Source organism: Ensifer sp. GW823-FHT05D09 (assembly GCF_058795755.1).
The window spans coordinates 670980-783323 of sequence record NZ_JBXAIA010000003.1; the positions used below are offsets into that span (position 1 = coordinate 670980).

Sequence of the window (112344 nt, forward strand, 5' to 3'; positions counted from 1 at the left end):
CGGTGCGTCGCTCGCCGTCTCCGGCGTGGTCATGCAAGGGCTGTTTCGCAACCCGCTGGCCGATCCCGGCCTCGTCGGCGTTTCCTCCGGCGCGAGCCTCGGCGCCGTCCTCCTGATCGTGCTCGGTTCGGCGGTGTTCGGCCCACTATTCGCGCTCTTTGGTTTTTACGCCCTGCCGATCGCTGCCTTCGTCGGCGGCCTCGTGACCACGCTCCTGCTCTACCGGATTGCCACGCGCGGCGGGCAGACATCGGTTGCGACGCTGCTTCTCGCCGGTATCGCGCTCGGCGCGCTCACCGGCGCCTTCACCGGCGTGCTGATCTTCATGGCCGATGACAAGCAACTGCGCGATGTCACCTTCTGGGGTCTCGGCTCGCTTGCCGGCGCCAATTGGACGAAGATCGCCGCGGCTGCCCCCATCATTCTCCTGTCGCTCACCGTCACGCCCTTCCTGGCACGCGGCCTCAACGCGATTACGCTCGGCGAAGCCGCCGCCTTCCATATGGGCATCCCGGTGCAGCGCATGAAGAACATCGCCATCGTCAGCGTTGCCGCGGCAACGGGCGCGTCGGTCGCCGTCAGCGGCGGCATCGGCTTTGTCGGCATCGTCGTGCCGCATCTCCTGCGGCTGGTCATCGGCCCGGATCACCGCTATCTCATCCCGGCATCGGCGCTGCTCGGCGGAACCTTGCTGATCCTGGCCGACATGATCGCCCGCACAATCGCGTCACCCGCCGAGCTGCCGATCGGCATCGTCACCGCCTTCATCGGTGCACCGTTCTTCCTGTGGATCCTGCTGCGCGGTCGCACGACCATGGGGCTGTGAGACGAGACCATGATCACCGTATCGAACCTTTCTGTCCGTTTGGGCGGTCGCCAAGTCATCCACGGCATTTCGCTTGAGGCCGCACCGGGGGCGTTGACCGCAATCGTCGGGCCGAACGGCTGCGGCAAGACGACGACGCTGAAGGCGATCTCCGGCGAATTGGCGCCGGAAAGCGGTTCGGTCAGCATCAACGGCCGCGATCTCAAGGGCCTGAAACCCTGGGAGCTGGCGCTGAAACGCGGCGTGCTGCCGCAATCGACCGTGATTTCGTTTCCCTTCACGGTCCGCGAAGTGGTGCGTTTGGGCCTGACCGCGGGTGCGAACGCCGATACCAAGGCCAATGACCGCATTGCAGCCGACGCGCTCGAATCTGTCGATCTCGGCGGCTTTGCTGGCCGCTTCTATCAGGAGCTTTCCGGCGGCGAGCAGCAGCGGGTGCAGCTGGCGCGCGTCCTTTGTCAGATTTCCAACCCGGTCGCCGATGGTGAGCCCCGTTACCTGCTGCTCGACGAGCCGGTTTCGAGCCTCGACATCCGCCATCAGCTGACCATCATGCAGCTGGCGCGCCGGTTTTGTGAACAGGGCGGCGGTGTCATCGCCGTCATGCATGACCTCAACCTGACGGCGATGTTCGCCGACCGGATGATCATGATGAAGTCCGGCGTGATCCGGGCAAGCGGTGCGCCAGGCGATGTGCTGACGGACGAGACGATGGAGGCGGTGTTCGGTTGCCGCATGCAGGTCAGCGCCATGCCGGCCGCCGGAGTGCCCTTCGTGTTGCCGCAGACGGCGACGCTCTGACCGCCCCTCTGCAAATCGCGCCAACTTCAAGATTTATCGAAACAATTTGCGCACTCGTGCGTTGTTCTCCGTGAAAGGCCGGCCGCGGTGATGAGCGCGCATGCCGGTTCGAGCAGATCACGCCGGTCGACCTTGGCCGGCGTTGCAGCGAAAAGGAGACCAATCATGGCTTCAGGCCTCTTCTCAGGTTCCAGTTCACGGTCGAGCAAGCGCAACGGTGCGCTTACGGACATTTCCATCGAAGATCAGCTCAGCGAACTGCGAAGCGATATGGCAGCGCTGGCGGCACTGCTTGCCGATCGCGGCGCCGATGCGTCGAAACAGGCGCGCAGCAAGGCGCACGATGCGCGCGAACAGGCCGAAGCCGGCCTTCAGGATCTGCTTGCAACCGGCGAGGAATTGCTGGGTGACCTGCGTAGCCGTTACGCCGGCACGGAAAAACAGCTGCGCAATGCGGTCCGCGAGCACCCCTTCGCAACGCTCGGCACAGCAGCGCTGATCGGCCTGGTCGCAGCCGCCCTCCTGCGGCGCTAGACGAGCGTGAGGCCACCACGCAACAGGGTGGGAACGCCGCAAGCGTCCCACCCGTTTTGACGTCTTTCAGGAGTAGAAGCGCATGGGTCCACTTGGGGCTGCCCTGTCCGCCTTGCTGGCCGCCGACATCGGCGCCACCGCATCCCGTTTCAAGCGCAACGCCGCGCTCTGCGCTGTCGTCGCCGTGCTGCTTGTCACCGCCTACGTCTTCGCACTGATCGCGGTCGCGCTCTATCTCAGCGCCACCTATTCGCCTGTCATCGCCGCCGCGTCGATTGCAGCAGCCCTCATTCTCACGGCTCTTATCGTGATCATCGTCATGATTGCCCTGGAGGGCCGGGATAGGCGCCTGGCAGAAGAACGCCGCCGGCGTTCGATGGTGAAGACCAATTTGACGATCCTGGCTGCGACAAGCATTCTGCGCAAGAATCCGCTCGTTGCTGTCGGCACCGCACTGGCCATCGGCGCCCTGCTCGGCACCGGCAAGAAACGCAGGGATTCCTAGAGCGGCACGCGGATCAGGGCGGTCACGCCGGCCGCCATGTATTCCACCTTCACCGAACTGCCGAGAACCTTGTCGAGGCTGCGCTCTATCAGTATGGAGCCGAAGCCTCGACGTTTCGGTTCGCGCACCGGCGGTCCGCCGACCTCAGTCCACGTCAGGTGCAACACCGCCTCGCCTTCCTCCACGACGTTGCGCGCCGTCAGCACCACCTTGCCATTCGGCACCGACAGCGAGCCGTACTTCACCGCGTTGGTCGCCAATTCGTGCAGCACAAGCCCGAGGCCGACCGCCTGATCCGGCCCAAGCAGCACCTCATCCTTGTGCAGTTCGATCTGATCCGCATAGACGCTGACATGCGGCATCAATTGCTTGGAGATCAGGTCCGCAAGCCGGATCGTGCCCCACTCGTGATCCGATAACAGCCCGTGCGCCTCGGAGATCGCCTGAAGCCGACCGGCAAAGGCGGTCATGAATTCGGCCGGGTCGCTGGTCTGGCGCAGCGTCTGGCGGGCGAGAGACTGCAGCATCGCCAGGGTATTCTTGACCCGGTGATTGAGTTCCTTGAGCAAAAGCCGCGTCCGCTGGACCGACGCCTGCTGGTCGGTGACATCAATCGTGACGCCGATGAAGGTCAGCGGGTTTCCCTTGGCGTCCCGATCATGCACCCGCCCACGGCCAAGCAGCCACCGGCCTGTGTCGCCGATCCGGAACATGCCGTCATATTCCTCATCCGCCTTCATCGCCTGACGAAGCTTGGCGAAGGTGGCTCCGCGGTCGTCAGGATGGATGGCACCGAACACTTCTCTTGCGCCGAACGAACGATCAGTCGGCAATCCGAACATGCGCATCAAGGCGCTGTTGCCGGCGATCACGCCGGAGCGGACATCCCAGAGCCAGCTGCCAATGTTGGCCGCCTCCAGCGCCATGGCGTGACGCTGTTCCTCGCGCGAAAGTGCTGCCTCCTTGATGGCACGACGACGCGCTTCATCCTTGAGCTTGAACAGGGCAGCGGCAAGGCCGGCAAGCCGGCGCAACTGTTCCATCAGACGCGGCGCAACCTCGCTGCGCACGGCAACGTCGAGCACGCAGACCGTGCCGACCGGCTGGCCATCGAGGATGATCGGCGCACCGGCGTAAAAGCGCAGGAACGGCGCACCGGCGACAAGCGGTCGGCTGCGGAACCGCAGATCGGCTGAAGCGTCGAGAACGACGAGGCCGGCGCCTCCGGAATCCGCGGCCGCGTGTACGCAGAACGAATCTTCCGATGACGCCCGCGGCTCCGACGTGCCGACAGCGGATTTGAACCATTGCCACTCGCGGTCAAGCAGGCTGACGAGCGCGATCGGCGCATCGAAGAGGCGGGCGGCGATTTCGGTAATGCCGTCGAAATCCGTATCGGGGACGGCCATATCCGGCACTGTCGCGTGCAGCACACGCAGACGTTCGGGCGCGTCGAGCAGCGATGTCTCCGGTGAGGCGGTGTTTTCTTCTCGTTTTTCGCGCATCCGGCCTCAACTCCAAACTGCCGCCTCGGCCACGGCGCCAATTGCCATCGACGCACGGCGCTCCTATGCGGAGGCATTCAGGCCGCCAGTGAAAGCAGGGCTGCTCTCGATTTGCAACGCTCTGGCGGCCAAAAAAGCTTTCGAATCAGGAAACGAATGCCCGAGAGGTGATGGGAGCGGACGTTTCGTCCGGACCGTAGTCGTTTTCGCCCTGAACCTGGAGGATATCCTGAAGGCGCTGGCGGGCGCGATTGACCCGGCTCTTGATGGTGCCGAGCGCGCAACCGCAGATCGTCGCCGCCTCCTCGTAGGAGAAACCCGACGCTCCGACGAGAATGATCGCCTCGCGCTGATCCGGGGGCAGTGTTTCCAGTGCCCGACGGAAATCCTGCAGGTCCAGCGAACCATACTGTTCCGGATGGTGGGCGAGCGACTCGGTGAAATGGCCGTCGCTGTCCTGGACTTCTCGTCCGCGCTTGCGCATCTGGCTATAGAGTTCGTTGCGCAGGATGGTGAACAGCCAGGCCTTCATGTTCGTGCCCATCTGGAAATGGTCCTGCTTGGCCCAGGCCTTCATGATCGTGTCCTGGACAAGATCATCCGCCCGGTCATGGCGACCGATGAGGGACATGGCAAAAGCGCGAAGGCTCGGCAGGGCGGCGAGCATCTCTCGCTTGAAATCATTCTTTTCCGACGACATTCCGGCGCTCACTCCCTACCCTGCAGAACCGACTGCTGCTCGGCCGCATCGAGTTTCTCCAGAAGATCTAGAAAACGCGAGGGTATCGCTTCTTCCTGAACGGACTGATAGAGCGCCTTCAGCTTGGCTGCGATCTGTGCGTTTGGGTCTTCGGTCCATGAGGTCGTACCGGAAGTGCGCCCCGCCCCTGTTTTATACTTCATTGTCAATCTGTCGCCTTGTGGTGTTCATTACCGCCTTAACGCGTCTGAAAAATGAAATGTTCCCTCTCGGAACTTTTTTTTGCGTGGAACGTTTTCGGACGTCACCGCAATTAATATCTCGAGGGAGTTCCCCATGACATTGTCCACACGGATCGCGCCGCTGCTGCCTTATCTGCGCCGCTACTCGCGCGCATTGACCGGCTCGCAGACATCCGGCGACGCCTATGTGGCCGCCGTGCTCGAAGCCCTGATTGCCGACACCTCCATTTTCCCGGAGGCCAGCAACGACCGGGTCTCGCTGTTCCGTCTCTATACGTCGCTCTTCGGTTCCTCGTCAGTGCTGGTTCCCGAACCGATTTCGCCCTTTGCGTGGGAGCAACGCGCATCGGTCAACCTGGCGAACGTGTCGCCGCTTGCTCGCCAGGCGTTCCTTCTCGTATCGGTCGAAGGTTTCCGCCCCGAAGAAGCCAGCGAAATCCTTGACGTCAGCGACGACAAGATCGGCGCGCTTCTCGACCGCGCCTCGCAGGAAATCTCGCGTCAGGTCGCGACCGATATCATGATCATCGAGGACGAGCCGCTGATCGCCATCGATATCGAGAACATGGTCGAGAGCCTCGGCCACCGCGTCACCGGCATTGCCCGCACCCGCGACGAGGCGATCGCGCTTTACAAGAAGACCCGGCCGAGCATGGTGCTTGCCGATATCCAGCTTGCCGACGGCAGCTCGGGCATCGACGCGGTCAACGACATCCTCAAGACCAGCGCGATTCCGGTGATCTTCATCACCGCCTTCCCCGAGCGCCTGTTGACCGGCGAACGCCCGGAACCGACCTTCCTGGTCACCAAGCCGTTCAACCCCGATATGGTCAAGGCTCTGATCAGCCAGGCGCTGTTCTTCAACGAGTCGACCAAGGCCGCAGCCTAACCATCGGCGCAACGCTTTATCGCCGGCGGCTTCGGTCGCCGGCTTTTGTTTGTCTGCGTGCTGCCTGTTCAAGCGGCCCACCTGGCGATCCACTGGGCGATCCGAGGGCTTAAAACAAAACAGCCAGTGCCGAGGGAAGGCACTGGCTGACATTGTTCAACTCACACGGGGAGTGTGAGTTGTAAACCGGCGGATTACCTCCGGCGCCACATTGGGGGCGATGCGCGCCACCGTCCGGTCTGCAGATAAAATGCGTGACGCAAGCAAAGGTTCCCTGCGTTTCGCGTATGCCGATCATTTTTATTGAAGCGCGTCGAGTTCGTCCCGATGGCGGTAGAGCGCAAGGAAGCGGCGGTAGTCGCGATCGTAGATGTCGCGCATCTGAGCGTTCGGCAATCGCTCCTGCCCGCCCGATGCCATGGCAACGCCGGATGCCGCGAGATCGGCGTGAACCTGACCGGCGACGGCCGCCGCCATCGCCGTGCCGAGAAGCACGGCGTCAGGTGCATCCGGTGCCACGACCCGGCACCCCGTGACGTCGCAGTAAAGCTCCATCAGAAGGGCGTTGCGAACATGGCCGCCGGTGACGTGAAGCGTATCGAGCTCATAGCCGACCTCACGCATCGTTTCCAGGATATGGCGGATGCCGAGCGCGATCGCGACACAGGTGCGCCAGTAAAGCCGGCAAAGCGCATCGAACGACGAATCGAACGGCAGGCCGCTGATGACACCGAGGCCGTGCGGATCGGCAAGCGGCGAGCGGTTGCCGTGAAAATCGGGCAGGACGTGCAGCCGCTCGGCAAATTGCGCTCCGTGCAGGGCGCGCAGTTCCTGGACGCGCGCAATGATGCGGCCATGGGTCTCGGTCGTCGGCTCCAGTCCGCCGCCATGGATGCGCACGATGTGATCGAGCAGCGCGCCGGTTGCCGATTGCCCACCCTCGATCAGCCAGGCTCCGGGCAGCACGGCCTCGAAATAGGGTCCCCACATGCCGAAGCCGGGCTTCATATCCTTGGAGAAGGCGACGATGCAGCTCGATGTTCCGGCGATCAGCGCCAGCTGCCGCTCGAGTTTTTCCGGCTCTCCGACAAAACCGCCGAGAACGCCGAGCGCGCCGGCATAGGCATCGATCAATCCCGGCGCTACCTGGCAGCCGGTATCCAGGCCAAGGTCTGCTGCAGCTTCCGCCGACAGGCCACCGACCGAGCTTCCGACCGGCAGCGTTTCCTCCGGCAATCCGCCTCGCGTCAGCAGGTCCTCAAGGCCGATGCGTTCGAGATAGTCCGCCTGCCAGCCGCGTTTCTCATGGGCGAGATAGTTCCATTTCGCCGTCAATGTGCAGCGTGAGCGTGCCGCACTGCCCGTCGCCCGCCAGGAGAGATAATCGGCAAGATCGAAGAAGTAACCCGCCTTCTCCCATTGGGCCGGCAAGTTTCGCTTGAGCCACATCAGCTTCGGCATTTCCATCTCCGGCGACATGACGCGGCCGGAGAAATCGAGAACCGGATGTCCGGTTGCGGTGCAGAAATCGGCTTCCTCAAGCGCCCGATGATCGAGCCAGACGATCGTGTCCCAGCGGCCCTCGCCTTTCCGGTTGACGGAAAGCGGCGCCCCGTCCCGGTCGCGAACGACGAGCGAGCACGTCGCGTCGAAACCGATGGCAGCGATATCCTCTGCCGCGATGCCGGCCTTGTCTCGGGCAGCCCTCACCGAGCCGCAGACGGCTCTCCAGATATCGTCCGAATCATGTTCGGCATGATTTTCCTCCGGCCGGTTCATGGCGATCGGCAGGTCGGCACGTGCCAGCAGCCTGCCGGCCCGGTCGAAGATACCCGCGCGGGCACTGCCGGTACCGACATCGACCGCAACGACGAATTCACGCATCAATGGAGGTCCCCGTCCCTGTTACTGGCGGACAAACTGTAGCAATTCGCCCATGTCGTCAAACAGCACGTCCGGGCTGAGCTCGGCCAGCGTCTGCCTATGCCGGTCGTTGCGCGCATGCCCGCCACCGGCGAAAGCGAAAGCCCGCATGCCGGCGGCATGCGCCGCCTCGATACCGGCCGGACTGTCCTCGACGACGATACAGTCCTCGGGCGCATAGCCCATCTCCCGGCTCGCCAGCAGAAACAGGTCGGGCGCAGGCTTGCCATGTTTGACCATCGTCGCAGAGAAGATGTTCGGCTCGAAAAGATCGATCAGACCGGTGACGGTCAGCGATAGCCGGATGCGTTCCGGCTGGCTGGACGAGGCGACGCAACAGGCAACGCCAAGCTCTTCGACCGCACGGCGGATGCCGGCGATCGGCTGCAGCTCCAAGCGGAACCGCTGGTAGAGCCGCGTGCGCATGTCATCGAGAAAGGCGTCGTCGGTCGCCAGGCCGTACTCGTCGTGGAGGATGGCGGACATGCTCTTGAGGCTGCGGCCGAGAAACCGTTCGGTCGCCTCCTCCGTCGTCATCGATACGCCAGCGGACGAGAGCACATCGACCAGGACTTCGAGCGAGATCGGTTCGCTGTCGACCAGCACGCCATCGCAATCGAAGATCACCAGCCTGGACGCGCCGTCCGCCATGATACCCTACTCCCCAAGCTTGCCGTCCAGATAAAGCTGGAGCGTAGCGCGCGTACCCTTTTCCCAAAGGGTTTTCAATGCTTGGTGGAAGCGCTTGCGGAAAAGATCGGCTCGCGCGACTTCGCCGAAGATGTCCGACAATGCCAGAAAAGCCATCGGATCCTCTTTGGCGGCCAGCGCCGCCGCCTGAAGCCGATCGGCGTTCTGGTCGTTGAAGACGATCGCCTTGCCGCTGTCGGTGGTGCCGGCGAAGTAGCGGCACCAGAGTGCCGAGACAAGCGCCAGACCGACGACGTCTTCGCCGCGTGCCAACCGGTCGGACGCCGAGGGCAGGATGAATTTCGGTTGCCGGTTGGAGCCATCCTGCGCCAGCCGCGGGATCGTGTCGCCGATCTTCGGATTGGAAAAGCGGGTCTCGATCAGCTTGTAGTAATCGCCGAGATCAGTGTTCGGCACCGGCGGAATGACGGGAATGATCTCGTCGCGCTCAAGTTTGGCGAGGAAGGCACGGATCAGCGGCTCCTCCATCGCCTCGTGCACAAAATGAATGTCGAGCAAGGCGGCCGGGTAAGCGATCGCCGCGTGGCCGCCATTGAGGATGCGGATCTTCATGTGCTCGTAAGGCGCGACATCAGGCACGAATTGTACCCCGACCTTTTCGAGTGCCGGACGCCCCTGCGGAAAATGATCTTCCAGCACCCATTGCTTGAACTCTTCGCAGAACACCGGCCAGGCGTCCTCGATCTCGTACTCGGTCGCCACGATGCCGATTTCGCGTGCGCCGGTGGCCGGCGTGATGCGATCCACCATGCCGTTCGGAAAGGCGACATTGGCATCGATCCAGTCTGCGAAATCAGGGTCGAAGAGCCGCGCGAGGCCCGAGACCGCCGCATGCGTTACTTCGCCATTGCCCGGAATGTTGTCGCAGGACATGACGGTGAACGGCGGGATATGCCTGTCCCGGCGGGCCTTCAGGCCGGCGACGACAAGGCCGAAGACCGTCTTCGGAGAAGCCGGTTTCTGCGCATCTTCGACAATATCAGGATGGGTCGGGTTGAAGACGCCGGAGGCTGGGTCGATGAAGTAGCCGCCTTCGGTGATCGTCAGCGAAACGATGCGGATCGCCGGATCGGCAAGCGTGGCGACGATGCCCGCGACATCCCCGGGCTTCAGATAATCGATCATCGCGCCGGTCACATGGGCACCGGTGCGGTTGTTGTCCTGCTCGACCACCGTTGTCAGGAAATCCTGCGCCGCAAGCTTTGCCCGCATCTGTTCGTCGGACGGCAAGACACCGGCCCCGACGATCGCCCAGTCATGGTCGTGTCCGGCGTTGAAGAGATCGTCGAGATAGACGGCCTGATGGGCGCGGTGAAAGTTGCCGACACCGAAATGCACGATGCCGGCTTTGAGATCGGCACGATCGTAGCTCGGCACACCGGCCTTGGCCTTGACCGCATCGAGCGCGGCAAGAGAAAGTTTGGTCGTCATGATCCCGTTCCTTTTGAAGGCATCGTCTGAGAGACGGGCCTCAGCTCATCCAGTTGCCGCCATCGACGTTGTAGGTCTGCGACACCACGTAGTCGCTCTCGGCTGACGCGAGAAAAATCGCCATGCCCGTGAGATCCTCGGCCGTTCCCATGCGCCCGTAGGGCACTTCGGCACCCACGAGCCGCTTCTTCTCGCCGCGTGGGCGGTTCTCGTATTTGGCAAACAGCGCGTCGACGCCGTCCCAGTGTTCGCCGTCGACCACGCCCGGAGCGATGGCGTTGACGTTGATGCGATGCTTGATCAGGTCGAGCCCGGCCGACTGGGTCAGGCTGATGACCGCCGCCTTGGTCGCGCAATAGACCGCGACCAACGCCTCGCCGCGACGCCCTGCCTGGCTTGCCATGTTGATGATCTTGCCGCCCCTGCCCTGGGCGATCATCTGTTTGGCGGCCGCCTGCATCGCAAACAGCGTTCCCGACACATTGATCGAAAACAGCCGGTCATAACTTTCGCGGGTGATTTCGACGATCGGTGCGAGATCGAAGAGCGCGGCATTGTTGACGAGTATGTCGAGACCGCCGGCCTCGGTAACGACCGATGCTATCGCCGCGTCGATCGAGCCCTGCTGCGTCACGTCCATTTCGACAGCATAGGCGCTCGGTCCGATCTCCGCGGCCGTCTCACGCGCCCGCGCCATGTTGATGTCGGCAATCGCCACCCGGGCGCCTTCGCGCACATAGGCTTCGGCAAAAGCGCGACCGATACCCCGCGCAGACCCGGTGATCAGCGCGCTTTTCCCGTGAAGACGTTTCATCGAACTGCCAACCCCTTGTCGTCGAACCTGTGGACGCGCTGGGCGTCAGGCGTCAGGAACACGCGATCACCGTGAGTGACAGCGAAATCACCGCCGACCCGCGCCGTCATCGTTCCGATATTGTCGACGTTGACATGCAGGAACGTGTCCGAGCCCAGGTGCTCGGCAACCCCGACCGTGCCGCCCCAGGTGCCGCTTTCCTTGGACAGCACCAGATGCTCCGGCCGGATGCCCATTGTGTGCGCCTGATAGGCAGTGGCCGGCGCACCGGAGACGAAGTTCATGCGCGGCGAACCGATAAAGCCGGCGACGAAGAGATTGTCGGGCTTGTGATAGAGATCGAGCGGCGAGCCGACCTGTTCGATGCGGCCGCGATTGAGCACCACGATCTTGTCGGCCATGGTCATGGCCTCCACCTGATCGTGGGTGACGTAGACCATCGTCGTCTTCAGGTCCTGGTGCAGTTGGCTGATTTCCAGCCGCATGTTGACGCGCAAGGCAGCGTCGAGGTTCGAAAGCGGCTCGTCGAACAGGAACGCCTTCGGCTGACGCACGATCGCCCGGCCGATGGCGACGCGCTGGCGCTGACCGCCCGAGAGCTGCCGCGGTTTGCGGTCGAGGTAGTCGGTGAGATTGAGAACGCGCGCAGCATCGGCCACTTTCTTGTCGATGACGGCCTTGTCCTCGTTCGCCATTTTCAACGGAAACCCGATATTCGAGCGCACGCTCATATGCGGATAGAGCGCGTATGACTGGAACACCATCGACAGGCCGCGTTGTGCGGGTGGTAGCTCGGTGGCGTTCTTGCCGTCGATGACGATCTCGCCATCGCTCACATCTTCAAGCCCGGCGATCAGCCGCAAGAGCGTGGACTTCCCGCAGCCCGACGGGCCGACGAAGACGACGAACTCGCCGTCGTTGATGTTGAGGTCGATCGACGGGATGACGGCATGGGCGCCGAAGACCTTCGAGACGTTTCTGAGCGTTATGTTTCCCATTGTCGTATCCCTTATTTGACCGCGCCGAAGGTGAGGCCGCGCACGAGCTGTTTCTGCGAGAACCAGCCGAGTATGAGGATGGGGGCGATCGCCATGGTCGAGGCCGCCGAAAGCTTGGCGTAGAACAGGCCCTCGGGGCTTGAGTATGAGGCGATGAAAGCCGTCAGCGGCGCCGCCTTCGCGGCACTGAGGTTGAGCGTCCAGAACGCCTCGTTCCAGGCAAGGATGATGTTGAGCAGCAGTGTCGAGGCGATGCCGGGGATCGCCATCGGCGTCAGCACATAGATGATCTCCTTCGACAGAGAAGCACCGTCCATGCGTGCCGCTTCCAGGATCTCGCCGGGGATTTCCTTGAAATAGGTGTAGAGCATCCAGATGATGATCGGCAGGTTGATCAGCGTCAGCACGATGACGAGGCCGGTGCGGGTATCGAGCAGGCCGGTGTTGCGGAACAACAGATACATCGGCACCAATACGCCGACCGACGGCATCATCTTGGTGGAGAGCATCCACATCAACACGTCCTTGGTGCGCTTGGTCGGCGAGAACGCCATCGCCCAGGCAGACGGAATGGCGATGATCAGGCCGATCAGCGTCGAGCCGAAGGAGACGACGACGGAGTTCATGAAGTGCAGGAAGTAATTCGATCGGCTCTGCACCTCATGGTAGTTCTCCGTCGTCCAGTCGAAGAAGAACAGTGACGGCGGCGAGGCGATCGCCTCTGCCTCGGTCTTGAAGCTCGTCAGGAACGTCCAGAGGATCGGGAAGAAGATCAGGATGCCGATCGTCCAGGCGACGACGGTAACGATGATCTTTCTTCGGGTGGAGACGTTGCGTGCCATGGGTCTCAAGCCTCCAGCGTCTTGCCGATCATGCGCATCAGGAAGAATGCGACGATGTTGGCGAGGATGACGGCGATGATGCCGCCGGCGGATGCGCCGCCCACGTCGAACTGCAGCAAGGCCTGCGCATAGACGAGGAAGGTCAGATTGGTGCTCTGTGTGCCCGGGCCGCCATTGGTCGTCACCAGGATTTCCGCAAAGACCGAGAGCAGGAAGATCGTCTGGATCAGGATGACCACGGTGATGGCGCGGGAGAGATGCGGCAGCACGAGATAGATGAAGCGGCTCCAGGCGCTGGCGCCGTCCATCTGGGCTGCTTCCTTCTGCTCTTCGTCGAGCGATTGCAGCGCCGTCAAAAGGATCAGTGTCGCAAAGGGCAGCCACTGCCAGGCGACGATGAGGATCACCGACATCAACGGTGCGTTGGCGAGAAAGTCGAAGGGCTGCAGTCCGAAGAGCTTGGCCACCCAGGCGAACAGCCCGTTGACCGGGTTCATGAACATGTTCTTCCACACCAGTGCCGCGACGGTCGGCATGATCAGGAACGGCGCGATCACCAGGATGCGCACGATCCCCTGCCCGAACATCGGCTGGTCCAGCAGCAGCGCCAGCGCGATGCCGCCGACGACGGTGATGAACAGCACGCCGAGCACGATGGCGAGTGTGTTGAAGATCGCGTGGAAGAAGGCCGGATCGGTGAGGAAGTACTTGTAGTTCGAGAAGCCCGCGAACTCTTCCATTCCCGGCATCAGGAGATTGTAGCGCAGGAACGAGAAATAGATCGTCATGGCCAGCGGAACGATCATCCAGGCCAGAAGCAGAAGCACCGAGGGCGCGATCATCAGACGCGCGGCGGAGCGGGTGTGCAAGGTCGCCATGGCGTCCCCCCAAATGACGGAATTCAACGCTGTTTCGAGATCGGGTCGGGCCGGCGCGTGATCCCGCGCAGGCCTGACTTGAGGGAAATTACCGGGGCGCCAGCCATTTGCGGCCGGCACCCCGGGCCCTTGGGAGCGCTATTTGATGTAACCGGCCTTGGTCATTTCGCGTTCGGTCAGTGTCTGGGCGCTGGCAAGCGCGTCGTCGACGCTCATCTGACCGGCAAGGGCCGCCGAGAACTGCTGGCCGACCGCCGTGCCGAGACCCTGGAATTCGGGGATCGCCACGAACTGCACGCCGACATAGGGCACCGGCTTGACGGCCGGGTTCTTCGGATCGGCGGCATTGATCGAATCGAGCGTCATCTTCGCAAACGGCGCTGCCTTCTGGTACTCAGGGTTTGCGTAGAGCGAGGTGCGCGTGCCCGGAGGAACGTTGGCCCAGCCTTCCTTGTCGGCAACCAGCTTCAGATAGTCCTTGCCCGTTGCCCAGGCGATGAACTTTTCGGCCGCTGCCACCTTCTGCGAACCAGCGGGAATAGCGAGGTTCCAGGCCCAGAGCCAGTTGCCGCGTTTGCCAAGACCGGTGTCAGGCGCAAGCGCAAAGCCCACCTTGTCGGCCACCGTCGATTCCTTCGGGTTGGTGACGAACGAGGCCGCAACCGTCGCATCGATCCACATGCCGCACTTGCCGGTCTGGAACAGCGACAGGTTTTCATTGAAGCCGTTCGAGGATGCGCCGGGCGGTCCGGCGTCGTTCATCAGCTTGACGTAGAAGTCGAGCGCGTTCTTCCATTCCGGCTGGTCGAATTGCGGCTTCCAGTTCTCGTCGAACCAGCGCGCGCCGAAGGCGTTCGCGGTTGCCGTCAGGAACGCCATGTTCTCGCCCCAGCCCGCCTTGCCGCGCAGGCAGATGCCGTAGACTTCGTTGTTCTTGTCGGTGATCTTGCGGGCTGCCTCAGCGATAAAGTCCCAGGTCGGCGCGTCGGGCATGGTCAGCCCAGCCTTCTCGAACAGGTCCTTGCGGTACATCACCATCGAGCTTTCGCCGTAAAACGGTGCGGCATAGAGCTTGCCGTCGATGGTCAGGCCCGAGCGGATCGCCGGCAACAGATCGTCGACATCATAGTCGGCGCCGAGATTGTCGAGCGGCAGCAGCCAGCCCTGCTTGGCCCAGATCGGCACTTCGTAGGTGCCGATGGTCATGATGTCGTACTGGCCGCCCTTGGTGGCGATATCCGTCGTCACGCGCTGGCGCAGCACGTTTTCCTCGAGCGTTACCCACTCGAGCGTAATGTCCGGATTCTTGGACGTGAAATCATCCGTCAGCTTCTGCATCCGGATCATGTCGCCGTTGTTCACGGTCGCAATGGTCAGCGTTTCTGCTTGGGCCAGACCTGACAGTGCGACTGCCGAGCATGTGCCCAGCAGGAAAGTTCTCAAATTCATCGACTTCCTCCCAGAAGAAATTGAGCATTTGCCTCGCTCATGGGCAATTACTCACTTATCGCAAAAGAATGTCAATCCGCTTTCGTTGCTGCGCTGCAAACAGAAAGGTTACAAAGCTGTTTTGATTGTCGATTTTTTATCAGCAAGCGATCATATGAACGCCAAAAGGCCGGTGCATGGCCGGCCTCCGTCAACTGGAATCGGTGCGATCAGGCGTTGAGCAGGTAGGCGGCAGTCGCCTCATCGGTGATAATGCCGTTGATGATCCGGCCCTTGAGAGCCGCCCTCAGCGCCTCGTATTTGCGCCGTCCCTTGGCGAGACCGATCACCGAGGCATTGTCACGGGATGGGAGCGGAACCGAGGCGACGCGATCGTTGAAGCTGCCGGCCATCAACGCGCCGTCTTGGTCGAACATCCAGCCGCAGATCTCCCCGGCTGCACCCGATTTCGTCAACTGCCCCATTTCGTCCTGGGACAGAAACCCATCCTGGCAAAGCGGTGCGTCGGGGCCGAGCTCGCCGACGCCGACAAAGGCGACATTGGCTTGCGCACCGAGCTTCAGCGCCACCTGGACGAGGCTCTGGCTGTGCAGCACCGCGCGCTCCTCCGCCGACGAAGCGAGCACCGGCAACGGCATTGGAAAATGCCGCGCCTTGACCGCATCGGCCATGCTGAAGATGACGTTGTAATAGGCGGCCGAGCCGTCGAGCCCGATGTTGCCGGTCAGTGACACGATGCGATGTTGCGGACATTCCATCGCCGGCAGCTGGTCGATCGCCGCCTTCAGGGTGCGGCCGGTGCCGATCGCCAGAACCTGGGGCTCGGGCAATTTGAGCCAGCGCTCGATCTCGGCAGCTCCGGCTTCAGCGATGCCGACCGTTGTCGAACTCGAGCCAGGATCACTGGGCACCACGTCCACATGTCTGAGATCGTATCTTTCGCGAAGCCGTTCGGCGGCCTCAAGGCATGCGGCAATCGGATGATCGAGCCGGACCTTGATCAGGCGCTCGGCCATGGCGAGCGACACCAGCCGCTGCGCCGATTGGCGCGAGATGCCCATGACCGTGGCGATCTCGTCTTGTGTGCGGCCGGCGACATAGTAGAGCCAGCCCGCGCGGGCAGCATCGTCAAGCCTGTTGTTCGCCTCAGCCCTGCGCGCCATGCCAATTCTCCGTTCCCCCGCGATCGCGACGTCTTGGGGGTCGGATTCACCCAAAAACATCGTGATCGCTTCCCTGAGCTAGATCCGGATGCGGGCGGAAACCCGCACACACTTTTCCTCATCCCGCTCTGATTTGCTGCCACTATTTGCCCTGCCCTGTCAAACAGCGCTCAAGAACAAGCACTTGGCACGTCTACGGCAAAGTGCCGGAGCACAAGGCTTTCAGGTCATTTCAACGGCAAACTTTTACCGTTTGATAAAAAAATAAAGCGTGTTACCGTTCCATCATCCTGAGAAAACATTGGGAGCCAAAAATGGGAACGACGCAATCTGGGATCCTCGGCGGCCGCCTGCCGCTCGCGGACTACGAAACCAATTTCTCCGACCTCCATCCAGCCCTCGACAGGCACGAGGCATTGGTCGCATCCGACCGCTGTTATTTCTGTCATGACGCGCCATGCATGACGGCCTGTCCCACCTCCATCGATATCCCGCTGTTCATTCGGCAGATATCGACGGGCAACCCCATCGGCTCGGCCAAGACCATCTTCGACCAGAATATTCTGGGCGGAATGTGCGCCCGCGTCTGTCCCACCGAAACGCTCTGCGAGCAGGCCTGCGTGCGCAACACGGCCGAGGAGCGCCCGGTCGAGATCGGCCGCCTGCAGCGCTACGCGACCGACATCGCGATGAAAGAGAACAAACAGTTCTACGCCCGCGCCGCCTCCTCCGGTCAAAGGGTTGCCGTCGTCGGCGCCGGCCCGGCAGGGCTTGCCTGCGCCCACCGCCTTGCGGTCAAGGGCCACGAGGTCGTCATCTATGACGCCCGGGAGAAATCCGGCGGCCTCAATGAATATGGCATCGCCGCCTACAAGTCGGTCGACGATTTTGCCCAGAGCGAAGTCGACTACGTCCTGTCGATCGGCGGCATCGAAGTTCGCCACGGCCAGGCGCTCGGCCGCGATTTCTCGCTTGCAGACCTGAGCGAGCAGTATGACGCCGTGTTCCTCGGCCTCGGCCTTGCTGGCGTCAATGCGTTGCGCATCGAAGGCGAAAATGCCGAAGGCGTCGATGATGCCGTCGACTTCATCGCCGCCCTTCGCCAGTCGAAGACCAAGGCCGACATTGCCGTCGGTCGCCGCATTGTCGTTCTCGGCGGCGGCATGACCGCCATCGACGCCGCCGTCCAGGCAAAGCTGCTCGGCGCCGAGGAGGTGACGATCTGTTACCGCCGCGGCAAGGAGCACATGAACGCGTCGGAATTCGAGCAGGACCTGGCAGCGTCCAAGGGCGTCACCATCCGTCACTGGCTCCAGCCCAAGCGCATCGCGCTGAAGGACGACAAGGTCGCCGGCATCGAGCTCGAATACACCACGCTCGTTGATGGAAAGCTGACCGCGACCGGCGAAACGGGTATCATAGCCGCAGACCAGATCTTCAAGGCGATCGGTCAGACCTTCGAGGCATCGGGCCTCGGATCGCTTGCGTTCGAAGGTGGCCGCATCGTTGTCGATGCGGAAGGCAAGACATCGCTTGCCAATGTCTGGGCCGGTGGCGACTGCGTGGTGGGTGGCGAAGACCTGACAGTGTCAGCCGTCGCCAATGGGCGCGATGCAGCCGAAGCGATCAACCGGGCTTTCGCCGCGGCCATGCCGCAGGCGAGCGCCGTTGCATAACGGATCGGGAGGACGGAACAATGGCTGATCTACGCAACAATTTTGTCGGCATCAAATCCCCGAACCCGTTCTGGCTGGCCTCCGCGCCGCCGACGGACAAGGCCTATAACGTCGAGCGCGCCTTCAAGGCGGGCTGGGGCGGCGTCGTCTGGAAGACGCTCGGCGAGGAAGGACCGCCCGTCGTCAACGTCAACGGCCCGCGCTACGGCGCGATCTGGGGCGCCGACCGCCGGTTGCTCGGCCTCAACAACATCGAGCTCATCACCGACCGTGACCTCTATGTGAACCTGCGGGAAATGAAGCAGGTCAAGATGAATTGGCCGGACCGGGCTCTGATCGCATCGATCATGGTGCCATGCGAGGAAGAGGCCTGGAAGGCAATCCTGCCGCTGGTGGAAGAAACTGGCGCCGATGGCATCGAGCTTAACTTCGGCTGTCCGCACGGCATGTCCGAGCGCGGCATGGGTGCCGCGGTCGGACAGGTGCCGGAATATATCGAGATGGTCGTGCGCTGGTGCAAGCAGTACACGCGCATGCCCGTCATCACCAAGCTGACGCCGAATATTACCGACGTGCGCAAGCCGGCGCGGGCGGCCAAGGCCGGCGGCACCGATGCCGTGTCGTTGATCAACACGATCAACTCGATCGTCTCCGTTGACCTCGACAACTTCGCACCGAACCCGACGGTCGGCGGCAAGGGCACCCATGGCGGTTATTGCGGCCCGGCCGTCAAGCCGATCGCGCTCAACATGGTCGCCGAGATCGCCCGCGATCCCGAGACCTACGGCCTGCCGATTTCGGGCATCGGCGGGATCACCACCTGGCGCGATGCGGCCGAGTTCCTGGTGCTTGGCGCCGGCAACGTGCAGGTCTGCACCGCGGCGATGACTTACGGGTTCAAGATCGTCCAGGAAATGATCTCCGGCCTCTCCGACTGGATGGATGCCAAGGGACACCGCAACCTCGACGACATCACCGGCCGCGCCGTGCAGAATGTCACCGACTGGCAGTACCTCAACCTCAACTACATCGCCAAGGCCAAGATCGATCAGGATTCCTGCATCAAGTGCGGCCGCTGTCACATCGCCTGCGAGGACACCTCGCACCAGGCGATCACCCAGTTCGTCAATGGCGTACGCCATTTCGAGGTGATGGAAGACGAGTGCGTCGGCTGCAATCTCTGCGTGAATGTCTGTCCCGTCGAGAACTGCATTACCATGGAAGAGTTGCCGGCAGGCAGCATGGATCAGCGCACCGGCAAGCCGGTCGATCCGAACTATGCCAACTGGACAACGCATCCGAACAATCCGATGGCCCGCCAGGCCGCGGAATAGGCAGGCGAAAGCGGTTCCAGGAAACCGCAGCGGGTTCCTGGAACCGCTTTAGCCCACGAAAAACGCCGCCGGAGCAACAATCCGGCGGCGTTGTTGTCAAAGGCGTCTCACACCTCGACGACCACCTTGCCGAAGGCACCGCGATCAAGATGTGCCAGCGCGTCGCGGAAATCCTCGAACCGGTAGCGCGCATCGACCACGGGCTTCAGGCCGGTCTGGTCGACAGCAGCCACCAGATCCTGCAGCGCCCGGCGATGGCCGACGCCGATGCCCTGAATGATCGGAGATTTCAGCAGCACCGGCGGCACCTGCGCCGAGATCTCCGCGCCCTCCAGTACACCGATAACCGAGATCCTCCCCTGCACAGCCACCGCCTCCAGCGAACGGCCGAGATTGGCGCCACCGGCGAGCTCCAGGATATGATCGGCACCGTGATCGCCGGTGATCTCAAGCACACGCTCGACCCAATCTTCGTTCAAGCGATCGATGCCGTGGTCGGCGCCAAGAGCAAGCGCACGCTCAAGTTTGTCTCGGCTTGCCGACGTGACGATGACTTCAGCGCCATGCGCCTTGGCGATCTGCAACCCGAACAGCGAAACGCCGCCCGTCCCCTGCACGACGACGCGGTCGCCGGCCTTCGGCCGTCCCTTTTCGACCAGAGCATACCATGCCGTCACACCGGCGCAGGGCAAGGTGCTGGCCTCACCGTCATCGATGCTCTCAGGCGCGTGCACGAACCAGTCCTCAGGGAAGGCGACATATTCCGACGCGACACCGGGATTGAGACCACCGAGCGCAAACGAGGTCGGGTGACGCGCAGTCCCCGGCTTTTGCCCGTCGATCCAGGTGGGATCGAAGACGGAAATGACGCGATCGCCGGCTCGAAAGCGCGTCACGTCGCTGCCCACCGCTTCGACGACGCCGGCCATGTCGGAGCCCGGCACGAAGGGGAAGGCAAGCGGCATGCCCATGCCGTTTTCGAGCACCAGCTTGTCACGAAAGTTGAGCGATATGGCGGTGGTTCGAACGAGCACTTCGCCCGGGCCCGCCTCCGGAACGGGACGTTCGACGAGCTTGAGGTTCTGAGCGCCCAGCGCATCGATCGTCCACTGCTTCATCAGTCTTGCCATGGTCTTTCCTTTCATTTGATTGATCTGATGGAGAAAGCATAGCGTTGAAATTAACTCTCCAGTTGCGATATGATTTCGTCATATTGGTTCCCTGAGGGATACAAAAATGAGCTATCTCAGCGGCGTTTCGGTGTTTGTGGAAGCGGCAGACGCCGGTGGTTTTTCGGCAGCCGCCGAAAGGCTCAACCTGTCGCGCTCGGCCGTCGGCAAGACAGTCGCCAAGCTGGAACAGAGGCTCGGCGTTCGCCTGTTTCATCGCACCACCCGCACGCAGAGCCTGACCGACGAGGGTCAGCTGTTCTACGAGAACTGCCTGAGGGCGCTCAGTGAAATCAGGGCTGGCGAGGCGCTGCTGGAATCCGGCAAGCAGCAGATACAGGGGCGCCTGCGCCTGTCGATGCCGGTGCATTTCGGCCGCCAATGCGTCATGCCGCTTCTGTCCGAACTGCTGCGGATGCATCCGCGCCTGGAATTCGACCTTAACTTCAGCGACCGCAACGTCGACCTCATCGAGGATGGCTTCGATCTGGCCATCCGCTCCGGCCCGCTGCGGAGCGATCCCAAACTGATGTCGCGCAAGATCGCCGACCAGCGCATGATCGTCTGCGCCTCTCCGGCCTATATCGAAGCGAACGGCGCCCCGAAGACGATTGAAGACCTGATGGCGCATCAGGCCATCCTTTACCGGCGCAGCGGTCAACCCCTCGCCTGGTCCTTTCCGGCCAAGGCCGGTCAGCCCCAAACCATCACACCGCCGGCGCGGCTGCGCCTCGACGACCTGACGTCGATCGCCGATGCGGCGGCTGACGGTTTCGGTATCGCCTGGCTGCCATGCTGGCTTGTGGGCAGCCGCATAGCCTCCGGTTCGCTCGTGCGGATACTTGCCGATGCGCCCGCCCTCTCCTACGGCGCCTACGTCGTCTGGCCGAAAACCCAATACATGCCGCCTAAGCTGCGTCTGCTCATCGATACGCTTGCCGCACGCCTCCCGCCGATGATGGAATGACGGCAACGGCAGCCGCCGCGGACTCAGGTCAGGGAGGCAATCGACATGCAGAAAGTGGCAGGAATCGGCGGGCTTTTCTTCCGCAGCGACGATCCGGACCGGCTCGCGGCCTGGTACCAGGCCCACCTCGGCATAGAGACCGTGCCTTCGAGCTACGACGACAGTTGCTGGCAGCAGCGCGCCGGCAGCACCGTCTTTGCGCCGTTCAAGCGCGATACCGATTACTTCGGCCGTGGAGAACAAATGTGGATGGTCAACTTTCGCGTCGACGATCTCGACGCGATGGTCGAGCAACTGCGCACTGCGGGCATCGAGGTGACGACCGATCCGCAAACCTATCCGAACGGCCGCTTCGCCAGGCTCCACGACCCCGAGGGCAACCCGATCGAACTCTGGCAGCCGAACCCCGCCGAATAGCGCCGGCGACCGATGACGCGCAAGACACGATAACGAAACAGATTGTGTAGAAAAGGTAAGTTGTCGGCGTATGCGATCTGGATAATAAAGGGGGAAAGAACCGAAGCCGGCGTCTCGCCGGCAGAGCTGGGCTCGCTATTTGACGATCATTTCCGCCAATAGACGCAAGCGCATTCACCTCGTCTCCGGGGCAGTGCTTGGTACGTTTATCCTTGCCCATTTTCTCAACCACTCGCTCGGCCTGATCTCCGTCGAGGCCATGGAAGCCGGCCGCAAGGTCTTCAACGTCGTCTGGCATAGTGTGCCCGGCACGATCTTGCTCTATGGCGCGCTGCTCGCGCATTTCATCATGGCGCTCGACAGCCTCTACCGGCGCCAGACGCTGCGCATGCCGATGCGCGAGGCGCTGAAGATCGTCTTCGGCCTCAGCCTGCCGTTCCTGCTCATCGGCCACGTCACCGCGACGCGGGTCGAGCCGCTTTTGACCGGCGTGGAAGCCGACTATCCCGGCATGCTGCGCGCGCTCTGGTCGAGCTGGACCAATACCACCCGACAGTCGCTTGCCCTGCTGCTCGCCTGGAGCCACGGCTGTCTCGGCGCCTGGTTCTGGATGCGCGGGCGCACCTGGTTTCCGCGCTATGAAATCCTGCTCTATACGGTCGCCATCCTCGTACCGATCTTCGCGCTGCTCGGCTTCTTCAGCGGCGCCCGCTCGCTCGAACGTGTCTACGAAGAGCATGGCGGCTACGGCGACAGGGCCGAAATCAGACCGGCCTACGACGTCAACCTGCTCGAAGACATCCGGTTCGGCCTCTACCTCGGCTTTGCCGGTCTGATCGGCGGAACCTTCATCCTGCGCATCCTGCCCAAGGGTGGGCGCATTCGCGTCCGCTATCCCGATGGCCGCGTCGGGCTTGCCGTCTCGGCCGAACTCGTCAACCGCGCCGGTGTTGTGATGGAGGCGCACAAGCGGCTCGACATCAGCCTTCGCGGACGCCAGGCGACGCTCGAAACCTGGATCGTTGAGGACGCCGGCGATATCGCCAAGGCCTTGCAACCGTCACCGGCTCCGGCTTAGAGCATTTCCAGGAAAAGTGCGAAGCAGTTTTCCGTCAGGAAATGCGTAGAAACAAAGCGATAGGGCGTTACTATGACTCCGTTTACACCGGAAATGCTCTATAGGTGCGTGGGCACACGCATCCCTCGCCATCTCCAGTTCCGGAAGCCAGCATGAAACAGGACGTCTCGCCGAAAACGGCGCACCAGAGCCACGCCAAGGGCGTCGAAAAGCTCAAGGCGCATCTGGCGATGCTGACCTTTTCGGCGCTGATCGCCGGCTCCTTCTCCTTCGGCGGCCTGGCGGCGCAGCATATGGGCGCAGGTCCGCTGACGCTCTGGCGCTACCTCTTGACCGTTGTCGTGCTTGGCGCGCTCACCTTCGGCTATGCCCGGGTGCCTTTTCATATCCCAAAACAATTGTGGCGCTTCCTGATCCTCGGCGGACTGATCGCCGTCTACATGCTGACGATGTTCAAGGCGCTGGAGTTTACCGATCCTGTTTCGACCGGCGCCGTCTTCACGCTGATGCCGCTCTTGAGCGCGGGCTTCGCGTTCCTGCTACTCGGCCAGCACACGCGGCCCGGCGTGCTCGCTGGCCTGATCATCGCCGCACTTGGTGCCGTCTGGGTGATCTTTCGCGCCGATATCCAGGCGATCCTCGCCTTTGACATCGGCCAGGGTGAACTGATCTTCTTCGTCGGCGTCATCTGTCACGCGATCTACGTGCCGCTGATCCGCAAGTTCGACCGCAAGGAAAACCCTTTTGCCTTCGGTTTCTGGGTCGCCGCCTGCACCGTGCCGTGGCTGCTTGTGCCCGGCGCTGCCGGCCTTGCCACAACCGATTTCGCCAGCCTGCCGGCCATCGTCTGGATTGCCGTCGTCTATCTCGCGGTCGTCACCACAGCGATCACCTTCCTGTTGCTGCAATACGCATCCCTGCGGCTGCCTTCGTCGAAGGTCCTTGGCTACGGCTATCTGACGCCGAGCTTCATCATTCTGCTTGAAGGCATTCTCGGCCATGGCTGGGTAAGCCTGCCGGTTCTCGCAGGCGCTTTGACGACGGCCTGCGGGCTGGCGCTGATGGCGCTGCTACCGGATTGATCCCGGAACGCTTTAAAGCGCGTCGTGATCTTTCAGATTCGCTTGGCGCGCTTTAAGTTATTGTTTTTGCGCATGTCGTCATCGCAAAACCGCGGCACACTTTTGCGCGACATGCTCTAAAGCATTTCGAGGAAAAGTGCGGAGCGGTTTTCCGTCGGGAAATGCGTAAAAACAGAGACATAGAGCGTTTCTGTGTTTCCGTCTAAATCGGAAACGCTCTAGGAAGCGGGCTGCTCGCTGACCTGCAGCCCGTCGACGAACAGGCGCTCGAGAAAACGCGCCGCATCCTCGAACCGTCCTTCGCCGGAATTGCCCTGCCCGAGCACGGCGCGAACCTGCACGTCGAAGTCGGCATAGTGTTGCGTCGTCGACCAGATCGCGAAGATCAGGTGGTAGGGGTCGCATTTGGCAATCTTGCCTGCCTTGGCCCAGGAACGGATAACCTCCGCCTTCTCGTCGACGAGTTCCTTCAGCGGCCCTTTCAGTTCGTCCTCGATATGCGGGGCGCCCTGCAGCACTTCGTTGGCGAAGAGCCGGCTTTCGCGCGGGAAATCGCGCGCCATCTCCAGCTTGCGCCTGATGTAGCTGCGGATTTCGGTGACCGGGTTTCCCTCCGCGTCAAAGGCGCGCAACGGGTCGAGCCAGGTGTCGAGCACGCGATCGATCAGCGCCCGGTGCATCGCGTCCTTGGTGCGGAAATAATAGAGCAGGTTCGGCTTTGACATGCCGGCGACATCGGCGATCTGGTCGACGGTTGCGCCGCGAAAGCCGTGGGCGGAAAACACCTCCAGCGCCGCCTCCAGAATGCGCTCTTCCTTCTCCTCCTGGATGCGTGTACGCCTCTGGGTCCTGGCCGCTCTCGGAAGTACCATCTCGCCCCCTGCCGGTGCCTGCGCGCTGATCCGCACAGGTCGTCTCTGCCCAAATTTCGGCGCCGCCATCTTTTTGGGCAACAACTTCGTTTTTTTGTTTTTCCGGCTTGAGTGCCGCAACGGAAGTTGTAATGTTTACCAACCGGTCAAATTATCAGCCAGTTCGCCAGCAAAGGCAACGACTGATCGAAGGGCACCAGAAAAAACCAAGCCTGGATTTGACCAAGGGAACATAAGCGGCATGCGCCACCCAAGGTGCGGCCCGAAAGAATGAGGAGACCGCCGTGGCAGCACCTGGCGAGAACATGCGCGTCAATGCCGACCGCCTGTGGGATACGTTGATGGACATGGCCAAGATCGGCCCGGGCATCGCGGGCGGCAACAACCGCCAGACGCTGACCGACGAGGACGGTGAAGGCCGCAAGCTTTTCCAGTCCTGGTGCGATCAGGCGGGGCTCACCATGGGCGTCGACACCATGGGCAACATGTTCTTCACCCGCCCCGGCACCGACCCCGATGCCCTTCCCGTCTATGTCGGCTCCCATCTCGACACGCAGCCGACCGGCGGCAAATTCGACGGCGTGCTCGGCGTGCTCTCGGGCCTTGAGGTCGTTCGCTCCATGAACGATCTCGGCATCAAGACCAAACACCCCATTGTCGTCACCAACTGGACCAACGAGGAAGGCGCACGTTTCGCACCCGCCATGCTCGCCTCCGGCGTCTTTGCCGGCGTGCACAGCCAGGACTTTGCCTATGGCCGCAAGGACCCGGAAGGCAAGACCTTCGGCGACGAACTGAAACGCATCGGCTGGGTTGGCGGCGAAGAGGTCGGCGCCCGCAAGATGCACGCCTATTTCGAATACCACATCGAGCAGGGCCCGATTCTCGAAGCCGAAAACAAGGATATCGGCGTCGTCACACACTGTCAGGGCCTGTGGTGGCTGGAGTTCACGCTGACCGGGCGCGAGGCCCATACCGGCTCGACCCCGATGAACATGCGCGTCAATGCCGGACTTGCGATGTCGCGCATCATCGAAATGGTCCAGGCCGTGGCCATGGAAAACCAGCCGGGCGCCGTCGGCGGCGTCGGCCAGGTGGTCTTTTCGCCCAACTCGCGCAACGTGCTGCCCGGCAAGGTGGTCTTCACCGTCGACATCCGCTCGCCCGACAAGGCCAAGCTTGACCGCATGCGCGCCAAGATCGAGGCCGAAGCGCCTGAGATCGCCGATGCACTCGGCGTCGGCTGCTCCGTCGAGGCCATCGGCCATTTCGAGCCGGTGACCTTCGATCCGAAGCTCGTCACCGCCGTGCGCAACGCCGCCGAAAGGCTCGGCTACAGCCACATGAACCTCATCTCCGGCGCCGGGCACGATGCCTGCTGGGCCGCCAAGGTCGCACCGGCGACCATGGTCATGTGCCCCTGCGTCGGTGGCCTCAGCCACAACGAGGCGGAGGACATCTCCAGGGAATGGGCAGGCGCCGGAGCCGACGTTCTCTTCCACGCCGTCGTCGAAACGGCCGAAATCGTCGAATGAGTTTGTGGGCGGGACGAAAGTTCCGCCCTTTTTCGTGGCGGCCGAAAGGCCACCGGAAGCACAATCGCGAGGATGAAAATCAATGAGCACTGTCATCAAGGGTGGAACCATCGTCACCGCCGACCTGACCTACAAGGCGGACGTCAAGATCGAGGGCGGGAGGATCGTCGAGATCGGCCCGAACCTTCAGGGCGACGAAACGCTCGACGCCAGCGGCTGTTTCGTCATGCCGGGCGGCATCGACCCGCACACACACCTCGAAATGCCGTTCATGGGCACGTATTCCTCGGATGATTTCGAAAGCGGCACAAGGGCGGCGCTTGCCGGCGGCACGACCATGGTCGTGGACTTCGCCCTGCCCTCGCCCAACCAGTCGCTGCTCGAAGCGCTCACCATGTGGGACAACAAGTCCACCCGTGCCAACTGCGACTATTCCTTCCACATGGCGATCACATGGTGGGGCGAGCAGGTCTTCAACGAGATGGAGACCATCGTCAAGGACAAGGGCATCAACACCTTCAAGCATTTCATGGCCTATAAGGGCGCATTAATGGTCGACGACGACGAGATGTTCTCGTCCTTCCAGCGCTGCGCGGCACTCGGCGCCCTGCCGCTCGTGCACGCGGAAAACGGCGACGTCGTCGCGCAACTGCAGGCAAAGCTGCTTTCGGAAGGCAACAACGGTCCGGAAGCGCACGCCTATTCGCGGCCGGCCGAAGTCGAGGGCGAGGCCACCAACCGCGCGATCATGATCGCCGACATGGCCGGAAGCCCTGTCTATATCGTCCACACCTCCTGCGAACAGGCGCATGAAGCGATCCGCCGCGCCCGCGCCAAGGGCATGCGCGTCTTCGGCGAGCCACTGATCCAGCACCTGACGCTCGACGAGTCAGAATATTTCAACAAGGATTGGGACCACGCCGCCCGTCGCGTGATGTCGCCGCCGTTCCGCAACAAGCTGCATCAGGACAGTCTCTGGGCCGGCCTTGCTTCCGGTTCGCTGCAGGTGGTGGCAACCGATCACTGCGCCTTTACATCCGAGCAGAAACGCTCTGGCGTCGGCGATTTCACCAAGATCCCCAACGGCACCGGCGGACTTGAAGACCGCATGCCGATGCTTTGGACCCACGGCGTCAACACCGGCCGTATCACCATGAACGAGTTCGTGGCCGTAACCTCGACCAACATCGCCAAGATCCTCAACGTCTACCCGAAGAAGGGCGCGGTGCTCGTCGGCGCTGATGCCGACCTCGTCGTCTGGGACCCGAAGCGTTCGAAGACGATCTCGGCCAAGAGCCAGCAGTCGGCGATCGACTACAACGTCTTCGAGGGCAAGGAGGTCAAGGGCCTGCCGCGTTACACGCTGACCCGCGGCGTCGTCGCCATCGAGGAAGGCACGATCAAGACGCGCGAAGGCCACGGCGAATTCGTCCGCCGCGATCCGTTCCCAGCCGTCAGCACCGCGCTCACCACGTGGAAGGAAGTTACCGCCCCCCGCGCCGTCCAGCGCAGCGGCATCCCGGCGACCGGGGTGTAATTTTGGTGTTTCGCGGCCTGCACTTCTTCACACCACTCTGTCCCACCGAACATGTCCCGCCACACCGGAGGGACGCTTCGGCTCGGTTTCCCATCGCCTCAGCCAGGCACGAGGGCGTCGAGCTCCGGCAGCAGAACGACGCTTTCCTGCTCCTTGGGGTCGGTGCGGGCGATGACGGCCGAACAGGGTGCGTCGGAGAGATTTGCCGGCAGGTGCGGCACGCCGGCCGGAATGTAGAACATTTCGCCGGCGCGAACGACCACATGCTCCTCGAGCCGCTGGCCGAACCAGGTGTGCGCCTCGCCCGACAGCACATAAATCGCCGTCTCGTGGCTCTCGTGCAGATGCGCCTTGGCACGCGCGCCGGGCGGGATCGTCAACAGGTGCATGCAGATGCCGGTCGCGCCGACGGTCTCCGCCGCAATGCCCTCGAAATAGCTGAGCCCCTGCTTTCCGGCATATCCGCTGCCGGGGCGAACCACGCGACAGCCAGGATTGGATGATCGAGACATGACTGTTCTCCAGAATTCCCTGAAAAACCAGCAGCAAACGGCTCCGCTTGCAAATCCGCGATTGCATGTTGCCGGTCCGGATAGCAGTCTGACACAGCCAAGCCAGAATGAGTATTCGCCGATGACGTCCAATACCGCATCCGTGGTTTCGGCCCGGGACCTCTGCCTGACCTTCGAGACTGCCGACGGCCCGGTCAACGCCCTGACCGGCGTCAACCTGGATGTGGCCAAGGGCGATTTCGTGTCGTTCATCGGCCCGTCCGGCTGCGGCAAGACGACGTTCCTGCGCGTCATCGCCGATCTCGAAAAGGCGACCTCCGGTACCATCACCGTCAACGGCATGACGCCCGAGGAAGCCCGGAAGCAACGTGCTTATGGCTATGTGTTTCAGGCGGCCGCACTCTATCCCTGGCGCACCATCGAGAACAACATCGCCCTGCCGTTGGAAATCATGGGCTATTCCAAGGCGGAGAGACAAGCGCGCATCGACCGCACGCTCGATCTCGTCAACCTGACAGGTTTCGGCAAGAAATATCCCTGGCAGCTTTCCGGCGGCATGCAGCAGCGCGCCTCGATCGCGCGCGCATTGGCCTTCGACGCCGATCTCCTGTTGATGGACGAGCCCTTCGGCGCGCTCGACGAGATCGTTCGCGACCATCTGAACGAGCAGCTTCTGAAGCTCTGGGCGCGGACGAACAAGACGATCTGTTTCGTCACCCATTCTATTCCCGAAGCCGTCTATCTCTCCACCAAGATCGTGGTTATGAGCCCCCGCCCCGGCCGCGTCACCGACATCATCGAATCGCCCCTGCCGCGCGAGCGCCCGCTCGGCATCCGCGAAACGCCCGAGTTTCTCGAAGTCGCCCACCGCGTGCGCGAGGGCCTGAGAGCGGGACACAGCTATGAGGAGTAGCGCGGCGTCTTTGACCGTCTGCCGTCCGGCGACACACGGCGACATGAGCGCCTGCGCCGACATTCTCAACCGCTGGATCGATGCGACGCCCTGGATGCCTCGCATCCACGACCATGCCGACGTCGCGCGATATTACAGCGAGACGGTTTTTCCCGAACGCACCGTGATCGTTGCAGAGCGGGACGAGCGGATCGCAGGTTTCATGGCGCTCTCCAGCGATCACTATGTGACAGCGCTTTACATCGACACACCTGATCGCGGCATGGGCGTCGGCAGAGACCTGCTCGGCACTGCCAAGACGCTATCGCCACAGGAATTGAACCTCTGGACTTTCGTCGCAAACGACAAGGCTCAGCGCTTCTATGAAAGACAGGGTTTTTCGGCAGTTCGCCGGACCGATGGCGAAAACGAGGAAAGCCTGCCCGACATCCTCTATCATTGGCGTGGGGCGGAGGGACAGCCATGACCCTTGCCTATGTGCTCTGGCTGCTGCTTGCCACCACCATCTTTCTCGGCGGCGCGACGGCTTCGCGCGCCTATGTGTCCAACAGCCATATCGGCGTGCTGGTTCTGGCACTAGGGCTCTACATGGTCGGCAACATCATCATGGTCAAACTGATGCGCGATGGCGGCCTTGGGCTTGCGATCTCGCTGTCGGCCATCGTGCAACTGGTCCTCGTCAACATCATCGCCTTTGCCGTCTTCGGCGAAAGGCTGAGCCTCACCCAGGCGGCCGGCGTCATGCTCGGCATCGCCGCCATGGGCCTGATGTTGCTGCCGACAAGCGGAAAGGCGTGACGATGCGCGAGGAAAGCTTTGTTCGAGACAAACTCCTGCCCGTCGGCACGGTCGTCGCAGTGCTGATCATCATCTGGTATGTCGCGGTCGTATACCTCAACGCGCCGTTCGAGCGCGACACGGCTGCCCGCGCCGGCACCGAAATCAGTTTCTCGCAGATCGTCCACAACACCATGGCGCAGGAGCGCCCCGTGCTGCCAGCGCCGCACCAGGTGATCGCCGAAATCTGGGACACGACCGTCAACAAGCCGATCACCTCGAAGCGCAGCCTCGTCTATCACGCCTGGATCACGCTTTCGGCCACCCTGCTCGGCTTCGGTATCGGCGGTGTACTCGGCATTCTGCTCGCCATCGGCATCGTGCACAACCGCGCAATGGACCGGTCGCTGATGCCGTGGGTAATCGCCAGCCAGACGATCCCGATCCTTGCCGTCGCGCCGATGATCATCGTCGTCCTCAACGCGATCGGCATCTCCGGGCTTTTGCCGAAGGCGCTGATCTCGACCTACCTCTCGTTCTTCCCGGTCGTCGTCGGCATGGTGAAGGGTCTGCGCAGCCCCGAGGCCATCCAACTCGATCTGATGCACACCTACAACGCCTCGCAGGCACAGACCTTCTGGAAACTGCGCTGGCCGTCGTCGATGCCCTATCTCTTCACGTCGCTGAAGGTTGCGGTGGCGATCTCGCTCGTCGGCGCGATCGTCGGCGAGTTGCCGACAGGGGCCGTCGCCGGCCTCGGCGCCCGCCTGCTCGCCGGCTCCTATTATGGCCAGACGGTGCAGATCTGGTCGGCCCTGTTCATGGCGGCAGCGCTCGCCGCGGTCCTCGTCATGATTGTCGGCTTTGCGCATACCGCCGTCCTCAAGCGCATGGGGGCCAAACCATGAACGTGCCGATCCTCGTTGCTGCTATCGTCTTCTGGCTTGCCGCCTGGGCTTTCAACGAATGGCTGGTGCGCCAGCGTTTTGAAAGCGAAATTGCCAATCGGGCGGCGCACTTCGCCGTGCCGGTCCTTTTCGGCATCACGCTCCTGGTGCTCTGGGAAGGCATCGTGCGCGGTTTTTCCGTGCCCTCGGTGTTGCTGCCGGCACCGTCGATGATCTGGCAGCGCCTGATCAACTCGGTGCCGACACTGATGGCCGACTTCCGCCAGACGTTCCTGAAGGCGGTACTGACGGGTTATGCGCTCGGCTGCGGCCTCGGCTTCATCGTTGCCATCCTTATCGATCGCTCGCCGTTCCTGCAAAAGGGGCTGCTGCCGCTCGGCAACTTCGTCTCGGCGCTGCCGGTCATCGGCGTCGCGCCGATCATGGTCATGTGGTTCGGCTTCGACTGGCAATCCAAGGTCGCCGTCGTCGTCATCATGACGTTCTTCCCGATGTTGGTGAACACCATCGCCGGCCTGGCGGCGTCCAGCCACATGGAGCGTGACCTGATGCGCACCTATGCCGCCTCCTGGTGGCAGACACTGATCAAGCTGCGGCTACCGGCCGCCTGGCCGTTCATCTTCAACGCGCTCAAGATCAATTCCACCCTGGCGCTGATCGGTGCCATCGTCGCCGAATTCTTCGGGACACCCATTGTCGGCATGGGGTTCCGGATCTCCACGGAAGTGGGCCGCATGAACGTCGACATGGTCTGGGCCGAAATCGCCGTCGCGGCGGTGGCAGGTTCGGCTTTCTACGGGGTGGTGGCGCTCATCGAGCGCGCCGTCACCTTCTGGCATCCTTCCATTCGCGGAGGGCGCGCCTGAGAACACGCAGTGATCCAAAGAAAATGAAGCAAAAACAAGAGGGAACTGACATGAACAAGAGACTTGCATCGCTTCTCGCCGCAGGCGTCTTTTCGCTTACAGCGTTCCACGCCCAAGCCGCCGACAAGGTGACACTGCAGCTGAAATGGGTCACGCAGGCCCAGTTCGCCGGTTATTACGTCGCCAAAGACAAAGGCTTCTACGAAGAAGAAGGCCTCGACGTCGACATCAAGCCCGGCGGCCCGGATATCGCGCCTGCCCAGGTGATTGCCGGCGGCGGCGCCGACGTCGTCGTCGACTGGATGCCGTCAGCGCTTGCCACCCGCGAAAAGGGCGTGCCCCTCGTCAACATCGCCCAGCCCTTCAAGAAGTCGGGCATGATGCTGACCTGCCTCAAGGAAAGCGGAGTCACCAGCCCGGACAAGTTCAAGGGCCATACGCTCGGCGTCTGGTTCTTCGGCAACGAGTATCCGTTCCTGTCCTGGATGTCGCACCTGAAGATTCCGACGGATGGCGGACCGAACGGCGTGACCGTGCTCAAGCAGGGCTTCAACGTCGATCCCCTGATCCAGAAGCAAGCGGCCTGCATCTCGACCATGACCTACAACGAGTATTGGCAGGTGATCGACGCCGGCATCAAGCCGGATGACCTCGTCACCTTCCAGTACGAAGACCAAGGCGTGGCGACGCTCGAAGACGGCCTTTATGTGCTCGAAGACAAGCTCAAGGATGCGGCCTTCAAGGAGAAGATGGTCAAGTTCGTGCGCGCCTCGATGAAGGGCTGGAAATACGCCGAGGAAAACCCGGATGAAGCAGCCGGTATCGTTCTCGAAAACGACTCGACCGGTGCCCAGACTGAAAAACACCAGAAGCGCATGATGGGTGAAGTTGCCAAGCTGACCGCCGGCTCGAACGGCGCGCTCGATGAAGCCGACTACAAGCGGACCGTGCAGTCTCTGCTTTCGGGCGGTTCAGATCCCGTTATCTCCAAGGAGCCGCAAGGCGCCTGGACGCACGAGATCACCGACGCGGCCCTGAAATAAGAAGAAACGAACCGAACAGCAGAAGAGGGTCGCGCGATATCAATCGCGCGGCCCTCTTCCGTTTCTGTACGGGCCGTTCATGTCCCGCCAGGGTTGCCTCGAACGTCCGGGCGTGGGGGTGGCAATTCGAGGCCAACGGGCGGTTGATGCGCCTCAATTGTCAAGATCGTGTCGAGATTGCAACCAAGACTGCAGAACGGGAGAAATATTGAGGAACCATCACTTCACCGCACTTGTAAGCACATGATGTCAAGATTACATAGGCGCGGATGTTTGTTGGAGGCAAGCAACACGGAGGAGCTCATTTTCCGAATGTTTTGCCTGCGGGATTAGGTCCCAGTTCTGCCTGCTCTCACGGTCTGATACCGTGTGTGCGGCGCATGAATACAATGGCCGTGCGCCTATGCCTTGTTTCGCTGGTCGGCGAAAACAGGTGTCGGCGAAACTGATAATCGCTTGATTGTGCAGGGATCCAGCCTTGAAAGGCGCAGATCCTCTTTATGTCGTTTCCGTTGCCGGGATTGTAAAGCCGATGGCTCACAAAGTAATACCTGCTCTCAGCGTTTGCGCTGCGATGATCATTGCCCCATTTTCAAGTGCATTTGCCGAGGACGCAGCCAAGGCTCCGCCGGCGCACAGCCTGCCATCAATCGTCGTGACAGAAGCCGTCGATCAGTCGATCAGCGATCGGGTCGTTGCAACCGGGACGATACAGGCGGTGGAGCAGGTCTATGTCGCGCCGCTGGTCGAGGGATTGTCGATCCGCTCACTGAATGTCGACATCGGTGACAAGGTCGAAGAAGGCAGCGTGCTGGTCGTTCTCAACGATGACGCGCTGCGGCTTGAAAAAAGCCAGCTCGAGGCTTCGCTAGCCAAGGCGGAAGCCGGGCTTGCGCAACTCAACGCTCAGCTCAGTGAAGCCAAGGCAAATTCCGAGGAAGCGACACGCGTCAGCGATCGCAACGCGGAGCTTGCCAAGAACGGCACCGTCTCGACAGCAGAGGCCGATCGTGTCCGCGCTCTTGCCGCAGCGACCCGCGCCCGCGTCCGCTCCGCCGAACAGGCCGTTGCCGTCTCCAACGCCGATATCAAGGTGGCGCAGGCCCAGATCGACGACATCGATCTCCGCCTCACCCGCACCGAGGTCAAGGCACCGGTCGCCGGCGTCATCTCCGCCAAGAACGCCAAGATCGGCGCGATCGCCAATGGCAGCGGCGAACCGCTGTTTGCGTTGATCCGCGATGGCGCGATCGAAATGAAGGCGGATGTCGCCGAAGCCGATATCATCAAGCTTGCCGTCGGCCAGCCAGCGACGATCACGCTTGCCGGTGGAAACACCAAGGTCGAGGGCGCCATTCGCCTGATCGCGCCGACGGTCGATCCCGTTTCGCGCCTCGGCACCGTCTTCATCAGCCTCAAGGACACTTCCAAGGCACGTTCCGGCATGTATGCCAACGCCATCATCACCGCTGAAGAAAAGACCGCTGTCGTTCTGCCGCAAACAGCGGTTACCAACGAGGACGGCAAGACCATCGTGCGCAAGGTCGAGAACGGCGTGGTGAACATCATTCCGGTGAAGACCGGCATCTCCGACGGCAAGTTCGTCGAGGTGGTCGAAGGGTTGAAGGCCGGCGAACAGGTCGTGGCCAGGGCCGGCGCCTATGTGCGCGACGGCGACCACATCAACCCCGTCAAATCAGCGCAACCAGCGACCAACTGACAGGAACCGTGACCATGAACTTCTCAGCCTGGTCCATCCGCAATCCGATCGCTCCGATCCTCGCCTTTTTCGTGCTGCTCGTGCTCGGCTATCAGTCGTTCAACAGCCTGCCGATCACCCGCTTCCCCAACATCGACGTGCCGATCGTATCGATCAGCGTGGCGCAGAGCGGCGCCTCGCCGGCCGAACTCGAGACCCAGGTTACGAAGGAAATCGAGGACGCGGTCGCCAGCGTCACCGGCGTCGACCATATCCAGTCGACGATCAATGACGGCACATCGACCACAGCCGTGATCTTCCGCATGGAAGTGCCGACGACGCAGGCCGTCCAGGACGTCAAGGACGCCATCGACCGTGTGCGCGGAGACCTTCCCACCTCGATCGAGGAACCGATCGTCTCCAAGGTCGACGTCGAGGGACAGGCGATCCAGACCTTCTCGGTCTCGGCACCCGGCATGTCGCTCGAAGAGCTCTCCTGGTTCGTCGACGACGTCATCAAGCGCGAAATTCAGGGCAAGAGCGGCATCGGCCGCGTCGACCGCTATGGCGGCGCCGACCGCGAGGTTCGCGTCGAGCTCAACGAGGACAAGCTGAACTCACTCGGCATAACCGCTGCCGACGTCAACGCCCAGCTTCGTCGCATGAACATGGACCTGGGCTCCGGCCGCGGCCAGGTGGGCGGCAGCGAGCAGGCAATCCGCACGCTCGGCGATGCCCGCAATGTCGATCAACTCGCCAACACGATGATCTCGGTTCCGAGCGGGCGTTTCGTACGCCTTTCCGAACTCGGCACGGTGACCGACACCTATGAGGAGCCCCGCTCCTTCTCGCGCTTCAACGGCAATCCCGGCGTGACCTTCGCGGTCTTCCGCGCCAAGGGCGCCAGCGAAGTCAGCGTTGCCGAGACCGTCGCCAAGTCGCTGGAGAAGATCAAGGCAGCAAACCCTGACGTCACCATCGAGATGGTCGACGATTCCGTCTACTTCACCTACGGCAACTATGAAGCCGCGCTGCACACGCTGATGGAAGGCGCTTTGCTCGCCGTCATCGTGGTCATGCTGTTCCTGCGCAACTGGCGCGCCACGCTGATTTGCGCCGTCGCCCTGCCGCTCTCGGCAATCCCGACCTTCTGGGTCATGGAACTGCTCGGCTTCTCGCTCAACCTCGTCAGCTTCCTGGCCTTGACGCTCGCAACCGGCATTCTCGTCGACGACGCGATCGTCGAGATCGAGAACATCGAGCGCCATATCCATATGGGCAAATCGCCCTATCGGGCGGCAATCGAGGCGGCGGACGAAATCGGCCTTGCGGTTATCGCCACCACCTTCACGATCATCGCGGTTTTCATACCGGTGTCGTTCATGCCGGGCATCGTCGGTCAGTATTTCATCCAGTTCGGCCTGACCGTGGCCGTCTCGGTGTTCTTCTCGCTGCTGGTTGCGCGGCTGATCACGCCCGTCATGGCCGCCTACATGATGCGTCCGTCCAAACTGGAAGCACATCAGCTCGAAGACGGCTACCTGATGCGCAAGTATACGCGTCTGGTGCATGCGACGACGAAGCGCTGGTACATGCGCTATCTGACAGTGCTCGTCGCAATCGGCGTGACCGTGGCATCCGTGGTCGCACTGTTCATGTTCGTGCCGGGCGGGTTCCTGCCTCCGGACGACACGTCGCGCGTCAGCCTCTCCGTCGAACTGGCGCCGGACGCCATGCTCGAAGACACGGACCGCACGACGGCGCAAATCTACGAAAGGGTCAAGGACCTCGATGGCGTCGAAAGCGTCTTCGTGCTCGGCGGCGCCTCGCCCAAGGGCGACCTGGAACTGCGCCGGGCCACGGTGACGGTGCTTTTGGAAAAGCGCGATCACTCGCTTCTCAACAAGGTCGTCAACGACGTACTTGGCCGCTTGCCGGTCATCGGCCAATACCTGCCGAAACTTGAGCCGGAAGGCCGCATCATTCCTCAGGCGCAGATCGAAAAGGAAATCTTTGCCCGCGTCCGCGATCTGCCTGATGTCCGTGTGATCAAGCTCAACGACCGCGGCGAGCGAGAGCTGTCCTTCAACCTGCTTTCCAACAACGAGAAGGATCTGGACCAGGCTGTTGCCATTCTCGAAGCCAAGCTGCGCAGCGATCCGCTGCTGGCCAATGTCAGCCCTGACGGCGCCCTGCCCCGTCCGGAATTGCAGATCCGTCCGCGGGACGAGCAGATGTCGCGCCTTGGCATCACCACCGCTCAGATCTCGGAAGTGATCCGCGTTGCCACCATCGGCGACATCGATGCGGCCCTGACGAAGATTGCCCTCGACGGCCGGCTCATCCCGATCCGCGTGCAGATCAATCGCGACTTCCGCACGGATATCGCCGCGATCCGCAATCTGAAGATACAGACCGCTTCAGGCGCGACGGTGCCGCTGTCGAGTGTTGCCGACATCAACTATTCGGAAGGCCCGAGCTCGATCAAACGTTACGATCGCAACCGCGTCGTTGCGCTCGGCGCGGACCTGCCGATCGGCGTGGCGCTCAATACCGCCTCGGCTCGCTTCGAGCAGATCGCGGCCGAAGCCGAGATGCCAAGCACCGTGCAACTCCTCAAGAGCGGTGACGCCGAGGTTGAGGAGGAGATGCAGGTCAGCTTCGTCAACGCCATGCTGCTCGGCCTGATGCTGGTGCTGGTGGTGCTGATCCTGCTGTTCAAGGATGTGATCCAGCCTTTCACCATCCTGTTCTCGCTACCGCTCGCCATGGGCGGCGTCGCAGGTGGCCTGATCCTGACACAGAACTCGCTGTCGATGCCGGTTCTGATCGGCATCCTGATGTTGATGGGCATCGTCACCAAGAACGCGATCCTGCTGGTCGATTTCGGCATCGAGATGATGCATCACGGCATGGAACGCACGCAGGCGATGATCGAAGCGGGCCGCAAGCGCGCCCGCCCGATCATCATGACATCGATCGCCATGTCGGCAGGTATGTTGCCCTCGGCGCTCGGCGTCGGCGAAGGCGGTTCGTTCCGTGCGCCGATGGCGATCGCGGTGATCGGCGGCATCATCGTCTCGACGGTGCTCAGCCTCGTCGTGGTCCCGTCCTTCTTCCTGATCATGGACGATCTGTCGCGCCTGCTCGCCTGGATCTTCGGCCGCTTCGTCGGCAAGAAGGACGAGGAAAACCTGCCGCTTGATCGCGAGGCGCTGACCGAACGCGTCAACGACCAGGGCAAGACGATCGAAGGGCTGGAAGAGCGCCTGAAGACGATCGAGGACGGCCAGCCAAAGGGCAAGTCCACGGGCAAGGTGATCAACCATCCGGCGCTTGCCGCCGAATAGCCGGCACAAATCACCTGACAATCGGGCCCGCACCCACCGGTGCGGGCTTTTTTGTGAAAATTGTTTGATCGAGGTCAATTCACGTTTCAAAAGCCCGGCTACCCTGATGCGACTTTTGTTTAGGGCCGGTGCGATGAAGACCTTGCGATTGAACTCGAATGACAAAGCGGTGCTGCTCGGCTCCCGCTTCTTCGAGAAGCTGTCAGTGGCAGCGTCCGATGCCATTCTCGAAGGCGCCGTGGTAACCAACCACGAGGAACACGACATCCTGTTTCAGCAGGACGAACCCGTCGACAGCGTCTTCTGCGTCCTGTCCGGTCTCGTTCGGGTCTATCGGCTCGGCAAGGATGGACGCGAGGCCGACATCGCCGTTTTCCCCAAGGGTGAACTTTTCGGCGAAAACGCCATGTTCCTCGGCAACCGCGCCACCGCTAACGCGCAAGCGATCGGGTCCTCGACCATTGCCCGCCTCGACAGCCGCAATCTGCGCAAGCTCGCCGAACAATATCCGGATATCGCCCAGGCCCTGATGGAGCTGCTCTGCCGTCACGGCCAGATGGCCGAGGATTGCCTTGCGGAAGATCGCCTGCTGACCGCACCTCAGCGTGTCGCCAGCTACATACTCGGGCACTGCCCGGATGGCTCGACCACCTTCTCGTTCCGGCTGCCGTTCCAGAAGAATGTGCTGGCCGGCAAGCTGGGCCTGGCACCGGAGGCGCTCTCGCGTGCCTTTTCGGCGCTTCGTCGCTCTGGCGTCACCGTCAAGGGGCGCATGATCGAGATCCATGACCGCCAGGCGCTGGAGCGCTTCTAGCGATAACAGGCACTGCGAGCTTCAATCCGGATCTGGTCCTGCGCGATGGCGACGATGCGATTGCCTTGTCGCGGATCGCTTCGCCGCCGACCTTGCTCGGGCCTTAGAGCCCACCGTGCAACGTCAGGAAATCGACGATCCGGTTGACTCCGTCGCCACGTTTCATGTCGGTGAAGACAAAAGGCTTGTCCGCCCGCATCCGGGTTGCGTCGCGATCCATGACGTCGAGGTCGGCGCCGACATAGGGCGCGAGATCCAGCTTGTTGATGACAAGCAGGTCCGACTTGGTGATCCCGGGCCCACCCTTGCGCGGGATTTCCTCGCCCTGGCAGACGGAGATGACATAGATCGTCAGGTCGGCGAGATCAGGGGAGAAAGTGGCAGCCAGATTGTCGCCGCCGGATTCGATGAAGACGACATCAAGATCGGGAAAACGCCGGTTGAGATCGGCGATCGCTTGCAGGTTTATCGTCGCATCCTCGCGGATCGCCGTGTGCGGGCAGCCGCCGGTCTCCACGCCGACGATGCGGTCGGAAGGCAGCGCCTGCATGCGCACCAGCGCCTCGGCATCTTCCTTTGTATAGATGTCGTTGGTAACGACGGCGACGGAGTATTTCTCCCGCATCGCCTTGCAGAGCTTGTCGGTCAGTGCCGTCTTGCCGGAGCCGACAGGCCCGCCAATGCCGACGCGCAGAGGACCATTCTTCGATGCCATGTGACATTCCTTTTCAAGGCCGAGCTCACGCTTCAGGAGCGAAAAAGCCGCGAATGCAGGGTTTCGTGTCTGAGGGATGAAATATCGGCCGTGATCGTGGCCGAGCCAAGATCGTCCAGCGATGCAGCGCTAGCCTTTCGCGCGACCTCGGCAATCGTCGGCTCCAGTGCCGCGATCAGGCCGACGCCGTCACGCTGGCCGGATACGCCACAGCGGATGGCCACCGATACGGCGTTCGAAACCGACGCGTGCAGATAGGCGGCAATCGCCGGCTCGAGGCCCGTCGCATGGGCGCTGGCAACGGCACCGACGGCGACCGGATAGGCAACGCCCTCACCCAGCCGCTCAAAGACCGGATGCGGCCAATGCCGCGCGGCAGCAAGAAAGGCCTCGCCCTGCAGCAGGGTTTCCATGTGCCGCTCGCGGCTCGTCGCCATCGCTTCGGCCAGCGCGATGACGGATGCAAGTCGCAGCGGATCGTCGAAGGCGCGATAGGCCTCGCCGAGCAACACCGCGTCATTCCAGCCGGATCCGTGGCAAAGCATCGCCTCCAGCCACCGCCGCAGGCTTTCGGCATCGCCGACATGACCATCGTGAACCGCTTGCTCCAATCCGTTCGAATAGGAGAAGGCGCCGACCGGAAAGGCCGGCGACAGCCAGGCCACGAGGCGAAGCAGCGCCTGCGTGTCGATCCGTTCAGCCATGGTGATGGTGATGGCCGTGATCGTGGCCGCCGGCTGCATGGTAAGCGCCACGCAGCGGATGGAAAGGCTCGGAGATTTCCTCAACCGTGGCTCCCAGCCCCTCAAGCATCGTCAGAATGACCGGATCGCGAGAAATCAGAATACGGCCGGTCTCGATTTGTGCCGGAAGGTGGCGATTGCCCAAGTGCCAGGCGAGTTCGACGAGGTGTAGTGGATCGCGCGGGCGGATCTCGTAGAGCGCTTCGGGCGCTGCAACGACACGGATATAGCCGCCGCCTTCGAGCGCCAGGAGGTCGCCGTCCGCCAACATCACCGCTTCCTTGAGGTCGAGCATGACGACGTCGTCGTTTTCGAGATGCAACAGCTTGCGGCGCAGATGCCGGGCGTCGTGCGCAAGCGTGATGCTGTGCAGCGGCGCCTTGTCCTTTGGCCCGGGCGAGAGCACCTCGGTCGAACGATAGGGCATGTCAGAGCACCTCGACCTTTTCCGGATGCACGAGTTCGATGCGCGCCTCGATGAGCAGATCCGCCATCGCGGCCTGAAAAGCCTTCAGATGCGGTTCGGCGAAATGCGCGTCGACGGCCGCCTTGTCCTTCCAGGTTTCGACGAACACCAGCGTGTCGGGGGCGGCAGGCTTTTGATAGAGCTCGTAGCTGATGCAGCCCGCTTCGCGACGTGTGGCCTCGATCAGTGGTACGGCCAGCGGCAGGACTTCCGCGCCCTTGCCCGGGTGTGCCGTCAGATAAGCGATAATGTAAACCATTGAACCCTCGACATCTTTTTCACATCGCAGTGTAGCAATAAAAAACCCCGGCGCTAGCACCGGGGTTTCAAAAATCGGCCCATTCGCCAGCCTGATCAGGCTGCGAGCTTCTGCGACTTCAGCGTTTCGAGAATGTTCTGCGGCGAGGAAACGCCATAGGGGTCGCTGTCGCAGTTGTCGGAATAGCCTTCTTCCTCGAACCACTGCACGACGACGCCGTTGTCGACGACGGCGGCGTAGCGCCAGGAGCGCATGCCGAAGCCGAGATTGTCCTTGGCGACCAGCATGCCCATCTTGCGAGTGAACTCGCCCGAACCATCGGGGATCAGCTTGACGTTTTCGAGGTTCTGCGACTTGCCCCAGGCGTTCATCACAAAGGCGTCGTTGACCGAGATGCAGTAGATTTCGTCAACGCCTTCAGCGTTGAATTCGGCCGTCAGCTTTTCGAAGTCAGGCAGCTGGAAGGTCGAGCAGGTGGGCGTGAAGGCGCCCGGCAGCGAAAACAGAACGACGCGCTTGCCGGCGAAGTAATCGTCGGAGGAAACGTCCTGCCAACGGAACGGGTTGGAGCCGCCGACGGCTTCATCGCGGACGCGGGTGCGGAACGTTACGGACGGTACTTTTCTGCCGAGCATGGTCATCTCCTTCAGTGCGGGCACTCGATCGCGAGCGGCCTTGGGAGAACATTCGCAGTCGAGGAAAATATCAGCCCGCTTCCTACCGGAAATTCCGCTGCGGTGCAGCACGAAAGGCAGCGAATCCCGCCGGTGCATGGCAGGCATGCGGAGAGCGCATGCCTGGAGAGAGCGTATCAAACCCGGCCATGTCTCAGTTGTGAAGCCGCAAAGACAGGCCGAGGGTGGAAGGCAAGGGATTCCACAAACCCGTCTGCAATCCCGCTTCTCTCAGCGCCCGCGCCGTCCAGGTGTTGCAACCGAACAGGGCATTGAATGTGCCTTCCGCCTCGAAGAAGCGATCGGCATAGCCATAGGAAAAGCCTTCGACCGGAATGACGGCGCTGCCGTTCCTGGCAAAGCTGCCGGCGATGAACGTCATCAGATTTTCGAATTCGCCACGCTCCAAGTCCACGCTTGCGACCGACGGCTGCGGCTCGACGATCGGACCGGCGATATCCACGTGCATCACCGAGCGATCAAGCGTCAGCGCCCTGAAGACCGGCATCGGCTTCAGCTCCGACCATGTCGGCGTTTCCAGATAGAAGGAACGGCCGCCCCAACCGAAGATCAGCCATCGGGCTTCCGGGTGATCCAATGGCACGCCCGCCTCGCCGGCGAAGCCGAACCGCGCGCGGGTCTCCTCATTGAGCGGAATGGCGATATCGGTGTGGATCGGACCGGAGAGGATCAGGATGCGTTCGCCGATGGTCGTCGATGCTGCCGCCGTCGCCGTCGTCGGCAGCAGGGGCCGGGGCACGATGGTTCCAAGGACGACAGCGAGCACAAGTGCCGACACGCCATATGCGGTCCATCTGAGGACCCGCCAAAAACCGCCTTTTCGAGACAATGCCGTTTGCCGCTCAGAACAGGAAATAGCGCTGGGCCATCGGCAGCACGGTCGCCGGCTCGCAGGTGAGAAGCTCGCCGTCGGCACGCACCTCATAGGTCTCCGGATCGACCTCGACATGCGGGGTCAGGTTGTTGTGGATCATCGATGCCTTGCCGATGCCGCCGCGCGTGTTCCTGACCGCAACCAGCTGCTTGGCGACGCCGAGCCTGGCCGCAAGCCCGGCATCGAGCGACGCCTGCGATACGAAGGTAACGGAGGAATTCGTGCGGCTCTTGCCATAGGCGCCGAACATCGGCCGGTAGTGCACCGGCTGCGGTGTCGGGATCGAGGCGTTGGGATCGCCCATGGGTGCTGCCGCGATCGTTCCGCCGATCACCACCAGATCGGGTTTTACGCCGAAGAAGGCCGGGTTCCAGAGGACGAGGTCGGCGCGTTTGCCGACTTCGAGTGAACCGAGCTCATGGCTGAGACCATGGGCGATCGCCGGGTTGATGGTGTATTTTGCGATGTAGCGTTTGACCCGGAAATTGTCGTTGTCGCCGGTTTCCTGCGGCAGTGCGCCGCGCTGGCGCTTCATCTTGTCGGCGGTCTGCCAGGTGCGGATCGCCACCTCGCCGACACGACCCATCGCCTGGCTGTCGGACGAGATGATCGAGAAGGCGCCGATATCATGCAGGATGTCTTCGGCAGCAATCGTCTCCTTGCGGATGCGGCTTTCGGCAAAGGCGATATCTTCCGGGATCGACGGCGACAGGTGATGGCAGACCATCAGCATATCCAGGTGTTCGGCAAGCGTGTTCCTGGTGTAGGGCCGGGTCGGGTTGGTCGACGAGGGAATGACGTTCGGTTGGCCGCAGATCTTGATGATGTCGGGCGCGTGGCCACCGCCGGCGCCTTCCGTGTGGAAGGCATGAATGGTGCGGCCCCCGATCGCCGCGATCGTGTCCTCGACGAAGCCGCTCTCGTTCAGCGTATCCGTGTGGATCATCACCTGCACGTCGTACTCGTCGGCAACGCTGAGGCAGCAATCGACGGCAGCCGGCGTCGAGCCCCAGTCCTCATGCAGCTTCAGCGATGTGGCACCCGCCAGCACCATCTCCACCAGTGCGCCGGGAAGCGAGGCATTGCCCTTGCCGGCAAAGGCAAGGTTCATCGGAAAGGCATCCGCCGCCTCGATCATGCGGGCGAGATGCCAGGGGCCGGGCGTGCAGGTGGTTGCAAGCGTCCCATGCGCGGGGCCCGTGCCGCCGCCGAGCATGCAGGTGAGCCCGCTCATCAGCGCTTCCTCGATCTGCTGAGGGCAGATGAAGTGGATGTGGCTGTCCATCCCGCCAGCCGTGACGATCTTGCCCTCACCCGCGATCACCTCGGTGCCGGGGCCGACGATGATCGTCACCCCGGACTGCATGTCCGGATTGCCGGCCTTGCCGATTGCCGCGATGCGCCCGTCCTTCAAGCCGATATCGGCCTTGACGATACCCCAGTGGTCGACGATCAGCGCGTTGGTGATGACAGTGTCGACGGCACCCGACGCCCGCGTCACCTGGCTTTGGCCCATGCCGTCGCGGATGACCTTGCCGCCGCCGAATTTCACTTCCTCGCCATAGGTGGTGAAGTCCTTCTCCACCTCGATGAAAAGCTCCGTATCGGCGAGCCGAACCTTGTCGCCGACCGTCGGGCCGAACATGTTGGCATAGGCCGCGCGCGACATCTTGTAGGGCATGGGTTCAGGCTCCTTGGGACAAGTCTGACGAAGAAGAGGAGAGACGGCGAAGACGGCCTTCGGCCACAAGCGCGTCGACATAGCGACGCTCGGCGCCGAAGGGGTGCAGCGCCCAGCCGGCATGGCCGAACCCGGCAAGGACGATATCATCGTCGGCCGATGCGAAACCGGAGAGCACGTCGGCGATCACAACCATACCACTCGACGGAACGACGTAAGGGGTGGGCGCAAACTGCGCCAAATCCCCGTCCAGTTGCTCATGCGCGCCGACGGAAATGATCCGATGCGCCCGACCGGTCGACACCGCAAAACTCTCGAAACCGGCGGTATAGTCATCGCAGAAATCATCGAGGTCCGGATGCGTTTCAGCCAATGCCGCGCGCATGCCGGCAAACTTCTCAGCCGACCGCACGCACCAGATCTCGCGGGATTGGCGCACTGCGGCGCTGTTCTTCCAGCGGCCACCTCCGAGCATGGCAAGGGCCGGCCTCCCGGTATTGCAGACAGCGACGATATCGGTCTTCGTTCCACCGGCGCCAACCGACCGGCAGTCGTTGAAGCGAATAACGACGTCGGCCGCATCGATGGTGGCGGCAGCCCCCTCCGGCACCTCTCCGTTCCCGACGATCATGATGGTGCGGCGAGCCATGTGAGCTAGTTTTCCGTGGGCTCGAGCAAAGCTTTGAGTTCTTCGGTGCGCGCCGTGGTCAGTTGGGCCAGGCAGCCGGACACCAGCATCGGCTCCATCGATCCGCCCCTCGCCTCGAAGCCTGCAAGCTCGCACTGGCCGTCCCGATAGCCAATCCAGGCGCGTTGCGCCTTTTTCAACGCCTCCTCCGCACCGACATAGTCGGCGCTGATGTCGCCAAGCTCCGCGTCCTTGGCGCGCATGGCCGCGACGGTCTGCTTGTAGACGGTATTGAGTTCGGTATCGGCCGCCTCATACTCCTCGTTGGCGCAGATGTTCATATCAGCCTGCGTCGTCGCATTGCCGCAATCGACATCCTCCTGCGCCAGGGCAGGCATGGCGCCCAGCAGCAAGGCGCCGGCAACAAGCATCGTTCGCATCTTCATCTCTATAGCTTTCCCATGACCTGCTGGCGGAATCCGAAAACCTCGCGCTTGCCCGAAAGCGGAATGAGCGTGACCTGCCGTTTCTGCCCCGGCTCGAAACGCACAGCGGTGCCGGCGGGAATGTCGAGCCGCTTGCCACGGGCAGCGCTGCGGTCGAAATCGAGCCCGGCATTGGTTTCGGCAAAATGGTAGTGGCTGCCGACCTGCACCGGCCGGTCGCCGGTGTTGGAAACCTCGATGGTGACCGTCTCCAGCCCGTGGTTGAGTTCGATTTCGCCGCTTGCGGCAATGAATTCCCCTGGGATCATGTCTTGCTCACTCCCCTCTCAAGCCGCGTCGGCGTCGGCGCAGCCTTGCGGCTTCAGCACCCGTTCGGTCGATGCCGGATATTTCACAAGCAGCGCGGCGGGTCGCACCGGGCGACGGGTAAACTCGCCGCCGCAGTTCGGGCAGGATCCGCCGAGCTTGCCTTCGACGCAATCGGCGCAGAAGGTGCACTCGAAGGTGCAGATCATCGCTTCGCGGCTGTCGGGCGGCAGATCCTTGTCGCAGCATTCGCAATTCGGGCGCAGTGCCAGCATCTTCCAGCCTCCTCAGCGGATCGGTTCGTGCACGGTGACGAGCTTGGTGCCGTCAGGGAAGGTCGCCTCCACCTGGATGTCGTGGATCATTTCGGCAATGCCTTCCATCACCTGCGCCCGGGTAATCACATGGGCGCCCGCCTCCATCAATTCCGCGACCGATCGGCCGTCACGCGCGCCTTCGACGACGAAGTCGGTGATCAGTGCGATCGCTTCTGGATGGTTGAGCTTGACGCCGCGCTCCAGGCGACGACGGGCAACCATCGCGGCCATGGAAATCAACAGCTTGTCCTTTTCGCGCGGGGTAAGATTCATGCGTCGCCACCGGTTTGATTGCGGATTAGAGGACCCAGACTTTCGGCACTGTCTTCTGCTTGCGCAAGTGCGAAATGACCGGAATGAGGGTTTTTCTGAGCGAGAAGCCGTCGGCTGCCGCAAAGCGCCCGACCAGCTTGTCGCGGCCGGCGATCTGGATGTGGCTGACACCTCCACCCGCCTCAGTGTCGATGAGCGTGCGCAGCTGCGGAAGCAGCATCTCGCAATCGGGTCCGGTGTAAAACAGCGTCGCAAACGCCACGCGACCACGAAGGATGGCAGTCCGGGCGACAAGGGCGGCGATATCGTCGGCAAAGGTCAGGTTTTCCGCGTGCAGCAACCTGTCATCGACGCGAATGCGCCAGCGGTCGCGAAAGAGGCCCGCCTGCATCACCTCACCCATGGCCTTGCGGCCGAGAAGCACGGCCTCGACGGCCAGCAATGTCGCGTCGCCGTCAAGCTCGACGTCGAGCGAGCGCGTCAGCGACGCCCGATCGAACAGGATCGTTTCCTGCGGCAGCCAGTCGACCCGCGCTCCGGCCGCCACCTTGATGCGTGTCGCGACCTCGACCGTGCCGGCACTTGCCTTATAGATCTTCTCGCAGGCCTGCGTGGTGACGGTCAGCTCGGTCGCGGGACCGGCTTCGATCTCCCAGTCCATGCGGTCGCCGCCGGTGAGCCCACCCGACGAATTGATCAGTACGGCTTCCATGGAACTGTCGAAGGTTTTCGGCAGCCGGATCTTGGCGCAGCCCTCCTGGTAAAGCTCGGCAATACGCGTGCGCCCGACGGCCGCTTTCGCGACCAGCCGTCCCTTTCCGAATGCCCGCTGCGGGGCGATGCTTGCCGCATTGCTCATATTCATCGTACGACATCGTCGGTATCCTGAGGCGCCAAGTCAAGCTGTTGTTTTGCAAAGAAAATCAGCAGCGTGGTCGCTTTATGAGCAGCGGGTGCTCATCAAACAGCCACCCTCTCAGGCGACCCTGTCCGGCGGCTCGCGCCCGTCGAAGAAGGCAGTGATGTTGTCGACCACCTTCATGCCCATGGCAACGCGCGTTTCCTCGGTCGCACTGCCCAGATGCGGCAGCAGGACGACGTTCTCGAGCGCCCTTAACCCGGCCGGTACGTTTGGTTCGGCCTCGAAGACGTCGAGGCCGGCGCCCCTGATCACGCCGTTCGTCAACGCCTCGATCAGTGCCGGCTCATCAACCACGTCGCCGCGCGCGGTGTTGACGAGATAGGCTGCCTTTTTCATCTTCGCCAGACGCTCAGCATTGATGAGATGCCGGTTCTCGCCGCCACCCGGGCAATGCAGCGAAACGAAGTCGGCGACCTCAAGCACCTCGTCGACGGTATCGAGCTGGCGCGCGCCGTAGCGCGCGGCTTCCGCCGCATCGACGCGCGAGCGGTTGTAGAACACCACCTCCATGTCGAAGCCAAAATGACAGCGTTTCGCCATCGCCTTGCCGATGCGGCCGAAACCGATGATGCCGAGCGTCTTGCCGGTCACTTTGGCTCCGATCATGTGCGTCGGCCGCCAGCCGGCCCATTCGCCCGCCCTGATCTGGCGCTCGCCCTCGCCCGCCCGTCGCGCAACGGTCAGCAGCAACGTCATGGCGATGTCGGCGGTGCAATCGGTCAGAACGCCGGGCGTGTTGGTAACAACGATACCGGCGGCCTTGGCGGCGGCGACGTCGATGTGGTTGTAACCGACGCCGTAGTTGCCGAGGATCCCTGCCCTGATGCCGCCACCGTCAAACAGGCTTGCCGGCAGGCGGTCGGAAACCGTCGGCAGCACGGCATCAAAATCGCGTAGCGCCTGCGCCAGCTGATCCGCCGACATCGGTGCATCGTTCTCGTTCAGCAAGACATCGAACCGCTCGGCCAACGCGCGCTCGACCGCATGCGGCCATCTGCGGGTGACGAGAATGCGCGGCTTGGAACTCATGGGGCAACCTCTGAAAACAGAATCGTTCGGCGATAGTGCACGAAATGGCAGCGAGGGACAGCCTTGCGCTGGCGCATGTCGCGCAAAAGTGTGCCGCGGTTTTGCGATAACGACATGCGCAAAAACAAGAACTTAAAGCGCGCCAAGCGAATCTGAAAGATCGCGGCGCGATTTTGCGGAGCGAAAGCCGCGTTGCGCGAGCCCCTGCTCGCGTAGAGCACGTTGTCGAAGCGTCACCACATCCGCCGAGACACTCGTCCAGACGCGAAAAGCCCGGCGATCGCTCGCCGGGCTTTCGAAGTTCTGACGTGGTTCAACGAACCTCGAAGCGAGATTTACTCGTTTTCGAAGTAGCTGTACTTGCCGTCTTCACCCTTCTTCCAGGTGTACATGACGTAGTCCGGACGGGTGATGTCGCCCTTTTCGTCATAGCCGAGTTCGCCGATGGCGGTCTTGAACGGGCCCTTGGCCTTGATCGCTTCGGCAACGGCCTGCGGATCGGTGGTGCCGCCAGCCTTGGCAGCTTCAGCCACAACCTGCAGAGCAGCGTAGGCGTAGAGCGTGTAGGCTTCCGGCTCAAAGCCGGCAGCGCGGAACTTTTCGACGAGTTCCTTGGCAGCCGGGTTCTTGCGCGGATCCGGAGCAAACGTCATCAGCGTGCCGTCAACGGCGTCGCCGGCGATGGAAGCCAGTTCGTTCGAAACGATACCGTCGCCCGACATCAGGGTAGCCTTGAGGCCCTGGTCCTTCATCTGGCGCATGATCAGGCCGGCTTCGGTGTGCAGACCGCCGTAGTAGACGATCGAGACGCCGGCTTCCTTCATCTTGGCGATAAGGGCCGAGAAGTCCTTGTCGCCGGTGTTGATGCCTTCATAGAGGGCTTCATTGAGGCCGGCTTCGTTCATCGACTTCTTGGTTTCATCGGCAAGGCCCTGACCATAAGGGGTCTTGTCGTGAATGACGGCGATCTTGGCGTCCTTGTGGTTGGCAGCAAGGAAGGCGCCGGCAACGGCACCCTGCTGGTCGTCACGACCGCAGGTGCGGAAGGTGTTCCAGAGGCCGCGTTCGGTGAACTGCGGGTTGGTGGAAGCCGGCGTTACCTGCAGGATGCCGTTTTCGGCATAGACTTCGGAAGCCGGGATGGACACGCCCGAGTTGAAGTGGCCGACAACGAACTTCACGCCGTCAGCAACGAACTTGTTGGCGACCGACACGCCCTGCTTGGCGTCGGAAACGTCGTCGCCGAGCACAACCTTGATCTGTTCCCCATTGATGCCACCGGCAGCATTGATGTCTGCAGCAGCCTGTTCGGCACCTTTCTGCAGCTGTGCGCCGAAGGCAGCGTTCGGGCCCGTCAGCGGGCCAGCAACGCCAACGAGAATATCAGCCCATGCGGTGCCGCTGAAAGCGACCATCGCCGACAGGGCAACGGCCGACAGAAGAGACTTTTTCATTTTGTTACTCCCAATTATCCGAGCGGGTCTCGTTACCAACCTGCGCAATGCCCACCGTAATTCGCGCCGGTATTTCTTTCGCACCGGCCGCGGCGGCCGGCGCGCGCTGTTCCCTTTATTTGGCTTTCCAGGAGAAAGGCGAAGCCTTCTCATAGAGCCAATAGTAGTTATTGGTCATTTGCTTGGTCCGGTAGTACCGGAAACCTACGGTAGCAAACAACAAAAGTACGACCGTGTCTACGATATAGTAATGCAGACTGAACATCGTGCCTTCGAAGAGGGCGTGGTGCACAAACCGAATACCAAGCCCCAAAAGCGCCACGTAGACAAAGAGGCGCGGAAGCTCCTCCCAGCCCTCGGCGACACTCTTTCCCGTCCTCCACGCGGTCCAGCCGCCCAGAACACAGGTGATGAAAAGAAACTGCCAGATCGACACTTCTTCGTAGAGAATACCCTGCATGTCACAAACTCCAGATGCGGCGCATCAGTGGCGGCCGCCTTCAAGATAGGCCGCGCGGACTTCCGGATTGGCGAGCAGTTCCTTGCCCGAGCCGCTCATCGTCACGCGGCCGTTGACCATCACGTAACCGCGGTCGGAAAGCTTCAAGGCGCCGAACGCATTCTGCTCGACGAGGAACACGGTGAGCCCCTCTTCCTTGTTCAGCTTCTTGATGGCTTCGAAGATGCCCTTGACGATCAGCGGTGCCAGGCCGAGCGAGGGTTCGTCCAGCAACAGGAGTTTCGGACGCGCCATCAGCGCGCGGGCGATCGACAACATTTGCTGCTCGCCGCCGGACAGCGTGCCGCCGCGTTGAGCCTGACGCTCCTTCAGCCGCGGGAACAGCGTGAACACTTTCTCGACGTCCTGGCTGAAGTGCTTGAGATTGTCGAGGCTTGCGCCCATCTGCAGGTTTTCGAACACGGTCATCCGCGGGAAGATACGACGACCTTCCGGCGACTGCGCGATGCGCAGACGTGCGATCTCGTGCGTCGGCATGCGGGTAATGTCCTCGCCTTCGAAGATGACCGCGCCGGTGCGGGCCTGCGGGCTGCCGCAGATCGTCATCATCAAGGTCGATTTGCCGGCGCCGTTGGCGCCGATCAGGCAGACGATTTCACCGCGGTGCACTTCGACATCGACGCCGCTCAGCGCCCGGATATTGCCGTAGTAGGTTTCGACGGCCTTTACTTGCAGGAGAGGCGCACTCATTTCTTGGAGCCTCCCTGTCCGCCTTCGATTTCCTCGATTTGCTCGATCACCTCTTCAACCTCTTCATCCTCGACACCCAGATAGGCCGCAATGACCCGCGGATCGTTCTTCACGAAATCCGGGTTGCCGTCGGAAATCTTCTGGCCGTATTCCAAAACGACCACGTGGTCGGAAATCTCCATGACCACCGACATGTCGTGCTCGATCAGCAGGATCGACGTGCCGGTTTCGGCGCGAATGCCCCGCAGTAGCTCATTGAGCGCCAAGGATTCACGCGGGTTGAGGCCGGCGGCCGGCTCGTCGAGGCACAGAAGCTCAGGCCCGGTGCACATGGCACGGGCGATTTCGAGCCGTCGTTGAGCGCCATAGGGCAGATCGCCGGCCGGATCATCGGCGCGATCGACCAGCGATGCCTTTTCCAGCCAATGGCGCGCAAGCTCGATCGATTCCTTCGAGGCCTGCTTGTAGGCGGGAAAGCCGAGCAGCCCGAGGAAGGTATAACCGGATGCCTGCATCAGCTTGTTGTGCTGCGCAACCAGCAGGTTTTCGAGCACCGTCAGACCGGAGAACATCCGGATGTTCTGGAACGTGCGTGCGACCTTGGCATGCTTGGTGATCTCGAAATCCGGCAGGCGCTCCAGCAAATATTCCTTACCGGACTTCTGCTTCATGGTGATCATGCCCATCGTCGGCTTGTAGAAGCCGGTGATGCAGTTGAACACCGTGGTCTTGCCGGCTCCGTTCGGGCCGATCAGCGCGGTGATGTCACCGCGATAGGCTTCGAAGGAGAAGTCGTTGATGGCCATGAGACCGCCGAAGCGCATCGACAGGTGCTCAACCGAGAGAATGGGGTCTTTTTTCATTGTCGTTGTCTCGAGGGCCATCAGCCATGCCCTTCCTTGGTAAAGCTGCCGGAGATCGCCTTGCGTTCGCGCAGGAACGCCGTCGGTTCACGCGAGCCGACGAAGCCCCGCGGTTTCCAGACCATGACGACGACCATCGCCAGACCGAAGATCAGCATGCGGTAGAGTTCAGGCGTGAAGTCCGGCCCGAAGACCGCCTTCAGGAAGGAAAGTTCGCGCAGGATTTCCGTGCCGCCGATCATCGCCACTGCGGCAATGGCGATGCCGGTCAGCGAACCCATGCCGCCGAGAACCACGATCGCCAGGATAACGGCGGATTCGAGGAAGACGAAGGATTCCGGCGAAACGAAGCCCTGGCGCACGGCGAAGAACGAGCCGGCAATGCCGCCAAACATGGCGCCCGTGGCAAAAGCCGTCAGCTTGGTTGTGACCGTGTTGATGCCGAGCGAGCGGCAGGCAATCTCGTCTTCGCGCAGCGCCTCCCAGGCGCGACCGATCGGCATGCGGCGAAGGCGAATGGTGACATAGGCAGTCAGAAGCGCGAGCGCCAGGATCAGGTAGAACAGGAAGATCTTGTAATAGGCCGACGACATGGGAAGCCCCATCAACGCCGCAAAACCGTCCTTGGATGCGTCGAACTTGATGCCGAACAGCGTTGCCTTGGCGATACCGGAGACGCCGAACGTCCCCTTGGTCACCTCGGTCCAGTTTATGAGCACAAGCCGGATGATTTCCCCGAAGGCGAGCGTGACGATCGCGAGATAATCACCCCTCAGCCTCAAGACCGGGAAGCCGAGGATCATGCCCCAGAAGGCGGCAAGGATACCGGCGACCGGCAGCAGGATCCAGAAGGAAAGCCCGAAATAGGTGGACAGCAGCGCGTAGGAATAGGCGCCGACCGCGTAGAAAGCGACATAGCCAAGGTCGAGCAGGCCAGCGAGACCGACGACGATGTTGAGGCCCCAGGCGAGCATCACGTAGATCAGGATCTGAACACCGAAGTTATCGACCCATTTCAGCGAACCCTGAACACCGACAAGTGCAACGATGACCGGCGGATAGAGAATGAGCGCTGCAATGGCGATCTTCGAGAAGTTCCGCTTGAAGAAGGTCTCTTCCTTGACGACGTCCTCGGCCTCTGCCTTGGCCGCCTTGCGGCGCGCCATGGCGGGCTGGATATAGGCGACCATCAGGAACCGGCCGACGGCCGCGACGATCACGAAGATCGCAAGCAGTCCCCAGCGCTGGTTCAGCACCAGTTCGTTGCGAATGTTCTGGTCGGTTTTCAGACCGACGAACAGCACGAAGAGGCCGAGAGAGATCAGGCCCGCGAAGACAGCCTCGCGCAGGGCCCGCGCCGTCAGCTCACTGCCGGCGCTTGCAGATGTAGAAGCAATGTTTGCCATTGAATTATACCTTCTCGACTTCCGGTCGTCCGAGTATGCCAGACGGCTTGAAGATCAGGACGATTGCGAGAATGGAGAACGTCGCAACATCCTTGTAGTCGATGGTGAAATAAGCGGACCAGAGGGACTCGATGAGGCCGATCAGCAGTCCGCCGAGAACAGCGCCCGGCAAGGAGCCGATGCCGCCAAGAACTGCCGCAGTAAAGGCCTTGACCCCTGGAACAAATCCGTCGGTAAAGACGACCACACCATAATACATCAAGTACATGGTGCCGGCGACAGCAGCGAGTGCCGCGCCCATGATGAAGGTCACCGAGATGGTACGATCGACGTCGACGCCGAGCAATGCCGCCATCTTGCGGTCCTGTTCGGTCGCCCGCTGGGCCCGCCCGAGCGGCGTCTTGTTGACGATGTACCAAAACACGGACAAGAGGATCGCCGTGATGATGATGATGATGATCTGCTTCAGCGAAATCGTGATGCCGAGAACCTCGTAGACCGAGGACACCAGCGGCGGGATCGGCTTGTTGCGCGGACCCTGCGTCACCTGGATGAAGTTCGACAGTGCGATCGACATGCCGATTGCCGTGATCAGCGGCGCCAGGCGGAACGATCCGCGCAGCGGCCGGTAGGCCACCCGCTCGATGGTCCAGTTCCAGAGCGCTGCCGTCAGCATGCCGACGACCATCATCAGCAGCAGGGCAAGTACAACCGGTATGCCGGCCATGAATGTTGTGAGAAGCAGAAAGACAATCAAAGCGGCGAAACCGCCGAGCATGAAGATATCGCCGTGGGCGAAGTTGATCATGCCAATGATGCCGTAGACCATGGTATAACCAATTGCGATCATACCATAAATAGACCCAAGAGTCAGCCCGTTGACGAGCTGCTGGACGAAATACTCCATCAATCTTCCCCTGGACCAGATCCATAAGGTCCGGTCTCTTGTTTTTTGAGCTCATTGTTGAGCGTTCTGTTTGATCGATTCCATACCTCTTTCAAACGAAAAGAAAAGCTAAAAAACGTGGGACCGGCAAAATCTTCGCCGATAAAATCGATTTGACGCTTTTGAAGTCAAAAAAAACAAAAAAAATGCACGTCTCGCCTGCGCAATAGTCAACTTTAGTCTAAAACCTCGTGCAGTCCCGGCTGTGGATGAATCGGCAAGCAACAAGACCAGCTTGCCGATCCGACCTCCTCAGGCACGCATGCGTTGACCATTTGCGTCGAACAATGGGTAGGGTTGCAGCCGCGCCGGCAGGATCTCGCCGAGCAGTTCGATCGCCCAGCCCCCCTGCTCATCGGCGATCTCCTTGGGCACGTAGCCGAGCGCCACCGACACGCCGCTGGCATGCGCATAGCCGCCCGATGTCACCCAGCCACGCACGGCGCCGTCGAAGTAGATCGGTTCGTCGCCGATGACATCGGCATCACGTGTCTCAATCAGGAAGGTGCGCAAACGAAGCCGCCCGCCTTCGGCCTTCTCGGCGATTGCCGCCGCCTTTCCGATGAAATCCGTGGGTTTGCCGAGCGCCACGAACCGATCGAGCCCGGCCTCCAGCGGACCGTAGAGCGGCCGATATTCGCGCGACCAGCTGCCGAACGATTTTTCGACCCGAAGCGCGTTCAGGGCACGAAGGCCAAACAGCCGGATGCCGGATGCAGCCCCCTTTTCCAGAATCAGATCGAACAGGTAGCGCTGATATTCCGGCTTCATCCAGATCTCGTAGCCGAGATCGCCAGTATAGCTGACGCGGCCGACGATAACAGGCGCCATGCCGAGATCCATCCGGCGAATGTCCATAAAGGCAAAGGCCGAATCACCGACGTCGAGATGGGTCAGCGCCGCCAGCACGTCCCGCGCCTTCGGCCCGGCGATCGACAGACCGACCAATTCGAGCTTCAGCGGGCGGATCGAGACCGAGCCATCGTCCGGTAGATGCGCCTCGAACCAGCGCATATGGTAATCCTCGGCGATGCCGGAGCCGATAAGGAGGAACTCCTGCTCGCCAAGCCTGGCAAGCGTGAAGTCGCCGATCAGCTTGCCGTCATCCTTCAGCATCGGCGCCAGCGACATCCGGCCTTTCGCCGGGATACGGCAGGCGAGCATCCGGTCGAGCCAGGCTTGCGCCCCCACCCCCTTGATCTCGTATTTGGCAAAACCGGAGGTTTCCATCAGCCCGACTGAGGTGCGCACCGCGCGGGCTTCATCGCCGACGGTGGCGAAATCGGTCGAGCGGCGCCAGGAGAAGTGATCCTCGACACCGGCGGGCGCAAACCAGAGCGGCGTCTCCAGGCCATAGGACGCGCCGAACACGGCACCGGCCGCCTTCAGCCTGTCGTAAATCGGCGTCGTCAACAGCGGCCTGCCGGCCGGCAATTCCTCGTTGGGATAGCGGATCGAGAAACGCCGCGAATAGTTCTCGCGAACCTTGGCGTTGGTATAGGCAAGCGTGGCGAAATCGCCGTAGCGCGCCACGTCCATGGCGAAGACATCGAAGCCCGGATCGCCTTCGATGATCCAGTTGGCAAGCGCCAGTCCGACGCCTCCGCCCTGGCTGAAGCCAGCCATGACGGCGCAGGCCGACCAGAAATTGCGCAAGCCCCTAACCGGCCCGACCAGTGGGTTTCCGTCCGGCGAAAAGGTGAAGGGGCCGTTGATGACCTTCTTGATGCCGGCCTTGTTGAAGGCCGGGAAATGCCGGAAACCGACTTCAAGCTCCGGCGAAATGCGGTCGATATCTTCGGCGAGAAGTTCATGGCCGAAATCCCAGGGCGTCGTTACCGGCGACCACGGGCGGCAGGCTTTCTCATAGGTGCCCATCAGCATGCCCTGACGTTCCTGACGCAGATAGATCTCGCCATCGAAATCGACGCAGTGCATCAGCTCCTTGCCGCGCGTCTGGTTGAACTCGATGACTTCGGGCATGTCCTCGGTGATGAGGTACATGTGTTCCATCGCCAGCACCGGCAGCTCCAGCCCGACCATGCGCCCGACCTCGCGCGCCCAGAGACCGGCGGCATTGACCACATGCTCGGCGATGATCTCGCCCTGATTGGTGATGACGCGCCAGGAGCCGTCCTCGCGCTGCACCAGATCCTCGACCTTGGTGTGCAGGTGGATCTCGGCGCCATTCTTCTTGGCCGACTTGGCATAGGCATGGGTGGTGCCATAGGGATCGAGATGGCCCTCGACCGGGTCGAACACCGCGCCGACGAACTGATCGGGGTCGAGCAGCGGCATCAGGTCATGCGCTTCCTTCGGCGTCAGCAGCTCGGCTTCGAGCCCCATGTAACGGCCCTTGGCGAGGATCGACTTCATCCAGTCGAAACGCTCCTTGGTCGCAGCCAGCATCATGCCCGAGGTCATGTGCAGCCCGATATCCTGACCGGAATAGTCCTCGATCTCCTTGTAGAGCTCGACGGTGTATTTCTGCAGCTTGGCGACGTTGGGGTCGCCGTTGATCGTGTGCATGCCGCCGGCCGCGTGCCAGGTCGAGCCGGAGGTCAGCTCCGACCGCTCCAGGAGCACCACATCGGTCCAGCCGAACTTCGTCAGGTGATAGAGGATCGAGCAACCGACAACGCCGCCACCGATGACGACGACTCTGGCATGGCTTTTCATGCGCGCACTCCGCTTTCCCGCGCATCCGGGTGGTACGCGGCTCAGTTTTCAAGGGAAAAGGATCAGGCACGACTGCCGTCCGCCGAGGTCCGCTCCTGTACTGGAACGGCAAGTGGCGAACACGCAGAAGCCTAGTCAGAAAGACGGCTGCGATAAAGACGTGGCTGCGAAGGACGCTTGTCCGTTTCCGCCATCCGCTGGCGGATCGGCGACCCAAATGCGGCATACGATGCCGCATTTGTTTTTAGAGCGCCGCACGTCCGTCCGGACGTGCAAAGGTCGCTCGCAGATCTAAAACGCGGTGCCCAGGACCGAAAACCGAATCGAACTTCGGTCCTGGGCGCTATTCGGAGAAAGCAGCCGAAAGATCGAACGGACGACCCATCGTCATCAGGTCCTCGAACAACGATTCGGCAAAGCTGCGCGAAACGATCAGCTCGAAGACATCCTCACCGGTGCGCGCCAGGTTGATGGCAATATGGCCACACAGCACGTTGGTGCTGCCGCCGAGCACGAAGGCCGCAGGGTGAAGATCAACGCCAATGCCCTTGGCAAGGATCTGCCGCGCCGACGGCCCGGAAAGGCGCATGAGAACGCGGCCGTCGCTGTGGTCGACCACATGCGCCTGCGTGCCGCACAGCATGTCGAGACGGCGCATGAGCCCGACAGGCGTGTCGACGCCGGACACCACCAGCCACTCGCCCGGCCCGCAATAACGCAGCGACAGGTCAGGCGTCGACGAAAGCGCCCGCTCCACCGCCGCGTCCAGCCCGACATGGGCGAGCACCGTAGCAATCGCCTGCCAATGGCCGACTTCGAGGTGATCCGCATGCGCGGGCTTCGGTGCACCGCGCAGCTTCTGGTCGAGCGCGTGGCGGTTGTTGTAATCGCGAACCATCAGCGCCTCCTCAGGCTTTCAGCTTCTTGTTTTCGGGATCGACGAACACCGGATCGCAGACCTCGGCGACGACCTCGTGATCGCGCAATTTGTCCCAGACGACGATCTTTTCGCCGTAGCGCTCGCGCCCGGACTTGAGGAAGGCAAGCGCGATGTGCTGCCCCAGCACCGGCGAGTAGCCGGCGGAGCTGACCCAGCCCTGATCGTTGAGCGTCGACGGCTTCATGCCTTCCTTGAGAAGATGAGCGCCGGCACGCATGTCCTTGTCTTTATCGACAGGCTTCAGACCGACAAGCTGCATGCGGTCTGCTGCTGTCAGGCCGTAGCGCGCCGACAGGTGCTTGCCGATGAAATCGTGTTTCTGCGCGGAAAACATGCGCCCGAGCCCGGCATCGTCGGGCGTCACCCGGCCGTCGAATTCCGCATGGGTCAGAAGTCCTTTTTCGAGCCGAAGAACGTTCAGCGCCTCGACGCCGTAGGCGCAGATATCATGCGCCCGCCCCGCCTCCATGATCTGCTCGGCCACCGCCTCGCCATAACCGGCGGGAACGGCCAGCTCGAAGGCGAGTTCGCCGGAAAACGAGATGCGGAACAACCGGGCATTGATGCCGCCGCGAAGCACCATTGAACGCGCCGCCAAGAACGGGAAAACCGCTTCCGAGATGTCCTCGTCGATCAGTTGCTGCAGCACGTCACGCGCCTTCGGTCCGGCAATCGCCATCTGCGCCCATTGATCGCTCACCGAGCAGAACCGGACCTTGAGATCGGGCCACAGCACCTGCGCGCAATAGTCCATATGGGACATGACGGCGCCGGCCATGGCGGTGGTCGTCGTCACGAAGAAATGGTCTTCCGCCAGTCGGCTCACGGTGCCGTCGTCGAAGACGAAGCCGTCCTCGCGCAGCATAAGTCCGTAGCGGGCCTTGCCAACCGGCAGCTTGAGCATGGGATTGCAGTAGAGCCGGTTGAGAAACTCCGCCGCATCCGCCCCGAAAACTTCGATCTTGCCGAGCGTCGACACATCGCAGAGCCCGACATTGGCGCGCACATTGAGCACCTCCCGGTCGACGCTTTCCCGCCAGGTCTTTTCGCCGGCGCGCGGGAACCAGGCCGAGCGGAACCACAGGCCGGAATCGACGAAGGTCGCGCCATTCTTCCTCGCCCATTCATGCAGGGGCGATTTGCGGGTTGGTGTCGCATGGCCGTCACGGGATGTGCCCGCAAGAGCGCCGAAGGAGACCGGCGTATAGAACGGCCGGAACGTCGTCGTGCCGACCTCGGCCGGGCTCACACCGCGCATACCGGCGAGAATGCCGACCGCATTGATGTTGGAAAGCTTGCCCTGGTCGGTCGCCATGCCGCTGGTTGTGTAGCGCTTGGCATGCTCCACATGGCCAAAACCTTCGCGCAGCGCGAGGCCGAGATCCCTGGCATGCACATCGTTCTGGAAATCGACGAAGGCTTTCGACCTGGCGCCGGGCACATACCAAAGGGCAGCGAAGGAAGGCTCTCCCTCGGTCTCCGTCACCGGTAGCGGCGCTGCGGCGGCGTTGAAGCCCAACTCGGTGGCAATCGCCGTCGCCTTCTCGACGCCGTCGCGCAGGCAGCCGGAAAGCGTATAGACACCATTGGCGGATCCGACGATACGAAGGCCGTTGCCGACATCCGGTGCTGAGAATGCCTTCAGCTCCTCCGCCCACACCGGCCGGGCACCGCGCTGGCAAGCGAGGTGAACGACCGGGCTCCAGCCACCGGACATGCCGAGCGCATCGCAGGCAATCAGTTCCTCGAAACCGGAGCGCTCGACGACGATGCCGGACAACCGCTGCCGGCCTTTGGTGTCGACGATCGCGCCGGAACGTATTACCCGCACGCCATCGGGCGCCGCGTCGCTCGCATCCGCACGGCTGTCGACGATCGCCGAGACTGCCACTCCTTTTGCCGACAGGCCACGCGCTGTGCGATAACCGCTGCTGCCGCTGGTGAAGATCGCCACCGATTTGCCGGCGGAAACGCCATAGCGCTCGGCGTAAGTCGAAACGGCGCCGGCCATCATGACGCCGGGACGGTCGTTGCCTCCGAACACCAGCGGACGCTCTTCGGCGCCGGTGGCGAGCAAGGCGCGTTTGGCCGCAATGCGCCAGACGCGTTCGGTGGGCAGCTTGGCCGAGGGGTCGGCGACATGTTTCTGCACCCGCTCGACGGCACCGAAGACATTGTCGTCATACCAGCCGAAGACAGTCGTTCGCGACAGGAGCGTGACGTTGTCGAGAGACTGCAATTCGGCGACGACCCGCTCGGCAAAGGCCGATGCGGGCGAACCGTCAACCGTTTCCGTTTCCGACAACAGCGATCCGCCCAGACGAAAATCCTCGTCGGCAAGGATGACGCGAAGACCGGCGCGGCCGGCGGTCAGGGCAGCCATCAGACCGGCCGGGCCGCCGCCGACGACGAGCAGATCGCAAAAGGCCCAGGACTTTTCGTAGCTCTCCGGGTCGCGTTCGATCACGGCCCGCCCGAGACCGGCAGCGCGCCGGATCACCGGCTCATAAAGCTTTTCCCAGAGCTGCTTCGGCCACATGAAGGTCTTGTAGTAGAAGCCGGCGCCAAGAAACGGCGAAAGCAGGCCGTTGACCGCGCCGACATCGAAACCGAGCGAGGGCCAGCGGTTCTGGCTCTTCGCCGTCAGACCGGCATAAAGCTCGGCGACCGTCGCCTTGGTGTTCGGATCACTGCGGGCGCCCGAACCGAGGGTCACGAGCGCATTCGGTTCCGACGGCCCGGCGCTGACGATGCCGCGCGGCCGGTGGTACTTGAAGCTGCGGCCGACCAGCAGCTGGTCGTTGGCAAGGAGTGCGGAGGCAAGCGTATCGCCGGCAAATCCGCGCAGCGGCCGTCCGTCGAAGGTGAAGCTCAAGACCTTGCTGCGATCGACAAGGCCGCCGGAGGACAGGCGATAGGCGGTCATCGCTGTGCCTCCCGCGCCGCGGCAGCACCATCGACAACCGAATAGACCTCGTGGGTGACGGTATCGCGCTCGACAACAAGGAAACGGCGACAGCCGGCAACGTGATGCCAATGCTCGACCGTCCGGCCCCGGGGATTGGCGCGGACATAGACATAGTCATGCCAGGCTTCATCCGATGCCGAGGGCGCCGGTCGAACGAGCGACGCGTCGCCGCGGATTGCGAACTCTTCCTTCGGGCGGACCCCGCAATGGGGACAGGTGATCAGGCTTGCCATTGTCTTCCGTATCCTGGAGCCTCAACGCGGCTCGCTCATATTCCCGGACTGCCGGATGGTCGCCACCCGACAGACGCCGCTCTAGTGAAGGTTCGGCTGAGGGCCGGCACCGGCCTCGTCGACCGCGTAGCCGCGCGCGAAACGGTCGAGCCGCAAGGCGCGCGCCACCGGATGGGTGTCGTTCCTGGCAATCAGATGCGCGAAACAATAGCCGGACGCCGGCGTCGCCTTGAAGCCGCCATAGCACCAGCCGCAATTGAGGTAGAGGTTGTCGATCGAGGTGCGGTCGATGATCGGCGAGCCATCCATGCTCATGTCCATGACGCCGCCCCAGGCGCGCAGCACCCGGACACGCGACAGGCCAGGGATCATCGATACCCCCTCCTCCATCACATGTTCGGCGGTCGCCAGGTTACCGCGCTGGGCATAGGAGGAGTAACCGTCGATCTCGGCGCCGAAGACCAGCCCGCCCTTGTCCGACTGCGAGATGTAGAAATGCCCGCCGCCATAGACGATGACGTGATCGATGCAGGGCTTCAGCCCCTCGGTCACGAAGGCCTGCAGCACGTGGCTTTCAAGCGGCAGCTTCAGGTCCGCCATCTCGCCGACCCGCGAAGAATTGCCGGCAGCCGCCAGCGCCAGCTTGCCGCAGCCGATGAAACCCTTCGACGTTTCGACGCCGGTAACGACGCCGTTCTCGCGGCGAATGCCGGTGACTTCGCAATGTTCGATGATATCGACGCCGTGCTGGTCGGCGCCGCGGGCATAACCCCAAGCGACGGCATCATGGCGGGCCGTGCCGGCGCGGCGCTGCAGAAGGCCGCCGAGGATCGGGTAGCGCGCATGGTCGTAATTGAGGAAGGGGATCATCTTCTTCAGCTGTTCGCGCTCGATCAGCTCGGCGGACACGCCTTCCATCCACATCGCATTGCCGCGCCTGACATAGGCGTCGCGCTGGCCGTCGCTGTGGTAGAGCATGATCACGCCGCGCTGTGAGAGCATGACGTTGTAGTTCAGGTCATGCTCCAGCCCTTCCCAGAGCTTCATCGAAAACTCGTAGAACGGCTCGTTGCCGGGCAGCATGTAGTTGGAGCGCACGATCGTGGTGTTGCGGCCGACATTGCCCGATCCGAGATAACCCTTCTCAAGCACCGCGACGTTCTTCACGCCGAATTCCTTGGCGAGATAGTAGGCGGTCGCAAGGCCATGGCCGCCGCCGCCGACAATGATCACGTCATAATGGGATTTCGGCTGCGGCTGCCGCCATTGCGGCTTCCAGTTCAGGTTTCCGGAAAGGGCGTTCCTGACGATCGAGAATGCGGAATAACGCATGAAGGCATCCAGTTCAGTTGCGTCGGCACATTTGCACAGCCGGCGCGAGGAGCAAAGATGCAAGCTTCTCGCGGTCGCAAAAATCAAGCCGGCCTTTTGCCGCAACCGCCGAAAACTTTTCGCACACGCGCCTGGGAGAGGACATTTAGCGCGAACCGTCGAAAACTATAGGCAACTTCAGCCGCCGAGTGTGCTATGGCGCGAGAAAGTCCTGAAAGACGACAAGCAATGCTCGACATTCTAAAAAATTCCGCGATCGCCGCCGGGCGCGCTATTCTCGACATCTACCACTCCGGCCCGGAAGTGCTTTACAAGCCCGACTGTTCGCCGGTGACGGATGCCGACGAATGTGCGGAGCGCATCATCCTGGCCGATCTCGCGGCCGCCTTTCCTGATATTCCTGTCGTCGCCGAGGAATCGGTGGCGGCGGGTTCGATCCCCGAAATCGCGGGCAAGTCGTTCTTCCTGGTCGATCCACTCGACGGCACCAAGGAATTCATCGGTCGCCACAACGACTTCACCGTCAACATCGCGCTGATCGAAAACGGCGCGCCGGTTGCTGGCGTCGTCTACGCGCCAGCGCTCGGCATCCTCTACGCCGCGAGCGGCGGCAAAGCGCTGAAATCGGTGGTCTCCGAGACATTTCTGGTCGAGCCGGAAACCGTGATCGGCTGTCGAATCCGCGGCGACCGACTGGTGGCGCTGGCGAGCCGCTCGCACAACAGCACCGAGACCGTCGCCTATCTCGCCGAACATGGGATCACCGACTACGAGGCCGTCGGCTCGTCGCTCAAGTTCTGCCTGCTGGCCGAAGGGGTTGCCGATGTCTACCCGCGCTTCAGCCGCACGATGGAATGGGACACGGCCGCCGGCGATGCCATCCTGCGCGCGGCAGGCGGCGAAACGCTGACGATGGAGGGCACGCCCCTCACCTACGGCAAGCGCAACCAGAAGAACGACAGCGATTTCGCCAACCCCTGGTTCGTCTCGCGCGGCAAGGTCTGAGATCAACGCCGGTGGGCATCATGGCGGGGTCGGAACGCTAGACCGGCACCGCCTCGCCATCGCTTCGCGTCGTCTCTCCATCTGCACCGCCATCTTCTGCCGGTGGCTTGATACGGAACCAGGCGAGATAAAGCGCCGGCAGGAACAGGAGCGTCAGCACCGTTCCGACAATGATGCCGCCCATCATCGCATAGGCCATCGGCCCCCAGAAGATTTCCCGCGCGATCGGGATCAGCCCGAGGCTTGCGGCTGCGGCCGTCAGCATGATCGGCCGCATGCGATGCTCGGTCGCCTCGCGCACCGCATCCCAGGCGGCCACCCCCTCCTTGCGCAGATCCTCGATCTGCACGACGAGGATGACCGAGTTGCGGATGAGAATGCCGATCAGCGCCAGCACGCCAAGGATCGCGACAAAGCCGAGCGGTGCGCCACTTGGAAGCAGCGCCGCGACGACGCCGATCAGCGCCAGTGGCGCCACGGCAAAGACCAGGAACAGTCGCGAGAAACTCTGCAGCTGGATCATCAGGATCGTCGCCATCACAAACAGCATCAGGGGCACGACGGCGACGATCGGTGCCTGGCTCTTGGCGCTTTCCTCAATGGTGCCGCCGATCTCGATCCTGTAGCCGTCCGGAAGGCCGGCGCCAAACGCCGCCACATCCTTTTCCAGCTGCGCCGAAACCGTCGAGGGCTGTGCCGTACCGTTGATCGCCGCCTTTACCGTGATCGTCGGCAGGCGCGAACGGCGCCAGACGACCGGCTGCTCCATTTCGTAGCGGAAGTTGGCAACAGCCGCCAAGGGCACGGAATTGCCGTTGGCGCCGGGAAGCTGGAGATCGCGCAGCGTTTCGATCGATTGCCGCTCGGAGTCGCGCGCCCGGCCGATCACGTCGATCAGGTAGATGTCGTCGCGCACCTGTGTGACGGTCGTTCCCCCGACAATGCCGTTGAGGGCATTCGCGATATCCTGCGAGGTCACGCCGAGCTGGCGCGCCTTGTCCTGCAGCACGTCGACCTTGATCATGCGCGCCGGCTCGTTCCAGTCGAAAACGATCTCGCCCAGTTGCGGGTTGCGGCCGAGCACGGCGCTGAGATCGAGCGCATGCTTGCGCACCTGTTCGATATCGGGCCCACTGACGCGATACTGGATCGGCCGACCGACCGGCGGGCCGATGTCGAGCAACTTCACGTAAGCGTCCGTTCCCGGGAATGTCTGCTTGAGATAGGCTTGCAAGTCGGCGCGCACCTTGTCGCGGACGTCGAGCCCCTTGGTGACGATGATCATCTGGCCGAAGGAGGGGTGCGGCGGCTGAACGTCGAAGGATAGGACGAAGCGCACAGCCCCCTCGCCGACATAGCTCGACCAGCGCAACACATCCGGGTTGCCGGCAAGCTTCTCTTTCTCGAACTTCGCCATCTGTGCGTTGGTTTCCTCGATCGAGGAATTCTGCGGCAGCGACCAATCGACGATGATCTCGGGCCGGTCGGATGAGGGAAAGAACTGCTGTTGGACGAAACCCATGCCGAAGACCGAAAGGCAGAAGACGGCGACGGTGGCGATGATCGTGGTCCAGCGCCAGTGCATGCAGAGATCGAGAAGCCTGGAAAACAGCCGCCCGATCCGGCCTTTTTCTCCGGCATGCTGCTTCATCGTCTTCGGCAGGATGGTGACGCCCAGAAGCGGCGCGAAGATCACCGCAACGATCCACGAGACGAGCAGAGAAATGGCGATGACGACGAACAAGGTGAAGGTGAATTCGCCGGCCGCGCTGTTGTTGAGGCCGATCGGGATGAAACCGGCAACGGTAACGAGCGTGCCCGTCAACATCGGAAAGGCTGTCGAAGTGTAGACGTAGGTCGCCGCCTTGCGCAACGAATCGCCGACCTCCAGCCGCGCTACCATCATTTCCACCGCAATCATCGCATCGTCGACCAGCAGGCCGAGGGCGATGATCAGTGCACCGAGCGAAACGCGCTGCAGCGAGATGCCCCAATAGGACATGAAAACGAAGGTGATCGCCAGCGTCAGCGGAATGGAAAGCGCCACGACCAGGCCGGCGCGCATGCCAAGGCTGACGAAGCTGACGGCAAGAACGATGATCACAGCTTCGAACAGCGCCTGCGTGAAGCCGGAGACCGCCTCTTCGACCACGAGCGGCTGGTCGGACACGAGGTGAACGTCGACGCCGACAGGCAACCTCTGCTCCAGGCGCTCGATCTTCCGCTCCACCGCCTTGCCGAAATCGAGCAGATTGGAACCCTGCTTCATGCCGATCGCCAGCCCGATCGCGGGCTTGCCCTCGAAGCGGAAAAGGGCGGAGGGCGGATCGACGTAGCCGCGGGTGATCGTGGCAATGTCGCTGAGACGGAAAAATCGGTCATTGACCTGCAGGTTGACCGAACGGATGCTTTCTTCCGATGAAAACTGGCCGCCGACACGAATGCTGACGCGCTCGCCTTCGGTCTGGATGACGCCAGAGGGTGAGACCGCATTCTGTGCCTGCAGCGTCTCGATCACCTGCTGTTGGTTGATGCCGAGGGCTGCGAGCTGGCGCGGCGAAAACTCGAGGTAGATCACCTCGTCCTGCGCGCCGATCAGATCGACCTTGCCAATATTCGGTACCGTCAGGATATCGCGGCGCGCATCCTCGACATAGTCGCGCAGCTGCCGCGGCGTCAGCCCGTCGCCGGTGAAGGCATAGATGTTGCCGAAAACGTCGCCGAAGCGGTCGTTGAAGGCAGGCCCGATGACACCCGAAGGAAAGTCCCCGCGAATGTCGTTGATCATGTTGCGAACCGTGACCCAGGTCGCCGCCACATTGCGCGCCTTCGTCTCCGGTTTCAGATTGACGAAGACCAGCGTCTGGCCCGGCGTCGTCATGCTCTTGGTGTAGTCGAGCGATTCCAGTTCCTCGAGCTTGCGCTCGATGCGCTCGGTAACCTGGAGCGTGGTTTCCTCGACCGACGCACCCGGCCAGGCGGCCGAGATCGTCATCGTCTTGATTGTAAAGGACGGATCCTCCTCGCGGCCGAGCTCGACATAGGACGTGATGCCGAGCACGACGAAGACGATCATGAAGTACCAGACCATCGAGCTGTGATCGAGCGCCCAGTCCGAAAGGTTGAACTTCGTCATGAACGCGCTCCGTCGGAAATCTTTATCTTCTGGCCTTCCTCAAGGCTGTGCACGCCCGCGGTGGCGATGCGCTCTCCCGGCTTGAGCCCTGAGGTCACCGGCCTCAGGCCGCCGGCATCGGCGCCGATTTCAACTTCCCGTACCGTGACATCACCGCCCTCTTCATTGACGATCCAGACAAAACTCTTCCCTTCCCGCTCGAACACCGCAGTCGACGGAATGAGCATGAGTTCATGCTCGGCGCCCTGTCGCGTTGCGGTAATAGTCGTTCCCAGCCTGAACCCGACTGGCGGATTGTCGAGCGCGATCTTCACGCGCCGGGTTCGGGTGACCGGGTCGGCGGCCGGCGCGATCTCGCGCACCGTGCCATTGACCTTGAGATCCGGATTGATCTGCAGCGCGACCGAGAACGGCGTGCCGATCGGAAACAGCGCGATGCCGTCGGGCACGTCGACGACCGCGTCGCGCTCGCCGGGCCTTGCAACGGTCACGACCATCTCGCCGGCCGACACCACCTGGCCGACCTCAGCTCCGGTCGCCGTAACGATGCCGTCGAAATCGGACTTCAGCTTGGTATAGGAGAGCTGTTCCTCGGACTTCGCCAGCCCCGCCGTCGCCCTTATCAGCGATGCCTGCGCCGCCTCGTGCGCTTGCTGGGCACTGTCGACTGTGGCCTGGGATTCAGTATCAGTCTTCAGGAGAGCGGTGAGCCGCTCCTCGGCGGCAGCCGCATTGGCAAGGGTTGCCTCGGCGCTTGCCTGGTCGGCCTTTGCCGAACGCAGGGCCAGTTCGAAGGCAGTCGGATCGAGGGCCGCAAGCTCGGCGCCTGCGATCACCGCATCGCCGACGGTCACATCACGGGCGACGAGCCGGCCGATAACCCGGAAGCCAAGCTCCGTCTGGACCTTCGGTTGCACCGTTCCGGCAAAGCTCGCAGCCGCGTCGACGCGCTGGCTGACAATCATGGACAGAACAGGACGAGCGACCTCGGTCGCCTGTTCCTCTTTCTTCTGGCATCCGACCAGCAGCAGCAATGCGGCAATCGGTATGACCAGGTGCGGGGTTCTCGACCAGCTCATTTCGCCTGCTCCTCAGCCACCGCATGCACCGCCAAGCCCGGGCGCAGGAATTTGCCGCCCTCCGCCACGACCTTCTCGCCGACCGAAAGCCCGGAAGCGACGAGCACCCGGCCGCTTTCATAGGACTTGACCTCGATCGGCTTGAGGCTGACCGTGCTGTCGCTGGGATCGACGATCCAGACCGCCGGCTTGCCGTCGACGGCAGTGAGCGCCGTCCACGGCAGCGCGATGACCTTGGCCGGCTCGAAACGGGCGACACCGGTCACCGATGAACCGAGCGTCATGCGCTCCGGCGTCTCCTGCATCGCCAGCTTCACCCGCACCGTGCCGGCCTTGGCGTCTATCGTCGGGGAGATCTCGCTCACGCGAGCGATCGCCGTGACCGAGGGGTCGCTGACCAGCGCCAGCGTCACATCCTCGCTCGCCGGCCTCATGAACAACAACCCCTCGTGAACATTGAAGATGGCGTCCCGCGGACCGTCCTTGGCAACGGAGAACATGGTTTGGGCCGCCTGCACGACCTGTCCCACCTCGGCATGTCGGACCGTAACGATCCCCGCGGCACTCGAGCGCAATTCGGTGTAGGAAAGAGCGGTGCGCGCACTCTCGAGTTCCGCATTGGCGGCGTCCAAACCACTTGCCGCCGTGCGCGCGGCAGTCTCGGCCTGGTCGAGATCACGGCGCGTCGTAAAGCCCTGCGTCATCAAGGTGTTCTGCCGGGTCAATGTCGCCTGGGCCTGCCGCAATTGCGCTTCTGCGGCCTTTACCGCCGCTTCGGACGCTTGAACATCGGCCTCCTGCTCGCGCGGATCGATCTTCGCCAGAAGCTCGCCGTCCTCGACATGGGCGCCGACATCCGCGAACCACTCTGTCACCTGGCCGCTAACGCGAAAGGCAAGGTTCGCCTGCACATGCGCCACGACTTCACCGGTCAGGGTGACGGTCTGCTGGTAATCGGTGAGCGCCGCTTCGACGATCCGAACAGTTGTTTCCGGCCTTGCGGCTTCCGCCTCCTGTTTCTCGCACGAGGTCAGCAAGATCGTCGAGGCGAGCACGATTGCCCAACCACAGTGCCGCACGCTGCATGTGAATTGCGCCATACGCTCCACCCGGCTCCAGCATTGATCGAGGCATTTTCGAATGCCCGCCAACAGACAAGATGCGCCTCGCCTTCGTCGCGAGGATGCCAACAAAGTCGCATACTTGGCCGGTGTCTGGAAGTCCTCAGTCTGCAAACAGCGCTGCGACCGATGGTGGCGGCGCTGCTCGACACACGCGGTGAAGAAACACAGGGCGCGGCGGCTAAACGCCCTCGCGCCTGGTGGCCGTGGCGATCAGATTACCGATCGAGCTCTCATTGAACGGTTTGTCGATCCTGGGGATGCCGCGCAGATGCGCCGGAAAGATCTCCGCATCGCCGTAGCCGCTGGTAAAGCCGAAGCATATGCCGCGGGCAATGATCGCGTCGGCGACGGCAAAGCTCGTCTCATTCTCGAGATTGACATCGAGCATGATGAAATCGAACGTCTGTGCCGAAATGAGCTGCATCGCCTGCTCGGCGTTGGTCGCGATCTGCACGTTGGAGATCCCGATGGATGTCAGGATTTCCTCCGCATCCATCGCGATGATGAAATTGTCTTCCAGAACGAGCACAGTTCTGATCGACGGTGGAATCTCGATCGTTGGCATTCGGTCCACCTTTCGCGAGAACCATGCGCCGGCCGCAGGAGCAGCCGCCGCAATCAACCTTGATCTATACCCCCCGCGAAACCACCCGGCATTTAAAAAAGACATGTTGGAAACGGTCAGCGATTTTGCCGCATCCTCACTCTGGCAAACGAAGGAACAAGGTGCTCGGCGGGGCGTTCAATAGGACGCGGCGCATCGACGGCCGAAAGCCGCACTCGCGGCCGCGTCTCGACACCCAGGATGAATTTCCGAAACCGATTGGAGAAAGATCATGGCACAGGCAGCCTCCGTGCTGAAACCGAAGGTCAAGGACGAGGAATTCGACATCGGGCTGAAGAAAGCCTATCGCCAGCAGATGGCGGCCGCCCTCTCCGACATTCTCGCCGACACCTACAAGCTCGTCATCAAGAGCCACATCTACCACTGGAACGTCGTCGGCCCACTGTTCAAACCGCTGCATGAGCTGACTGAAGAGCATTACAATACCCTGTTCAAGGCGACCGACATCATTGCCGAACGCATCCGTGCGCTTGGCCATCTCGCTCCAGCAAAGCTCGGCGAGGCCAACCAGTTCGCTCCGACGAGCGCGTCAGTCAACCACACGACGGCGGCCGATATGGTCGCAGACCTCATTGCCGACCACGAGGCAGCCGTGCGGCGCATGCGCGAAGCGGGCGTGAAAGCCGATGAGAATGACGACCTTGTGACGACGGACATGCTGACCGATCGCCTCACCTTCCACGAAAAGGCACTGTGGATGCTGCGAGCGATCGTCGCCGCCTGACATCGTCAACGATGACGCGTCAAGTCGAGCCCCGCCATCCGGCGGGCTCCTTGCGTCTTGCGCCTACCCGGCAAAGTGTCAGATCAGCGGCCGCTTGGTCTCACTAAAACCTTCCCAGCCGGCGATTGCCAGCAGGCCGTCGATGTCGCGGACATTGCAGCCCTTGTCGGCCCAACGGATCATGCCGCGCTCGGCCAGCTTCTTCAGCGTCTTGTTGGTGTGGACGATCGAAAGGCCGAGCGTATCGGCCACGTGCTGCTGGGTGATCGGGATTGCCACGCGGCTGCCGTTGAAGAGGTCGAGCGCCTTGGCGCGCTGGTAAAGGAAGGCAATGAGATAGGCGGCGCGCTCCAGCGCAGACCGCCGCCCGATGCTCAAGAGGTTCTCGTCGAGGATGCGCTCTTCGCGCGCAGCAATCCACGTCAGATCGTAGGCGAGGTCGGGATAGCTGCTGTAGAGCCTATTGAGCTTGCCGCGTTCGAACACACAGAGCGTGACGGGGGAGAGCGCCTCGATCGAATGCTGCATTTCCCCCATCAGGCTGCCCTGCAGCCCGACGAGATCGCCGGGCATGATGTAGTTGAGGATCTGCCTGCGGCCATCATCGAGCATCTTGTAGCGAAAGCCCCAGCCGGTCAGCACGGTGAACAGATGGGCGCTGTGCGAGCCTTCCACCAGGATCGTCGCCCCGCTGTCGACCGCGAGTTCGCCGGTCTTGAATTCCGAAATGAAAGCCAGTTCGTCCGCGGTAAATGCCCTGAAGTGATCGAGCTTGCGCAAGGGACAGCTTTCACAGGGGATACGTTTGTCGTTGCGGGTTGCCGTTCCGGCCATCAATCCATCCGATACATGTTGCGGCAGGCCACTTCGGCTACCATGGTCCTGATCGGAACTAGCGTGCACCGTCGGGGTGGCAAGGTTTGTCCTGCCAAAAACGGATAGATTTCAGGTGCTTCATTGCTTCAGGCATGTCCTGCGACGATGGACAGCCATCAGGTCGTGCCCTATCTCTTGCGTCAGATCCTGCCCGCTGGAGCCGCCGCCATGTCTCATCCCGCCTTTGCCGCCGATCACCTTGCCGTCGTCACCGGTGCCGCCTCCGGCATCGGCCTTGCCAGCGCCCGCCGCTTCGCACGGCTCGGGATGCGCGTCGTGCTCGCCGATCTGGAGGGTGAACGCCTGGCGCAAGCCGCAGCCGAGGTCTCCGAGCTTTCGCCGCATGGCACGACGTACGTTGTCGCCATTCCCACCGATGTCTCCCGCCTTGAGAATATCGAAGCGCTGCTGCACGCCGTGCGCGAGCGCTTCGGGTCCGTCCACGTGTTGATGAACAATGCCGGCATTCAGCCGGGCAGCGCCATGTTTGGTCCGCAGGCAAACTGGGAGGCGGTGCTCGCCGTCAATCTCTGGGGCGTCATCAATGGTTCGCGCGTCTTCGCGCCGCACATGACTGCCCATGGGCAACCGGCCGTGATCATCAACACCGGCTCGAAGCAGGGCATCACCACGCCTCCCGGCGATCCCGCCTACAATGTTTCGAAGGCCGGCGTGAAGGCGTTCACCGAGGCGCTCGAACATGACCTGCGCAACATCGCCGGAGGACATGTCCACGCCCATCTGCTCATTCCCGGTTTCGTCTATACATCTCTCACCGCCAATGGCCGCACGGAAAAACCCGAGGGCGCCTGGACGTCCGACCAGACCGTCGACTTCATGATGGAAAGCCTGGAGCGCGGCGATTTCTATATTCTCTGCCCTGACAACGACGTCGTGAGGTCCACCGACGAGAAGCGCATCCTGTGGGCGGCCGGCGACATCGTCGAGAACCGACCGCCGCTGTCGCGCTGGCATCCGGATTTTGCCGATGCCTTCAAGGCCTTCCTCTCCAAGGACCGGAACTGATTTTCCGCCCGCGTTGAACACAGCGTTCTCCGCCGGGGTTCTGGCGCGGATGACCTGCATGTGGTTTGTGAGCGCATCATATCGGGAGACGACACATGACGAGCGGCATCCACCACATCACGCTGATTGCCCGCAAGGTGCAGGCGAACGTCGATTTTTACGTCGGCTTTCTCGGCCTGCGCCTCGTCAAGCGGACCGGCGGCTACGAGGATGCGACCCAGCTCCATCTCTTCTACGGCGACGCCGAAGGGTCCCCCGGCTCGCTTGTCACTTTCCTGATGTGGGAAGACGGCGCACCCGGCCGCGTCGGCCACGGCCAGCCGAGCGAAATCGCCTTTGCCATCGCGCCTGAAAGCATCGGCTTCTGGCTGACGCGCGCATTGCAGCACAACATCAAGATCTCTGGTCCGGCCCAGGAATTCGGCGAGCCGGTACTGCGGCTGAAGGACCCGGACGGTGTCATCGTCAAGCTTGTTGGAACGGCCACTCTTTCGGCAGCCTCGCCCTGGAGCACGCGCGACATTCCCCAAGCGGACGCCATCCGGCGCCTGCGCGGCGCGACGATCCTGACGGAGCAGCCGGCCGACTCCGCCCGCTTCCTCGCCGAGCATTTCGGCTATGTCGAAACCGGCGCCACCGACACCATCCGTCGCTTTACCTCGCAATCGGGCGACATTATCGACGTGCGCGACGCCACCGGCTTCTGGACCGCAGCACCCGGCACCGGCACGATCGATCACATCGCCTTTCGCGCCCCCGACAAGGAAACCGTGCTGAAGGTTCGCGACGACCTGAAGCGCGACGATGCCACCGTCAACGCCCATGATCGCAAGTACTTCTATTCGCTCTACGCCCGCGAACCCGGCGGTTCGCTCTACGAATTTGCCACGGACAAACCCGGCTTCACCTTGGATGAACCGAAGGAAACGCTCGGCACGCAGCTGTTCATCCCGGCCCACTTCGCCGATCGCACTGCGGAAACGCTGGTCAGCCTGCCGCAATTCGCGCTGCCGGGCGAGCCGCGCTTGACGGAGCGCGACCTGCCCTTCGTTCACCGCTTCTATCATCCGGAGACGCCCGACGGCCGCACCTTCGTGCTTCTGCACGGCAGCGGCGGCAACGAGACGCAACTGCTGCACCTCGGCCATCAGGTTGACGATAAAGCCACGCTGCTCGGCGTTCGCGGCCGCTCCACCGAAGAAGGCTCGCCGCGCTGGTTCAGGCGCTATTCCTCGACCACCTTCGACCAGAAGGACGCGCGCGCCGAAGCCGATGCCTTTGCCGCCTTTCTCGAAGGCGCGCGCGACGGCTACGGTATCGATTTGTCAAAGGTCGTGTTCATCGGCTATTCGAACGGCGCCAACCTGCTGGTCGCGCTGATGACGCTGCATCCCGGTCTGATCCGGAACGTGGTGCTGATGCGCTCGATGCTGGTCCTCGACGATATGCCCACGCCGGACCTTGCAGGCACGAACATTCTACTTTTGACCGGCAAGTCCGACAGCTACGGCCAGTTCGCACCACGGCTCAAAGCGGAGCTTGCAAAGACCGATGCCAGCCTCACGGCCATTGATCTCGACATGGGCCACGAGATCGGCGCTCCTGATATCGCCGCCATCCAGCAGTGGTTGGAAGAAAAAGGCGTCTGAGGGTTCGCAGTCGGCCGGCGAATTTAGGAGCCAAGGTCGCGGCCGACCCGCACCCTCCGTCATGCTCGGGCTTGACCCGAGCATCCATACGCTGGCGCCACACGAAGATCGGTTAGGCGCAACAATCATGATGGATCCCCGGGGCAAGCCCGAGGAAGACAAACGTCGGTTTTTCGCGAGAGCATTTCTTGCAGAAAGTGCGAAGCGGCTCGCGAAAAAGCAGGAGATGGGTTGTTGCCGTGGCCGCACCTAAAGCCGCCCTATGACTGCAGCTCCTAAAGCATTTCCAGGAAAAGTGCGGAGCGGTTTTCCGTCAGGAAATGCGTAAAAACAGAGATATAGAGCGTTTCTGTGTTTCCGTCTAAATCGGAAACGCTCTAGCGACTGCTCTCCGCCCCCGCAAAGTCCGCAAAAGCTTTGACGAATGCGCGCAGCCTAGCGCCGGCTTCGGCATCGCTCAGCGTCCCATTCTCGTCAAACAGGGTTTCCGCCCGCGGCAGCATGAGCCGTTTGCCCGACCAGAGTTCGGCGCCAAGCGTGCGCATGACCGGCAGCCAGGCATTCTGGCTGAGGATCGTGCCGAAATTGCCCGGCGACGTGCCGGCAAGCGCAAAATGCCGGCCGCGAAACACCTTGGCGATATCGGCCGACGGCCGGCTCAGCCAGTCGATCGCGTTCTTGAAGACGCCGGGCATCGAGTTGTTGTATTCGGGCGTGAACAGGATCACGCCATCGGCGGCCATGATCTTTTGCTTCAGGCCGGTGACCGCTTCAGGGATTCCGTCCTTTGCCTCGACATCGCCGTCATAGAGCGGAATGCCGTGGAGCGTCGCGGTTTCGAATTCGACACCATCGGGCGCGTCAACTGCCGCCGCCTGCATCAGGCCGGTGTTGAACGACGCCTTCCTGAGGCTTCCTGAAATGCCGAGGATTTTCACCATGATCTGAGCCCTTGTTGCGCGTTGCCGCCATCATGGGTCGGCACGGCGGGAAAGCCAATGGGATCAGTGGGATATAGACGAAAAAGCCGGGGACGAGCCCCGACTTTCTGTTTTTCATCATTATTCCAGCGGCTTCAGCCGCGCCTCGATCTGGGCCCGCTTCGGCTCCAGGAACGGCGGCAGCGACAGGCTTTCACCCAGCGTCTCCATCGGTTCGTCGACGGCAAAACCAGGCCCGTCGGTGGCGATCTCGAAGAGCACGCCGTTCGGCTCGCGGAAATAGAGCGAGCGGAAATAGTAGCGTTCAACCTCGCCGCTCGACGGCAGGCGGAAGCCCTGCAGGCGCTCGGTCCACGCCGTCAGCGCGTCGGTATCCGGTGCCCGGAAGGCGACGTGATGCACGGCGCCGGCGCCCTGGCGGGCAATCGGCAGGCCCGGCTGGACAGCCACATGCAGTTCGGCCGCAGGACCGCCCTCGCCCATCGAGAACACATGTACCTGGCCCTCGCCATCCGGCGACGGATAGCGTCTCGCCTCAGTCATGTTCATCACCTGCGTCAGAACCAGCTCGGTGTTGGTGATGTCGGGCACGCTGATAGTGATGGGACCAAGCCCCTTGATCTGGTGCTCTGAAGGAACCGAGCTCTTTTCCCACGGGTGCGAGGGCGAAAGCCCGCCATCGTCGATCAGCCTGAAACGCTGGCCTTCGCCATCCTCGAAATCGAGCGAGACGCGACCATCGATCTCGCCGACATCGCCGGCAGTGACCTTCATCTCGTCGAGACGGCCCTTCCACCAGCGAACGCTATCGGCGCTGCCGACCCGCAAGCCCGTGCGCGAAATGCTGTGCGTGCCGCGGCCTTCGCGGCCGACCGGCCAGTCGAAGAAGGTCAAATCGGTGCCGGGCGTGGCTTTGCCGTCGGCGTAAAACAGGTGATAGGCAGTGGTGTCATCCTGATTGACGGTCTTCTTGACCAGCCGCAGCCCGAGAACCTTGGTGTAGAAACGCAGGTTCGCCGGCGCATTCGCCGTGATCGCCGTCAGATGATGAATACCCGTCAGTTGCAAGCTCATGATTGCCTCCAATGTGTGGCTTTTCCGTTGAGCACAATATGGGTCGGCACGGCACTATCAAAAGGAGACAATCAAGAACGGATTGTTCTTCCCTGGGGAACGATCTCAGGCACGGTTCAGATCGCCGAGATAGGTATTTTCCAGCCGCGAGACCGCGAAGCTCGCAGGCTCGATATCGGCAAACATCAGCGTTTCATGGGCCGCGTCGCCCTTTGCCAGCACCTGTCCGTCCGGAGAGGCGATGCGCGACAGGCCGGCAAAGGAAAACAGCGGATCGGAACCGCAATGGTTGATATAGGCCACGAAGACCTGGTTCTCGAAGGCCCGTGTCTGGATCATGTGATCGGCGATGAAGGTCCCCGACCATCCGGCCGGCAGCGCTGTCGGCACCAGAACGGCCTCGGCGCCGGCCAGGGCCAGCCGACGCACATTCTCCGGAAACTCGACGTCGTAGCAGATCAGCATGCCGCAGGTGACGCCGCGATGGACGAAGAGCTTCGTCGACGGTCTCTCCGGCGCAAAATGCGAGCGCTCGTAGTCGCCATAGAGATGCGATTTCCGGTAGACCGTCGGCTTCGCATCACCATCAACATGGACGGCACTGTTATAGACGACGTCCCCGTCCCGCTCGGCAAACCCGGCGATCAGCGCGATACCGGTTTCCCGCGATATCTCCACCAGGCGCCGGACGATAGGTCCATCGATCGGTTCGGCGAGAGCGCGGATCGCATCCCCCGCCCCATAGCCGGTGAGCCCGAGTTCCGGCGTCAACAAAAGCGTCGCGCCCTTCGACGCCGCTTCCCTTGCCGCCCGCTCGAGGCGGTCGAGATTGGCGGCAACGTCGCCGCAGGCCGATTGCATCTGGAGAGCGGCGAGTTTCATCATTTTCCGTCCGATGACATGGCGCCAAGCAGCTTCGGCAGGTCACCGAAACGGGCAACGAGACCGAAGATCACGGCGGCGGTGGTGACAAACAGAACGGTCACCGACGCCATCGTCGGCGTGTAGCCGTAGCGAAGCGCGTTGAAGATCTTGATCGGCAATGTTTCCATGGTGAAACCGACCGTCATGTAGGCAACGATATATTCGTTGAGTGAGAGCACGAAGGCGAAGGCGTAGCCGGAGACTATGTAAGGCAGGATCAGCGGCAGGACGACCGTGCGGAAGATCGTGCGCTCGTCAGCGCCCATCGTCGAGGCTGCCTCGACCAGCGACCGGTCGATCGAGGTAAAGCCGAGCGACAAGGTCACCAGCGGGAGGGTGACGAAGAAGATCGCGTGGCTGACGACCGCGGTCCATGGCTGGCCGTAAAAGCCGACGGTCGCCCAGAAGGTGAGCATGCCAAGCGCGGTGATGACGGGCGGAAGCGTGAAGGGCGCAACGCCGAGCACCTGGAAAATGTTGGCCCAGGGTGCGATGCGCCGCCAGAGGAACCAGGCGAGCGGCAGCGCGATGGCAACCGCGAGCGCCGCTGACAAGAGCGCCAGCGTAACGGAGGCAAACAGCGCGCTGCGCCATTCGGGATTGAAAAAGATCTCGCCGTACCAGGAGAGCGAAAAGCCCTGTGGCGGGAAGGCCAGCGTCTGCTTGGCGTTGACCGAGACGCCGGCAACGACAATGATCGGCAGCGCCAGGAACAGCCCGATCAGGAAGAAATAGGCCTTGCGGAAGATCGAGGTCATGCCGCTTCTCCCTTGCGTCCGGCAATCACGGTCAGCGCCACGAGCCCAAGCGTCACCAGCACCAGGAACACCGCCATCGCCGCAGCGAAAGGCATGTTCGACTGGTAGATCGCCTGGTCGGTGATCAGCACCGACAGCGTCCAGTGCTGCGGCCGGCCGAGCAATTGCGGCAACAGGTAGGAGCCGAGCGCGAAGATGAACACCATGATCAGCGTGGCGGTGATGGTGTTTCTGAGCGCCGGCACGACGACGGTGAAAAAGGCCTTGAGCGGCGACGCACCAAGGGTGCGGGCCGCCTCCGTCAGGGTCGGATCGAGCCGCACGAGCGCCGGGAAAAGCACCAGAACCGTATAGGGAAACGCCTGATAGACCATGCCGGTCAGCACCGCGCCAAAGCTCGGCGTCAACGCCTTGGCTTGCGCCATGATGCCGAGCGCGACCAGAATGTTAGTGATCCCTGCGGTGCGCGAAAACAGCGTCGACCAGGCAAAGCCGATGATGACTTCCGATAGCGACAGGATCGACAGCAGCGCCACAAGCCAGACCACCTGCACCTTCCGGCCCATGCGCGTCAGCATGTAGGTGAAGGGCAGCGCCAGCACGACGCAGCAGATCGCGACGGTGATCGCCAGGAACAGCGAAAAGCCGAGCACGCCGCCGAAGAAAGCGGAGAGGAAGCGCGCATAATTGTCGAAGACAAAGGCCGGCGTGTAGAAGCCACCCTGCAGACGCTGGAAAAAGCTGACGGCGATCATCGTGCCGAAGGGCACGACGAAGAAGATCGTCAGCATCGCTGCGGGAAAGAGAAGCGGGGCGTAATCGCCGAGTTTTTGCGGAGGTTCGCGTCTCATTTCTTCAGCACCACGCAAACGTCAGGCGTGAGCGCGATGCCGACCTCCTGGCCGACGGTGACGTCTGGCCGGGCGCGCGGCGTCGAGACCGCGACGATCTGACGGCCGGCAATGTCGACGAAAGTTTCGATCGTGCCGCCGAGATCGCGCACGAAGGTGACCTTGCCCGAGAGCGCGCCGGCGCCCGGCGCCGTCAGGTGCACGTCTTCAGGGCGAACCGACAGCGTTCCCTTGGATGCACCCGCCGGCAAGGCGAGGCCGGCAATCGGCTGGCCCAGCACCTCGACGCGGCCAGCGCTGTCGGCCTGCACTTCGAGCAGATTGGTCTGGCCGATGAAGTCGGCGACAAAGCTATCGGCAGGGCGGCGGTAGATCTCGATCGGCGATGCGGCCTGGCGGATTTCGCCGCCGTTCATGACGACGACCGTGTCGGCCATGGTCATCGCTTCGCGCTGGTCGTGGGTAACGACGATGGTGGTGATCCCGAGCTTCTGCTGCAGCTGGCGCAATTCCACCTGCATCGCCTCGCGCAGCTTGGCATCCAGTGCCGAAAGCGGCTCATCGAGCAGGAAAAGCTTGGGCGAAATCGCAAGTGCCCGGGCAATCGCCACGCGCTGGCGCTGGCCGCCGGAAAGCTTGGCAACGGGTCTGTCGGCATAGCCGGTGAGATGGATCATCGACAGCAGCTCATCGACCCGCTTCTTCTGGTCCTCCTTTGCCGCACCGCGGATGCGCAAGGGATAGGCGATGTTCTCGCCAACGGTCAGATGCGGGAACAGTGCCAGCGACTGGAACACCATGCCGAGATTGCGCTTATGCGTCGGCACATGGGTGATGTCTTCGCCATCGAGCCGGATCGCCCCGCCGGTCGGCAGGTCAAGGCCGGCAATCATGCGCAGAAGCGTGGTCTTGCCGCAGCCGGAAGGCCCGAGCATGCAGACGAACGTCCCGTGAGGCACGTTGAGCTCGACATTGTTGACGGCTCTGAAGGACCCGAATTCCTTGACGACGTTTTGAAGGGCAAGTCCGGACATTGTCTCTCCGCGGAAATGTCCCCTCCTCATCATGGGAGGGGCAAGGGCGGGGAGTAGCCCGTGGGCCCTCCCCGTCAGTCAGCATGGGCCCTCCCCGCCGAGGCGAGGAGGTTGGTCGTCGCAATCAGCCGACGATCAGCTCGGTCCACTTCTGGTTCAGCCAATCGGACTTGGACTGGTAGAGGTCGTAACGCGGCACGATCGGCTCGATATCCGACGAAACGGCTGCGAACTCCTTGTCGGTCAGGTCGGTGACTTCGCGCTTGACTGTCGGCGACGTGCCGACCTTGCGCGACAGCGTTGCCTGGATCGAAGGCTGGCACATGTAGTCGATGAAGATATGGGCTTCCTCGGACTTCTGCGACGCACGCGACAGCGCCCAGCAACCGGAATCCTGGATGCCGCCTTCCTTCGGGAAGGTCGAGCGCACCGGATTGCCGTCAGCAGCCGCAAGGCCGGTCACGTCGTGGTAGTACTGGCCCATCGGGATTTCGCCCGACTTCAGCGACTGCTCGAACTGCGCCTCGTCGCGGTACCAGAGCCGGACGTTCGGCTTCACTTCGGCGAGCTTGTCGAAGACCTTGAGGATGCCCTCTTCGGTGTCGAGCGCATTGGTGCCGCCGAAGAAGGTCTTGGCGGTCACTTCAAGCAGGAACGAGTTGGAAACCAGCGCCAGCAGGCCGAGCTTGTCGGCATTCGCCGGATCCCAGAACGCGGCCCAAGAGGTCGGCGCTTCCTTGTAGACGTCGGTGTTGGTGACGAGCGTGATGTACCAGGAGACGGCACCGATGCCGGCAACGCGTCCGTCAGGGTACTTGTTGATGAAGCGGTCGAGCAGGTTCGAGCTGTTCTTGATCTTCGACATGTCGATCGGCGTCCACAGCTCGGTCGACTGGCCCTTAAGCATCGCGACCTGCGACATCATCGAGACGTCGGCAGGCGCCTGGCCGGCGCGGGCTGCCTGTTCCAGCTGGACGAGCCAGGCTTCTCCGGTCGGCTCGGCGATCGATTCGACCGCGATGCCTGTCGCCTTGGTGAATTCCGGGAAGATGTTCTTGTCGAACGAGGTTTTGAAATAGCCGCCGTAAACGCCGACCTTCAGCGACTTGTCCTGGGCGCGCAGCACCGAGGGCATCGCCAGCATCGAGGCGCCGGCAAGGCCCGCGCCGAGCAGCGTGCGGCGCTTGATGGAAGTTGTAATCATCGTCTGTCTCCTTTGTTTCGGCGGTGATCCGCCTTGTTCCCTGTTCTCGTTGATTTCTTGCACATTTTCGGTCTCAGTGCGCGGGTATTTTGCGCTCCAGCATGCGTGCATATTGCGTCAGCGGATAGCACAGCACGAAGAAGATCACCGCAACCAGCCCATAGACCGTGAAAGGTTCGAAGGTTGCATTATTGATCGCATTCGCGGTTCTGAGAAGCTCCTCGAAGCCGATGATCGACGTCAGCGCCGTGCTCTTGATGAGCTGGACGAGAAAGCCGACGGCCGGCGGCCGGGTGATCGCAAACGCTTGCGGCAGGATCACCAGGCGCAGTTCCTGCAACCGGTGCAGACCCAGGCTGGCACCGGCATCCCACTGGCCGAGCGGCAGCGCTTCGACGCCGCCGCGCCAGATTTCGGCGAGATAGGCGCTGGCATAAAAGGTCAGCCCCAGTGCCGCAGCCGTCCATGGCTCGATGCGAAAGCCGAGCATCGGCAGGCCGAAGAACATCAGGAACAGCTGCATCAACAGCGGCGTGCCCTGAAACAAGGCGATGTAGCCCGAACCGAACCGACGCAGCCACTTCTGTTTCGAGATGCGGGCAAACAGGATCAAGAGGCCGACGGCAGCGCCGCCGGCAAAGGCGACAGCCGACAGCAGCACCGTCCAGCGGGTGGCGAATACCAGGTTGCGCAGGATGTCCCAGAAAGTGAATTCGATCATGACACGCCCGCTCCCAGCATGCGCCTGCCGCCGGCGACAAACAGACGGCGGATGGCCATCGACAGAGCGAGATAGATCAGCGTGACGACAAAATAGGTCTCGAAGGACCGGAAGGTGCGTGCCTGCAAGAGGTCAGCCTCATGGGCGAGTTCGCGCACTGCGATCTGCGACACGACGGCCGATTCCAGCATCATGATGATCACCTGGCTGATCAGCGCCGGGAAGATGACTTTCAGCGCCTGTGGCAGGATGATCTTGACGAAAACCTGACGTGGCCTGAGGCCGAGCGCATAGGCCGCCTCGCCTTGGCCTTTCGGCACGGCGTCGAGGCCGGCGCCAACGATCTCCGTGGTGTAGGCGGCCATGTTGAGCGTCATCGCCAGGATCGCGGCAACGACCGGATCGAGCCTGATGCCGATGCTCGGCAGGCCGAAGTAGATGAAGAACAGCTGCACCAGAAACGGCGTGTTGCGGATCACCTCGACATAGACCGCAACCGCCTTGCGCAGGATGCCGTAGCGGCTGCGACGGGCGGCGGCAAAGAGAATGCTGATCACGATGCCGAGCACCGTGGTGCAGGCGATCAGGAAGAGCGTCATCATGGCGCCATGGGCAATCGCGCCCGCGGCATCCCGAAGCCACCCGAAATCGAGGCTGTAACCCATCGTCGCAACCTTTCCCCGAAAGGCCCACGGAGACGCCAAGTCCCCGTGGGCGTCAAGAGCTGATTAGTCCTTGAGGTTTTCGGGGTTGAGCGGCGTCTTCAGCCAGGCCTCGGAGCTGGCGTTCAGCTTGCCGTCGGCCAGCATCTTGGCAACGGCGTCGTTGACGGCCGTCTTCAGTGCTTCCTCGTTCTTGTTGAGGCCGATATGCGACGGCGAGGTCAGGAGCTGGAACTTCTGCTCCGGCTTCAGCGCCTCCTGGCGGGCCAGCACCTGCGCGCCGACGTCGTTGCCGACGACCATCAGCTGGGTCTGGCCGGAGATGAACGCCTGGATCACGGCATTGTAGTTGTCGAAGCGCTGGATCGCGGCGGTCGACGGGGCCGCCTCGGTGAGCGAGGTGTCTTCCAGCGTGCCGCGGTTGACGGCGATGGTCTTGTCGGCGAGGTCTTCCTTGCCGGCGACCTTGAGGTCCGCCGGGCCGATGACGGCGATGTAGTAAGGCGCGTAGGCGGCTGCGAAGTCGATCACTTCGGCGCGCTCCTTGGAGAACCCGACGCTCATCAGGATGTCGACGCGCTTGTCGTTGAGATAGGGAATGCGGTTCTGGCCGGTAACGCTGACGAGGTTCAGCTTGACGCCGAGGCCGTCGGCGATCTGCTGGGCGACGTCGACGTCATAACCCTTGATGCTCATGTCGGCGCTGGCAGAGGAGAAGGGCGGGAAGTCGGAGAAGATGCCGACCTTGATCTCGCCGGCCGACTTGATGTCGGCGAGCGCGTCGGCACGGGCGATACCGGTTGCAGCACCGAGCATGAGCGCGGCGGCGAAGGCTGCTTTCATTGTCTTTTGAAGTGTCATTGTCGTTCCCCTGTCTGGAAGCATTGTTGATTGTGGGCATTTTCTGGTCGGCTGCCGCTTCCAGTCCGGCAGCCGACGAATCTTTCTCTAAAGTGTCAAGCCGATTTGCCTGTGACAGCAGGGCTGAACACCATGAGGCTGAGGATTTCGAACAGAACCTGAGCGCCGGCATGCGCCGTGTTGGTGGTCGCATCATATTGCGGCGCGACCTCGACGACATCGCCGCCGACAAGGTTGATGCCCTTGAAGCCGCGGATCAGTTCCAGCACTTCGCGGGTGGTAAGGCCGCCGACTTCCGGCGTGCCGGTGCCCGGCGCAAAGCTCGGGTCGAGGCTGTCGATGTCGAAGGAGAGATAGGTCGGACCGTCGCCGACGATCTTCTTCGCCTTCTCGATGATGGCGGGAATGCCGAGACCGGTCACTTCCTCTGCATGGATCACGGTCATGCCGGACTCGTAGGAGAACTCCCAGAGATATTCGGCCGAGCCGCGAATGCCGATCTGCACGACGCGGGTCGGATCAAGCACGCCGTCAAGCACCGCGTTGCGGAACGGGCCGCCGTGGTGGAACTTGGTCAGGTCGTAGGCACCGCCGGTGTCGCAATGGGCATCGATGTGGATCATGCCAACCGGCTTCTTCTTGCCGACGGCCTTCAGGATCGGATGGGTGATCGAATGGTCGCCGCCGACAGACAAGGGCAGAACACCGGCATCGACGATCTGGTTGATGCGCTTTTCGATGTCGTCATGGCTGAGCTCCAGCCGGTAACGGCTCTGGAACGGCACGTCGCCGATATCGGCAACACGCAGCTCGTGAACCGGTGCGCAGCCGAGCACGTGGTTATAGGGGCCGATACGCTCGATCGAACGCAGCGCCCGCGGTCCGAAACGCGAGCCCGGACGGTTGGTGACGCCGAGATCCATGGGAATGCCGACAATCGCGACCTGCAGATTGCCGAAATCGGGCTCGTCGGCATCGATGGCCATGTGCGGCGCGGTCAGGAAGGTCGGGATGCCGGAATAGGGCGCAAGGCGCGTGCCGCTCTTGGTGAAGATCTTGTCGGCGACGCGGCGGAAAGTCGGATCGAACAGCTCGCCGCCATGGCTCTCGCCGTATTTCGCCTTGAGTTCGCCAAGCTTCTTATCGTCCCAGGCCATCCACAATCCTCCGTCACGTCAGCCGGGAAATGCGCACGAAGGCGCCACAGATCAACATCTGCGGATGGGGCCGGTTCTCTCCGGCGCTATCAAGTTCCCCAGGCTTTTTGCCCTTGTTGAACAGCATTAGGTGACAAATCCGCTGGAAAATCAATTGACATTGTTATAGCGTTTCGTGTGAGAAAAATTCACATCGTTTAAGCCCGCCGGAACCCCAAGATTTGTCCAGCCGCCTGCCGCCTTTGAACCCCTTGCGTGCCTTCGAGGCGACGGCGCGCCGTGGCTCGGTCTCTGCTGCCGCCCGCGAGCTCAACGTCACGCACGGCGCCATCAGCCATCAGATCCGCGCGCTGGAACTGTCGATCAACGCCACGCTGTTCGAGCGCGGCGGCAAGCGACTGAAGCTGACGCCGCAGGGCGCTTTGCTGCTACCGGCCGTCACCCACGCCTTTGCCGAGATCGCGGCGGCGACCGCCGCCATGACGCGCCCGACCACCAGCGGCGAGCTGCGCATCACCTGCGTGCCTGCGCTCCTCTCCTTCTGGCTGATCCCGCGTCTGCATTTGTTCACCGAGCAGTTTCCCGATGTGCGCCTGACGCTGATCGCCTCCAACGACGCCGCCTATCTCGATGCGTCCGATGTCGATGTCTGCCTGATCTATGGCGACGGCAACTGGCCCGGATGCTGGTCGAAGCTCTGGAGCCGGCTCGCCCTCTTCCCGGTCGTCAGCCCGACTTTGCTCAACATGCGGCCACTGCGCTCCGTACGCGACCTGCGCGACCACGTGATGCTGCACGGCGACGACGGGCGCGAATGGAACACCTGGCTGGCGGCAGCTGACGCAAGCGACCTGCAACGCGGCCGCCAGCACTTCATGAGCGACGCGCGGCTTTCGACCGAGGCCGCCCTTCACAATCAGGGTGTCGCCCTTGGCGACACCATCACCGCCGGCAGCCTGATCGCCCGCGGCGAGCTGATCGCGCCGTTCGACCTGACAGTTCCGGCCAACGACGCCTTTTACGTCGCCTGCCGTAACGAGGTTCTGGCCGCCCCGATCGTGCGCATCTTCATCGACTGGATGTTCTCGGCGCTCGAAAACGACCCGATGCCGGAGCTGCAGACCTCGGCGCGCACGATTATTCGCAGCCGAGCCTCGAAATCCGAGCCGACAGATCGTAAATCGGTGCAGGACGGCTTTCAGCCGGTTTCAGCTCCGGCCCGTGGCCGACGCATGGAACGCCCCCAGAAACGCAAGAACAAAGCCTGAGCCATAGGAACTCCGCCATGCCGCATTTCAATCCGCTCGTCGAAAAGCTCTCGCCGCCGCCCGTCCCCTCGGTGCTCGCTTGGGCGAAAAGCTATGATGGCTCCCGCGGGCCGCTGATCGACCTGTCGCAGGCGGTGCCCGGCTATCCGGCGCACCCGGACATGCTGGCCTGGCTCGGCGAAGCTGCCGCATCGACCGCCTTTACCGGCTATGGCGCGATCGAGGGCGAAGCGGTGCTGCGCGACGCCTACGGCGCGCATGTGGCAAGCCTCTATGGCGCCGCGATCACGGCCGACAACATCCACATCACGTCGGGCTGCAACCAGGCTTTCATCTGTACCGCGATGGCAATTGCCTCGGCCGGCGACACGATCCTGATGACCAACCCCTACTACTTCAACCAGGAAACGACGCTGGCGATGCTCGGCATCAATGTCGAGCTGGTGCCCTGCGACGCCGGTCACGGTTTCCTGCCGGAGGTGGACGCAATCGCCGCTGCGCTGCGGCCAGGCATCCGGGCGCTCGCGCTGGTGTCGCCAAACAACCCGACCGGTGCGATCTATCCGCCTGAGCTTCTGGCGCGCATTCACGAGGCCTGCCGCGCCAACGGCACCTGGTTGATCCTCGACGAAACCTATCGCGACTTCCTGCCCGATGCCGGTGCTGCACCGCACGGTCTGCTGCAGACGGAAGGGTGGCAGGACAGCTTCATCGGCCTCTACAGCTTCTCCAAATCCTTCTGCATCCCCGGCCATAGGCTCGGCGCGATAACCGCCGGGCCTGCACTCGTCGATCAGGTCACCAAGATCATGGACAACCTGCAGATCTGCGCCCCGCGCTCGGCGCAGGCAGCAGTCGCCAGGGCCATTCCGGCGCTTGCTGAGTGGCGCCTGGGCAATCGCGTCGAGATCGCCGCGCGCGCCGATGCGCTGCGTGATGTCATGAGCCGGCTGCCGCAATGGAAGCTGCAGGCGATCGGCGCCTACTTCGCCTATATCCGCCACCCCTTCCCCGACATCGATTCGCAGTTCGTCGCCGAGAAGCTGGCGAAACTCGCCGGCGTCGTCTGCCTGCCAGGTGACTACTTTGGCGAGGGCCAGGAAAACTACCTGCGCTTTGCCTTTGCCAATGCCGATGGGGCCACGATCCGCCAGCTGGAAGAGCGGCTCGCCGGCTTCAACCTGCCCGGTCTCTGAATCGAACGAGAGCGTTTCCAGTGTCGTCGGCGACGTGGAAACGCTCGACCTCTTTGTTTTTACGCATTTCCTCGCGGAAAACCGCTTCACACTTTTTGGAGATGCTTAACCCCGGCGAGCGATCAGGATGCCGACGAGCACGATCGCCCCGCCGATTGCCTGCATCAGCCCGACCGGTTCGGACAGCAGGATCCAGGCAAGGATGGCTGCGACCACCGGCTGCAGCAGCAGCGTCAGCGACGAAAACGCCGGCGGCAGATAGGCGAGCGCATAGGTGATCGCCACCTGCCCGCCCGCATGGCTGACGAAGGCGAGGCCGAACAGCATCGACCAGCCGAAGAGCGTCGGCGGCATCAGTGTCGGTTCGGACAAAAGCACGATCGGCAGCATGCAGATGGCGGCCGAGGCCGTGCTCCAGACCATGATGCGGATGGTGCTGAACAGGCTGCGCAACCGGCCAATTGCCAGGATATAGCCGGCATAGAACATCGCAGCGACAACGGCGACGCCGTCGCCGAGCAGGTTGCCGTCGCCAAGCGCCATCGGTCCGCCCTTGAGGGTGATGACGCCGACGACCGCCGTCACGAGCCCGATGGCAAAGACGGCGCTGATGCGGGCGCGGAACAACAGCCAGCTCGCGAGCGTGACGAACACAGGGGCAAGGTTGGCGAGAAGCGTGGCATTGGCGACTGTCGTCTTGGTCAGCGCATAGTGCCAGGCGGCAAGGTCGATCGCCAGGAACACGCCCGGCAACACCAGCAGCGCATATTCCGAGAGCTTCTCGGGCTGCCGGTCCCCCGCTGGCGCGCCGCGAAACCAGGACCAGGCGAGAAGCGGGATCAGCGCCAGTGCGACACGCCAGAAAGCCGTTGCCATCGGCCCGACCTCTGACAGCCGCACGAAGATCGGCGAGCCGCCGATCGCAGCCCCGCCGATCAAAAGAGCGGCCATGGCAAGGCGGTTATGGGAGGAGGCGGTGGAGGGTGCTGGGATCACGGCAATGTCGCTATTCTGCTGGCGGGCAATCATGGAGCCCTCAACAAGGCAGCTAACAGAAGACCGGCATCGGCGACAGTCGCAATAAATCGCCCACCAGAACAATGGCGGCCGCCCTGCGCAAACGGGGCGGCCGCCGGTTTATCTATCGCGTCTGACGGACGCGATGCTTCGTTCCGTCAGGCTGCGTCCGGAATGTGCACGGTCTTCACCTCGAGGAAATCCTCAAGGCCGAACATGCCGCCTTCACGCCCGTTGCCGGACTGCTTGTAGCCACCGAACGGGCTGCCGTAGCGATGCGGCCCGCCATTGATGTGAACCATGCCGGCGCGCAGGCGCGATGCCACCCGCTCGGCCCGTTTCGGATCGCCGGTCTGCACATAGGCGGCGAGGCCGTAATTGGTGTCGTTGGCAATCGCGATCGCTTCTTCCTCGGTATCGAAGGGAATGATCGTCAGCACCGGTCCGAACACCTCCTCGCGGGCGATGCGCATGGTGTTGTTGACGTCGGCAAAAATGGTCGGCTTGACGAAATAGCCGGTCTCGAAGCCCGAGGGCTTGCCGGCACCGCCGACGACAAGACGCGCGCCTTCGGCAATGCCCGCCTCGATCAGCGCCTGCACCCGGCCGAACTGGACGTCGCTCACCAGCGGTCCGATGTGGCTGCCTTCCTTGGTCGGATCGCCAACAGCCGCCTCGCGGCCGACGCGGCCGGCGATCTCGACCACCTTGTCGTAGACGCTGCGTTCGACCAGCATGCGCGTCGGCGCATCGCAGGACTGGCCGGAATTGTTGAAGCATTCGAGCACGCTTCCGGTGACACGGTCTTCAAGGTCGGCATCGGCGAAGACGATGTTGGGCGACTTGCCGCCGAGCTCGAGCGTCACGCGCTTGACCGTTTCGGCCGCGTCCTTGCTGACGGCGATGCCGGCGCGGGTCGAGCCGGTGAACGACATCATGTCGATGTCGCGGTGCTTCGACAGGGCGGCACCAGCGTTGATGCCGTCGCCGTTGACGAGGTTGAAGACACCCGCCGGGAAGCCGGCCTCGTCGATCATCTCGGCATACAGCATGGCGTTGAGCGGCGTAAACTCGCTCGGCTTCAAGACGCAGGTAGAACCCGTGGCCAGTGCCGGAACGACTTTGAGCGCGATCTGGTTGATCGGCCAGTTCCAGGGCGTGATCAGGCCACACACACCGATCGGCTCGCGCAGGATCACGTCGCCGTTCGGAAGCGTGTCGCGGGTCTTCAGCCGCTTCAAGGCGTCGATAAAGCCCTGCAGATGGCCGACGCCGACATCAGCCTGCTGCTCACGCGTCATCGTCTTGGGGGCGCCGAGTTCCATGGTGATGGTCGCGACCATCTCGTCGTAGCGGCGCTTATAGATCGAAAGCAGCTTTTCGAGCAGCGCCAGCCGCTCGTCCACGCTCGTGTGGCTATAGGTGGCGAACGCCTTCTTCGCAGCGGCAACCGCACGATCGATATCCGCGGCCGTGCCCATCGAGATCACCGCGACCGGCTTCTCGGTCGCCGGGTTCAGCACCTCCAGATCGTTGGGCGTGATCGGATCGACCCATTGGCCATCAATGTAAAACTTCCTCTTGTCGAGCATGCGCTCCTCCTTCCCGTCAGATTGTCTTTTCTTTCTCAGCGAGCCAGTCCTTGATGAGCGTGCGATACCGCGCGCCGGAAAAGCTCGGAAAATGTCCGCCGTGGACGATACGCGCCGGAATGCGCAGCAACCGTTCCATCGACGCCAGATAGTCGTCGGCATTGGCGTGGTAGGTGTCCTCGATCAGCGGCCCGTCGTAGAGGATGTCGCCGGAAAAGAGCACGCCGGTGCTTTCCTCCCAGAGCGCGATGCCACCGGGTGAATGGCCGGGCGTGTGGATCACCTCGAACACCCGGTCGCCAAGATCGATATGATCGCCGTCATTGAGCAGTCGCGTCGCCGGCGCTGCCTTCACCGCATAGGTCGCGGAAGCATAGGGCTCGGGCGGCAGCGCATCGAAGATCTCGTCGGCAACATAGGGCTCGGCCAGCGTGTTCCTGCGTGTCGGATGCGCCATGAGATCCGCTTCGCCTGAATGCACGCAACGGCAATCGAACTCGTGATGGCAGCCAATATGGTCGAAATGCGTATGGCTGGCGACGGCCGTCAGGGAGCGTTCGGTGACCAGCGGCACCCATTCGCGCAGGGAGACCACCCCCATGCCGCTGTCGACCAGCATGTCACGGTCACGGCCGCGCACATGCCAAATGTTGCAGCGGTAGAACTCCTGGATGAAGGGTTCGCTGATAGAGGTGACATCGTCATCGAGACGCTTCACCTGATACCAGTCTTTCGGAGCAATTCGCCGCATTTTTCTACAGGGTTCCGCTTGCCGCCGGCAAAGCTACGACGTCGGCAGCCCGCACGGCAAGGGGGACAATCTCGCCGTCACGCACGTCGGAGGATTGCGGCAGATGTGCCACCAGCGCATCGCCGTCGGTGGCACAAGGCTGGAGGTGGCAACGGTAGTGGGTGCCGAAGAAGGCGCTGCCGGCAACCCGGGCATCACCCAAAGCGAACATCGGATCGTCCGATTTATCTTCGCCGCGAAAATGCTCCGGCCGGATGGTCAGCGTGATCGCGTCACCGGCCTTCGGCACGGCAGCGGTGAAGTTGGCGGCCGGAAGCGCCAGGCAGCCGAGCGAAGTTTCGACCTCGGCCGAAGATGCGTTGGCGGCCTTGACCCGGCCGGGGACGAAATTGACCTCACCCATGAAACCTGCCGAAAACAGCGAGCGCGGTCGCATGTAGATCTGCGACGGCGGTCCGAAATCCTCGATCCGGCCCTGGTTCATGACGACGATCCGGTCGGCGATCGCCATCGCCTCCTCCTGGTCGTGGGTGACATGCACGAAGGTGGTGCCGACCCGCTTCTGGATCGCCTTCAGCTCGTCCTGCATCTGGCGGCGAAGCTTCAGGTCCAGCGCGCCGAGCGGTTCGTCGAGCAGCAGCACCTCGGGATCGACGGCAAGCGCCCGGGCAAGGGCCACGCGTTGCCGCTGGCCGCCGGAAAGCTCGTGCGGCCGCTTGCCGGCGGACGCCTTGAGACCGACGAGATCGAGAAAGCCGAGCGCCTTTTCGTCCCGCTCCGCTTTACCGAGGCCGCGCATCCGGAGCCCGAAGCCGACATTGTCGACCAGCCGCATATGCGGAAACAGCGCATAGTCCTGAAACATCGTCGTCGTTGGGCGCTTGGCCGGCGTCACGAAGGTCATGTCGCGATCGCCGATCACGACGCGGCCGGAACTTGGCGACAGGAACCCGCCGAGAATGGACAGAAGCGTGGTCTTGCCGCAGCCCGACGGGCCGAGCAGCACGATGAACTCGCCTGCCCGGATATCGAGCGAAACCTTGTCGAGCGCCGTGAAGTGGCCGAAGGTCTTGCTGACGTTTTCGATCGAGACGGGAGCGGTCATTGTTTCTTCGTCCTTCCGAACAGGGAAAACTCGAGGATCAGCAGCAGCGCCACCGAGGCGAGAAATACCAGCGAGCCGATGGCATTGGTCTTGGGATTGAGGCCGGAGCGCAGCATGCTCCAGATCTCGACGGGCAAGGTCACGTCGAAGCGCGACAGCAGGAAGGCGATAATGAATTCGTCCCAGCTGAAGGTTACCGACAGGAAGAAGGCGGCCAGGATCGACGGCATCAGCATCGGCGCGGTCACCAGCGTCATCACCTTGAAATCGCTGGCACCAAGGTCACGCGCCGCCCGCTCGATGTTGATCTGGTGATCCCCCATCGAGGCGTAAATGATGGCAAAGCAGAGGGGCAGGTTGATCACCACATGGCCGATGCCGACGGTCAGGAGCGACAGCGGCATGTGCAGCGCATTGAGCAGCGCCAGAAGCCCGAGCGCGATGATGAGATAGCTGACCGTCATCGGCGCGATCAGCAGGCCCCTTTGCAGGGCCGAGCCCGGCAGCTTGTAGCGCGCCAGCGAATAGGCGGCGAGAAAGCCGAGCACGCAGGAGACGACCGACGAGGAGATGGCGACCAGCATCGAATTGCCGAGCGCTGCCATCAGCTTGCGGTCGGCGAAGACGGCCTCGTACCACTGCGTGGAAAAGCCGTTGAACGGCGGCACCGGCAGCCGTCCGTCCTGGAAGGAGAACAACACCAGCACGGCGACCGGCAGGAAGATGAAGGCGTAGACGAGGGCAAGGTAGGTCCAGGACACACCACTGACGAAAACTCTGCGCAGCATCACGCCCTCTCGATCTTCAGCCAACGGGCGCATAGGACATAGGCGACGGTGACGGCCAGCATGAGAATGATCGACAGCGCCGCCGCCATCGGGAAATCGGCGCGCCGGCCGAGCTGCAGCATGATGATCTGCGGTAGGACCAGCTCGTTGTTGCCGCCGAGGATCTGCGGCGTCACGTAGTCGCCGATGCACAGCACGAAGGTTAGAAACGCACCGGTCATGATGCCGGGCAAGGTCAGCGGCAGTACTACATGCCAAAAGGTCTGGAATGCGTTGGCACCAAGGTCGGCGGCCGCGCGGCGATAGTTCGGCGAGAGCTGGATCAGGTTGGAATAGATGGTGAGCGTCAACAACATGACGAAGAAATGTACGAAGCCGATCACCGTTGCCGTGCGCGTGCTGGCGATCTCCAGCGGTTCGGCTATCAGGCCCAGGCCTGTCAGCATCTGGTTGATAACCCCGTTCTTCGACAGCACCAGCAGCCAGGAATAGGACCTCACGACATAGGAGGTCCAGAATGGCAGAATTGCCAGGATCAGCGCCATGCGCTGGAACCGCTTCGGCACGCGCTCGGCGATGATCCAGGCGAGCGGATAGGCAAGCAGCACCGAAAGCACCGTGACGATGACAGTAATCTCAAGCGAATTGACCAGGCCCTGCAACAGGGCGTTCTCGGAGAAGAAGCGCGCGTAGTTGTCGAGGTTCCAGACGCGGACGATCTCCCGCCCCTCACGCTTCCAGAGGCTCATCGCCGCCATGAACAGGAAGGGGACGACGAAGAAGGCGAGTGTCCACAAAAGCGCTGGCGCTGCGAAGCCCCAGGCCTTTCGACGGTCGGCATCCTCAAGGGTTGTCGCAGTCATGAAAGCTCCAGATTTGAGCGCGCCCCGACAAGGTGTTGGACGCAGTCCACCGTCCCACGGAAAGGTGGGGCGGCAGTCGGGCTGAAGGATCGGCGACCGCCGCGTGCGGTCGCCAGGTATCAGGCGTTATTGCTGCAGCATCTCCGTCCAGGCATCCTGGAACTGCTGATCGAGTTCGGTCGACGGGATCGGGTAGAGCTGCGTCTTCTTCAGGTATTCGGCCTGTTCGTTGAAACGCAGCGCCGCCTTCTGCGGGTCGGTCAGATGCTCGCCCGCCTTGCTGTTTGCCGGCATCGCCCAGTAGCAGGAGGATGTAGCAAGCCGCGCCTGGCCCTCAGGGCTGACAATATACTGCACGAATTTCAGTGCCAGATCCTGCTTGGCGGAATCCTTCATCACGCCGATCGACTGCGCCCAGCGCACAGCACCCTGCTCCGGGATGGTCCAGTCGAGGTTTGGCTTGTCGGCCGAAAGCACCGCCGTGATCCATTCGCCGCCGCCGACCAGGATATCGACTTCGCCAGTTGCCAGCGCCGTCTGCGAAGACACGACATCACTGACCTGCTTGGAAGCCGCCCGCATCTCAGCGAGCTTCTCCTTGAGAGCCGGCATGTCGGCCTCGGAAAGCTCAGCGGTCTTCTTGCCAAGGCCAAGCCCGGCAAGGCCGATCATCGGCAGGTAGTAGTCATAGAGGGCGATGCGGCCCTTGTACTTGTCGGAGAAGACAACCGAAAGATCCTGCATGTCCTTCGGATCGACCTTGGACTTGTCGTAGGAGACGGTGTTGTAGCCAAACTTTTCCGTGACGGCGTAGGTCTTGCCGTCCTTGGTGTTGTTGGCTTCCATCCGCACCTCGGGGAAGATGTCTGCCGTCGGCAGCGCGTCGGCCGGCATTTCTGCAAGCAGGTCGAGATCGATGGCACGGTGGACGTCGACGCCGTCGATGACGAGCACGTCCCAATCGCCCGGGCGGGATTGATCGAGGATCGAGAGCGCGGCACCCGTTCCCTCATAGACCTTGAGATTGACCTTGACGTCGTTGGCTTTCTCGAACGGTTCGACCAGCGCCGGATCCGTGTGGTCGCACCAGACGAGCGCATTGAGCTCTTCGGTGGCAAAAGCCGGTGCCGGAACCGAGATTAGCGAGGCGGCGACGATCGCGCCTGCGGCGACCGAGGAGAAAAACCGGCGCAGGTGCGCGCCGTCATGAACTGACTGCATCATGCTGTTGCCCTCTAGTTTTGACGCTCGTTTCGGCGTCTTCAAAAAAAGATTGAATGAATTCATTTTTTAAGTCAATCTCAATTTTGAGGACATTCATAATTCAGGAAAACGCATATGACAGGGCTGCGCGCACGGCAGAAAGCCGACCGGAACAGACGTATCCTGGACGCCGCTGCCTTGTTGTTTCGCGAGGTCGGCTACGACAGCGCCCGCATCGAGGACATCGCCGAGCGGGCCGAGGTGTCGGTCGGCACTTTCTACAATTACTATGAAAACAAGGGCGACATCCTGGTCGCGACCGTCTCGATGGAAGTCGAGGAAGTGCTCGCCGCCGGGCGCACCATCGTCGACAATCCGCCCTCCTCCGTGGAAGGCGCGCTGCAGGCCCTGATCGATCAGTATTACGATCACTCGCTCGTCTATCTCTCCAAGGAGATGTGGCGCACGGCGATGGCGATCTCGATCCAGCAGCCGGAAAGCCCCTTCAGCAAGCGCTACACCGAGCTCGATCGCCGGCTTTGCGATCAGGTCTCGACGCTCATTCACAAGCTGCAGGTCAAAGGGCTTATTGTCCCCGGCACCGACGTTCGCGCCGTCGGCGAGATGCTGTTCAACAATCTCAACCTCATGTTCATCGAATTTGCAAAGGACGAGGCCATGCCGCTTGATGAGCTCAAGGCGCGCGTTGCCCGACAGAACCGGCCGCTTGCAACGCTGATCGCAGCGCCTTGATCAAACCCCGACAATGAAGAGAAAATCCATGCAGGATACGGAAAAGACGGTGCTGGACGCCGCCGATCGGCTCGTCGAGGCCTTTGCCCGCCATGACGCGCAAGCCTATTTCTCAGCCTTCGCGCCGAACGCGACCTTCATCTTCCACAATCTTGAACGGCCCTTGCGCAGCCGGGCAGAGTATGAGGCCGAATGGGCGTTGTGGGAGACCCGCGACAAATTCCGCGTTCGTGCCTGCCAGTCCAGCGACCGGCATGTGCAGGTGATCGGCAACGTTGCCGTCTTCACGCACGGCGTTCAGACCGAACTTGAAATCGGCGGCGAAGCGCTGACGTCGCAGGAAAGAGAAACGATCGTGTTTGAACGGGATGCAACCGGCGCTTGGCTTGCGGTTCACGAACATCTGTCGCGCGCCAGCTAGAGGTGCAGACGTTCGGCTAGAGAGCGCCGATAACCACGGCGGAGATGAAACAGAACGCAGCCATGAAGGCGATTGCGTGCGGGAAAAGTGTGATCGGCGAGCGGCGCTGTGGGGCCGCCGCGTAAAACGCGTATCGGGACTGGATCGTCGGTTTCGCAGCGTTCATCGCGTCTCTCCGTCGTTCAGGTCGGAAACAGGACCGTCAATAGTCATGTTCTCCGATATTCTCGATTGAGTTTATAGATATTATTTTCTCCATTCCACCCCGAAAGTGAAAAATCATCCGCCGACCGTCCGCTTCAGTGCCGATTGCGGTCGCGCTCCTGAACATGTCTGGACCAGCTTTCGCTGAACCATGGCGTCAGCAACGACACATCGGCTTCGCGATGGGAGCGGGTAAGACCGACGTCGGCCTCAACGCAGGTCCACACCGTGAACGCGGTCAGTTCGTGTTTTCCGAAGGTCTGGATCAGCGGGATGTCGGCTGCATCGCGGCCACGGGCAACGGCGATGCGCCCTGCCCGGCGCACATTGTTCTTGGCGTCGAACGTAAACCAGCGGTCACCGAGAAACACCTCGAACCAGGCATTGAAATCCATCGGCGCAACCCTCTCCTCGCCTTCGAGGTCGGGCATGTAGCCGTTGACGTAGCGCGCCGGCATGTTCATGCAACGGCAAAGCGCGATGGCGAGATGCGCATAGTCGCGGCTGACGCCGAGGCGATCCTCATGCGCTTCGAGCGCGCTACGCATCGCCTGGGCATAGCCGTAGCTGAACACCAGGCGCTCATGCACATAATCGCAGATTGCCTGCACGCGCGACCAACCTGGCGCCGCATCACCAAAAAGCCTCCAGGCAAGCGCGCCCAGCCGATCGGTCTCGCAATAGCGGCTGGCGGCGAGATAGGGCAGCGTGTTCGGCGGGAGTTTTTCGACGGGAACGGCCAGCGCCAGTGGATCGGACGCGTCGGGCCGGCCATCGTCCTCTATGACGGCATCATAGGTCAGCATGAAATCACCTTCCGGCGCGATCATGCGCAGGCAGGCGTTCTTGTGCGGATCGACAACCTCCTCCATCTTGACAATCGGCGAGGTCACGGGGCCGCGCTCGCGCCTGATATCGGGTCGCCTTTCGGCAACCACGGAAAGGTAAGTCATCATCGGCGTCGGCTGGGGACAGCGGATGCCGATCTCATAGCCAAAGCGTACGAACATCTCCAACCTCCCTCGTTCGGCAGGAATGTTTCACGCCCCCCTTTGTTCCCTCTAGATCGGGACAAATCCGTGCTGCATACGCACACAAGAAAACGCTGAAACAAGAAGGGTCGCGGGCTCGACAAAGGTCTAGATATCGATGGCTCAGGCTCACGAGAAGCCCGGATCGAGCCTGCCCATTCCGAGCCCAATTCTAGGCCCGAACGCCGCAGGCGACAACCGCATTCGCCGGTGCCGCCCAACCGAAGTGCACCAGACCGGGCTCGACGACTGTCGCCGGCAGGAAAGTCTACGCGGACACATGACATCTGGCGAAACTCGCCTATATTGGCGCGAAAGCGGCAGAAATGCCGACAAATCAAATGTTTGGAACCGTCGATGACCGCCCCTTTGTTCCCGAAGGCAGATACGAGACCGCCCGGAAAACTTGGCTCCAGCAAAATGTACGCTCAGTTTCAAACCTTCGACTGGTCCGCAACAGCGCTCGGTGCGGTCGACGACTGGCCCACGGCGCTGACGATGACCCTGAGAATGATGTTCTCGTCGCCGGTCGCAATGGCTGTCCTTGCCGGTCGGGACGGCGTGATGATCTACAACGACGCCTATATCGAGATCGCCGGCAAGCGTCACCCCGATTGCTTCGGTCAATCGGTCTTGATCACATGGCCGGAGGTTGCCGCATTCAACCGGCAGATCATTGCCGATGTCTTTGCCGGCGAAACCGCATCCTTCGAGGATGCGCCGCTGACGCTCTATCGCAATGATGTTGCCGAAGATGTCTGGCTCGATCTGGATTACAGTCCTGTTGTCGATGACGATGGCAGCACAATCGCGGTGCTTGCCATCCTCGCAGAAACGACGAAGCGGGTAAAAGCGGAGAAAGCCCTTCGCGACAACCAGGAGCGCCTGTCGCTGGCGCTCAGCGCTTCCGGCGTCGTCGGCATCTGGGACTGGCGGGTCAGGGAAGACCGGATCTACGCCGACGAACGTTTTTCCGACCTGTTCCATGTGTCACGGGACATTGCCCGCGACGGTGCACCGATATCGGCCTATCTCGCCTCCATCCATCCGGATGATCTCGAGAGCCTTGAAGCGGCGATGACGCGGGCCATTGAAACCGGCGAAAGCTTCACATCGGAATACCGGATCGTTCAGCCGGAAGGTGGCGTGCGCTGGGTGCTTGCCGAAGGCCGGCCGGCGCTCGACGAGCATGGCATCTGCGTCCGCTTCCCCGGCATTGCCGTCGATATTACCGAGCATAAGGAGGCGATCGAGGCGCACGCCCGATCCGAGGCGGCCTTTCGAACACTCGCAAACGCCATGCCGCAAATGGTCTGGTCGACCCGACCCGACGGCTATCACGATTATTACAACGCCCGCTGGTACGAATTCACCGGCGTGCCGGAAAACTCGACCGACGGCGAAGGCTGGAACGGCATGTTCCACGCGGAAGACCAGGAGCGCGCCTGGGCAAGCTGGCGCCATTCTCTGGAAACGGGCGACCCTTACCAGATCGAGTATCGCCTGCGCCACCACAGCGGCGTCTACCGCTGGGTGCTGGGGAGGGCCCTTGCGATCCGCGACAATCGCGGACGGATAACCCGCTGGTACGGCACCTGCACCGACATTCACGACACCAAAATGGCCGCCGCCGAGCGGGAGGTGGTGGCCCACGAGCTCAGCCACCGCATCAAGAACATCTTCTCCGTGCTCAGCAGCATCATCAGCCTTTCCGCGCGCTCGAACCCCGATGCCCAGCCCTTTGCCCTGGAATTGCGCAAGCGCATCGAGGCGATGGGCCGGGCGCATGATTTCGTGCGCCCGCACAGCCAGGCGTCACGCCCTGTGCCTGTAGAACAGTCGATCTTCGGGCTGGTCGAGGAACTGCTGGTTCCCTACGGCAATGCTGACGAACGCATCAGCGTCAGCGGTGAGGACATCCAGCTTGGCGACAGCGCCGCCACGCCGCTGGCACTACTGCTGCACGAACTGGCGACGAACGCGGCAAAGTATGGCGCGCTTTCTGGCGATGCGGGTAAGCTCGCAATCAGCGGCCGACAGCATGAAACCGACTATATCCTGGAATGGCGTGAACATGGCGGAACGGGCGCTGTCGGCGAACCCGATCAGGAAGGCTTTGGATCGCGGCTGATGAGAATCAGTGTCGAGGGCCAGCTCGGCGGCAAGCTCGTCAGGCGCTGGGAGCCGGATGGCGTTCACGTAACGGTGACCATGCCGCGCGCGGCAGTTACGCGAACGAACCGCCTTTCAGGGCAATAGGACTGAGACACCATGTGAAAGGCAGCGCGAAGTCGCCGCCTTTGATCGTCGCTATAGTTGGCGCACGCTCAGGACCGCGGGCGTCACGCGAAAAGCGTCAGGCGCTCCGGTGGCTCCGCGTCAAGTGTGCGGCGGCGCGCGACGGCATAGTTGACGGCCTGCTTCATCTCATGATCGGCAACGGGCTTGCTGATGACGCCGACGGTTCCGGGCACGCCGTCCCCGAGCTGCGCCGGATTGGCTGTCATGTAGAGGACGGTGATGCCGTGTTCGGCGGCAAGCATCCGCCCGATGTCCTTGCCGGTCGGCCCATCCCTCAGGTTGAGATCGACAAGGGCGACCTCCGCCATCGGAGCAAGGCTGATCGCGGTTGCCTGATCGGCAGCGATGCCCACCGGACGATGCCCAAGTTCCGAGACCACGTATTCGATTTCGGTCGCAACGAGAAACTCGTCTTCGACAATCAGTACTCTGCAAGCCATATCAACTTTCCAACGCTTCACTTCACGACATTGGCGGAACCGTCTCCCAAGGTTTCCGGCTTATGCCTGTTAAACTTCAACGGTACAACGCACCATTGTCCAGCAGGGTTCCCCCTGTTTTCAATCGCGACATGCCGTTCTGCACAAGAAGGGAAGCCCGAACGATGCGGACATGCATTCGGGCGACAGGAAACGATCCCTGCCGCCTTTTTGTTCCAGGCAAATGAAAATAATCTAAACCGGCGTTACCAGCCGACCGCATCCTTGAACGAATACCACCAGGAGCCGATGGTCGAATACTGCGCACGGAACATCCGCCCACCCGGGAACGGATACCAGGGCAGCTTCTCGAACATGTCGAAGCGCGTCGCGTCGCCGTCGATCGCCTCGGCGAGCGTGCGCCCGAACAGGTGAGATCCGGTCACGCCGTGGCCGCTATAGCCGTGGGCGAAATAGGTGTTCGTCCCGATACGGCCCATCTGGGGCACGCGGGTAAACGAGAGCGCGAAATTGCCGCTCCAGGCATAGTCGATCTTCACGCCTTTAAGCCTCGGGAAGACCTTCTCCAGATTGGGCTTGAGCTTGGCCACGACATCGGCCGGGTCGGTCCCACCATAGACTGTACCGCCGCCGAAGATCATGCGCTTGTCGGCCGACAGCCTGAAATAATCGAGGATGTAGCGCACGTCCTCGACGCACATGTCGCTCGGGATCAGCGAATGGGCAAGTTCCTCGCCGAGCGGCGCCGTGGTGATCATCTGGGTCGAGACCGGCATGACGCGTGACACGAGCTTCGGCACCGCATCGCCGAGATAGGCATTGCCGCAGAGGACGACGATGCGCGCAGACACTTCGCCTTCCGCGGTGTAGACCGTCGGCCTCACCGCCTCATGGTCGACCCGCGTGACCGGCGACTGTTCGTAGATCGTACCACCAAGGCTTTCGAGCGCACGCGCTTCGCCAAGCACCAGGTTGAGCGGATGCATGTGGCCGCCCGTCGTATCAAGCATGCCGCCGCAGTAGGCGTCGGACTTCACCAGCTTGCTGAGCGCGTCGCGGTCGAGCAGTTGGTGGTCGTCCATGCCATACTTGCGCCAGAGCGCCTGCTTGGCTTCCAGTTCCTTCATGTGCGCCGGCGTATAGGCTGCATAGATGTTGCCGGGCTTCAGGTCGCAATCGATCTGATACTGGCTGACCAGCCGTCGGATAATCTTGCCGCCTTCCTGCACCAGCCCGCCGACGAAGCTTGCCGCGTCCTCGCCGTAGCGGCGCTGGATGGTGGCAAGGCTGGCGTTGAGACCGTTGACCACCTGGCCGCCATTGCGCCCCGAGGCGCCCCAGCCGACCTGCGCGCCCTCGATGACGACGACCTTGTAGCCTTTCTCGGCGAGGTGGATGGCCGTCGACAGACCGGAATAGCCGGCGCCGACGACGCAGACATCCGTCTCGACGCGACCTTTGAGCGAAACCGGCGTGCGGATGATATTGCGGGAGGCGGCGTAGTAGCTGGTGGGATAGCTGCCGTCACCGGCATAGGATTTTTGGTGTCTCGTCATCATACGATTTCCAGATAGGCACTGAATTCATAATCCGTGACCTGCTCGGCAAAACCGGCGATCTCCTGCCGCTTGCAGGCGATCAGCATCGAGCGAAGCACGGGATCGAAGATTTCGGCGGCAATCGGTCCTGCCTCGAAGGCATCGACCGCCTGCCCCCAATCAGCGGGAATTTTGGGCAATTTCTCCGCCGCATAGGCCCGGCCCGTCACCGGCGCCGAGGGTTTCCACTTGTTGCGGATGCCGACCAGTGCCGCGCCGAGGATCGCGGCGATGACGAGGTAGGGATTGGCGTCGGCACCGGCCACCCGGTGCTCGATGCGGCGCGCTGCCGGATTGCCGCCGGGAATGCGGATCGCCGAGGTGCGGTTCTCATAGCCCCAGCACACCGCCGTCGGCGCATGCGTATCCGGCCGCAGCCGGCGATAGGAGTTGAAATGCGGCGCAAACAGCAGAGTCGTTTCCGGCATGCCGCGCAGCAGGCCCGCGACGGCGTTCTTGAGGACTGCCGAGCCTTCGTCGGTGCCGTCGTTGAAGACGTTGTTGCCATCGGCATCGAGCAGGCTGAAGTGAATGTGCATGCCGTTGCCCGAGCGCGTTCCGTAGGGCTTGGCCATGAAGGTTGCCGCCAGCCCATGCTTGCGGGCGACCCCCTTGACGATGCGCTTGAAGAAAATCGCGTCATCCGCCGCCTTCAAGGGGTCGTCGGTGTGCAGCAGATTGATCTCGAACTGGCCGATGCCGTTCTCGGCGATCGCCGCATCCGCCGGCACGTTCTGACGGGCGCACTCCTTGTAGACGTCGGAGAAGAACTCGCCGAAATCGTCGAGTTCGTCGATCGACAGGATCGCGTCGGAATCGAGCCGCTTGCCAGTATAGGGCGAGATCGGCGGCACCGCGCTGTCGGGCTCCGGGTCGATCAGATAAAATTCCATTTCGGTCGCGACCACCGGCCGCAAACCCAGCTCCTCGTATTCGCGCACGATCGCCGCCAGCGCCTGACGCGGATCGGCCAGGAACGGCTTGCCGTCCTCAAGCAGGAGCCAGAGCGGAACGAGCGCGCTCGGCCGCGAGGTCCAGTTGACCGGCAGCGCGCCGCGCCCGGTGACGCCGCAGATGCCGTCGCGGTCACCGCTCGCAAACACCTGCTCGCTGTTGATGATGTCCTCGCCCCACACATCGACGCCGACGATCGACAGCGGCATGCGGATGCCGCCGCCAAGCACTTTCGCCGCCTGCTCGACCGGCACGCGCTTGCCGCGCATGATGCCGTTGAGGTCGCAGACCACGGCCTGGATGCTTTCGATAGGGCCGTTCTGCTCCAGCCAGGCCTTGAAGGCGCTCGGGTCTTCCGCGTCGAGGGTCATATCGCAAATCTCATTTTGTGATCACATTTTCGCAAAGTTGACATAATTCAGAAGTTGGAGTCAACCTCGACGGATGTTATCAGCCCGCGACCATTCCCCGTGTGGCAGAAGGAACCCGCTGATTTGAAGACCCCGACGCTGCCGCTCTTCGACCGCCCGGAAGGCATGACCACCCATGACTACGCCTTCGCCAGGCTTCGCCAGGCGATCATGGTCGGCAGTTTCCGACCCGGCACTTCGGTGACGATCCGCGGACTTGCCGAGGCGCTGGAAAGCAGCCCGACGCCGGTGCGCGAGGCCTTGCGGCAGCTGACCTCCATCGGCGCGCTGCAGGTCCTCGAAAACCGCCGCATCGTCGTACCGCACATCACGCCCGCCCGTTTCGAGGAGCTGATATCGCTGCGTATCGCGCTCGAAAGCCACGCCGCCCGCCGCGCCGTCGCCCATCTCACAGAACGACAGATCGAGCGGATCTCGGCGATCGACGACAGCATCGAGGACGAAATTCGCCGCGGCGACCAGGCCGCCGCGCTCATCGCCAACCAGGCTTTCCACCGGACGATCTACACTGCCAATCCCGACCAGATTGTCATGCCGTTGATCGAAAGCGTCTGGCTGCAGCTGGGCCCGATCCTCGGCATCGCCATGGAGCATGTGAGCGAACTCTATGTCGTCGACCGCCATCGCGAGGCGATCGACGCCCTGCGCCGCCGCGACGAGGGCGCCGTTGCCGACGCCATCGCAGCTGACATTCGCGAAGGCATCGGCGGCTTCGACCAGCAGGCCATCGCACGCCTGTTGAAGCTTGCAGCCTGACGGCAAAGCAGGCCTGGATCGATGAAATTTTAGTGTAGCTAAAATTTTCGTTGACAAGGCGTGAACGCCGCCCCAAAGTCCGTAAAATACGAGCGCATCACCCTGAAATCCCTAGCGATTTCCGGGCACGGATGGCGCGCCCACGCAGGAGATCCTCCCCGAAACGAGGACGTGGGATGAGAGGGGATTTCGCAGTGGATTCGCAGTCTCGGCCAGACAGCCCCGTATCTGAGCTTCCGCCGCTCGGCGATCGCCTGCGCCAGCGTCGCAAGGCGTTGAAGCTGACGCTCAAGGACGTCGCGGATCAGGCGGATTTTTCCGTTGGTTTCATCTCACAAATCGAGCGCGGCATCACCGTACCGTCGCTGACCTCGCTCGTTGCGGTCTGCCGCGTGCTGAAGGTCGAGGTCGGCACGTTCCTCAATTCCCCCAAACTCGCAACGCCCTTTACCCGCCATGACCAGCGCCGCGCCTACGCACTGGCAGGCTCCGTCGACAGCAATGTCTCCTATGAGCGCCTGTCCGCTTCCTTTCCGGGCAGCGTCCTGCGCAGTACCGTGGTGCACACGCCGCCGGGTCACCGCAGCGAGGCGATGACCCATGAGGGCGAGGAGATATTCTTCATCCTTCAAGGCGCCCTGACGATCGAGATCGATGGCGAGGAGACTGTGCTGGAAGCGGGAGATTCCGCACATTTCCTCTCCGGCCTCACCCACCTCACCTGGAACCACACCGGCGAACCAACCGTCATCCTGCACACCTGCACCATGGATGTCTTCGGCGACGCGCAGTCGGTGGAAACGCCGGAAGGCGCCTTTGCTGTAACACGCGCCGATGATCGGCGCAGTGCCGCCGCAAGCCCGGACAAGGGCACCGGATAGTCCCGCCCGATCCGGCCGCGCAAGCGCTTCGGCGACTGCGCTCCTCAGCTCCCCAACCTTTCGTCCGGGCGCCTTAGCCCGGCGACCGCCGCGCGTCGATCGACGCCCGAACACGAGACCGGCGCGCGGCCCCTCACCTGACCCAACCCTGCCAGAACCAGAACTGGAAACGCCATGACTGAATTGACGAAAGCACGCTTCGCGGCCCTTCGCGCCAAGATGAACGACACCGGCAGCGGGCTGGTGGCACTTGCACCCGGATCGCACATGGATTGGCTGATCGGCTATCATCCGCATCCCGACGAACGCCCCTGCCTGCTGCTGATCGGCCCCGAGAAGGAGGCATTCCTGATGCCGGCGCTCAATGCCGAAGGCACGCGCGAGCACACCGACATTGCCTTCCACAACTGGGCCGATGATGTCGGCCCAGCCGATGCCCTGACCGCAGCCCTTGCCGACGTCGGCGCTACTGCACCTGGCCGCGTCGTGCTGGACGAGACCATGCGTGCCGATTTCGCGCTGCTGCTCCTCGACAATCTGCCCGCTGATACCGCCCGCGCCTTCACGCCGGAAACGCTCGGCGCCCTGCGCATGCGCAAGGACAGAATCGAATACGACCTCCTGAAGATGAACGCCGGCATCGCCGACCGCGCCATGCAGGCGGCCTTCTCGAAAATCCGTCCGGGCATGACCGAGAAGGAACTGGCCGCTGAAATCCGGGCGCACTTTGCCTCCGAGGGCGCGGCACCGGCCTTCTGGATTGTGGGTGCCGGCGGCAACGGTGCTTTCCCGCACCACTCCGCCAGCGAGCGGGTGATTGCCGAAGGCGACGCCGTCGTCATCGACATCGGCGGCCGCAAGCAGGGCTTCCCGAGCGACATCACCCGGATGGCGATTGTCGGCCGCGCGCCGGAAGGCTACGGCCAGATCCACGCGATCGTCGAGCGGGCCGTCCAGGCGGCGCTAAAAGCCGCTCGTCCCGGCGTCCTCGCCAAGGAAGTCGACGATGCGGCCCGCAAGGTGATCGCAGACGCCGGCTATGGCGAATACTTCGTCCACCGCACCGGCCACGGCATGGGCATCGACGGCCACGAGCCGCCTTACATCACGGCGACGTCGGAAACGGTTCTGGAGGAAGGCATGGTGTTTTCGATCGAACCCGGCATCTACCTGCCCGGCCGCTTCGGTATCCGGCTCGAGGATATCGTCATCCTGCGCGCGGACGGACCGGAAGTGCTGTCGTCGCTGCCGCGCGACGTTCACGTCGCACAAGTCTGACATGACATTGGTGGCGCCTTCGGGCGCCACTGTTCTACCCGCTCCAACCCGCCTTGGCTGAAGGAAGGACTGAGCACCTACCGGGTCGGCGGTTTGCGCCCCTTTAGCGATTGACTGCCGTCCGCATCCTTGCCGCGACGCGGCGCATAGACCAGCTCGCGCTGTTCGGCCGGCGGCCAGATCCAGAAAGTGTGGCCGTAGGGCTTGCGCTGGATGCCCTCGTAATATTCCCCCTTCCTGGTCCGCATCTGTGCCTGTGCATCGCCGGCGAGCGTCGCCGCGCTGATGATTGCCGTGGCGAACAGAACATATCTCGATTTCAACATCTTCAAGCTCCTTGCCCCTTGTCTACGCCTGCCGGCGGCGAGGTCAACTGATGTCGAGCTTAATAAGTTCCTGCTTGACGGCCTCCGACACCTTCGACATATTGATCAGATGTCAGACCAATTTTGCGCCGAGGGGGAGGCTGAATGACTGAACAAGCCAGAGCCGCACTTCTGCCATTGCCGCCCGCCGACCGGGCGCAGCAGGTCATTGCCGCGCTCGCCGATTACGTCCAGCAGTCCGGCCTGAAACCCGGCGACCGTCTGCCGGCGGAACGCGAACTGATGACGGCGCTCGCCGTCGGGCGCTCGACCGTGCGCGAGGTCATCCGCCATTTCCAGGCACTCGGCGTCGTCGAAGCGCGCAAGGGCAGCGGCACCTATCTGCTGCGCGCCATTTCGGCCTCGACCCTCCATATGCCGCTGACGCTCGATGCCGGACACCTGCGTGACGTGCTGTTGATGACGCTCGAGGTTCGACGCGGCATCGAGGTCGAGGCCAATATGGTCGCCGCACGCCGACGCACCGACAAAGACCTCGAGATCATCGAAGTAAAACTCAACGAGATGGAGCGGGTGCACATCGCCAAGGGCACATCAGGTCCGGAGGACCTCGCCTTTCACCTGGCGATCTATGATGCGACCCACAATCCCTTGTTCCGGCAGTTGCTCGAGCAGATGCGCGAGGCCTTCGAGCGCTTCTGGGACCATCCTTTCGATCGCACGGATTTCGCCCGCCGCTCCTTCCCGTTCCACCGCACCCTCTTCAACGCGATCGCGGCAAAGGACCCTGACACCGCGCGCGAAGAAACATTGAAAATCCTCGCGATCGTCGAGGAAGACATCAAGGAAATGTCCAAATGAACAACGGCCTCGATCCGTTCGACCACGCCTCGCTGATCGTCGCGCATGACGAAGGCAATGCCTTCGACGCGGTGGTTCCGCCGATCGTTCAGACCTCGCTTTTCACCTTCAAGGACTATGACGACATGGTCGCGTCCTACAAGGGAGAGCGCGTGCGGCCGATTTACACCCGAGGCCTCAACCCAACGGTGCGCATGTTCGAGGAGATGCTGGCGAAGCTCGAAGGAGCAGAGGACGCAATCGGCTTTGCCAGCGGCATGTCGGCGATCTCGTCCACCGTGCTGTCCTTCGTCGAGCCCGGTGACCGCATCGTTGCCGTCAACCATGTCTATCCCGACGCCTTCCGCCTCTTCGGCACGCACCTGAAGCGCATGAAAATCGAAGTGACTTATGTCGACGGTCGCGACGAGGAAGCGGTTGCGAAAGCCCTGCCCGGCGCCAAACTTTTTTACATGGAAAGCCCGACGAGCTGGGTGATGGACACCCATGATGTCGCCTCGCTTGCCCGGCTTGCCAAGGACCAGGGCATCATCACCGCCATCGACAACAGCTGGGCGAGCCCGATCTTCCAGCAGCCGATTGCGCTCGGCGTCGATCTCGTCATCCATTCGGCCTCGAAATATCTCGGCGGGCACTCGGACGTGGTCGCAGGTGTCGTCGCCGGTTCGAAGGAACTGATCGGCCGCATCCGTTCGGAAGCCTACCCCTATCTCGGCGGCAAGCTCTCGCCCTTCGATGCCTGGCTCCTGATCCGTGGTCTTCGCACCCTGCCGATCCGCATGAAAGCGCATGAGCGCTCGGCGCTGACGGTGGCTCAGCGCCTGCAGGCCCATCCGCTGGTCGAGACCGTCTGCCATCCCGGCCTTGGCAACACCTTGCCGCCGGGTCTGTCCGGCACATCGGGTCTCTTCTCTTTCATCTTCCGCGACGGCGTCGATGTCAGGCACTTCGCCGATCACCTCGACCTGTTCAAGCTCGGCGTTTCCTGGGGCGGACACGAAAGCCTGATCGTTCCGGGCGAAGTCGTGCTGTCGCAGAAAGCCCAGCCCAATTCCGCGGCCGCCTTCGGCATCTCGCCGCGGTCCGTACGGCTCCATGTCGGCCTGGAGGGAACGGAGGCCCTCTGGAGCGATCTTGAAGCGGCGATGTCTGCCGCTTCGTCAGGCTGACAGGAGCGGGATGCCGCATCCCGCTCATTGCATGTGGATCAACCATCAAAAAACAAAGGGAACAAAAATGAGGAATCTGATTACCGCCACTCTGCTTGCCACCCTGATGGCAGGAAGTGCACTGGCCGATACCAAGCTGAAGCTCGTCGAGGTCATCACCAGCCCCGAGCGCACCGAGACGCTGAAGTCGATCGTTGCCAAGTTTGAAGCGGCGAATCCTGGCACCACGGTCGAGATCATCTCGCTGCCCTGGGGCGAAGCCTTCCAGAAGTTCGCCACCATGGTTTCGGCCGGCGAGCTGCCCGACGTGATGGAAATGCCCGACACCTGGCTTTCGCTCTATGCAAACAACGGCATGCTCGAAAGCCTGGAGCCCTATCTCGAAAAGTGGGAGCACACGCCGGGCCTGACCGAGCGCACGCTCGAACTCGGCCGCGACATCAAGAACACCGCCTATATGCTGCCCTACGGCTTCTATCTGCGCGCCATGTTCTACAACAAGAAGCTCTTGTCGGAAGCCGGCGTCAACGAGCCGCCGAAGACCATGGACGATTTCGTCAAGGCATCGGAAGCCGTCTCCAAACTGCCGGGCAAATCCGGCTACTGCTTGCGCGGCGGTCCGGGCGGCCTCAACGGCTGGGTGATGTTCGGCGCAACCATGGCCGGCAGCAACAAATTCTTCAATGACGACGGCACCTCGACCATGAACAGCGAAGGCTGGGTCAATGGCCTCACCTGGGTAATCGACCTCTACAAGAAGGGGCTGGCTCCGAAGGACAGCGTCAACTGGGGCTTCAACGAGATCGTCGCCGGCTTCTATAGCGGCACCTGCGCCTTCCTTGACCAGGACCCGGATGCATTGATCGCCATTGCCGAGCGGATGAAATCGGAAGACTTCGGCGTCACCACCATGCCGAAGGGCCCGAGCGGCAAGGCGTTCACCACCATCGGCTTTGCCGGCTGGTCGATGCTGTCGGCAAGCCAGAACAAGGACCTCTCCTGGAAGCTGATCGAGACGCTCGAAGGGCCGGAAGGCAACATCGAGTGGAACAAGCGCACCGGCGCGCTGCCGGTGCACAAGGCCGCCGAGAAGGATCCCTTCTATGCGAGCCCGCAGTTCAAGGGCTGGTTCGACGAGCTTGCCGACAAGGACGTCGTTTTGACCGTGATGCCGACCTACCTCGAGGAATTCGCCTTCTTCAAGGATTCGCTCGCGATCAAGACCACCCAGGAAGCCTTGCTTGGCGATATCACGCCAGCGGAGCTCGCCAACCAGTGGGCCGATTACCTCACCAAGGCGCAGCAGAAGCACCTCGCCAAGAAATGAGCCTTCGGCCGGCGGCGCTCTGAGGCGCCGCCGGTCACCCGATGTCGTGAAAACAAGGCACGCCAAAAAAACCGGCGGCCGCACAGGGGAAATTTCGATCGATGGCCTATGTCGCCCGCCAAGACGGCCTGCCCGCAAGCAGGACGCCGCTGATGAAGCGCATCGCCGATGGCGCCGCACCCTATCTCTACAGCGCTCCGGCGCTGATCCTGATCGTCACCGTCATGCTGGTGCCGCTGGCACTCGGCGTTTCCTATGCCTTCCGCGATATCCAGCTGCTCAATCCGTTCTCCGGTGCCTTCATCGGCCTCGATCACTTCCGGGCACTGTCGCAGGACCAGGCCTTCTATCGGGCGCTGCGCAACACGCTCTGGTGGACCGGAGCCTCGGTCTTTCTGCAGTTCCTGCTGGGTCTTATCTTGGCGCTGCTGCTCGACAAGCCGTTCTACGGCCGCGGACTCGCGCAGGCGCTCGTCTTCCTGCCTTGGGCGGTGCCGAGTTTCCTTGCCGGCCTCAACTGGTCCTGGCTGTTCAATCCTGTCGTCGGACCGCTGCCGCACTGGTTTTATGCGATCGGCATCATGAGCGAACCCACAAACATTCTCTCCGACCCGCAGCTGGCAATGTGGGGGCCGATCATCGCCAATGTCTGGTGGGGTATCCCGTTCTTCGCCATCACCCTGCTCGCGGCGCTGCAGGCTATCCCGCGCGATCTCTATGAAGCTGCCAGCATCGACGGAGCCGGCCCGGTGCAGCGGTTCCTGTCGATCACCCTGCCCTTCCTGGCGCCGACGATCGCCATCACCATTCTCTTGCGCACCGTCTGGATCTCGAACTTCGCCGACCTGATCATCGTCATGACCAATGGCGGGCCGGCCGATCGCACCCAGATCGTCGCCAGCTACATCTTCACCCAGGCCTTCAAGCGACTGGACTTCGGCTATGCCTCGGCAATCGCGCTGGTGCTTCTGGCACTGCTGCTCGCCTATTCCATGCTGATCGTCATCCTGCGCCAATGGCTGCTGAGCAAGGATTGAGACCAATGCGCGCCAAACCCATTCTTCTCGTAGCCGCGCATCGATTGGCGATCCTCGCCTATATCGCCTTCGCGCTCTTCCCGCTCTACTGGCTGCTGAAGGTCGCAGTCACGCCGAACGACTTGCTCTACTCCGAAGGCATTCGAATGTGGCCTTCGCGTGCCAGCCTCGAGCATTTCGATTTCGTGCTGCGCCACAGTGCCTTCCCGGTGTTCTTCAAGAACAGCCTGATCGTCTCGGGCTCGACCGCCGTCATCGTCACCGTCCTCGCCTCGCTCTCCGGCTACGCGCTGTCGCGCTTCAACTTCCGCGGAAAGTACTGGCTGGTGGCGCTGATGCTGCTGACGCAGATGTTCCCGCTCGTCATGCTGGTCGCGCCGATCTTCAAGATCCTGTCGCCGCTCGGCCTCACCAACAGCCTGACCGGTCTCATCATCGTCTACACCGCCTTCAACGTGCCCTTTGCCACCTTCCTGATGCAGTCCTTCTTCGACGGCATTCCGAAGGATCTCGAAGAGGCGGCGATGATCGACGGCGCAACCCAGTTCGTCGCCTTCCGTCAGATCATCCTGCCGCTGACGCTCCCCGGCATCGCCGCCACGCTCGGCTTTGTCTTCACCGCTGCCTGGAGCGAGCTTCTGTTTTCGCTGATGCTGATCTCGGGCAACGACCAGGCGACTTTTCCGGTCGGGCTTTTGTCCTTCGTGTCGAAATTCTCGGTCGACTTCGGCCAGATGATGGCCGCGGGCGTGCTGGCGCTGATCCCGGCCTGCCTCTTCTTCCTGCTCATTCAACGCTATCTCGTCCAGGGCCTGACGGCCGGCGCGGTCAAAGGCTGAGGATCCACCATGGCTTCCATCGATATCGCCAATATCCGTAAATCCTACGGCATCCACCCGGTCCTGCACGATGTGGACCTCAAGATCGGCGACGGCGAATTCGTCGTGCTGGTCGGCCCGTCCGGCTGCGGCAAGTCCACCCTGCTGCGCATGATCGCCGGCCTTGAAAGCGTCACTTCGGGCGAAATCCGCATCGCCGGCAAACGCGTCAACGAACTGGCGCCGAAGGACCGCGACATCGCCATGGTGTTCCAGTCCTATGCGCTCTATCCGCATATGTCGGTCGCCAACAACATGAGCTACAGCCTGAGGCTGAGGAAGACAGCCAAGGAAAAGATCGCCAGTGTCGTCTCGGGCGCTGCGTCCAAGCTCGGTCTCGATCCGCTGCTGGAGCGCCGCCCGCGTGCCCTTTCCGGCGGCCAGCGCCAGCGCGTCGCCATGGGCCGCGCCATCGTGCGCGAACCCAAGGCCTTTCTCTTCGACGAACCGCTGTCAAACCTCGACGCACGCCTGCGCGAACAGATGCGCGCCGAGATCAAGAAGCTGCATAAGGATCTGGGCGCCACCTCGATCTACGTCACCCACGACCAGATCGAAGCGATGACGCTGGCCGACCGGATCGTCGCCATGAACGGCGGCTTCGTCCAGCAGGTCGGCAGCCCGCTCGATCTCTATGACCGTCCGGCCAACCTGTTCGTTGCCGGCTTCATCGGCTCGCCCGGCATGAACTTCTTCGAAGGCACCTATCGCAACGGCCAATCGCCTCGCTTCGAGACAAAAGGTGGCGTCACCATCCCGGCGCAAGTGCATGCGGAACTGGCAGACGGCGCCAGCGCGACGCTTGGCATCCGGCCGGAACATGTCGAGATTGGCACCACGGCACCGGATGCATTGAAGGCGACGGTCGATCTTGTCGAACCGACCGGCTTTGGCATCATCCTGCATCTGTCCTTCGGCAAGGCGATCTTCAAGGCCTTCACCAACGACCGCGCCTTCCTCAAGGCATCGGGGGAAATCCCGGTACGGTTGCCGCCGGAGCGCCTGCACTTCTTCGACGCCGACGGCAATCGCGTCTGATCGCCGGGTCGCGGGCGGAATTGCACGCCCTGACAGGTGCCTGACGGTATCGCCCAAGACCGGAGATTGACATCTTCGGACCGAGGCGTACCGTCATCCCGTCGCAAGTATCAACCGCCCGTGGCGCCCAATTGAGAGAAGCAAGTACCGCCAAGACGACGAATTGACGATAGCCTTCCTTGCCACGCGCCCGGCGATTTTGAGGAAGTGTCATGCGAAACTCTGTTGTTGCCCTTGCCTTTTCGACAACGCTGCTCTGTCCCATCGCCGCCCTTGCGCAAGAGGGCGATGCGGAGGCGGGCGCGACCGTATTCAAGAAATGCGCGATCTGTCATATCGTCGACAGCGATACCAACAAGGTCGGCCCGTCGCTCAACCACGTGCTCGGCCGCACCGCCGGCACCCACCCCGACTTCAAGTACTCGCCGGCGATGATCGATGCCGGCAAGGGCGGGCTTGTCTGGGACGAGGCGGCGTTGCGCGACTATCTCCACAATCCGAAGGCGAAGGTGAAAGGCACCAAGATGGTCTTTCCCGGACTGAAGGATGAAGGGGATATTTCCAACCTGCTCGCCTATCTCAAGCAATATTCGCAATAGACGCAACGGTTGGAACCGCCGACGGGCACTCCACCGAACGGTCAATTGCGAGTATTTTCCGTTCGTGCAATACTTGTATTTGAAACTCTACGGATTGCGTATTCATGCCCACAGCCGCAAGCGGCGAGGAGGGACAAGAAATGGCCGTGGTGGTTATTCTGGTTTTGCTGGCCGCCGGATCGGTGTTGTTCCATTTGTTGAGCCCGTGGTGGTGGACGCCGATCGCGTCCAACTGGAACTACATAGACAATACACTCATCATCACCTTCTGGATCACCGGCGCCGTCTTCGTCGCCGTCGTCCTGTTCATGGCTTACTGCGTCTTCCGTTTTCGGCACCGCCCGGGAAACCGGGCGGCCTATGAACCCGAAAACAAGAAGCTCGAAAGCTGGCTTGCCGCCGGCACGACGCTGGGCGTCGCGGCAATGCTGACGCCGGGTCTATTCGTCTGGCATCAGTTTATCACCGTGCCGGACGGGGCAAGGCAGGTCGAAGTGGTCGGGCAGCAATGGCTGTGGAGCTTCCGCCTGCCTGGCGCCGACGGCAGGCTCGGCACGTCGGAGACGCGCGACATCTCGCCGGAAAATTCGCTCGGCCTCAACCGAAACGACGCGGCCGCCCTCGACGACATCATCATCGAAGGTGGCGAACTGCACCTTGAGATCGGCAAACCGGTCAAGATGCTCCTGCGCTCGGTCGACG

General features: G+C 62.3%; 111 protein-coding genes (2 of these 111 running past the window's edge). 42 read left to right on the plus strand and 69 right to left on the minus strand.

Features of this window, described 5'->3' with window-relative positions; translation table 11 throughout:
• The 4 genes from AC1Q80_RS13580 to AC1Q80_RS13595 form a co-directional block, all read left to right on the plus strand.
• A protein-coding gene (locus AC1Q80_RS13580; RefSeq protein WP_492360730.1) for a FecCD family ABC transporter permease crosses the window boundary here: on the plus strand, positions 1 to 826 show its 3' portion. It extends 299 nt beyond the left edge of the window; 826 of the gene's 1125 nt are visible here — the last part of the coding sequence; its start codon lies beyond the left edge, outside the window; the stop codon is at positions 824 to 826.
• A 9-nt stretch (positions 827 to 835) separates the two neighbouring features.
• Complete coding sequence (locus AC1Q80_RS13585; RefSeq protein WP_492360731.1) at positions 836 to 1627, plus strand: heme ABC transporter ATP-binding protein; 792 nt, start codon at positions 836 to 838, stop codon at positions 1625 to 1627.
• 165 nt (positions 1628 to 1792) lie between these two features.
• On the plus strand, positions 1793 to 2161 hold the full coding sequence (locus AC1Q80_RS13590; protein ID WP_492360732.1) for an ElaB/YgaM/YqjD family protein: 369 nt from the start codon (positions 1793 to 1795) through the stop codon (positions 2159 to 2161).
• Between the two features lie 82 nt (positions 2162 to 2243).
• Entirely contained in the window at positions 2244 to 2666 is a 423-nt protein-coding gene (locus AC1Q80_RS13595; RefSeq protein ID WP_209791053.1) for a hypothetical protein, read from the plus strand.
• On the opposite strand, the gene AC1Q80_RS13600 is transcribed toward AC1Q80_RS13595, so the two are convergent.
• From AC1Q80_RS13600 to AC1Q80_RS13610, 3 genes are all read right to left on the minus strand, one after another.
• A complete protein-coding gene (locus AC1Q80_RS13600) occupies positions 2663 to 4171 on the minus strand; it encodes a sensor histidine kinase (RefSeq protein ID WP_492360733.1) in 1509 nt (502 codons plus the stop codon). The two genes, AC1Q80_RS13595 and AC1Q80_RS13600, sit on opposite strands and share 4 nt — an antisense overlap.
• Before the next feature lie 145 nt (positions 4172 to 4316).
• Positions 4317 to 4871, minus strand: a complete 555-nt coding sequence (locus AC1Q80_RS13605) for an RNA polymerase sigma factor (protein ID WP_077503295.1) — start codon at positions 4869 to 4871, stop codon at positions 4317 to 4319.
• Positions 4872 to 4879: 8 nt separating this feature from the next.
• Entirely contained in the window at positions 4880 to 5074 is a 195-nt protein-coding gene (locus AC1Q80_RS13610) for a NepR family anti-sigma factor (RefSeq protein ID WP_077503294.1), read from the minus strand.
• A gap of 133 nt (positions 5075 to 5207) precedes the next feature.
• Here AC1Q80_RS13610 and AC1Q80_RS13615 point away from each other — a divergent pair, with 133 nt between their 5' ends.
• Positions 5208 to 6002, plus strand: coding sequence for a response regulator (locus AC1Q80_RS13615; protein WP_173423928.1), 795 nt, complete (start codon positions 5208 to 5210; stop codon positions 6000 to 6002).
• 300 nt (positions 6003 to 6302) lie between these two features.
• Here AC1Q80_RS13615 and AC1Q80_RS13620 read toward each other — a convergent pair whose 3' ends face one another.
• The 9 genes from AC1Q80_RS13620 to AC1Q80_RS13660 form a co-directional block, all read right to left on the minus strand.
• Entirely contained in the window at positions 6303 to 7886 is a 1584-nt protein-coding gene (locus AC1Q80_RS13620) for an FGGY-family carbohydrate kinase (RefSeq protein WP_492360734.1), read from the minus strand.
• Between the two features lie 21 nt (positions 7887 to 7907).
• Entirely contained in the window at positions 7908 to 8576 is a 669-nt protein-coding gene (locus AC1Q80_RS13625) for an HAD family hydrolase (protein ID WP_209791057.1), read from the minus strand.
• Between the two features lie 6 nt (positions 8577 to 8582).
• Positions 8583 to 10067, minus strand: a complete 1485-nt coding sequence (locus tag AC1Q80_RS13630; RefSeq protein WP_209791058.1) for a mannitol dehydrogenase family protein — start codon at positions 10065 to 10067, stop codon at positions 8583 to 8585.
• A 40-nt stretch (positions 10068 to 10107) separates the two neighbouring features.
• The gene (locus AC1Q80_RS13635; protein ID WP_209791059.1) at positions 10108 to 10881 is read right to left on the minus strand and encodes an L-iditol 2-dehydrogenase; all 774 of its coding nucleotides are present in this window, start codon (positions 10879 to 10881) and stop codon (positions 10108 to 10110) included.
• Positions 10878 to 11879: an ABC transporter ATP-binding protein gene (locus AC1Q80_RS13640; protein ID WP_209791060.1), complete on the minus strand. Its 1002-nt coding sequence runs from the start codon at positions 11877 to 11879 to the stop codon at positions 10878 to 10880. Before AC1Q80_RS13640 ends, AC1Q80_RS13635 begins: the two co-directional genes overlap by 4 nt.
• 11 nt (positions 11880 to 11890) lie before the next feature.
• Entirely contained in the window at positions 11891 to 12721 is an 831-nt protein-coding gene (locus tag AC1Q80_RS13645; RefSeq protein WP_209791061.1) for a carbohydrate ABC transporter permease, read from the minus strand.
• A gap of 5 nt (positions 12722 to 12726) precedes the next feature.
• Positions 12727 to 13599, minus strand: coding sequence for a carbohydrate ABC transporter permease (locus AC1Q80_RS13650; RefSeq protein WP_173423922.1), 873 nt, complete (start codon positions 13597 to 13599; stop codon positions 12727 to 12729).
• A 138-nt stretch (positions 13600 to 13737) separates the two neighbouring features.
• Positions 13738 to 15048, minus strand: coding sequence for an ABC transporter substrate-binding protein (locus tag AC1Q80_RS13655; RefSeq protein WP_173423921.1), 1311 nt, complete (start codon positions 15046 to 15048; stop codon positions 13738 to 13740).
• A gap of 209 nt (positions 15049 to 15257) precedes the next feature.
• A complete protein-coding gene (locus AC1Q80_RS13660) occupies positions 15258 to 16211 on the minus strand; it encodes a sugar-binding transcriptional regulator (RefSeq protein WP_209791062.1) in 954 nt (317 codons plus the stop codon).
• 314 nt (positions 16212 to 16525) lie between these two features.
• Here AC1Q80_RS13660 and AC1Q80_RS13665 point away from each other — a divergent pair, with 314 nt between their 5' ends.
• Both AC1Q80_RS13665 and preA read left to right on the plus strand, forming a co-directional pair.
• The gene (locus tag AC1Q80_RS13665) at positions 16526 to 17887 is read left to right on the plus strand and encodes an NAD(P)-dependent oxidoreductase (protein WP_492360735.1); all 1362 of its coding nucleotides are present in this window, start codon (positions 16526 to 16528) and stop codon (positions 17885 to 17887) included.
• Between the two features lie 20 nt (positions 17888 to 17907).
• A complete protein-coding gene (gene preA, locus AC1Q80_RS13670; protein WP_173423918.1) occupies positions 17908 to 19221 on the plus strand; it encodes an NAD-dependent dihydropyrimidine dehydrogenase subunit PreA in 1314 nt (437 codons plus the stop codon).
• 107 nt (positions 19222 to 19328) lie between these two features.
• On the opposite strand, the gene AC1Q80_RS13675 is transcribed toward preA, so the two are convergent.
• A complete protein-coding gene (locus tag AC1Q80_RS13675; RefSeq protein ID WP_492360736.1) occupies positions 19329 to 20351 on the minus strand; it encodes a zinc-dependent alcohol dehydrogenase family protein in 1023 nt (340 codons plus the stop codon).
• Positions 20352 to 20457: 106 nt separating this feature from the next.
• On the opposite strand from AC1Q80_RS13675, the gene AC1Q80_RS13680 reads away from it, so the two are divergent.
• The 4 genes from AC1Q80_RS13680 to AC1Q80_RS13695 all read left to right on the plus strand — a co-directional run bounded on the left by AC1Q80_RS13680 (position 20458) and on the right by AC1Q80_RS13695 (position 23934).
• Positions 20458 to 21357, plus strand: coding sequence for a LysR family transcriptional regulator (locus AC1Q80_RS13680; RefSeq protein WP_492360737.1), 900 nt, complete (start codon positions 20458 to 20460; stop codon positions 21355 to 21357).
• 45 nt (positions 21358 to 21402) lie between these two features.
• A complete protein-coding gene (locus AC1Q80_RS13685) occupies positions 21403 to 21774 on the plus strand; it encodes a VOC family protein (protein ID WP_173423915.1) in 372 nt (123 codons plus the stop codon).
• Between the two features lie 139 nt (positions 21775 to 21913).
• Positions 21914 to 22852 (plus strand): hypothetical protein, encoded by a 939-nt coding sequence (locus tag AC1Q80_RS13690; protein WP_492360738.1) that lies wholly within the window; start codon positions 21914 to 21916, stop codon positions 22850 to 22852.
• 152 nt (positions 22853 to 23004) lie between these two features.
• Complete coding sequence (locus tag AC1Q80_RS13695; RefSeq protein WP_492360739.1) at positions 23005 to 23934, plus strand: DMT family transporter; 930 nt, start codon at positions 23005 to 23007, stop codon at positions 23932 to 23934.
• Between the two features lie 218 nt (positions 23935 to 24152).
• Here the strand turns inward: AC1Q80_RS13695 and AC1Q80_RS13700 are convergent, their stop codons facing one another.
• A complete protein-coding gene (locus tag AC1Q80_RS13700) occupies positions 24153 to 24806 on the minus strand; it encodes a TetR family transcriptional regulator C-terminal domain-containing protein (protein ID WP_173423913.1) in 654 nt (217 codons plus the stop codon).
• A gap of 284 nt (positions 24807 to 25090) precedes the next feature.
• Between AC1Q80_RS13700 and AC1Q80_RS13705 the strand changes: the two genes are divergently transcribed.
• Complete coding sequence (locus tag AC1Q80_RS13705; protein WP_345791100.1) at positions 25091 to 26341, plus strand: Zn-dependent hydrolase; 1251 nt, start codon at positions 25091 to 25093, stop codon at positions 26339 to 26341.
• 82 nt (positions 26342 to 26423) lie between these two features.
• Positions 26424 to 27878 (plus strand): dihydropyrimidinase, encoded by a 1455-nt coding sequence (hydA, locus tag AC1Q80_RS13710; RefSeq protein ID WP_173423912.1) that lies wholly within the window; start codon positions 26424 to 26426, stop codon positions 27876 to 27878.
• Positions 27879 to 27976: 98 nt separating this feature from the next.
• Here hydA and AC1Q80_RS13715 read toward each other — a convergent pair whose 3' ends face one another.
• Positions 27977 to 28390 carry a cupin domain-containing protein gene (locus AC1Q80_RS13715; RefSeq protein WP_173423911.1) on the minus strand — a complete coding sequence of 138 codons (414 nt, stop codon included), beginning with the start codon at positions 28388 to 28390 and terminating at the stop codon, positions 27977 to 27979.
• Between the two features lie 121 nt (positions 28391 to 28511).
• On the opposite strand from AC1Q80_RS13715, the gene AC1Q80_RS13720 reads away from it, so the two are divergent.
• From AC1Q80_RS13720 to AC1Q80_RS13760, 9 genes are all read left to right on the plus strand, one after another.
• Positions 28512 to 29303 carry an ABC transporter ATP-binding protein gene (locus AC1Q80_RS13720; RefSeq protein WP_173423910.1) on the plus strand — a complete coding sequence of 264 codons (792 nt, stop codon included), beginning with the start codon at positions 28512 to 28514 and terminating at the stop codon, positions 29301 to 29303.
• Positions 29293 to 29769: a GNAT family N-acetyltransferase gene (locus AC1Q80_RS13725; RefSeq protein WP_173423909.1), complete on the plus strand. Its 477-nt coding sequence runs from the start codon at positions 29293 to 29295 to the stop codon at positions 29767 to 29769. The genes AC1Q80_RS13720 and AC1Q80_RS13725 overlap by 11 nt, the downstream gene beginning before the upstream one ends.
• Complete coding sequence (locus tag AC1Q80_RS13730; protein ID WP_173423908.1) at positions 29766 to 30101, plus strand: hypothetical protein; 336 nt, start codon at positions 29766 to 29768, stop codon at positions 30099 to 30101. The genes AC1Q80_RS13725 and AC1Q80_RS13730 overlap by 4 nt, the downstream gene beginning before the upstream one ends.
• A 2-nt stretch (positions 30102 to 30103) precedes the next feature.
• A complete protein-coding gene (locus AC1Q80_RS13735) occupies positions 30104 to 30988 on the plus strand; it encodes an ABC transporter permease (protein WP_173423907.1) in 885 nt (294 codons plus the stop codon).
• Positions 30985 to 31854 carry an ABC transporter permease gene (locus tag AC1Q80_RS13740; RefSeq protein ID WP_173423906.1) on the plus strand — a complete coding sequence of 290 codons (870 nt, stop codon included), beginning with the start codon at positions 30985 to 30987 and terminating at the stop codon, positions 31852 to 31854. The genes AC1Q80_RS13735 and AC1Q80_RS13740 overlap by 4 nt, the downstream gene beginning before the upstream one ends.
• Positions 31855 to 31904: 50 nt before the next feature.
• Complete coding sequence (locus tag AC1Q80_RS13745; RefSeq protein ID WP_173423905.1) at positions 31905 to 32897, plus strand: ABC transporter substrate-binding protein; 993 nt, start codon at positions 31905 to 31907, stop codon at positions 32895 to 32897.
• A 532-nt stretch (positions 32898 to 33429) separates the two neighbouring features.
• Entirely contained in the window at positions 33430 to 34617 is a 1188-nt protein-coding gene (locus tag AC1Q80_RS13750; protein WP_173423904.1) for an efflux RND transporter periplasmic adaptor subunit, read from the plus strand.
• A 14-nt stretch (positions 34618 to 34631) separates the two neighbouring features.
• On the plus strand, positions 34632 to 37946 hold the full coding sequence (locus tag AC1Q80_RS13755) for an efflux RND transporter permease subunit (RefSeq protein WP_492360740.1): 3315 nt from the start codon (positions 34632 to 34634) through the stop codon (positions 37944 to 37946).
• 133 nt (positions 37947 to 38079) lie between these two features.
• Positions 38080 to 38760, plus strand: coding sequence for a Crp/Fnr family transcriptional regulator (locus AC1Q80_RS13760; RefSeq protein WP_492360802.1), 681 nt, complete (start codon positions 38080 to 38082; stop codon positions 38758 to 38760).
• A gap of 103 nt (positions 38761 to 38863) precedes the next feature.
• On the opposite strand, the gene ureG is transcribed toward AC1Q80_RS13760, so the two are convergent.
• The 25 genes from ureG to AC1Q80_RS13885 all read right to left on the minus strand — a co-directional run bounded on the left by ureG (position 38864) and on the right by AC1Q80_RS13885 (position 62145).
• Complete coding sequence (ureG, locus tag AC1Q80_RS13765) at positions 38864 to 39475, minus strand: urease accessory protein UreG (protein ID WP_173423901.1); 612 nt, start codon at positions 39473 to 39475, stop codon at positions 38864 to 38866.
• A gap of 32 nt (positions 39476 to 39507) precedes the next feature.
• Entirely contained in the window at positions 39508 to 40179 is a 672-nt protein-coding gene (locus AC1Q80_RS13770) for an urease accessory protein UreF (RefSeq protein ID WP_492360803.1), read from the minus strand.
• The gene (gene ureE / locus AC1Q80_RS13775) at positions 40172 to 40645 is read right to left on the minus strand and encodes an urease accessory protein UreE (RefSeq protein WP_492360741.1); all 474 of its coding nucleotides are present in this window, start codon (positions 40643 to 40645) and stop codon (positions 40172 to 40174) included. Before ureE ends, AC1Q80_RS13770 begins: the two co-directional genes overlap by 8 nt.
• Before the next feature lies 1 nt (position 40646).
• A complete protein-coding gene (locus AC1Q80_RS13780; RefSeq protein ID WP_492360742.1) occupies positions 40647 to 40943 on the minus strand; it encodes a putative quinol monooxygenase in 297 nt (98 codons plus the stop codon).
• A gap of 95 nt (positions 40944 to 41038) precedes the next feature.
• Complete coding sequence (locus AC1Q80_RS13785; protein ID WP_173423898.1) at positions 41039 to 41578, minus strand: peroxiredoxin; 540 nt, start codon at positions 41576 to 41578, stop codon at positions 41039 to 41041.
• A gap of 193 nt (positions 41579 to 41771) precedes the next feature.
• Positions 41772 to 42416 carry a TIGR02117 family protein gene (locus tag AC1Q80_RS13790; protein WP_492360743.1) on the minus strand — a complete coding sequence of 215 codons (645 nt, stop codon included), beginning with the start codon at positions 42414 to 42416 and terminating at the stop codon, positions 41772 to 41774.
• Between the two features lie 64 nt (positions 42417 to 42480).
• The gene (gene ureC, locus AC1Q80_RS13795; protein ID WP_492360744.1) at positions 42481 to 44193 is read right to left on the minus strand and encodes an urease subunit alpha; all 1713 of its coding nucleotides are present in this window, start codon (positions 44191 to 44193) and stop codon (positions 42481 to 42483) included.
• 4 nt (positions 44194 to 44197) lie between these two features.
• Positions 44198 to 44842, minus strand: coding sequence for a Urease operon accessory protein (locus AC1Q80_RS13800; RefSeq protein WP_492360745.1), 645 nt, complete (start codon positions 44840 to 44842; stop codon positions 44198 to 44200).
• Positions 44843 to 44847: 5 nt separating this feature from the next.
• Positions 44848 to 45261 carry a lysozyme inhibitor LprI family protein gene (locus AC1Q80_RS13805; RefSeq protein WP_173423894.1) on the minus strand — a complete coding sequence of 138 codons (414 nt, stop codon included), beginning with the start codon at positions 45259 to 45261 and terminating at the stop codon, positions 44848 to 44850.
• An 8-nt stretch (positions 45262 to 45269) separates the two neighbouring features.
• On the minus strand, positions 45270 to 45575 hold the full coding sequence (locus AC1Q80_RS13810; protein ID WP_492360746.1) for an urease subunit beta: 306 nt from the start codon (positions 45573 to 45575) through the stop codon (positions 45270 to 45272).
• 18 nt (positions 45576 to 45593) lie between these two features.
• Complete coding sequence (locus AC1Q80_RS13815) at positions 45594 to 45848, minus strand: DUF1272 domain-containing protein (RefSeq protein WP_173423892.1); 255 nt, start codon at positions 45846 to 45848, stop codon at positions 45594 to 45596.
• Between the two features lie 12 nt (positions 45849 to 45860).
• On the minus strand, positions 45861 to 46163 hold the full coding sequence (locus AC1Q80_RS13820) for an urease subunit gamma (RefSeq protein ID WP_025428139.1): 303 nt from the start codon (positions 46161 to 46163) through the stop codon (positions 45861 to 45863).
• Between the two features lie 25 nt (positions 46164 to 46188).
• Positions 46189 to 47022: an urease accessory protein UreD gene (locus AC1Q80_RS13825; protein ID WP_492360804.1), complete on the minus strand. Its 834-nt coding sequence runs from the start codon at positions 47020 to 47022 to the stop codon at positions 46189 to 46191.
• 117 nt (positions 47023 to 47139) lie between these two features.
• The gene (locus AC1Q80_RS13830) at positions 47140 to 48114 is read right to left on the minus strand and encodes a 2-hydroxyacid dehydrogenase (RefSeq protein WP_492360747.1); all 975 of its coding nucleotides are present in this window, start codon (positions 48112 to 48114) and stop codon (positions 47140 to 47142) included.
• Between the two features lie 335 nt (positions 48115 to 48449).
• Positions 48450 to 49568, minus strand: a complete 1119-nt coding sequence (locus AC1Q80_RS13835; RefSeq protein WP_025428142.1) for a branched-chain amino acid ABC transporter substrate-binding protein — start codon at positions 49566 to 49568, stop codon at positions 48450 to 48452.
• 115 nt (positions 49569 to 49683) lie between these two features.
• The gene (locus tag AC1Q80_RS13840) at positions 49684 to 50028 is read right to left on the minus strand and encodes a DUF6867 family protein (protein WP_173423889.1); all 345 of its coding nucleotides are present in this window, start codon (positions 50026 to 50028) and stop codon (positions 49684 to 49686) included.
• A gap of 24 nt (positions 50029 to 50052) precedes the next feature.
• Positions 50053 to 50778: an ABC transporter ATP-binding protein gene (locus AC1Q80_RS13845; RefSeq protein WP_173423888.1), complete on the minus strand. Its 726-nt coding sequence runs from the start codon at positions 50776 to 50778 to the stop codon at positions 50053 to 50055.
• A complete protein-coding gene (locus tag AC1Q80_RS13850; RefSeq protein WP_209791085.1) occupies positions 50775 to 51662 on the minus strand; it encodes an ABC transporter ATP-binding protein in 888 nt (295 codons plus the stop codon). The genes AC1Q80_RS13845 and AC1Q80_RS13850 overlap by 4 nt, the downstream gene beginning before the upstream one ends.
• A complete protein-coding gene (livM, locus tag AC1Q80_RS13855; protein WP_492360748.1) occupies positions 51662 to 53047 on the minus strand; it encodes a high-affinity branched-chain amino acid ABC transporter permease LivM in 1386 nt (461 codons plus the stop codon). Before livM ends, AC1Q80_RS13850 begins: the two co-directional genes overlap by 1 nt.
• A gap of 4 nt (positions 53048 to 53051) precedes the next feature.
• The gene (locus AC1Q80_RS13860; RefSeq protein WP_492360749.1) at positions 53052 to 53954 is read right to left on the minus strand and encodes a branched-chain amino acid ABC transporter permease; all 903 of its coding nucleotides are present in this window, start codon (positions 53952 to 53954) and stop codon (positions 53052 to 53054) included.
• 291 nt (positions 53955 to 54245) lie between these two features.
• The gene (locus AC1Q80_RS13865) at positions 54246 to 56672 is read right to left on the minus strand and encodes a GcvT family protein (RefSeq protein WP_492360750.1); all 2427 of its coding nucleotides are present in this window, start codon (positions 56670 to 56672) and stop codon (positions 54246 to 54248) included.
• Positions 56673 to 57015: 343 nt separating this feature from the next.
• Positions 57016 to 57570 (minus strand): sarcosine oxidase subunit gamma, encoded by a 555-nt coding sequence (locus tag AC1Q80_RS13870; protein ID WP_492360751.1) that lies wholly within the window; start codon positions 57568 to 57570, stop codon positions 57016 to 57018.
• A gap of 10 nt (positions 57571 to 57580) precedes the next feature.
• Complete coding sequence (locus tag AC1Q80_RS13875; RefSeq protein WP_492360752.1) at positions 57581 to 60538, minus strand: sarcosine oxidase subunit alpha family protein; 2958 nt, start codon at positions 60536 to 60538, stop codon at positions 57581 to 57583.
• On the minus strand, positions 60535 to 60813 hold the full coding sequence (locus tag AC1Q80_RS13880; protein ID WP_173423881.1) for a sarcosine oxidase subunit delta: 279 nt from the start codon (positions 60811 to 60813) through the stop codon (positions 60535 to 60537). The genes AC1Q80_RS13875 and AC1Q80_RS13880 overlap by 4 nt, the downstream gene beginning before the upstream one ends.
• Positions 60814 to 60894: 81 nt before the next feature.
• Positions 60895 to 62145: a sarcosine oxidase subunit beta family protein gene (locus AC1Q80_RS13885; RefSeq protein WP_492360753.1), complete on the minus strand. Its 1251-nt coding sequence runs from the start codon at positions 62143 to 62145 to the stop codon at positions 60895 to 60897.
• A gap of 228 nt (positions 62146 to 62373) precedes the next feature.
• Between AC1Q80_RS13885 and cysQ the strand changes: the two genes are divergently transcribed.
• The gene (cysQ, locus tag AC1Q80_RS13890; protein ID WP_492360754.1) at positions 62374 to 63150 is read left to right on the plus strand and encodes a 3'(2'),5'-bisphosphate nucleotidase CysQ; all 777 of its coding nucleotides are present in this window, start codon (positions 62374 to 62376) and stop codon (positions 63148 to 63150) included.
• 37 nt (positions 63151 to 63187) lie between these two features.
• On the opposite strand, the gene AC1Q80_RS13895 is transcribed toward cysQ, so the two are convergent.
• From AC1Q80_RS13895 to AC1Q80_RS13910, 4 genes are all read right to left on the minus strand, one after another.
• Positions 63188 to 66286: an efflux RND transporter permease subunit gene (locus AC1Q80_RS13895; protein WP_492360755.1), complete on the minus strand. Its 3099-nt coding sequence runs from the start codon at positions 66284 to 66286 to the stop codon at positions 63188 to 63190.
• Complete coding sequence (locus AC1Q80_RS13900) at positions 66283 to 67365, minus strand: efflux RND transporter periplasmic adaptor subunit (protein WP_492360756.1); 1083 nt, start codon at positions 67363 to 67365, stop codon at positions 66283 to 66285. Before AC1Q80_RS13900 ends, AC1Q80_RS13895 begins: the two co-directional genes overlap by 4 nt.
• Positions 67362 to 68465, minus strand: a complete 1104-nt coding sequence (locus tag AC1Q80_RS13905; protein WP_492360757.1) for an efflux RND transporter periplasmic adaptor subunit — start codon at positions 68463 to 68465, stop codon at positions 67362 to 67364. The genes AC1Q80_RS13900 and AC1Q80_RS13905 overlap by 4 nt, the downstream gene beginning before the upstream one ends.
• Positions 68466 to 68667: 202 nt before the next feature.
• On the minus strand, positions 68668 to 69054 hold the full coding sequence (locus AC1Q80_RS13910; protein ID WP_209791093.1) for a response regulator: 387 nt from the start codon (positions 69052 to 69054) through the stop codon (positions 68668 to 68670).
• 271 nt (positions 69055 to 69325) lie between these two features.
• Between AC1Q80_RS13910 and AC1Q80_RS13915 the strand changes: the two genes are divergently transcribed.
• Positions 69326 to 69838 (plus strand): Dps family protein, encoded by a 513-nt coding sequence (locus AC1Q80_RS13915; RefSeq protein ID WP_176353167.1) that lies wholly within the window; start codon positions 69326 to 69328, stop codon positions 69836 to 69838.
• A 78-nt stretch (positions 69839 to 69916) separates the two neighbouring features.
• Here the strand turns inward: AC1Q80_RS13915 and AC1Q80_RS13920 are convergent, their stop codons facing one another.
• Positions 69917 to 70672, minus strand: a complete 756-nt coding sequence (locus AC1Q80_RS13920) for a Crp/Fnr family transcriptional regulator (protein WP_173423873.1) — start codon at positions 70670 to 70672, stop codon at positions 69917 to 69919.
• A 210-nt stretch (positions 70673 to 70882) separates the two neighbouring features.
• Here AC1Q80_RS13920 and AC1Q80_RS13925 point away from each other — a divergent pair, with 210 nt between their 5' ends.
• Positions 70883 to 71740, plus strand: a complete 858-nt coding sequence (locus AC1Q80_RS13925; protein WP_492360805.1) for an SDR family NAD(P)-dependent oxidoreductase — start codon at positions 70883 to 70885, stop codon at positions 71738 to 71740.
• 95 nt (positions 71741 to 71835) lie between these two features.
• Positions 71836 to 73389: a VOC family protein gene (locus AC1Q80_RS13930; protein ID WP_492360758.1), complete on the plus strand. Its 1554-nt coding sequence runs from the start codon at positions 71836 to 71838 to the stop codon at positions 73387 to 73389.
• 377 nt (positions 73390 to 73766) lie between these two features.
• Here AC1Q80_RS13930 and AC1Q80_RS13935 read toward each other — a convergent pair whose 3' ends face one another.
• From AC1Q80_RS13935 to speB, 11 genes are all read right to left on the minus strand, one after another.
• On the minus strand, positions 73767 to 74330 hold the full coding sequence (locus AC1Q80_RS13935) for an NADPH-dependent FMN reductase (protein ID WP_173423871.1): 564 nt from the start codon (positions 74328 to 74330) through the stop codon (positions 73767 to 73769).
• A 120-nt stretch (positions 74331 to 74450) separates the two neighbouring features.
• Entirely contained in the window at positions 74451 to 75404 is a 954-nt protein-coding gene (locus AC1Q80_RS13940) for a ring-cleaving dioxygenase (protein ID WP_492360759.1), read from the minus strand.
• Positions 75405 to 75509: 105 nt separating this feature from the next.
• A complete protein-coding gene (locus AC1Q80_RS13945) occupies positions 75510 to 76289 on the minus strand; it encodes a carbon-nitrogen hydrolase family protein (RefSeq protein ID WP_492360760.1) in 780 nt (259 codons plus the stop codon).
• On the minus strand, positions 76286 to 77086 hold the full coding sequence (locus AC1Q80_RS13950) for an ABC transporter permease (RefSeq protein ID WP_173423868.1): 801 nt from the start codon (positions 77084 to 77086) through the stop codon (positions 76286 to 76288). The genes AC1Q80_RS13945 and AC1Q80_RS13950 overlap by 4 nt, the downstream gene beginning before the upstream one ends.
• Entirely contained in the window at positions 77083 to 77937 is an 855-nt protein-coding gene (locus AC1Q80_RS13955) for an ABC transporter permease (protein WP_492360761.1), read from the minus strand. Before AC1Q80_RS13955 ends, AC1Q80_RS13950 begins: the two co-directional genes overlap by 4 nt.
• Complete coding sequence (locus tag AC1Q80_RS13960) at positions 77934 to 78971, minus strand: ABC transporter ATP-binding protein (RefSeq protein WP_173423866.1); 1038 nt, start codon at positions 78969 to 78971, stop codon at positions 77934 to 77936. Before AC1Q80_RS13960 ends, AC1Q80_RS13955 begins: the two co-directional genes overlap by 4 nt.
• A 124-nt stretch (positions 78972 to 79095) precedes the next feature.
• On the minus strand, positions 79096 to 80175 hold the full coding sequence (locus AC1Q80_RS13965; RefSeq protein ID WP_173423865.1) for an ABC transporter substrate-binding protein: 1080 nt from the start codon (positions 80173 to 80175) through the stop codon (positions 79096 to 79098).
• 73 nt (positions 80176 to 80248) lie between these two features.
• Positions 80249 to 80896 (minus strand): amino acid ABC transporter permease, encoded by a 648-nt coding sequence (locus AC1Q80_RS13970; RefSeq protein ID WP_173423864.1) that lies wholly within the window; start codon positions 80894 to 80896, stop codon positions 80249 to 80251.
• Complete coding sequence (locus AC1Q80_RS13975; protein WP_209791101.1) at positions 80893 to 81561, minus strand: amino acid ABC transporter permease; 669 nt, start codon at positions 81559 to 81561, stop codon at positions 80893 to 80895. The genes AC1Q80_RS13970 and AC1Q80_RS13975 overlap by 4 nt, the downstream gene beginning before the upstream one ends.
• A gap of 63 nt (positions 81562 to 81624) precedes the next feature.
• Complete coding sequence (locus AC1Q80_RS13980; protein ID WP_209791102.1) at positions 81625 to 82419, minus strand: transporter substrate-binding domain-containing protein; 795 nt, start codon at positions 82417 to 82419, stop codon at positions 81625 to 81627.
• 95 nt (positions 82420 to 82514) lie between these two features.
• A complete protein-coding gene (gene speB, locus AC1Q80_RS13985) occupies positions 82515 to 83576 on the minus strand; it encodes an agmatinase (RefSeq protein WP_209791103.1) in 1062 nt (353 codons plus the stop codon).
• Positions 83577 to 83797: 221 nt separating this feature from the next.
• On the opposite strand from speB, the gene AC1Q80_RS13990 reads away from it, so the two are divergent.
• Both AC1Q80_RS13990 and AC1Q80_RS13995 read left to right on the plus strand, forming a co-directional pair.
• A complete protein-coding gene (locus AC1Q80_RS13990; protein ID WP_173423860.1) occupies positions 83798 to 84844 on the plus strand; it encodes a LysR substrate-binding domain-containing protein in 1047 nt (348 codons plus the stop codon).
• A 17-nt stretch (positions 84845 to 84861) separates the two neighbouring features.
• Positions 84862 to 86040, plus strand: a complete 1179-nt coding sequence (locus AC1Q80_RS13995; RefSeq protein WP_492360762.1) for an aminotransferase — start codon at positions 84862 to 84864, stop codon at positions 86038 to 86040.
• Between the two features lie 105 nt (positions 86041 to 86145).
• On the opposite strand, the gene AC1Q80_RS14000 is transcribed toward AC1Q80_RS13995, so the two are convergent.
• The 7 genes from AC1Q80_RS14000 to AC1Q80_RS14030 all read right to left on the minus strand — a co-directional run bounded on the left by AC1Q80_RS14000 (position 86146) and on the right by AC1Q80_RS14030 (position 93380).
• Positions 86146 to 87069, minus strand: coding sequence for a DMT family transporter (locus AC1Q80_RS14000; protein WP_427858779.1), 924 nt, complete (start codon positions 87067 to 87069; stop codon positions 86146 to 86148).
• 146 nt (positions 87070 to 87215) lie between these two features.
• Complete coding sequence (locus tag AC1Q80_RS14005) at positions 87216 to 88649, minus strand: aldehyde dehydrogenase family protein (protein ID WP_492360763.1); 1434 nt, start codon at positions 88647 to 88649, stop codon at positions 87216 to 87218.
• A gap of 16 nt (positions 88650 to 88665) precedes the next feature.
• Positions 88666 to 89400 (minus strand): MBL fold metallo-hydrolase, encoded by a 735-nt coding sequence (locus AC1Q80_RS14010; RefSeq protein ID WP_492360764.1) that lies wholly within the window; start codon positions 89398 to 89400, stop codon positions 88666 to 88668.
• Between the two features lie 4 nt (positions 89401 to 89404).
• Positions 89405 to 90505 carry an ABC transporter ATP-binding protein gene (locus AC1Q80_RS14015; RefSeq protein ID WP_492360765.1) on the minus strand — a complete coding sequence of 367 codons (1101 nt, stop codon included), beginning with the start codon at positions 90503 to 90505 and terminating at the stop codon, positions 89405 to 89407.
• Positions 90502 to 91293: an ABC transporter permease gene (locus tag AC1Q80_RS14020; protein ID WP_492360766.1), complete on the minus strand. Its 792-nt coding sequence runs from the start codon at positions 91291 to 91293 to the stop codon at positions 90502 to 90504. Before AC1Q80_RS14020 ends, AC1Q80_RS14015 begins: the two co-directional genes overlap by 4 nt.
• Entirely contained in the window at positions 91293 to 92156 is an 864-nt protein-coding gene (locus tag AC1Q80_RS14025; protein ID WP_173423854.1) for an ABC transporter permease, read from the minus strand. The genes AC1Q80_RS14020 and AC1Q80_RS14025 overlap by 1 nt, the downstream gene beginning before the upstream one ends.
• Before the next feature lie 126 nt (positions 92157 to 92282).
• On the minus strand, positions 92283 to 93380 hold the full coding sequence (locus AC1Q80_RS14030) for an ABC transporter substrate-binding protein (RefSeq protein ID WP_173423853.1): 1098 nt from the start codon (positions 93378 to 93380) through the stop codon (positions 92283 to 92285).
• Positions 93381 to 93494: 114 nt separating this feature from the next.
• On the opposite strand from AC1Q80_RS14030, the gene AC1Q80_RS14035 reads away from it, so the two are divergent.
• Both AC1Q80_RS14035 and AC1Q80_RS14040 read left to right on the plus strand, forming a co-directional pair.
• Entirely contained in the window at positions 93495 to 94112 is a 618-nt protein-coding gene (locus AC1Q80_RS14035) for a TetR/AcrR family transcriptional regulator (RefSeq protein WP_492360767.1), read from the plus strand.
• Between the two features lie 28 nt (positions 94113 to 94140).
• Positions 94141 to 94533, plus strand: a complete 393-nt coding sequence (locus AC1Q80_RS14040) for a YybH family protein (RefSeq protein ID WP_209791111.1) — start codon at positions 94141 to 94143, stop codon at positions 94531 to 94533.
• 16 nt (positions 94534 to 94549) lie between these two features.
• Here AC1Q80_RS14040 and AC1Q80_RS14045 read toward each other — a convergent pair whose 3' ends face one another.
• Both AC1Q80_RS14045 and AC1Q80_RS14050 read right to left on the minus strand, forming a co-directional pair.
• Positions 94550 to 94699, minus strand: coding sequence for a hypothetical protein (locus AC1Q80_RS14045; RefSeq protein ID WP_492360768.1), 150 nt, complete (start codon positions 94697 to 94699; stop codon positions 94550 to 94552).
• 133 nt (positions 94700 to 94832) lie between these two features.
• Complete coding sequence (locus AC1Q80_RS14050; protein WP_173423849.1) at positions 94833 to 95747, minus strand: transglutaminase-like domain-containing protein; 915 nt, start codon at positions 95745 to 95747, stop codon at positions 94833 to 94835.
• Positions 95748 to 96188: 441 nt separating this feature from the next.
• On the opposite strand from AC1Q80_RS14050, the gene AC1Q80_RS14055 reads away from it, so the two are divergent.
• A complete protein-coding gene (locus tag AC1Q80_RS14055) occupies positions 96189 to 98027 on the plus strand; it encodes a PAS domain-containing sensor histidine kinase (protein WP_492360769.1) in 1839 nt (612 codons plus the stop codon).
• 83 nt (positions 98028 to 98110) lie between these two features.
• Here the strand turns inward: AC1Q80_RS14055 and AC1Q80_RS14060 are convergent, their stop codons facing one another.
• From AC1Q80_RS14060 to AC1Q80_RS14070, 3 genes are all read right to left on the minus strand, one after another.
• Complete coding sequence (locus AC1Q80_RS14060) at positions 98111 to 98530, minus strand: response regulator (RefSeq protein WP_327795866.1); 420 nt, start codon at positions 98528 to 98530, stop codon at positions 98111 to 98113.
• 224 nt (positions 98531 to 98754) lie between these two features.
• Positions 98755 to 100068, minus strand: coding sequence for an NAD(P)/FAD-dependent oxidoreductase (locus tag AC1Q80_RS14065; RefSeq protein ID WP_209791113.1), 1314 nt, complete (start codon positions 100066 to 100068; stop codon positions 98755 to 98757).
• Entirely contained in the window at positions 100065 to 101432 is a 1368-nt protein-coding gene (locus AC1Q80_RS14070; protein WP_173423845.1) for a glutamine synthetase family protein, read from the minus strand. The genes AC1Q80_RS14065 and AC1Q80_RS14070 overlap by 4 nt, the downstream gene beginning before the upstream one ends.
• Positions 101433 to 101555: 123 nt before the next feature.
• Between AC1Q80_RS14070 and AC1Q80_RS14075 the strand changes: the two genes are divergently transcribed.
• The 3 genes from AC1Q80_RS14075 to AC1Q80_RS14085 all read left to right on the plus strand — a co-directional run bounded on the left by AC1Q80_RS14075 (position 101556) and on the right by AC1Q80_RS14085 (position 104407).
• Positions 101556 to 102248 (plus strand): GntR family transcriptional regulator, encoded by a 693-nt coding sequence (locus AC1Q80_RS14075; RefSeq protein WP_173423844.1) that lies wholly within the window; start codon positions 101556 to 101558, stop codon positions 102246 to 102248.
• Positions 102249 to 102442: 194 nt separating this feature from the next.
• A complete protein-coding gene (locus tag AC1Q80_RS14080; protein WP_492360770.1) occupies positions 102443 to 103129 on the plus strand; it encodes a helix-turn-helix domain-containing protein in 687 nt (228 codons plus the stop codon).
• A 174-nt stretch (positions 103130 to 103303) separates the two neighbouring features.
• Positions 103304 to 104407 (plus strand): M24 family metallopeptidase, encoded by a 1104-nt coding sequence (locus AC1Q80_RS14085; protein WP_492360771.1) that lies wholly within the window; start codon positions 103304 to 103306, stop codon positions 104405 to 104407.
• Between the two features lie 77 nt (positions 104408 to 104484).
• Here the strand turns inward: AC1Q80_RS14085 and AC1Q80_RS14090 are convergent, their stop codons facing one another.
• The gene (locus AC1Q80_RS14090; RefSeq protein ID WP_492360772.1) at positions 104485 to 104733 is read right to left on the minus strand and encodes a hypothetical protein; all 249 of its coding nucleotides are present in this window, start codon (positions 104731 to 104733) and stop codon (positions 104485 to 104487) included.
• A 144-nt stretch (positions 104734 to 104877) separates the two neighbouring features.
• On the opposite strand from AC1Q80_RS14090, the gene AC1Q80_RS14095 reads away from it, so the two are divergent.
• From AC1Q80_RS14095 to AC1Q80_RS14130, 8 genes are all read left to right on the plus strand, one after another.
• Positions 104878 to 105594 (plus strand): FadR/GntR family transcriptional regulator, encoded by a 717-nt coding sequence (locus AC1Q80_RS14095; RefSeq protein WP_173423840.1) that lies wholly within the window; start codon positions 104878 to 104880, stop codon positions 105592 to 105594.
• On the plus strand, positions 105591 to 106763 hold the full coding sequence (locus AC1Q80_RS14100; RefSeq protein WP_492360773.1) for a PLP-dependent transferase: 1173 nt from the start codon (positions 105591 to 105593) through the stop codon (positions 106761 to 106763). Before AC1Q80_RS14095 ends, AC1Q80_RS14100 begins: the two co-directional genes overlap by 4 nt.
• Before the next feature lie 67 nt (positions 106764 to 106830).
• On the plus strand, positions 106831 to 108090 hold the full coding sequence (locus AC1Q80_RS14105) for an ABC transporter substrate-binding protein (protein WP_492360774.1): 1260 nt from the start codon (positions 106831 to 106833) through the stop codon (positions 108088 to 108090).
• 101 nt (positions 108091 to 108191) lie between these two features.
• Entirely contained in the window at positions 108192 to 109127 is a 936-nt protein-coding gene (locus AC1Q80_RS14110) for a carbohydrate ABC transporter permease (protein ID WP_173423837.1), read from the plus strand.
• Between the two features lie 5 nt (positions 109128 to 109132).
• Entirely contained in the window at positions 109133 to 109966 is an 834-nt protein-coding gene (locus tag AC1Q80_RS14115; RefSeq protein ID WP_492360775.1) for a carbohydrate ABC transporter permease, read from the plus strand.
• Between the two features lie 9 nt (positions 109967 to 109975).
• The gene (locus AC1Q80_RS14120; RefSeq protein WP_209791118.1) at positions 109976 to 111043 is read left to right on the plus strand and encodes an ABC transporter ATP-binding protein; all 1068 of its coding nucleotides are present in this window, start codon (positions 109976 to 109978) and stop codon (positions 111041 to 111043) included.
• 212 nt (positions 111044 to 111255) lie between these two features.
• Entirely contained in the window at positions 111256 to 111642 is a 387-nt protein-coding gene (locus tag AC1Q80_RS14125) for a c-type cytochrome (protein WP_173423834.1), read from the plus strand.
• A gap of 140 nt (positions 111643 to 111782) precedes the next feature.
• On the plus strand, positions 111783 to 112344 hold the 5' portion of the coding sequence (locus AC1Q80_RS14130) for a cytochrome c oxidase subunit II (protein ID WP_173423976.1). Its footprint extends 281 nt past the window's final position; 562 of the gene's 843 nt are visible here — the first part of the coding sequence; its start codon is at positions 111783 to 111785; the stop codon falls past the right edge of the window.

Excerpts from the sequence above, each read along its gene's own strand:
- preA (WP_173423918.1), top strand. The coding sequence starts at position 17,908 with ATGGCTGATCTACGCAACAATTTTGTCGGCATCAAATCCCCGAACCCG.
- AC1Q80_RS13685 (WP_173423915.1), top strand. The coding sequence starts at position 21,403 with ATGCAGAAAGTGGCAGGAATCGGCGGGCTTTTCTTCCGCAGCGACGAT.
- AC1Q80_RS13885 (WP_492360753.1), bottom strand. The coding sequence starts at position 62,145 with ATGCGTTATTCCGCATTCTCGATCGTCAGGAACGCCCTTTCCGGAAAC.
- AC1Q80_RS13700 (WP_173423913.1), bottom strand. The coding sequence starts at position 24,806 with ATGGTACTTCCGAGAGCGGCCAGGACCCAGAGGCGTACACGCATCCAG.
- AC1Q80_RS13750 (WP_173423904.1), top strand. The coding sequence starts at position 33,430 with ATGGCTCACAAAGTAATACCTGCTCTCAGCGTTTGCGCTGCGATGATC.
- AC1Q80_RS13865 (WP_492360750.1), bottom strand. The coding sequence starts at position 56,672 with ATGAAAAGCCATGCCAGAGTCGTCGTCATCGGTGGCGGCGTTGTCGGT.
- AC1Q80_RS13640 (WP_209791060.1), bottom strand. The coding sequence starts at position 11,879 with ATGGGAAACATAACGCTCAGAAACGTCTCGAAGGTCTTCGGCGCCCAT.
- AC1Q80_RS13860 (WP_492360749.1), bottom strand. The coding sequence starts at position 53,954 with ATGGAGTATTTCGTCCAGCAGCTCGTCAACGGGCTGACTCTTGGGTCT.
- AC1Q80_RS13905 (WP_492360757.1), bottom strand. The coding sequence starts at position 68,465 with ATGGCGCAATTCACATGCAGCGTGCGGCACTGTGGTTGGGCAATCGTG.
- AC1Q80_RS13695 (WP_492360739.1), top strand. The coding sequence starts at position 23,005 with ATGAAACAGGACGTCTCGCCGAAAACGGCGCACCAGAGCCACGCCAAG.
- AC1Q80_RS13615 (WP_173423928.1), top strand. The coding sequence starts at position 5,208 with ATGACATTGTCCACACGGATCGCGCCGCTGCTGCCTTATCTGCGCCGC.
- AC1Q80_RS13880 (WP_173423881.1), bottom strand. The coding sequence starts at position 60,813 with ATGGCAAGCCTGATCACCTGTCCCCATTGCGGGGTCCGCCCGAAGGAA.
- AC1Q80_RS13965 (WP_173423865.1), bottom strand. The coding sequence starts at position 80,175 with ATGATTACAACTTCCATCAAGCGCCGCACGCTGCTCGGCGCGGGCCTT.
- AC1Q80_RS13915 (WP_176353167.1), top strand. The coding sequence starts at position 69,326 with ATGGCACAGGCAGCCTCCGTGCTGAAACCGAAGGTCAAGGACGAGGAA.
- AC1Q80_RS13680 (WP_492360737.1), top strand. The coding sequence starts at position 20,458 with ATGAGCTATCTCAGCGGCGTTTCGGTGTTTGTGGAAGCGGCAGACGCC.
- AC1Q80_RS14125 (WP_173423834.1), top strand. The coding sequence starts at position 111,256 with ATGCGAAACTCTGTTGTTGCCCTTGCCTTTTCGACAACGCTGCTCTGT.
- AC1Q80_RS14070 (WP_173423845.1), bottom strand. The coding sequence starts at position 101,432 with ATGACCCTCGACGCGGAAGACCCGAGCGCCTTCAAGGCCTGGCTGGAG.
- AC1Q80_RS13840 (WP_173423889.1), bottom strand. The coding sequence starts at position 50,028 with ATGCAGGGTATTCTCTACGAAGAAGTGTCGATCTGGCAGTTTCTTTTC.
- AC1Q80_RS14040 (WP_209791111.1), top strand. The coding sequence starts at position 94,141 with ATGCAGGATACGGAAAAGACGGTGCTGGACGCCGCCGATCGGCTCGTC.
- AC1Q80_RS14005 (WP_492360763.1), bottom strand. The coding sequence starts at position 88,649 with ATGCTCGACAAGAGGAAGTTTTACATTGATGGCCAATGGGTCGATCCG.
- AC1Q80_RS13960 (WP_173423866.1), bottom strand. The coding sequence starts at position 78,971 with ATGTCCGGACTTGCCCTTCAAAACGTCGTCAAGGAATTCGGGTCCTTC.
- AC1Q80_RS13760 (WP_492360802.1), top strand. The coding sequence starts at position 38,080 with ATGAAGACCTTGCGATTGAACTCGAATGACAAAGCGGTGCTGCTCGGC.
- AC1Q80_RS13910 (WP_209791093.1), bottom strand. The coding sequence starts at position 69,054 with ATGCCAACGATCGAGATTCCACCGTCGATCAGAACTGTGCTCGTTCTG.
- AC1Q80_RS13980 (WP_209791102.1), bottom strand. The coding sequence starts at position 82,419 with ATGACACTTCAAAAGACAATGAAAGCAGCCTTCGCCGCCGCGCTCATG.
- AC1Q80_RS14010 (WP_492360764.1), bottom strand. The coding sequence starts at position 89,400 with ATGCGGCGAATTGCTCCGAAAGACTGGTATCAGGTGAAGCGTCTCGAT.
- ureC (WP_492360744.1), bottom strand. The coding sequence starts at position 44,193 with ATGCCCTACAAGATGTCGCGCGCGGCCTATGCCAACATGTTCGGCCCG.
- AC1Q80_RS13955 (WP_492360761.1), bottom strand. The coding sequence starts at position 77,937 with ATGAGACGCGAACCTCCGCAAAAACTCGGCGATTACGCCCCGCTTCTC.
- AC1Q80_RS14000 (WP_427858779.1), bottom strand. The coding sequence starts at position 87,069 with ATGATTGCCCGCCAGCAGAATAGCGACATTGCCGTGATCCCAGCACCC.
- AC1Q80_RS13660 (WP_209791062.1), bottom strand. The coding sequence starts at position 16,211 with ATGGCGCGCAGGGCTGAGGCGAACAACAGGCTTGACGATGCTGCCCGC.
- AC1Q80_RS14090 (WP_492360772.1), bottom strand. The coding sequence starts at position 104,733 with ATGTTGAAATCGAGATATGTTCTGTTCGCCACGGCAATCATCAGCGCG.
- AC1Q80_RS14045 (WP_492360768.1), bottom strand. The coding sequence starts at position 94,699 with ATGAACGCTGCGAAACCGACGATCCAGTCCCGATACGCGTTTTACGCG.
- AC1Q80_RS13930 (WP_492360758.1), top strand. The coding sequence starts at position 71,836 with ATGACGAGCGGCATCCACCACATCACGCTGATTGCCCGCAAGGTGCAG.
- AC1Q80_RS13970 (WP_173423864.1), bottom strand. The coding sequence starts at position 80,896 with ATGATCGAATTCACTTTCTGGGACATCCTGCGCAACCTGGTATTCGCC.
- AC1Q80_RS14030 (WP_173423853.1), bottom strand. The coding sequence starts at position 93,380 with ATGATGCAGTCAGTTCATGACGGCGCGCACCTGCGCCGGTTTTTCTCC.
- AC1Q80_RS13725 (WP_173423909.1), top strand. The coding sequence starts at position 29,293 with ATGAGGAGTAGCGCGGCGTCTTTGACCGTCTGCCGTCCGGCGACACAC.
- AC1Q80_RS13620 (WP_492360734.1), bottom strand. The coding sequence starts at position 7,886 with ATGCGTGAATTCGTCGTTGCGGTCGATGTCGGTACCGGCAGTGCCCGC.
- AC1Q80_RS13770 (WP_492360803.1), bottom strand. The coding sequence starts at position 40,179 with ATGGCTGAACGGATCGACACGCAGGCGCTGCTTCGCCTCGTGGCCTGG.
- AC1Q80_RS13655 (WP_173423921.1), bottom strand. The coding sequence starts at position 15,048 with ATGAATTTGAGAACTTTCCTGCTGGGCACATGCTCGGCAGTCGCACTG.
- AC1Q80_RS13870 (WP_492360751.1), bottom strand. The coding sequence starts at position 57,570 with ATGGTTCGCGATTACAACAACCGCCACGCGCTCGACCAGAAGCTGCGC.
- AC1Q80_RS14115 (WP_492360775.1), top strand. The coding sequence starts at position 109,133 with ATGCGCGCCAAACCCATTCTTCTCGTAGCCGCGCATCGATTGGCGATC.
- cysQ (WP_492360754.1), top strand. The coding sequence starts at position 62,374 with ATGCTCGACATTCTAAAAAATTCCGCGATCGCCGCCGGGCGCGCTATT.
- AC1Q80_RS13610 (WP_077503294.1), bottom strand. The coding sequence starts at position 5,074 with ATGAAGTATAAAACAGGGGCGGGGCGCACTTCCGGTACGACCTCATGG.
- AC1Q80_RS13625 (WP_209791057.1), bottom strand. The coding sequence starts at position 8,576 with ATGGCGGACGGCGCGTCCAGGCTGGTGATCTTCGATTGCGATGGCGTG.
- AC1Q80_RS13755 (WP_492360740.1), top strand. The coding sequence starts at position 34,632 with ATGAACTTCTCAGCCTGGTCCATCCGCAATCCGATCGCTCCGATCCTC.
- ureG (WP_173423901.1), bottom strand. The coding sequence starts at position 39,475 with ATGGCATCGAAGAATGGTCCTCTGCGCGTCGGCATTGGCGGGCCTGTC.
- AC1Q80_RS13740 (WP_173423906.1), top strand. The coding sequence starts at position 30,985 with ATGAACGTGCCGATCCTCGTTGCTGCTATCGTCTTCTGGCTTGCCGCC.
- AC1Q80_RS13820 (WP_025428139.1), bottom strand. The coding sequence starts at position 46,163 with ATGAATCTTACCCCGCGCGAAAAGGACAAGCTGTTGATTTCCATGGCC.
- AC1Q80_RS13665 (WP_492360735.1), top strand. The coding sequence starts at position 16,526 with ATGGGAACGACGCAATCTGGGATCCTCGGCGGCCGCCTGCCGCTCGCG.
- AC1Q80_RS14035 (WP_492360767.1), top strand. The coding sequence starts at position 93,495 with ATGACAGGGCTGCGCGCACGGCAGAAAGCCGACCGGAACAGACGTATC.
- AC1Q80_RS13735 (WP_173423907.1), top strand. The coding sequence starts at position 30,104 with ATGCGCGAGGAAAGCTTTGTTCGAGACAAACTCCTGCCCGTCGGCACG.
- AC1Q80_RS14055 (WP_492360769.1), top strand. The coding sequence starts at position 96,189 with ATGTACGCTCAGTTTCAAACCTTCGACTGGTCCGCAACAGCGCTCGGT.
- AC1Q80_RS13845 (WP_173423888.1), bottom strand. The coding sequence starts at position 50,778 with ATGAGTGCGCCTCTCCTGCAAGTAAAGGCCGTCGAAACCTACTACGGC.
- AC1Q80_RS13830 (WP_492360747.1), bottom strand. The coding sequence starts at position 48,114 with ATGAGTTCCAAGCCGCGCATTCTCGTCACCCGCAGATGGCCGCATGCG.
- AC1Q80_RS14065 (WP_209791113.1), bottom strand. The coding sequence starts at position 100,068 with ATGATGACGAGACACCAAAAATCCTATGCCGGTGACGGCAGCTATCCC.
- AC1Q80_RS13920 (WP_173423873.1), bottom strand. The coding sequence starts at position 70,672 with ATGGCCGGAACGGCAACCCGCAACGACAAACGTATCCCCTGTGAAAGC.
- AC1Q80_RS14095 (WP_173423840.1), top strand. The coding sequence starts at position 104,878 with ATGACTGAACAAGCCAGAGCCGCACTTCTGCCATTGCCGCCCGCCGAC.
- AC1Q80_RS13810 (WP_492360746.1), bottom strand. The coding sequence starts at position 45,575 with ATGATCCCAGGGGAATTCATTGCCGCAAGCGGCGAAATCGAACTCAAC.
- livM (WP_492360748.1), bottom strand. The coding sequence starts at position 53,047 with ATGGCAAACATTGCTTCTACATCTGCAAGCGCCGGCAGTGAGCTGACG.
- AC1Q80_RS14105 (WP_492360774.1), top strand. The coding sequence starts at position 106,831 with ATGAGGAATCTGATTACCGCCACTCTGCTTGCCACCCTGATGGCAGGA.
- AC1Q80_RS13645 (WP_209791061.1), bottom strand. The coding sequence starts at position 12,721 with ATGGCACGCAACGTCTCCACCCGAAGAAAGATCATCGTTACCGTCGTC.
- AC1Q80_RS14020 (WP_492360766.1), bottom strand. The coding sequence starts at position 91,293 with ATGCTGCGCAGAGTTTTCGTCAGTGGTGTGTCCTGGACCTACCTTGCC.
- AC1Q80_RS13730 (WP_173423908.1), top strand. The coding sequence starts at position 29,766 with ATGACCCTTGCCTATGTGCTCTGGCTGCTGCTTGCCACCACCATCTTT.
- AC1Q80_RS13945 (WP_492360760.1), bottom strand. The coding sequence starts at position 76,289 with ATGATGAAACTCGCCGCTCTCCAGATGCAATCGGCCTGCGGCGACGTT.
- AC1Q80_RS13780 (WP_492360742.1), bottom strand. The coding sequence starts at position 40,943 with ATGGTTTACATTATCGCTTATCTGACGGCACACCCGGGCAAGGGCGCG.
- AC1Q80_RS13950 (WP_173423868.1), bottom strand. The coding sequence starts at position 77,086 with ATGACCTCGATCTTCCGCAAGGCCTATTTCTTCCTGATCGGGCTGTTC.
- AC1Q80_RS13940 (WP_492360759.1), bottom strand. The coding sequence starts at position 75,404 with ATGAGCTTGCAACTGACGGGTATTCATCATCTGACGGCGATCACGGCG.
- AC1Q80_RS13815 (WP_173423892.1), bottom strand. The coding sequence starts at position 45,848 with ATGCTGGCACTGCGCCCGAATTGCGAATGCTGCGACAAGGATCTGCCG.
- AC1Q80_RS13825 (WP_492360804.1), bottom strand. The coding sequence starts at position 47,022 with ATGAGCAATGCGGCAAGCATCGCCCCGCAGCGGGCATTCGGAAAGGGA.
- AC1Q80_RS13675 (WP_492360736.1), bottom strand. The coding sequence starts at position 20,351 with ATGGCAAGACTGATGAAGCAGTGGACGATCGATGCGCTGGGCGCTCAG.
- AC1Q80_RS13785 (WP_173423898.1), bottom strand. The coding sequence starts at position 41,578 with ATGCTCGGCAGAAAAGTACCGTCCGTAACGTTCCGCACCCGCGTCCGC.
- AC1Q80_RS13600 (WP_492360733.1), bottom strand. The coding sequence starts at position 4,171 with ATGCGCGAAAAACGAGAAGAAAACACCGCCTCACCGGAGACATCGCTG.
- AC1Q80_RS13975 (WP_209791101.1), bottom strand. The coding sequence starts at position 81,561 with ATGGGTTACAGCCTCGATTTCGGGTGGCTTCGGGATGCCGCGGGCGCG.
- AC1Q80_RS14110 (WP_173423837.1), top strand. The coding sequence starts at position 108,192 with ATGGCCTATGTCGCCCGCCAAGACGGCCTGCCCGCAAGCAGGACGCCG.
- AC1Q80_RS13805 (WP_173423894.1), bottom strand. The coding sequence starts at position 45,261 with ATGCGAACGATGCTTGTTGCCGGCGCCTTGCTGCTGGGCGCCATGCCT.
- AC1Q80_RS14015 (WP_492360765.1), bottom strand. The coding sequence starts at position 90,505 with ATGACCGCTCCCGTCTCGATCGAAAACGTCAGCAAGACCTTCGGCCAC.
- AC1Q80_RS13900 (WP_492360756.1), bottom strand. The coding sequence starts at position 67,365 with ATGAGCTGGTCGAGAACCCCGCACCTGGTCATACCGATTGCCGCATTG.
- speB (WP_209791103.1), bottom strand. The coding sequence starts at position 83,576 with ATGGCCTGGGACGATAAGAAGCTTGGCGAACTCAAGGCGAAATACGGC.
- AC1Q80_RS13595 (WP_209791053.1), top strand. The coding sequence starts at position 2,244 with ATGGGTCCACTTGGGGCTGCCCTGTCCGCCTTGCTGGCCGCCGACATC.
- AC1Q80_RS13800 (WP_492360745.1), bottom strand. The coding sequence starts at position 44,842 with ATGGCTCGCCGCACCATCATGATCGTCGGGAACGGAGAGGTGCCGGAG.
- AC1Q80_RS13720 (WP_173423910.1), top strand. The coding sequence starts at position 28,512 with ATGACGTCCAATACCGCATCCGTGGTTTCGGCCCGGGACCTCTGCCTG.
- AC1Q80_RS14100 (WP_492360773.1), top strand. The coding sequence starts at position 105,591 with ATGAACAACGGCCTCGATCCGTTCGACCACGCCTCGCTGATCGTCGCG.
- ureE (WP_492360741.1), bottom strand. The coding sequence starts at position 40,645 with ATGCCCTATCGTTCGACCGAGGTGCTCTCGCCCGGGCCAAAGGACAAG.
- AC1Q80_RS13650 (WP_173423922.1), bottom strand. The coding sequence starts at position 13,599 with ATGGCGACCTTGCACACCCGCTCCGCCGCGCGTCTGATGATCGCGCCC.
- AC1Q80_RS13925 (WP_492360805.1), top strand. The coding sequence starts at position 70,883 with ATGTCTCATCCCGCCTTTGCCGCCGATCACCTTGCCGTCGTCACCGGT.
- AC1Q80_RS13605 (WP_077503295.1), bottom strand. The coding sequence starts at position 4,871 with ATGTCGTCGGAAAAGAATGATTTCAAGCGAGAGATGCTCGCCGCCCTG.
- AC1Q80_RS13995 (WP_492360762.1), top strand. The coding sequence starts at position 84,862 with ATGCCGCATTTCAATCCGCTCGTCGAAAAGCTCTCGCCGCCGCCCGTC.
- AC1Q80_RS13875 (WP_492360752.1), bottom strand. The coding sequence starts at position 60,538 with ATGACCGCCTATCGCCTGTCCTCCGGCGGCCTTGTCGATCGCAGCAAG.
- AC1Q80_RS13850 (WP_209791085.1), bottom strand. The coding sequence starts at position 51,662 with ATGGCCCTCGAGACAACGACAATGAAAAAAGACCCCATTCTCTCGGTT.
- hydA (WP_173423912.1), top strand. The coding sequence starts at position 26,424 with ATGAGCACTGTCATCAAGGGTGGAACCATCGTCACCGCCGACCTGACC.
- AC1Q80_RS13835 (WP_025428142.1), bottom strand. The coding sequence starts at position 49,568 with ATGAAAAAGTCTCTTCTGTCGGCCGTTGCCCTGTCGGCGATGGTCGCT.
- AC1Q80_RS13935 (WP_173423871.1), bottom strand. The coding sequence starts at position 74,330 with ATGGTGAAAATCCTCGGCATTTCAGGAAGCCTCAGGAAGGCGTCGTTC.
- AC1Q80_RS14050 (WP_173423849.1), bottom strand. The coding sequence starts at position 95,747 with ATGTTCGTACGCTTTGGCTATGAGATCGGCATCCGCTGTCCCCAGCCG.
- AC1Q80_RS13590 (WP_492360732.1), top strand. The coding sequence starts at position 1,793 with ATGGCTTCAGGCCTCTTCTCAGGTTCCAGTTCACGGTCGAGCAAGCGC.
- AC1Q80_RS13895 (WP_492360755.1), bottom strand. The coding sequence starts at position 66,286 with ATGACGAAGTTCAACCTTTCGGACTGGGCGCTCGATCACAGCTCGATG.
- AC1Q80_RS14085 (WP_492360771.1), top strand. The coding sequence starts at position 103,304 with ATGACTGAATTGACGAAAGCACGCTTCGCGGCCCTTCGCGCCAAGATG.
- AC1Q80_RS13715 (WP_173423911.1), bottom strand. The coding sequence starts at position 28,390 with ATGTCTCGATCATCCAATCCTGGCTGTCGCGTGGTTCGCCCCGGCAGC.
- AC1Q80_RS13630 (WP_209791058.1), bottom strand. The coding sequence starts at position 10,067 with ATGACGACCAAACTTTCTCTTGCCGCGCTCGATGCGGTCAAGGCCAAG.
- AC1Q80_RS13635 (WP_209791059.1), bottom strand. The coding sequence starts at position 10,881 with ATGAAACGTCTTCACGGGAAAAGCGCGCTGATCACCGGGTCTGCGCGG.
- AC1Q80_RS13585 (WP_492360731.1), top strand. The coding sequence starts at position 836 with ATGATCACCGTATCGAACCTTTCTGTCCGTTTGGGCGGTCGCCAAGTC.
- AC1Q80_RS14120 (WP_209791118.1), top strand. The coding sequence starts at position 109,976 with ATGGCTTCCATCGATATCGCCAATATCCGTAAATCCTACGGCATCCAC.
- AC1Q80_RS13745 (WP_173423905.1), top strand. The coding sequence starts at position 31,905 with ATGAACAAGAGACTTGCATCGCTTCTCGCCGCAGGCGTCTTTTCGCTT.
- AC1Q80_RS14025 (WP_173423854.1), bottom strand. The coding sequence starts at position 92,156 with ATGACTGCGACAACCCTTGAGGATGCCGACCGTCGAAAGGCCTGGGGC.